This is a genomic window from Arthrobacter sp. ES3-54, assembly GCF_029504395.1.
Taxonomy (GTDB): Bacteria; Actinomycetota; Actinomycetes; order Actinomycetales; family Micrococcaceae; genus Arthrobacter.
The window spans coordinates 57,065-170,953 of sequence record NZ_JAQFIF010000005.1 but is presented as its reverse complement, the minus strand read 5'-3'; the positions used below and the strand labels follow the sequence as shown (position 1 = coordinate 170,953).

109 protein-coding genes and 3 tRNA genes (1 of these 112 running past the window's edge) are annotated in these 113,889 nt (G+C 67.4%); 83 read left to right on the top strand and 29 right to left on the bottom strand.

Annotation, left to right across the window (positions count from 1 at the left end; all coding sequences use genetic code 11):
• From dusB to M2428_RS11495, 5 genes are all read left to right on the top strand, one after another.
• Positions 1 to 1,057, top strand: the 3' portion of a protein-coding gene (dusB, locus tag M2428_RS11515; protein WP_277526095.1) for a tRNA dihydrouridine synthase DusB. The gene continues 122 nt to the left of window position 1, outside the view; the window shows 1,057 of its 1,179 coding nt (coding positions 123–1,179); its start codon lies off the left edge, out of view; the stop codon is at positions 1,055 to 1,057.
• Entirely contained in the window at positions 1,050 to 2,339 is a 1,290-nt protein-coding gene (locus tag M2428_RS11510; RefSeq protein ID WP_277526094.1) for a deoxyguanosinetriphosphate triphosphohydrolase, read from the top strand. Before dusB ends, M2428_RS11510 begins: the two co-directional genes overlap by 8 nt.
• A gap of 52 nt (positions 2,340 to 2,391) precedes the next feature.
• Positions 2,392 to 4,353: a DNA primase gene (gene dnaG / locus M2428_RS11505; protein WP_277526093.1), complete on the top strand. Its 1,962-nt coding sequence runs from the start codon at positions 2,392 to 2,394 to the stop codon at positions 4,351 to 4,353.
• Positions 4,354 to 4,406: 53 nt separating this feature from the next.
• Positions 4,407 to 4,479 (top strand) — tRNA-Asn (locus M2428_RS11500).
• 136 nt (positions 4,480 to 4,615) lie between these two features.
• Positions 4,616 to 4,688 (top strand) — tRNA-Asn (locus M2428_RS11495).
• Between the two features lie 116 nt (positions 4,689 to 4,804).
• Here the strand turns inward: M2428_RS11495 and M2428_RS11490 are convergent.
• Together M2428_RS11490 and M2428_RS11485 are read right to left on the bottom strand one after the other, a co-directional pair.
• Positions 4,805 to 5,212 carry a hypothetical protein gene (locus M2428_RS11490; RefSeq protein ID WP_090576548.1) on the bottom strand — a complete coding sequence of 136 codons (408 nt, stop codon included), beginning with the start codon at positions 5,210 to 5,212 and terminating at the stop codon, positions 4,805 to 4,807.
• Between the two features lie 287 nt (positions 5,213 to 5,499).
• Positions 5,500 to 6,723, bottom strand: a complete 1,224-nt coding sequence (locus M2428_RS11485) for a multidrug effflux MFS transporter (RefSeq protein ID WP_277526092.1) — start codon at positions 6,721 to 6,723, stop codon at positions 5,500 to 5,502.
• Between the two features lie 184 nt (positions 6,724 to 6,907).
• Here M2428_RS11485 and M2428_RS11480 point away from each other — a divergent pair, with 184 nt between their 5' ends.
• The 6 genes from M2428_RS11480 (at position 6,908) to M2428_RS11455 (ending at position 12,293) form a co-directional block, all read left to right on the top strand.
• Complete coding sequence (locus M2428_RS11480) at positions 6,908 to 7,786, top strand: phage holin family protein (protein WP_277526091.1); 879 nt, start codon at positions 6,908 to 6,910, stop codon at positions 7,784 to 7,786.
• Between the two features lie 54 nt (positions 7,787 to 7,840).
• Positions 7,841 to 8,464 (top strand): CDP-alcohol phosphatidyltransferase family protein, encoded by a 624-nt coding sequence (locus M2428_RS11475; RefSeq protein WP_277526090.1) that lies wholly within the window; start codon positions 7,841 to 7,843, stop codon positions 8,462 to 8,464.
• Entirely contained in the window at positions 8,464 to 9,366 is a 903-nt protein-coding gene (locus M2428_RS11470; protein ID WP_277526089.1) for a DMT family transporter, read from the top strand. The genes M2428_RS11475 and M2428_RS11470 overlap by 1 nt, the downstream gene beginning before the upstream one ends.
• Before the next feature lie 105 nt (positions 9,367 to 9,471).
• A complete protein-coding gene (locus tag M2428_RS11465) occupies positions 9,472 to 10,668 on the top strand; it encodes a glycosyltransferase (RefSeq protein ID WP_277526088.1) in 1,197 nt (398 codons plus the stop codon).
• A 162-nt stretch (positions 10,669 to 10,830) separates the two neighbouring features.
• A tRNA-Ile gene (locus M2428_RS11460) sits at positions 10,831 to 10,904 on the top strand.
• Between the two features lie 198 nt (positions 10,905 to 11,102).
• On the top strand, positions 11,103 to 12,293 hold the full coding sequence (locus M2428_RS11455) for an acyl-CoA dehydrogenase family protein (RefSeq protein ID WP_277526087.1): 1,191 nt from the start codon (positions 11,103 to 11,105) through the stop codon (positions 12,291 to 12,293).
• A gap of 86 nt (positions 12,294 to 12,379) precedes the next feature.
• On the opposite strand, the gene M2428_RS11450 is transcribed toward M2428_RS11455, so the two are convergent.
• On the bottom strand, positions 12,380 to 12,979 hold the full coding sequence (locus M2428_RS11450) for a M23 family metallopeptidase (RefSeq protein WP_277526086.1): 600 nt from the start codon (positions 12,977 to 12,979) through the stop codon (positions 12,380 to 12,382).
• A 663-nt stretch (positions 12,980 to 13,642) separates the two neighbouring features.
• Here M2428_RS11450 and rpsB point away from each other — a divergent pair.
• The 6 genes from rpsB to M2428_RS11420 all read left to right on the top strand — a co-directional run bounded on the left by rpsB (position 13,643) and on the right by M2428_RS11420 (position 18,690).
• Positions 13,643 to 14,560, top strand: a complete 918-nt coding sequence (gene rpsB / locus M2428_RS11445; RefSeq protein WP_277526085.1) for a 30S ribosomal protein S2 — start codon at positions 13,643 to 13,645, stop codon at positions 14,558 to 14,560.
• Positions 14,561 to 14,693: 133 nt separating this feature from the next.
• A complete protein-coding gene (gene tsf / locus M2428_RS11440; protein WP_277526084.1) occupies positions 14,694 to 15,530 on the top strand; it encodes a translation elongation factor Ts in 837 nt (278 codons plus the stop codon).
• Between the two features lie 174 nt (positions 15,531 to 15,704).
• Positions 15,705 to 16,442, top strand: coding sequence for a UMP kinase (gene pyrH / locus M2428_RS11435; protein WP_277526083.1), 738 nt, complete (start codon positions 15,705 to 15,707; stop codon positions 16,440 to 16,442).
• Positions 16,443 to 16,554: 112 nt separating this feature from the next.
• The gene (frr, locus tag M2428_RS11430) at positions 16,555 to 17,112 is read left to right on the top strand and encodes a ribosome recycling factor (RefSeq protein ID WP_277526082.1); all 558 of its coding nucleotides are present in this window, start codon (positions 16,555 to 16,557) and stop codon (positions 17,110 to 17,112) included.
• The gene (locus M2428_RS11425) at positions 17,112 to 18,032 is read left to right on the top strand and encodes a phosphatidate cytidylyltransferase (protein WP_277526081.1); all 921 of its coding nucleotides are present in this window, start codon (positions 17,112 to 17,114) and stop codon (positions 18,030 to 18,032) included. The genes frr and M2428_RS11425 overlap by 1 nt, the downstream gene beginning before the upstream one ends.
• 31 nt (positions 18,033 to 18,063) lie before the next feature.
• A complete protein-coding gene (locus tag M2428_RS11420) occupies positions 18,064 to 18,690 on the top strand; it encodes a DivIVA domain-containing protein (protein WP_277526080.1) in 627 nt (208 codons plus the stop codon).
• A 59-nt stretch (positions 18,691 to 18,749) separates the two neighbouring features.
• Here M2428_RS11420 and M2428_RS11415 read toward each other — a convergent pair whose 3' ends face one another.
• The 4 genes from M2428_RS11415 to M2428_RS11400 form a co-directional block, all read right to left on the bottom strand.
• Positions 18,750 to 20,213 (bottom strand): cation acetate symporter, encoded by a 1,464-nt coding sequence (locus tag M2428_RS11415; protein ID WP_277526079.1) that lies wholly within the window; start codon positions 20,211 to 20,213, stop codon positions 18,750 to 18,752.
• A 40-nt stretch (positions 20,214 to 20,253) separates the two neighbouring features.
• Positions 20,254 to 20,676: a hypothetical protein gene (locus M2428_RS11410; RefSeq protein WP_277526078.1), complete on the bottom strand. Its 423-nt coding sequence runs from the start codon at positions 20,674 to 20,676 to the stop codon at positions 20,254 to 20,256.
• Positions 20,673 to 21,392: a LytTR family DNA-binding domain-containing protein gene (locus M2428_RS11405; protein ID WP_277526077.1), complete on the bottom strand. Its 720-nt coding sequence runs from the start codon at positions 21,390 to 21,392 to the stop codon at positions 20,673 to 20,675. Before M2428_RS11405 ends, M2428_RS11410 begins: the two co-directional genes overlap by 4 nt.
• Before the next feature lie 98 nt (positions 21,393 to 21,490).
• A complete protein-coding gene (locus tag M2428_RS11400) occupies positions 21,491 to 22,708 on the bottom strand; it encodes a histidine kinase (RefSeq protein WP_277526076.1) in 1,218 nt (405 codons plus the stop codon).
• 216 nt (positions 22,709 to 22,924) lie between these two features.
• Here M2428_RS11400 and M2428_RS11395 point away from each other — a divergent pair, with 216 nt between their 5' ends.
• Together M2428_RS11395 and M2428_RS11390 are read left to right on the top strand one after the other, a co-directional pair.
• Positions 22,925 to 23,305, top strand: coding sequence for a DUF485 domain-containing protein (locus M2428_RS11395; RefSeq protein WP_277526075.1), 381 nt, complete (start codon positions 22,925 to 22,927; stop codon positions 23,303 to 23,305).
• The gene (locus M2428_RS11390; protein ID WP_277526074.1) at positions 23,302 to 24,918 is read left to right on the top strand and encodes a cation acetate symporter; all 1,617 of its coding nucleotides are present in this window, start codon (positions 23,302 to 23,304) and stop codon (positions 24,916 to 24,918) included. The genes M2428_RS11395 and M2428_RS11390 overlap by 4 nt, the downstream gene beginning before the upstream one ends.
• A 90-nt stretch (positions 24,919 to 25,008) precedes the next feature.
• Here the strand turns inward: M2428_RS11390 and M2428_RS11385 are convergent, their stop codons facing one another.
• Positions 25,009 to 25,734 carry a hypothetical protein gene (locus tag M2428_RS11385; protein WP_277526073.1) on the bottom strand — a complete coding sequence of 242 codons (726 nt, stop codon included), beginning with the start codon at positions 25,732 to 25,734 and terminating at the stop codon, positions 25,009 to 25,011.
• Between the two features lie 150 nt (positions 25,735 to 25,884).
• Positions 25,885 to 26,358, bottom strand: coding sequence for an Lrp/AsnC family transcriptional regulator (locus M2428_RS11380; protein ID WP_277526072.1), 474 nt, complete (start codon positions 26,356 to 26,358; stop codon positions 25,885 to 25,887).
• Positions 26,359 to 26,553: 195 nt separating this feature from the next.
• Here M2428_RS11380 and pdhA point away from each other — a divergent pair, with 195 nt between their 5' ends.
• From pdhA to M2428_RS11365, 3 genes are read left to right on the top strand one after another with little or no spacing between them, the layout of a single operon-like run.
• Positions 26,554 to 27,732, top strand: coding sequence for a pyruvate dehydrogenase (acetyl-transferring) E1 component subunit alpha (gene pdhA, locus M2428_RS11375; RefSeq protein ID WP_277526071.1), 1,179 nt, complete (start codon positions 26,554 to 26,556; stop codon positions 27,730 to 27,732).
• Positions 27,732 to 28,742 carry an alpha-ketoacid dehydrogenase subunit beta gene (locus tag M2428_RS11370; RefSeq protein WP_277526070.1) on the top strand — a complete coding sequence of 337 codons (1,011 nt, stop codon included), beginning with the start codon at positions 27,732 to 27,734 and terminating at the stop codon, positions 28,740 to 28,742. The genes pdhA and M2428_RS11370 overlap by 1 nt, the downstream gene beginning before the upstream one ends.
• Positions 28,739 to 30,163, top strand: coding sequence for a dihydrolipoamide acetyltransferase family protein (locus M2428_RS11365; protein ID WP_277526069.1), 1,425 nt, complete (start codon positions 28,739 to 28,741; stop codon positions 30,161 to 30,163). Before M2428_RS11370 ends, M2428_RS11365 begins: the two co-directional genes overlap by 4 nt.
• Positions 30,164 to 30,360: 197 nt before the next feature.
• Here M2428_RS11365 and M2428_RS11360 read toward each other — a convergent pair whose 3' ends face one another.
• On the bottom strand, positions 30,361 to 31,080 hold the full coding sequence (locus tag M2428_RS11360; protein WP_277526068.1) for a TetR/AcrR family transcriptional regulator: 720 nt from the start codon (positions 31,078 to 31,080) through the stop codon (positions 30,361 to 30,363).
• Positions 31,081 to 31,229: 149 nt separating this feature from the next.
• Between M2428_RS11360 and M2428_RS11355 the strand changes: the two genes are divergently transcribed.
• The 7 genes from M2428_RS11355 (at position 31,230) to M2428_RS11325 (ending at position 39,335) form a co-directional block, all read left to right on the top strand.
• Positions 31,230 to 32,837: a carboxyl transferase domain-containing protein gene (locus M2428_RS11355; RefSeq protein WP_277526067.1), complete on the top strand. Its 1,608-nt coding sequence runs from the start codon at positions 31,230 to 31,232 to the stop codon at positions 32,835 to 32,837.
• A gap of 19 nt (positions 32,838 to 32,856) precedes the next feature.
• The gene (locus M2428_RS11350) at positions 32,857 to 35,082 is read left to right on the top strand and encodes a biotin carboxylase N-terminal domain-containing protein (protein ID WP_277526066.1); all 2,226 of its coding nucleotides are present in this window, start codon (positions 32,857 to 32,859) and stop codon (positions 35,080 to 35,082) included.
• A gap of 109 nt (positions 35,083 to 35,191) precedes the next feature.
• Positions 35,192 to 36,355, top strand: a complete 1,164-nt coding sequence (locus M2428_RS11345; protein WP_277526065.1) for an acyl-CoA dehydrogenase family protein — start codon at positions 35,192 to 35,194, stop codon at positions 36,353 to 36,355.
• 19 nt (positions 36,356 to 36,374) lie between these two features.
• Positions 36,375 to 37,175 (top strand): CoA transferase subunit A, encoded by an 801-nt coding sequence (locus M2428_RS11340; RefSeq protein WP_277526064.1) that lies wholly within the window; start codon positions 36,375 to 36,377, stop codon positions 37,173 to 37,175.
• 2 nt (positions 37,176 to 37,177) lie between these two features.
• Complete coding sequence (locus M2428_RS11335) at positions 37,178 to 37,939, top strand: CoA transferase subunit B (RefSeq protein ID WP_277526063.1); 762 nt, start codon at positions 37,178 to 37,180, stop codon at positions 37,937 to 37,939.
• Positions 37,936 to 38,496: a MaoC family dehydratase gene (locus M2428_RS11330; RefSeq protein ID WP_277526062.1), complete on the top strand. Its 561-nt coding sequence runs from the start codon at positions 37,936 to 37,938 to the stop codon at positions 38,494 to 38,496. Before M2428_RS11335 ends, M2428_RS11330 begins: the two co-directional genes overlap by 4 nt.
• Positions 38,493 to 39,335, top strand: a complete 843-nt coding sequence (locus M2428_RS11325) for a CoA ester lyase (RefSeq protein ID WP_277526061.1) — start codon at positions 38,493 to 38,495, stop codon at positions 39,333 to 39,335. The genes M2428_RS11330 and M2428_RS11325 overlap by 4 nt, the downstream gene beginning before the upstream one ends.
• 77 nt (positions 39,336 to 39,412) lie before the next feature.
• On the opposite strand, the gene M2428_RS11320 is transcribed toward M2428_RS11325, so the two are convergent.
• Entirely contained in the window at positions 39,413 to 40,150 is a 738-nt protein-coding gene (locus tag M2428_RS11320; protein WP_277526060.1) for a response regulator, read from the bottom strand.
• Positions 40,147 to 41,742, bottom strand: a complete 1,596-nt coding sequence (locus M2428_RS11315) for a sensor histidine kinase (RefSeq protein WP_277526059.1) — start codon at positions 41,740 to 41,742, stop codon at positions 40,147 to 40,149. Before M2428_RS11315 ends, M2428_RS11320 begins: the two co-directional genes overlap by 4 nt.
• Positions 41,743 to 41,914: 172 nt before the next feature.
• Between M2428_RS11315 and M2428_RS11310 the strand changes: the two genes are divergently transcribed.
• Genes M2428_RS11310 through M2428_RS11300 form a run of 3 tightly spaced genes read left to right on the top strand, consistent with a single transcriptional unit; the run spans position 41,915 to position 44,995 of the window.
• Positions 41,915 to 42,946 carry a tripartite tricarboxylate transporter substrate-binding protein gene (locus M2428_RS11310; RefSeq protein WP_277526058.1) on the top strand — a complete coding sequence of 344 codons (1,032 nt, stop codon included), beginning with the start codon at positions 41,915 to 41,917 and terminating at the stop codon, positions 42,944 to 42,946.
• Between the two features lie 2 nt (positions 42,947 to 42,948).
• Positions 42,949 to 43,470: a tripartite tricarboxylate transporter TctB family protein gene (locus M2428_RS11305; RefSeq protein WP_277526057.1), complete on the top strand. Its 522-nt coding sequence runs from the start codon at positions 42,949 to 42,951 to the stop codon at positions 43,468 to 43,470.
• Entirely contained in the window at positions 43,463 to 44,995 is a 1,533-nt protein-coding gene (locus tag M2428_RS11300) for a tripartite tricarboxylate transporter permease (RefSeq protein WP_277526056.1), read from the top strand. The genes M2428_RS11305 and M2428_RS11300 overlap by 8 nt, the downstream gene beginning before the upstream one ends.
• Before the next feature lie 122 nt (positions 44,996 to 45,117).
• Here M2428_RS11300 and M2428_RS11295 read toward each other — a convergent pair whose 3' ends face one another.
• The gene (locus tag M2428_RS11295) at positions 45,118 to 46,590 is read right to left on the bottom strand and encodes a lipase maturation factor family protein (protein WP_277526055.1); all 1,473 of its coding nucleotides are present in this window, start codon (positions 46,588 to 46,590) and stop codon (positions 45,118 to 45,120) included.
• A gap of 98 nt (positions 46,591 to 46,688) precedes the next feature.
• Between M2428_RS11295 and dxr the strand changes: the two genes are divergently transcribed.
• From dxr to M2428_RS11245, 10 genes are all read left to right on the top strand, one after another.
• The gene (dxr, locus tag M2428_RS11290; protein WP_277526054.1) at positions 46,689 to 47,873 is read left to right on the top strand and encodes a 1-deoxy-D-xylulose-5-phosphate reductoisomerase; all 1,185 of its coding nucleotides are present in this window, start codon (positions 46,689 to 46,691) and stop codon (positions 47,871 to 47,873) included.
• Positions 47,874 to 47,891: 18 nt separating this feature from the next.
• Complete coding sequence (locus M2428_RS11285; RefSeq protein ID WP_277526053.1) at positions 47,892 to 49,223, top strand: site-2 protease family protein; 1,332 nt, start codon at positions 47,892 to 47,894, stop codon at positions 49,221 to 49,223.
• A 123-nt stretch (positions 49,224 to 49,346) separates the two neighbouring features.
• Positions 49,347 to 50,045 (top strand): MarR family transcriptional regulator, encoded by a 699-nt coding sequence (locus M2428_RS11280; RefSeq protein ID WP_277526052.1) that lies wholly within the window; start codon positions 49,347 to 49,349, stop codon positions 50,043 to 50,045.
• Positions 50,042 to 50,551, top strand: a complete 510-nt coding sequence (locus M2428_RS11275; RefSeq protein ID WP_277526051.1) for a hypothetical protein — start codon at positions 50,042 to 50,044, stop codon at positions 50,549 to 50,551. The genes M2428_RS11280 and M2428_RS11275 overlap by 4 nt, the downstream gene beginning before the upstream one ends.
• A gap of 59 nt (positions 50,552 to 50,610) precedes the next feature.
• Complete coding sequence (locus M2428_RS11270; protein ID WP_277526050.1) at positions 50,611 to 50,901, top strand: YciI family protein; 291 nt, start codon at positions 50,611 to 50,613, stop codon at positions 50,899 to 50,901.
• 48 nt (positions 50,902 to 50,949) lie between these two features.
• Positions 50,950 to 52,116, top strand: a complete 1,167-nt coding sequence (ispG, locus tag M2428_RS11265) for a flavodoxin-dependent (E)-4-hydroxy-3-methylbut-2-enyl-diphosphate synthase (protein WP_277526049.1) — start codon at positions 50,950 to 50,952, stop codon at positions 52,114 to 52,116.
• Positions 52,079 to 52,966, top strand: coding sequence for a GNAT family N-acetyltransferase (locus tag M2428_RS11260; protein WP_277526048.1), 888 nt, complete (start codon positions 52,079 to 52,081; stop codon positions 52,964 to 52,966). Before ispG ends, M2428_RS11260 begins: the two co-directional genes overlap by 38 nt.
• Before the next feature lie 459 nt (positions 52,967 to 53,425).
• Positions 53,426 to 55,237, top strand: a complete 1,812-nt coding sequence (locus M2428_RS11255; RefSeq protein ID WP_277526047.1) for a proline--tRNA ligase — start codon at positions 53,426 to 53,428, stop codon at positions 55,235 to 55,237.
• Between the two features lie 28 nt (positions 55,238 to 55,265).
• Positions 55,266 to 56,060: a TSUP family transporter gene (locus M2428_RS11250; protein ID WP_277526046.1), complete on the top strand. Its 795-nt coding sequence runs from the start codon at positions 55,266 to 55,268 to the stop codon at positions 56,058 to 56,060.
• A gap of 57 nt (positions 56,061 to 56,117) precedes the next feature.
• A complete protein-coding gene (locus M2428_RS11245; RefSeq protein ID WP_277526045.1) occupies positions 56,118 to 57,530 on the top strand; it encodes a pyridoxal-dependent decarboxylase in 1,413 nt (470 codons plus the stop codon).
• Here M2428_RS11245 and M2428_RS11240 read toward each other — a convergent pair.
• The 3 genes from M2428_RS11240 to M2428_RS11230 form a co-directional block, all read right to left on the bottom strand.
• Positions 57,527 to 58,627 (bottom strand): aminoglycoside phosphotransferase family protein, encoded by a 1,101-nt coding sequence (locus tag M2428_RS11240; RefSeq protein WP_277526044.1) that lies wholly within the window; start codon positions 58,625 to 58,627, stop codon positions 57,527 to 57,529. The genes M2428_RS11245 and M2428_RS11240 overlap by 4 nt on opposite strands.
• Positions 58,628 to 58,694: 67 nt before the next feature.
• Entirely contained in the window at positions 58,695 to 59,423 is a 729-nt protein-coding gene (locus M2428_RS11235; RefSeq protein WP_277526043.1) for a VIT family protein, read from the bottom strand.
• Positions 59,424 to 59,526: 103 nt separating this feature from the next.
• The gene (locus tag M2428_RS11230) at positions 59,527 to 60,795 is read right to left on the bottom strand and encodes a ferritin-like domain-containing protein (protein WP_277526042.1); all 1,269 of its coding nucleotides are present in this window, start codon (positions 60,793 to 60,795) and stop codon (positions 59,527 to 59,529) included.
• 104 nt (positions 60,796 to 60,899) lie between these two features.
• On the opposite strand from M2428_RS11230, the gene rimP reads away from it, so the two are divergent.
• From rimP to trxA, 6 genes are all read left to right on the top strand, one after another.
• Positions 60,900 to 61,517, top strand: a complete 618-nt coding sequence (gene rimP / locus M2428_RS11225; protein WP_277526041.1) for a ribosome maturation factor RimP — start codon at positions 60,900 to 60,902, stop codon at positions 61,515 to 61,517.
• Complete coding sequence (gene nusA, locus M2428_RS11220) at positions 61,517 to 62,497, top strand: transcription termination factor NusA (protein ID WP_018774503.1); 981 nt, start codon at positions 61,517 to 61,519, stop codon at positions 62,495 to 62,497. The genes rimP and nusA overlap by 1 nt, the downstream gene beginning before the upstream one ends.
• Positions 62,449 to 63,111, top strand: a complete 663-nt coding sequence (locus M2428_RS22250) for a YlxR family protein (protein WP_346780743.1) — start codon at positions 62,449 to 62,451, stop codon at positions 63,109 to 63,111. Before nusA ends, M2428_RS22250 begins: the two co-directional genes overlap by 49 nt.
• Before the next feature lie 152 nt (positions 63,112 to 63,263).
• Positions 63,264 to 66,167 carry a translation initiation factor IF-2 gene (gene infB, locus M2428_RS11210; protein ID WP_277526040.1) on the top strand — a complete coding sequence of 968 codons (2,904 nt, stop codon included), beginning with the start codon at positions 63,264 to 63,266 and terminating at the stop codon, positions 66,165 to 66,167.
• A 321-nt stretch (positions 66,168 to 66,488) separates the two neighbouring features.
• Complete coding sequence (rbfA, locus tag M2428_RS11205; RefSeq protein ID WP_277526039.1) at positions 66,489 to 66,998, top strand: 30S ribosome-binding factor RbfA; 510 nt, start codon at positions 66,489 to 66,491, stop codon at positions 66,996 to 66,998.
• Between the two features lie 149 nt (positions 66,999 to 67,147).
• A complete protein-coding gene (gene trxA / locus M2428_RS11200) occupies positions 67,148 to 67,585 on the top strand; it encodes a thioredoxin (protein ID WP_277526038.1) in 438 nt (145 codons plus the stop codon).
• 100 nt (positions 67,586 to 67,685) lie between these two features.
• On the opposite strand, the gene M2428_RS11195 is transcribed toward trxA, so the two are convergent.
• A complete protein-coding gene (locus M2428_RS11195; protein ID WP_277526037.1) occupies positions 67,686 to 67,895 on the bottom strand; it encodes a hypothetical protein in 210 nt (69 codons plus the stop codon).
• 98 nt (positions 67,896 to 67,993) lie between these two features.
• Positions 67,994 to 69,208: a pyridoxal phosphate-dependent aminotransferase gene (locus M2428_RS11190; protein WP_277526035.1), complete on the bottom strand. Its 1,215-nt coding sequence runs from the start codon at positions 69,206 to 69,208 to the stop codon at positions 67,994 to 67,996.
• Positions 69,209 to 69,293: 85 nt separating this feature from the next.
• Between M2428_RS11190 and truB the strand changes: the two genes are divergently transcribed.
• The 3 genes from truB (at position 69,294) to M2428_RS11175 (ending at position 71,300) form a co-directional block, all read left to right on the top strand.
• Positions 69,294 to 70,364 (top strand): tRNA pseudouridine(55) synthase TruB, encoded by a 1,071-nt coding sequence (gene truB, locus M2428_RS11185; protein ID WP_277526034.1) that lies wholly within the window; start codon positions 69,294 to 69,296, stop codon positions 70,362 to 70,364.
• Entirely contained in the window at positions 70,364 to 70,717 is a 354-nt protein-coding gene (locus M2428_RS11180; protein ID WP_277526033.1) for a hypothetical protein, read from the top strand. Before truB ends, M2428_RS11180 begins: the two co-directional genes overlap by 1 nt.
• Positions 70,718 to 70,868: 151 nt before the next feature.
• Complete coding sequence (locus M2428_RS11175) at positions 70,869 to 71,300, top strand: hypothetical protein (protein ID WP_277526225.1); 432 nt, start codon at positions 70,869 to 70,871, stop codon at positions 71,298 to 71,300.
• A gap of 152 nt (positions 71,301 to 71,452) precedes the next feature.
• Here M2428_RS11175 and M2428_RS11170 read toward each other — a convergent pair whose 3' ends face one another.
• Complete coding sequence (locus tag M2428_RS11170; RefSeq protein ID WP_277526032.1) at positions 71,453 to 72,007, bottom strand: NUDIX hydrolase; 555 nt, start codon at positions 72,005 to 72,007, stop codon at positions 71,453 to 71,455.
• A gap of 457 nt (positions 72,008 to 72,464) precedes the next feature.
• Between M2428_RS11170 and M2428_RS11165 the strand changes: the two genes are divergently transcribed.
• Entirely contained in the window at positions 72,465 to 74,336 is a 1,872-nt protein-coding gene (locus M2428_RS11165; RefSeq protein WP_277526031.1) for an HNH endonuclease signature motif containing protein, read from the top strand.
• Positions 74,337 to 74,574: 238 nt separating this feature from the next.
• Here the strand turns inward: M2428_RS11165 and M2428_RS11160 are convergent, their stop codons facing one another.
• Complete coding sequence (locus M2428_RS11160) at positions 74,575 to 75,057, bottom strand: hypothetical protein (RefSeq protein ID WP_277526030.1); 483 nt, start codon at positions 75,055 to 75,057, stop codon at positions 74,575 to 74,577.
• 174 nt (positions 75,058 to 75,231) lie between these two features.
• Here M2428_RS11160 and M2428_RS11155 point away from each other — a divergent pair, with 174 nt between their 5' ends.
• Entirely contained in the window at positions 75,232 to 75,627 is a 396-nt protein-coding gene (locus M2428_RS11155; protein WP_277526029.1) for a hypothetical protein, read from the top strand.
• Positions 75,628 to 75,670: 43 nt separating this feature from the next.
• Here the strand turns inward: M2428_RS11155 and M2428_RS11150 are convergent, their stop codons facing one another.
• Positions 75,671 to 76,297: a DUF937 domain-containing protein gene (locus M2428_RS11150; RefSeq protein ID WP_277526028.1), complete on the bottom strand. Its 627-nt coding sequence runs from the start codon at positions 76,295 to 76,297 to the stop codon at positions 75,671 to 75,673.
• A gap of 233 nt (positions 76,298 to 76,530) precedes the next feature.
• Here M2428_RS11150 and M2428_RS11145 point away from each other — a divergent pair, with 233 nt between their 5' ends.
• From M2428_RS11145 to M2428_RS11115, 7 genes are all read left to right on the top strand, one after another.
• Positions 76,531 to 77,514: a bifunctional riboflavin kinase/FAD synthetase gene (locus M2428_RS11145; RefSeq protein WP_277526027.1), complete on the top strand. Its 984-nt coding sequence runs from the start codon at positions 76,531 to 76,533 to the stop codon at positions 77,512 to 77,514.
• Between the two features lie 101 nt (positions 77,515 to 77,615).
• On the top strand, positions 77,616 to 78,470 hold the full coding sequence (kynA, locus tag M2428_RS11140) for a tryptophan 2,3-dioxygenase (protein ID WP_277526026.1): 855 nt from the start codon (positions 77,616 to 77,618) through the stop codon (positions 78,468 to 78,470).
• Positions 78,467 to 79,843: a kynureninase gene (gene kynU, locus M2428_RS11135; RefSeq protein WP_277526025.1), complete on the top strand. Its 1,377-nt coding sequence runs from the start codon at positions 78,467 to 78,469 to the stop codon at positions 79,841 to 79,843. Before kynA ends, kynU begins: the two co-directional genes overlap by 4 nt.
• Before the next feature lie 138 nt (positions 79,844 to 79,981).
• Positions 79,982 to 80,251, top strand: coding sequence for a 30S ribosomal protein S15 (gene rpsO / locus M2428_RS11130; protein ID WP_018774485.1), 270 nt, complete (start codon positions 79,982 to 79,984; stop codon positions 80,249 to 80,251).
• Positions 80,252 to 80,498: 247 nt separating this feature from the next.
• Positions 80,499 to 82,748 (top strand): polyribonucleotide nucleotidyltransferase, encoded by a 2,250-nt coding sequence (locus M2428_RS11125; protein WP_277526024.1) that lies wholly within the window; start codon positions 80,499 to 80,501, stop codon positions 82,746 to 82,748.
• Between the two features lie 105 nt (positions 82,749 to 82,853).
• On the top strand, positions 82,854 to 84,197 hold the full coding sequence (locus M2428_RS11120; protein WP_277526023.1) for a pitrilysin family protein: 1,344 nt from the start codon (positions 82,854 to 82,856) through the stop codon (positions 84,195 to 84,197).
• A 170-nt stretch (positions 84,198 to 84,367) separates the two neighbouring features.
• Positions 84,368 to 84,865: a DUF1579 domain-containing protein gene (locus tag M2428_RS11115; protein ID WP_277526022.1), complete on the top strand. Its 498-nt coding sequence runs from the start codon at positions 84,368 to 84,370 to the stop codon at positions 84,863 to 84,865.
• Between the two features lie 4 nt (positions 84,866 to 84,869).
• On the opposite strand, the gene M2428_RS11110 is transcribed toward M2428_RS11115, so the two are convergent.
• From M2428_RS11110 to moaA, 3 genes are all read right to left on the bottom strand, one after another.
• Positions 84,870 to 85,151, bottom strand: a complete 282-nt coding sequence (locus M2428_RS11110; protein ID WP_277526021.1) for a hypothetical protein — start codon at positions 85,149 to 85,151, stop codon at positions 84,870 to 84,872.
• Positions 85,152 to 85,282: 131 nt separating this feature from the next.
• Entirely contained in the window at positions 85,283 to 85,549 is a 267-nt protein-coding gene (locus M2428_RS11105; protein ID WP_277526020.1) for a MoaD/ThiS family protein, read from the bottom strand.
• A 7-nt stretch (positions 85,550 to 85,556) separates the two neighbouring features.
• Positions 85,557 to 86,696: a GTP 3',8-cyclase MoaA gene (gene moaA / locus M2428_RS11100; RefSeq protein WP_277526019.1), complete on the bottom strand. Its 1,140-nt coding sequence runs from the start codon at positions 86,694 to 86,696 to the stop codon at positions 85,557 to 85,559.
• Between the two features lie 132 nt (positions 86,697 to 86,828).
• Here moaA and M2428_RS11095 point away from each other — a divergent pair, with 132 nt between their 5' ends.
• The 7 genes from M2428_RS11095 to M2428_RS11065 are packed head-to-tail and all read left to right on the top strand — an operon-like array spanning position 86,829 to position 93,681.
• Positions 86,829 to 87,572 (top strand): response regulator transcription factor, encoded by a 744-nt coding sequence (locus M2428_RS11095; RefSeq protein WP_277526018.1) that lies wholly within the window; start codon positions 86,829 to 86,831, stop codon positions 87,570 to 87,572.
• On the top strand, positions 87,559 to 88,989 hold the full coding sequence (locus tag M2428_RS11090; protein ID WP_277526017.1) for a HAMP domain-containing sensor histidine kinase: 1,431 nt from the start codon (positions 87,559 to 87,561) through the stop codon (positions 88,987 to 88,989). Before M2428_RS11095 ends, M2428_RS11090 begins: the two co-directional genes overlap by 14 nt.
• Positions 88,990 to 89,024: 35 nt before the next feature.
• Positions 89,025 to 90,887: a molybdopterin-dependent oxidoreductase gene (locus M2428_RS11085; protein ID WP_277526016.1), complete on the top strand. Its 1,863-nt coding sequence runs from the start codon at positions 89,025 to 89,027 to the stop codon at positions 90,885 to 90,887.
• Positions 90,888 to 90,913: 26 nt separating this feature from the next.
• A complete protein-coding gene (gene glp / locus M2428_RS11080; RefSeq protein WP_277526015.1) occupies positions 90,914 to 92,137 on the top strand; it encodes a gephyrin-like molybdotransferase Glp in 1,224 nt (407 codons plus the stop codon).
• The gene (gene moaC / locus M2428_RS11075; RefSeq protein WP_277526014.1) at positions 92,125 to 92,661 is read left to right on the top strand and encodes a cyclic pyranopterin monophosphate synthase MoaC; all 537 of its coding nucleotides are present in this window, start codon (positions 92,125 to 92,127) and stop codon (positions 92,659 to 92,661) included. The genes glp and moaC overlap by 13 nt, the downstream gene beginning before the upstream one ends.
• Positions 92,658 to 93,170 carry a MogA/MoaB family molybdenum cofactor biosynthesis protein gene (locus tag M2428_RS11070; RefSeq protein WP_277526013.1) on the top strand — a complete coding sequence of 171 codons (513 nt, stop codon included), beginning with the start codon at positions 92,658 to 92,660 and terminating at the stop codon, positions 93,168 to 93,170. Before moaC ends, M2428_RS11070 begins: the two co-directional genes overlap by 4 nt.
• Complete coding sequence (locus M2428_RS11065; protein WP_277526012.1) at positions 93,160 to 93,681, top strand: molybdenum cofactor biosynthesis protein MoaE; 522 nt, start codon at positions 93,160 to 93,162, stop codon at positions 93,679 to 93,681. Before M2428_RS11070 ends, M2428_RS11065 begins: the two co-directional genes overlap by 11 nt.
• 19 nt (positions 93,682 to 93,700) lie before the next feature.
• Here the strand turns inward: M2428_RS11065 and M2428_RS11060 are convergent, their stop codons facing one another.
• Both M2428_RS11060 and M2428_RS11055 read right to left on the bottom strand, forming a co-directional pair.
• Positions 93,701 to 94,219 (bottom strand): Clp protease N-terminal domain-containing protein, encoded by a 519-nt coding sequence (locus M2428_RS11060; protein WP_277526011.1) that lies wholly within the window; start codon positions 94,217 to 94,219, stop codon positions 93,701 to 93,703.
• Positions 94,167 to 94,370, bottom strand: coding sequence for a helix-turn-helix domain-containing protein (locus tag M2428_RS11055; protein WP_277526010.1), 204 nt, complete (start codon positions 94,368 to 94,370; stop codon positions 94,167 to 94,169). The genes M2428_RS11060 and M2428_RS11055 overlap by 53 nt, the downstream gene beginning before the upstream one ends.
• 206 nt (positions 94,371 to 94,576) lie before the next feature.
• On the opposite strand from M2428_RS11055, the gene dapB reads away from it, so the two are divergent.
• The gene (dapB, locus tag M2428_RS11050; protein WP_277526009.1) at positions 94,577 to 95,335 is read left to right on the top strand and encodes a 4-hydroxy-tetrahydrodipicolinate reductase; all 759 of its coding nucleotides are present in this window, start codon (positions 94,577 to 94,579) and stop codon (positions 95,333 to 95,335) included.
• A gap of 5 nt (positions 95,336 to 95,340) precedes the next feature.
• Complete coding sequence (locus tag M2428_RS11045; protein WP_277526008.1) at positions 95,341 to 95,823, top strand: hypothetical protein; 483 nt, start codon at positions 95,341 to 95,343, stop codon at positions 95,821 to 95,823.
• Positions 95,824 to 95,923: 100 nt separating this feature from the next.
• On the opposite strand, the gene M2428_RS11040 is transcribed toward M2428_RS11045, so the two are convergent.
• Positions 95,924 to 97,177: a heparan-alpha-glucosaminide N-acetyltransferase domain-containing protein gene (locus tag M2428_RS11040; RefSeq protein ID WP_277526224.1), complete on the bottom strand. Its 1,254-nt coding sequence runs from the start codon at positions 97,175 to 97,177 to the stop codon at positions 95,924 to 95,926.
• Positions 97,178 to 97,490: 313 nt separating this feature from the next.
• Here M2428_RS11040 and M2428_RS11035 point away from each other — a divergent pair, with 313 nt between their 5' ends.
• The 8 genes from M2428_RS11035 (at position 97,491) to M2428_RS11000 (ending at position 106,244) form a co-directional block, all read left to right on the top strand.
• Complete coding sequence (locus tag M2428_RS11035) at positions 97,491 to 97,781, top strand: hypothetical protein (RefSeq protein ID WP_277526223.1); 291 nt, start codon at positions 97,491 to 97,493, stop codon at positions 97,779 to 97,781.
• A 9-nt stretch (positions 97,782 to 97,790) separates the two neighbouring features.
• Positions 97,791 to 98,555 (top strand): carbon-nitrogen hydrolase family protein, encoded by a 765-nt coding sequence (locus tag M2428_RS11030; protein ID WP_277526007.1) that lies wholly within the window; start codon positions 97,791 to 97,793, stop codon positions 98,553 to 98,555.
• Positions 98,556 to 98,659: 104 nt separating this feature from the next.
• Positions 98,660 to 99,568 (top strand): 4-hydroxy-tetrahydrodipicolinate synthase, encoded by a 909-nt coding sequence (gene dapA / locus M2428_RS11025; protein ID WP_277526006.1) that lies wholly within the window; start codon positions 98,660 to 98,662, stop codon positions 99,566 to 99,568.
• Positions 99,569 to 99,628: 60 nt separating this feature from the next.
• Positions 99,629 to 101,320 carry a ribonuclease J gene (locus tag M2428_RS11020; protein ID WP_277526005.1) on the top strand — a complete coding sequence of 564 codons (1,692 nt, stop codon included), beginning with the start codon at positions 99,629 to 99,631 and terminating at the stop codon, positions 101,318 to 101,320.
• Positions 101,321 to 101,542: 222 nt separating this feature from the next.
• A complete protein-coding gene (locus M2428_RS11015) occupies positions 101,543 to 104,473 on the top strand; it encodes a DNA translocase FtsK (RefSeq protein ID WP_277526004.1) in 2,931 nt (976 codons plus the stop codon).
• 25 nt (positions 104,474 to 104,498) lie between these two features.
• Positions 104,499 to 105,137, top strand: coding sequence for a CDP-diacylglycerol--glycerol-3-phosphate 3-phosphatidyltransferase (gene pgsA, locus M2428_RS11010; RefSeq protein WP_277526003.1), 639 nt, complete (start codon positions 104,499 to 104,501; stop codon positions 105,135 to 105,137).
• Positions 105,134 to 105,652, top strand: coding sequence for a CinA family protein (locus M2428_RS11005; protein WP_277526002.1), 519 nt, complete (start codon positions 105,134 to 105,136; stop codon positions 105,650 to 105,652). The genes pgsA and M2428_RS11005 overlap by 4 nt, the downstream gene beginning before the upstream one ends.
• A 139-nt stretch (positions 105,653 to 105,791) precedes the next feature.
• The gene (locus M2428_RS11000) at positions 105,792 to 106,244 is read left to right on the top strand and encodes a helix-turn-helix transcriptional regulator (protein WP_066434909.1); all 453 of its coding nucleotides are present in this window, start codon (positions 105,792 to 105,794) and stop codon (positions 106,242 to 106,244) included.
• A 96-nt stretch (positions 106,245 to 106,340) separates the two neighbouring features.
• Here M2428_RS11000 and M2428_RS10995 read toward each other — a convergent pair whose 3' ends face one another.
• Positions 106,341 to 106,850, bottom strand: coding sequence for a MarR family transcriptional regulator (locus tag M2428_RS10995; RefSeq protein WP_277526001.1), 510 nt, complete (start codon positions 106,848 to 106,850; stop codon positions 106,341 to 106,343).
• Between the two features lie 41 nt (positions 106,851 to 106,891).
• Between M2428_RS10995 and M2428_RS10990 the strand changes: the two genes are divergently transcribed.
• The 6 genes from M2428_RS10990 (at position 106,892) to dapF (ending at position 112,877) form a co-directional block, all read left to right on the top strand.
• Positions 106,892 to 107,128 (top strand): DUF3046 domain-containing protein, encoded by a 237-nt coding sequence (locus M2428_RS10990; RefSeq protein ID WP_277526000.1) that lies wholly within the window; start codon positions 106,892 to 106,894, stop codon positions 107,126 to 107,128.
• A 250-nt stretch (positions 107,129 to 107,378) separates the two neighbouring features.
• Complete coding sequence (gene recA / locus M2428_RS10985; RefSeq protein WP_277525999.1) at positions 107,379 to 108,431, top strand: recombinase RecA; 1,053 nt, start codon at positions 107,379 to 107,381, stop codon at positions 108,429 to 108,431.
• 184 nt (positions 108,432 to 108,615) lie between these two features.
• On the top strand, positions 108,616 to 109,086 hold the full coding sequence (locus tag M2428_RS10980; protein ID WP_346780742.1) for a regulatory protein RecX: 471 nt from the start codon (positions 108,616 to 108,618) through the stop codon (positions 109,084 to 109,086).
• Between the two features lie 163 nt (positions 109,087 to 109,249).
• The gene (miaB, locus tag M2428_RS10975; protein ID WP_277525998.1) at positions 109,250 to 110,800 is read left to right on the top strand and encodes a tRNA (N6-isopentenyl adenosine(37)-C2)-methylthiotransferase MiaB; all 1,551 of its coding nucleotides are present in this window, start codon (positions 109,250 to 109,252) and stop codon (positions 110,798 to 110,800) included.
• A gap of 76 nt (positions 110,801 to 110,876) precedes the next feature.
• Complete coding sequence (miaA, locus tag M2428_RS10970) at positions 110,877 to 111,824, top strand: tRNA (adenosine(37)-N6)-dimethylallyltransferase MiaA (RefSeq protein ID WP_277526221.1); 948 nt, start codon at positions 110,877 to 110,879, stop codon at positions 111,822 to 111,824.
• Between the two features lie 99 nt (positions 111,825 to 111,923).
• Positions 111,924 to 112,877 (top strand): diaminopimelate epimerase, encoded by a 954-nt coding sequence (gene dapF / locus M2428_RS10965; protein WP_277525997.1) that lies wholly within the window; start codon positions 111,924 to 111,926, stop codon positions 112,875 to 112,877.
• Here dapF and M2428_RS10960 read toward each other — a convergent pair.
• The gene (locus M2428_RS10960; protein WP_277525996.1) at positions 112,858 to 113,472 is read right to left on the bottom strand and encodes a methyltransferase; all 615 of its coding nucleotides are present in this window, start codon (positions 113,470 to 113,472) and stop codon (positions 112,858 to 112,860) included. The genes dapF and M2428_RS10960 overlap by 20 nt on opposite strands.
• Positions 113,473 to 113,889: the final 417 nt, after the last annotated feature.

Sequence of the window (113,889 nt, the reverse complement as noted above, 5' to 3'; positions counted from 1 at the left end):
CCGCAGGCTGTGCCGTGAATACGGCGGCGGCCTGTATGTGGCGGAGATGGTCACTTCCCGTGCCCTCGTGGAACGCACGCCGGAATCGCTTCGCATTATTTCGCACGACGACGACGAGAAAGTCCGCTCCGTCCAGCTCTACGGCGTGGACCCCGTGACCGTCGGCCAGGCCGTCCGGATGCTCGTCGAGGAGGACCGGGCCGACCACATCGACCTCAACTTCGGCTGCCCCGTGCCCAAGGTGACGCGTCGCGGCGGCGGCTCCGCCTTGCCGTGGAAGATCGACCTCTTCACCTCGATCGTCCAGACCGCGGTGAAGGAAGCCTCCAAGGGCAACGTCCCGCTGACCATCAAGATGCGCAAAGGCATTGACGAGGACCACCTGACGTACCTCGATGCCGGCCGGATTGCCCGCGATTCCGGCGTCGCCGCCGTCGCACTTCACGGCCGCACCGCCGCACAGTTCTATTCCGGCCAGGCCGACTGGTCCGCCATTGCCCGGCTGCGCGAGGCCCTGCCGGACATTCCCGTCCTGGGCAACGGAGACATCTGGTCCGCGGAAGACGCGGTCCGAATGGTCCGCGAAACAGGTGTGGACGGCGTCGTCGTCGGCCGCGGCTGCCAGGGCAGGCCCTGGCTGTTCGGCGATCTCATGGCCGCGTTCGAAGGCAGCGACCAGCGGTACCGGCCGGATCTGCGCCAGGTGGCCGAAAGCGTGTACCGGCATGCCGAGCTCATGGTCGAGACGTTCGGGGACGAGGGCAAGGCCCTGCGCGAAATCCGCAAGCACGTTGCCTGGTACTTCAAGGGCTACGTCGTCGGCAGCGAACTGCGGACCAAGCTGGCACTCGTCACCAGCCTCGAGGTGCTGCGCGGAACCCTGGACCAGCTGGACCTCGACTCGCCGTATCCCGGGGCCGACGCCGAGGGCCCGCGCGGCCGCGCCGGTTCTCCGAAAAAGCCTGCGCTGCCGAAGGATTGGCTGCTGAACCGGACCCTGGACGATGCGCAGACCCGCGACATCTCCTTCGCCGAACTGGACGTCTCCGGTGGCTGAGACCCGGACCACCGCCCCCGTCCTGGACGGCTACACCTCCCGCGACTGCGCCCGGTGGGTCGAAGAGCCGCCCAAGAGCACCTACCGGTCGGACTTTGAGCGCGACCGCGCGAGGGTCCTGCACTCCTCGGCGCTGCGCCGGCTCGGCGCGAAGACCCAGGTGGTGGCGCCGGATACTGACGACTTCGTCCGGACCCGGCTCACCCACAGCCTCGAAGTTGCCCAGGTGGGCCGGGAACTGGGCCGCGCGCTCGGCTGCGACCCCGACGTCGTGGACACCGCGTGCCTCAGCCACGACCTCGGCCACCCGCCCTTCGGCCACAACGGCGAGGCCGCCCTCAACGAGGTGGCCCATGGGATCGGCGGCTTCGAAGGCAACGCCCAGACGTTGCGGCTGCTGACCCGGCTGGAGCCAAAGGTCCTGGCCACCGACGGCCGGCCGGCTGGCCTGAACCTGACCCGGGCGAGCCTCGATGCCGCCGCCAAGTACCCCTGGTCCGCCGTGAACGCGCCGGTCATCCACGGGGAGCGGACCAGCAAGTTCGGCGCCTACGAAGACGACCTCCCCATTTTCGACTGGATCCGCGACGGCGCCCCGGAACGCCGGTCCTGCCTCGAAGCGCAGGTCATGGACCTGGCGGACGACATCTCCTACTCGGTGCACGACGTCGAGGACGCCATCGTCGCGGGCCACTTCCAGCTCCGCTGGATGGACAACCCGGACCACCGCGCCCGCGTCGTCGGCTACGCCAAGCAGTGGTACCTGCCGCACAACGACCCCGCCGCGATCGACGCCGCATTGGCCCGGCTGGAGGCCACGGACGTCTGGGTGCGCGAGGCCGATGGCAGCCGCAAGGCCATGGCGGCGCTCAAGGACATGACCAGCCAGCTCATCGGCCGCTTCTGCCAGAGTGCGCTGGAGGCCACCCGCACGGTCTACGGCCCGGAGAACCTGACCCGCTACCACGCGGAGCTGATCGTCCCGGATGAGACCGTCATGGAAATTGCGGTAATGAAGGGCCTGGCCACCACCTTCGTGATGACCACCGAACACCGGCAACCCATTTATGAGCGCCAGCGCGAGGTCCTGCATGCCCTCGTTACAGCGCTCAGCGCCACCGGGGACCGTCACCTGGAGCCGATGTTTGCGGCCGACTGGCTCGACGCCGCGGACGACGCCGCGCGGCTGCGCGTCGTCATCGATCAGGTCGCCTCGCTGACGGACGGCTCGGCGCTGGCCATGTACGAGCGCCTCGTGGGCAGCCTGCCGTCGCTGTGGTGACCGCCACCGTGGCCGGCCCGTCGGCGTCGTACCCGGGGACTAGGATGGCACTGTGGCCGGCCTGATCAAACGCGAAGACATCGATGAAGTGCGCCAGCGCACCGACATCAAGGAAGTCGTCGATGGCTACGTGACGCTCAAGGGAGCCGGGCTGGGGTCCTACAAGGGCCTGTGCCCCTTCCACGACGAGCGCTCACCCTCCTTCACGGTCCGCCCCCAGGTTGGCCGGTACCACTGCTTTGGCTGCGGCGAGGACGGCGACGTCATCTCCTTCGTCCAAAAACTGGACCACACCACCTTCCACGAGGCCGTGGAAAAGCTGGCCCACCGGATCGGCTTCGAACTCCGTTACGAGGACGGCGGCTCCGGGCCCAACCGGGAGGACATAGGCCGGCGACAGCGGCTGCTGGACGCGCACAAGGTGGCCGACGAGTTCTTCCGTGCCCAGCTGATCACCCCGGGCGCGGCCGAGGGCCGCAACTTCCTCTACGAACGCGGCTTTGACCGTGCGGCGGCGGAACAGTTCGGTGTGGGCTACGCGCCGCAGGGCTGGGACTCGCTGCTCAAACACCTCCGCGGCCGCGGCTACACCGACCCGGAACTCAAGCTGACCGGCATGTTCTCCGCCGGGGGACCCGGAAACCAGCAGAGGATCTACGACCGTTTCCGCGGCCGGCTGATCTGGCCCATCCGGGACATCGCCGGCGACACCATCGGCTTCGGCGCCCGCAAGCTCTATGAGGACGATCAGGGCCCCAAATACCTGAACACCCCCGAAACCGCGCTGTACAAGAAGTCCCAGGTCCTCTACGGAATCGACCTCGCCAAGCGCAGCATCGCCAAGGACCGCCAGCTCGTGGTGGTGGAAGGCTACACCGACGTCATGGCCTGCCACCTGGCCGGCATTCCGACGGCCGTGGCCACGTGCGGCACCGCCTTCGGCACCGAGCACATCAAGATCGCGCGCCGGCTGCTCTCCGACGACGGCAGCGGGGGAGAGGTCATCTTCACCTTCGACGGCGACGCCGCCGGCCAGAAGGCGGCACTGCGCGCCTTCGAAGAAGACCAGCGGTTTGTCGCGCAAACTTTCGTGGCGGTGGAACCCAGCGGCGCAGACCCCTGCGAACTCCGCCAGTCCAAGGGCGACTCCGCCGTCCGGGACTTGATCGGAAGCCGCCGGCCGCTGTTCGAGTTCGCCATCCGGGCCACCCTGAAGCGGCACAACCTGGACACCGTCGAGGGCCGGATCGCTGCCCTGCGTGAATCCGCGCCCGTGGTGGCGCAGATCCGCGACGCCGGCATCCGGCCGGCCTACGCCCGGGAGCTCGCCGGCTGGCTGGGGATGCCGGTCGAGGAAGTCAGCCGGGCCGTCGGCGCGGCCACCAAGCGTGCCGCGCAGGCGGCCTCGGCCCCGCCGGGTGGCAGTCAGGGCCATGGGCAGGGCGGGGGGCAGGGGCCTGCCGGGTCTGGCCGCGGCTTTGCCGGGACTGCGCCGGGCGTTGCCCCGTTGCCGACGTCGGCCGTGCTCCCGTCCTTCAACCGGCCTGATCCCCGGGACCCCGTGGCGGCGATGGAGCGCCAGGCGCTCGAGGTCGCGCTGCAGGAACCAGGCATGCTCGAGGGTGAGACGTGGCAACGCTTCTCGGAGGCGCGGTTCTCCACACCGGCCTATCTCGCCGTCCACGAGGCCATCCGGGCCACCGGACTCGGGTTTGCCGGGGACCCGGTGCGCTGGGTGGAGCAGTTGCTGCAGGAGGTCCCTGAGCCGCTGCGGCCCCTCGTGTCCGAACTCGCAGTGGTGCCCCTGCCGGCCAACACGCCCGAAGGTGTCCTGCGCTACTGCAAGGACATCCTCGCCCGCCTGTTCGAGCTCCAGATCACCCGGGTGAAAGCCGAGAAGATGGGCCAGTTGCAGCGTCTGGACGCCTCGGCCGATCCCGAAGAATTCCAGCGGCTGAATCGCGAACTCATGCAACTTGAGGTGCAGCGGCGGTCCCTGCGCTCGGACGCCTGAGCCGCCGATTTCGTTTCCCGGGCCGGTGTTTGCTAGGCTTATACCCGCTTCATTCCTCCTTAGCTCAATTGGCAGAGCATTCGACTGTTAATCGAAGGGTTGCTGGTTCAAGTCCAGCAGGAGGAGCGCGCAGTCCCCGTTCCGGGTTCCCGGAACGGGGGCTTTTTTATACCCGGAGGGGGTATTTCGCGGCTGGCCGGCACTGGCGCCCTGGCCGATTTCCCTACCGGCAAAACGTTTGCTAATGTCGTACCTGCTTCATTCCTCCTTAGCTCAATTGGCAGAGCATTCGACTGTTAATCGAAGGGTTGCTGGTTCAAGTCCAGCAGGAGGAGCGGACAGGTCCCGCGGCCGGTGAAAACCAGCCGCGGGACCTTTTTTATTGCCCCGTTTTTTGACCCGTACCGTTCACTGGCCCGGGCGGTTGTCGCCGGGCTTTCAGCGGCCCGACTCAGACGAAGTACATTTCCACCTGCAGGAAGCGCTGGGCCTCGGCCACCGCGGCCTGGAAGGCCTCCAGCTCCGTGGGGGACTTCCGCGGCTCCCGCGGGTGCCATTCATGCGGCGCCGAGTGCACCTGGGTGAATCCGCCGCCCGGGGGCGCGTAGAAGATGCCGAATCTTTGCACTGGCCACTCGGGGGAGGATTCCGGGGCCACGAGGAGGGCGGAGTCATAGGCCGGGTTGTACCACTGGGCTATCGGGCGGCGGCGGTCTTCGGTGAACAGGCCGGAGGCGTACAGGGCCGCCGACTGCGGACTGGTCTGGCTACACAGACGATCCCACCACAGGGGCAGGATTCCGGCGTCGCACCGCTGCCAAGTGGCCGGAAGGGGCGGGGGGTCCTGCCTGTGGGGCATGAAATAACTGTATCTCCCGCCGCGGACGCCGAACAGGGTGCGAGTGGGCCAAGGGCCAGGCCGCGAGGGCTCGCCGTGTTCACGGTGCCGCCGGGACATGCTCAGTGCCGGTCCTGGCGCGTGGGCATATTGCCAATATGCCCAGTCCTGGGCGCGAAGAATGGGCATGTCCCTCCGGGGGTACCGGGAAGAATGGGCATGCCCAGTCCTGGGCGCGAAGAATGGGCATGCCCAGTCCTGGGCGCGAAGAATGGGCATGTCCCGCGGGGGAGAATCGGCCCGGGGCCCTACTGGATCGGGGGCACCGTGCTGGGCCGTACAACCAGCCACAGCGCAGCGGCTGCCAACAGGATGCAGGCGGCCTGGACGGCGCCCATGGGGGTCGCGGACCCGACGCCGAGCCAGCCGACCACCGGGGAGACCAAGCCCGCCATCATGAAAGTCGCCGCGCCAAGGAGGGACGCCGCGGTTCCGGCCTGGGCGCCGTGTTTGGCCAGGGCCAGCACCTGCACGGTGGGGAAGGTGAAACCGGCGCCGAGGATGTAGAACCACAGCGGCACCAGGACGCCCCACAGCCCGAATCCCAGCTGGTCGAAGACGACGATCAGAACGGCCATGACGAACATCCACGCCGTGGAACAGGCCAGGATCCACTGCGGCGGGACGCGCCTGATGAGCCTTGCGCTGGTCTGCACGCCTGCCACGATGCCGAGTGAGTTGATGCCAAAGAGCAGGCCGTACTGCTGGGGGGTGAAGCCGTAGACGTTCTGGAACAGGAACGGCGAGGCGGAAAGATAGGCGAAGAGGCCCGCGAAGTTCATGCCGCCCACCAGCAGCAGGCCCACGAAGATCCGGTCGGAGAAGAGCACTTTGTAGCGCTGGCGCACGGTCATCCCGGTCTTGCCGCGCAGCTCCGGCGGCAGGGTCTCCCGGACCACGAACAGGGCCGCGATGATGACACAGGTCCCGTAGGCGGCCAGGAACAAGAAGATGCCGGGCCAGGGCATGAGCAACAGCAACTGGGAGCCGATGACCGGGGCGAGGATCGGGGCCAGCCCGTTGACCAGGGCCATCCGCGAGAACATCCGCACCATGGCGTAGCCGCTGAACAGGTCACGGACCATGGCCATGGCCACCACGCCGCCGCCGGCGGCCCCGATGCCCATGAGGACACGGAAGAAGCCCAACGTGGCGATATCCGTGGACTGGGCTGCGCCAAGGGAGGCGGTGATGTGGACCGCCGTCGCCAGGATCAGGGGCAGCCGCCGGCCGAACTTGTCGCTCAGCGGCCCCACCACCAGCTGTCCCAGCGCGAACCCTATGGTCGTCCCCGTGAGCGTCAGCTGCACCGCGGCCTCGGAGACGCCAAGGCTGTCTTCCAGGGCAGGGAACGCGGGCAGGTAAAGATCCACCGTGAACGGCCCCAGGGCCGTCAGGGCGCCGAGCGTCAGGATGTAGAGGAATTTGCGACGCCGGCTGGGGGAATCACCGGGATTGGGGGCTGTACTCACAGAGGTCCATCCTAGGGCCCGCGAGGGCGGCCGGCCGGTGGCTGGGCGGGCGCGCCACACCTTGCCCGAAAGGGCCTGCCAAGAGCCTAAATGATAGTTTTGACACCGGGGTCTGTGCGAAGCTGTCCAGACCCGGCAAGCCCGCGCGAGCGGATCGACGGATGGCACCAGTTAGGCGGGACCGATGAGCGGACGTCACAGCGGCGGGACAGGCAGCGGGTTGCGCATTACCGCGCTGCCGAAAACCTTGAAGATGATCTTCAAGCTGGCGCCCCGCCAGCTCAATGACGAGATTGCTCTGGCCAAGGCCGAGATCAAGCGCAAGGGGATGCAGCTCGGTGTTGCCGGCGCCTTCTTCGCCGTCGCACTGGTCTTCATTGGCCTGCTGGTGATCGGTCTGATGGTCGCCGCGATCATGGGCCTGGCCACGATCATGCCGGCGTGGCTCGCCGCCTTGCTGGTCTCCGCCGTGTGCCTGATCATCGCCGCGATCGGGGCGCTCATCGGGCAGAGGAAGTTCAAGGCGGTCATGCCGCTGGTTCCCGAGGACACGCTCCGGGGACTCAGGCACGATCTTGGCATCGCCAGGGAAGGCTCCGCGTTCGACGCAGCCGTCCTGGATCCGAACTCCGAACAGTACAAAGCCGCGAAGGCCGCCAAGGAAGCCGCAGCCGCCAAGGCAAAGGCGGAAAAGGAAGCCAAAGCTGCCGCACAGCCCGACTTGGGGCCTGCCCCCACAGAGGCCGAACTCCGAAGCCGGCTGGACCAGCGGCGTACGCATCTCACCGGCGTGCGCGACGACCTCGGCCGGGAACTCGATGTCAAGACCCAGGCCCAGACCCTGCTGGCCGCCACCCAGGCCCGGCTGCAGGTCGGCCAAGCGCAGCTCAGCGACAAGGTCGCAGGCTTCCGCTCCTCAGCCCGCTCCTCGGCGGGGACGCCCATATCCGCTGACGGGCAGAAGCTGACCGGCCAGATCAAGAACCGCTGGAAGCCCCTTGCTGTGCTGGCCGCGTCGGCCGCCGCCTTGGCAGTTCTGGTGCGCAGGCTGATGAAGGGCTAGGCAGGCCCTGAACCGGAACACCAAACCGTTGCCGTCCACGGAAAGGGGGAATCGATGAAGTTCATCGGCGCTGGTGCCCGCCCCGGGCAACCCCTCGTCCACCGCGACGCGGTCTTCACGGTTCCAAATGTCCTGACCGTGGTGCGCTTCCTTGGTGTTCCCCTGTTCATCTGGCTGGTCCTCGCCGAACACGAGTACGGCTACGGTGCCCTTGTGCTCGCCGTCATGGCCAGCACGGACTGGGTGGATGGCTACATCGCCCGCCGCTTCAACCAGATGTCCAACCTCGGACGGGTCATGGACCCTATTGCCGACAGGCTATCGCTGATCGCCGTGGCCGTGACCCTGGTGATCGCCGGCGTCGTCGAGTGGTGGTATCTCGTCGCACTGCTGGTCCCGGACGCGGTCCTGCTCGCCCTGTCACTGTTTTATTTCCACGGCCACCCGGATCTGCCGGTCAGCCGCATCGGAAAGATCCGGACGGGCCTGCTGCTGGTGGGCACACCGCTGCTGGTGCTGTCCAAACTTCCGGTGCCCGCCGCGAACGTCTACGCCACGGTCGCGTGGATCTTCCTGGGACTGGGTCTCGTGGGGCACTGGATCGCGGCCTACAACTACGTCGGGGCCATCATTGGCAAGGGCAGGCAGCTTCGGGCGCACGACGGCGGCTCCCACTGATGGTATGGCTTGCGGTTTTGCTTGCGGTCCTCGGCGCCTTCTGTCTGGCCTTTGGCGCACAGCGGCAGGGCAGCGCGGTCAAGGCCGATACCGGCGGCCTCGCGCTGAGCAGCCACGGCCTGCTCCGGCTCGCGCGCAATCCGCGCTGGGTGCTCGGGCTGATGTTGCTGTGCGTCGGGATGGGGATGAACGCCGTCGCCCTCGTCATGGCCCCCTTGACGGTGGTGCAGCCGATCGGCGCGATCGCGCTGGTCATCACCACCGTGGTCAACACCAAGGACCAGGGCCTAAGCATGAACCGGGCAACCGTCGTGGCGATCTCTTGCTGCGTGACGGGCTCAGCGCTGTTCGTGTTGCTGGCTGTCAACGCGACCCAGGAGAACCACAACGTCAGTGCCTCTGACGAGCTGACGATCGTGCTGCTGCTGGCCCTGGCCGTGGGGCTCTTCGGCACGCTCGCCGTCCTGTTCAAGCACCGCCTGAGCGCCTTCGTCTACATCCTCGGCGCCGGCGTCCTGTTTGGCTTCGTGGCTGTCCTGACCCGCATCATTGGCAGGCATCTGCTCGATCCCAACGGGCAGTTCCTGCTGAATGTGCCGTGGTACAGCGTCGTGGCGCTTATTGCTGCCGGCGCTCTGGGATCGTGGTTTGTCCAAAACGCCTACTCCAGCGGACCTCCGGACCTCGTGATCGCCGGATTGACCGTGATCGACCCCATTGTGGGCATCGCGATCGGCATCGTAATTCTGGGAGAACTGCGCCCAGACGTCCAAGCCGTGACGGCTATTGCCATGGGCACGGCCGCATTGCTTGCTATCGTGGGAGTTATAGCCCTCTCCAGGCACCACCCGGAAGTCACCAAGCGCAAGAAGGAAGCGCGGAAGGCAGCGGGCAGGTCCTAGGGCATCAGTCCAGACTTCGGCTGCAGGCTCGGCGCGCCTGTGCCGACCGCCAGCCGGCCGCCATTGATCCAGCTGTCCGCACAGCGACCACCAGGAGCTCTTCACGTGACCAAGTCCGACAACCAGTCCCCGCTGACCATCCTGATTGCCGCTGACACGTATCCGCCCCACGTCAACGGCGCCGCCCAGTTCGGCTACCGTCTCGCCAAGGGCATGACTGCCCGCGGGCACAACGTGCACGTCCTGGCATGCCGCCCGGGCAAGGGCGCGAGCTACAGCGAGTTCAGCGAGGAGGCCACCGTGCACCGCCTCCGCTCCCATTCCGTGCCCACGCACGAATACTTCCGGATCACCTTCCCCTGGGAGATCAAGAAGGAAATCGGTCTCTTGTTTGACCGCATCCAGCCGGACGTGGTGCACATCCAGAGCCACTACATGATCGGCGAGCACGTCCTCTACGAAGCTGTGAAGCGCGGCATCCGTGTGGTGGCGACGAACCACTTCATGCCGGAGAACCTGAACCCCTTCCTGCCGTTCCCGCAGTGGTTCAAAGACATCGTGGGCCGGATCTCCTGGAAGGACATGGGCAAAGTCATGGGCCAGGCCGACGTCGTCACCACACCGACGCCGCTCGCCGCCAAAGCCATGCACCAGCACGCCTTCCTCCGCAAGGTCCTGCCGCTGTCCAACGGCATCGACGCCGCTGCTTACGAGCTGGGTCCGGATGAGACGGTGGAACGCCACGCCAGCCCCACCGCACTCTTCGTCGGCCGGCTGGCTGAGGAGAAGCACGTGGACGTGCTGATCGACGCCGTCGCCAAGACGCCCAAGGACCTCGACATCCACCTGGAAATCGTCGGCGGCGGAGAAGTCCGTCCGGCCCTCGAGGCCCAGGTCGCCCGGCTCGGACTGACGAACAGGGTCAGGTTCCTCGGCATGGCCAGCGACGCCGACCTTCGCAGGGCCTACATCACGGCCGACGTGTTCTGCATGCCCGGCACGGCGGAGCTTCAGTCCCTCGTGACCCTGGAGGCGATGTCGGCGTCGACGCCGGTTCTGCTGGCCAACGCGATGGCGCTGCCGCACCTGGTGCGTGACGGGGAGAACGGCTACCTCTTTACGCCCAACGACAGCGATGACCTCGCCGCCAAGCTGGCCAGTGTCTTCTCGCTGCCCGCACACGAGCTCGCGGCAATGGGCAAAACCAGCCGGGAAATGGTGGAGAACCACGGCATCGCGCGCACGCTGCAGACGTTTGAGGACATCTACCGGGGCGCCAGCTACGACGACTTCGTCGTCTAGGCAGGCTGCGGCTGGGCCCGCTGGGCCGGTTGCGGCCGGCCGGCTGGAGGTGGACCATGCCGACCGGTGGCCGCATGCACGTGCGATGCGTCTACTATTGCTAGAGTATTTTTGCCCGGGATCAATCCGGCCCCCGCGGGCCAGGTCCGGCTCCGGGCGCAGGGGGCTATAGCTCAGCTGGTTAGAGCGCGGGACTCATAATCCTAAGGTCCTCGGTTCAAGTCCGAGTAGCCCTACATTTCTGCGGGATCCTCCTATCCGGGGGCCGCACCACGGGAGCCGTGGCTGACGTTCGACGTCGGCCGCGGCTCCTTTTTTGTCGGCCCGGTGCTTGCAGGCGCCAGCAGACTGCGATAAGTTACTCGTGAGTAACATATAGTCGGCGCGAAGTCTGCGTCCTTTTGGTCGCCGCTGATCACGAGTGAAGGAACATCATGCCCAAAGCTGCAATTGACATTAACAACCTGCCCTACGCCGACGGCGACTTCTTCGCGTTCGAGCAGCTGCTCAGCGCCAAGGAGCAGGACAGGCTGGCCGAGGTCCGCGAGTTCCTCGCCCGCGAGGTCAGGCCGATTGCCGTCGATTGCTGGAATCGCGCGGAGTTCCCCATGGAGCTGATCCCGAAGCTTGCCGAAATCGACCTGGTCAGCCCGGTCAGGAGGCAGGGGTACTCGAACCTCTTCGCGGGAATCCTGCACGCCGAGGCCACCCGCGCGGACACCTCGATCGCGACGTTCATGGGCGTCCATGACGGGCTGTTCACCGGCTCCATCGAAGCCCTTGCCTCCAAGGAGCAGCAGGACGCGTGGCTTCCCGAGATCTACTCGCTCACGAAGATCGGCGCCTTCGGCCTCACCGAGCCCCTTGGCGGCTCCGACGTCGCCGGCGGCACGCGCACCACCGCGCGGCGCAACGGCGGCAACTGGATCCTCAACGGAGCCAAGCGCTGGATCGGAAACGCCACCTTCTCCGACTGGGTGGTCGTTTACGCCCGCGACGTCGACGACAACCAGGTCAAGGGCTTCCTCGTTGACACCAAGACCGAAGGGTACAGCGCCGTGAAGATCGAGAACAAGATCTCGCTGCGCACGGTCCAGAACGCCGACATCACGCTCGACAATGTAGTGGTGCCGGAGTTCTTCAAGCTCGCCAACGCCAACAGCTTCCGCGACACCAACAAGGTCCTGAAAGTCACCCGCCTCGCCGTGGCCTGGCAAGCGGTGGGCCAGCAGCTCGCGGCCTTCGACGTCGCCCGGCGCTACGCCGTGGAACGCAGCCAATTCGGCCGTCCGATTGCCTCCTTCCAGCTGATCCAGCATCAGCTCGTGCAGATCCTCGGGAACGCGGTCAGCTCCATGGGCATGATGGTGAGGCTTTCCCAGCTGGAGGACGCGGGCGAGGCGAAGGACGAGCAGTCCGCCCTGGCCAAGGCGTTCACCACCGCGCGCATGCGCGAAAGTGTGGCCCTGGGCCGGAGCATCCTCGGCGGCAACGGAATCGTGACGGACTTCGAGATGGCCAAAGTCTTCGCGGACGCCGAAGCCATCTATTCCTACGAGGGCACGCACGAGATCAACACGCTGGTCACCGGCCGGGCGATCACGGGAATTTCCGCGATCGTCTAGATTTCTGCGATCGTCTAAGGCGCGCCGAACAGCCGCCGCGACTGCCTAGGGTGGCTACGCGAGGGAGCAGTTCACGGGGGAGCCGTTCATGAGGGGCCGACGTCGATGGGCTGGAGCAGGACGGAAGGTCGTAGGTCCATCACGAACGCCAGCGGATTGACGTAGTCTTCGCCGCGGCGGACGCCCCAATGGAGGCAAGGCGGTGCCGGGCCGCAGTGGCCGGCCTGTACCTGCCCCAGGACACCGCCCTCTGCCACGGCGGACCCGGTCCTCAGCGAACTCGCCACCGGCTCGAAACTGCTGCGCAGCCCGTTGCCGTGATCGATCGTGATGACCGGGCGGTCCACTACCGTCCCGACAAAGCTCACGGTTCCGGCGGCCGGCGAGATGAGCGGGGCACCATCATGTGCCGCCTCAAGGTCGACACCGCGGTGACCGCTGAGCCACGGCCTGGCCGGGGGATCGAAGGCGCGCAGAACCGCCGGCCGCGGGCTGAGCGGCCAGCGCCATGCAGGTGCCGGGACTGGCTCTGCCCACGGGGAGCCCCGGACGGTGGACCTTGAAACCTGGGCCGCGGATACCGAGACCTGGGAGGAAACCGAAACCTCAGAGGCCGCGGCGACGGAATCTGCGGGGATGACGGACAGCACCAGAAGCAGTGCTGCAAGGCCGGGGGAGATGTTCATGGACCCAGCCTGCCGCGGCGGCGCGCTGGGCGGAATTTCCCACGAGGGCTATGTGGAAAAGGCTCAAGTACGGTCAGAAGGCGCCGGCATCCCAGCCTCATGCCCATTCGTCTTCGGTTCCGGGCGCCGCGGAATGTGCTCGACGACGCCACGAGGGATGCAGCCCTGCCGGGAGGCCGCTAGGACGGCTACGCCGCCACGACGGATACAGGCCCCAGTCGCATACCGCCCGGCCGCGCACTTCCGGGCGCCGCAAAAACATGCTCACCGACGCCCGTCAAAGCCCCGGAACCCCGCCCCGCGACCCCGCGAAAACCGTCCTTCGGTACGGGGGCGCTGTAGTACACTTGGTGGAGCAGTTTGCTGTGCCCTCACGCTTGTACGTCACGATAATTCGTGGTTGTCCGAGCCGGCACGCCTCATTCAGGGGTGCGGGGGAGCAGTGGCTGACTACGCGTATCCAGCCCTCCTCAAAAGAAGCCTGAAACTTCAGAACCGGAGGACTGTGCCTCCTGCGGTCCGTTCCCTTGGGTACGGATGGGAAGCGCAGTGGATGCCAGGAGCAACGCCCGCCCCGGGCGAATGCTAAACAACCGTCAACTATTGGCAGGGTAAGAGAGCCATGGGCTCTCTCATGAATGACCTGCCGGAAGGAGCGTCGGCATGCCCGTCGTAACTATGCGCCAGCTGCTTGACAGCGGCGTCCACTTTGGACACCAGACCCGCCGTTGGAACCCGAAGATGAAGCGCTTCATCTTCACGGAGCGCAACGGTATCTACATCATTGACCTGCAGCAGTCGCTGTCCTACATCGACCGTGCCTACGAGTTCGTGAAGGCCACCGTTGCACACGGCGGGACCGTTCTCTTCGTCGGCACCAAGAAGCAGGCGCAGGAATCCATCGCCGAGCAGGCCACCCGCGTTGGCCAGCCGTACGTCAACCAGCGTTGGCTCGGCGGTATGCTGACCAACTTCCAGACGGTCTCCAAGCGGATCCAGCGCATGAAGGAACTCGAAGAGATTGACTTCGACGACGTCGCCGGTTCGGCTTACACCAAGAAGGAACTGCTGCTCCTTCGCCGCGAACTCACCAAGCTGGAAACCAACCTCGGTGGTATCCGCAACCTGACCAAGGCGCCGTCCGCGCTGTGGATCGTTGACACCAAGAAGGAACACCTTGCTGTCGACGAAGCCAAGAAGCTGAACATCCCGGTTGTGGCCATCCTGGACACCAACTGCGATCCCGACGAAGTCGACTTCCCGATCCCGGGTAACGACGACGCGATCCGCTCCGTCAACCTGCTGACCCGCGTGGTCGCCGACGCCGTTGCCGAGGGCCTCATCGCCCGCAACCAGCGCGCCACCGGCACCACGGAAGCTCCGGAAGAGCCGCTGGCCGAGTGGGAGCGCGAGCTCCTCGAAGGCAACAAGGCTGAAGCTGCTGCAGCGCCCGCTGCTGAGGCTGCTCCGGCTGCCGAAGAGGCACCGGCCGCTGAAGCTGCTCCGGCCGCTGAAGAGGCACCCGCCGCTGAAGCTGCACCGGCTGCTGAAGAAGCACCGGCCGCCGACGAAGCCAAGTAGTCAGACAAGTAAATCTGGATCTCCCCACATGCGCTCAGCTGCATAGGGGGTACCGACAGGATGGCCGCTCACTCGGTGAGCAGCCGTCCTGTCGGTCCGTACACCACATAAATTTCTAGACAGAGGGGTTCACATGGCGAACTACACTGCCGCTGATATCAAGGCTCTGCGCGAGCGCACCGGCGCCGGCATGATGGATGTCAAGAAGGCTCTTGACGAAGCCAACGGTGACGCCGAGAAGGCCATCGAAATCATCCGCATCAAGGGCCTCAAGGGCGCCACCAAGCGCGAAGGCCGCTCCACCGCTGAAGGCCTGGTTGCTGCCAAGGTCTCCAACGGCGTCGGCGTGATGATCGAAGTCAACTGCGAGACCGACTTCGTCGCCAAGGCTGACAAGTTCATCCAGCTGGCTGACAAGGTCCTCACCGTGGCCGTCGAGTCCGGCGCTGCCGACCTCGAGACCCTGCTGGCCACCGACGTCGACGGCAAGCCGCTGTCCGAGGTTGTCATCGAAGAGGGCGCTGTTCTGGGCGAGAAGGTTGTTGTCCGCCGCATCTCCCGCATCGAGGGCGCAACGGTCGACGCTTACCTGCACAAGACCTCCAAGGATCTCCCGGCCCAGGTCGGCGTGCTCTTTGCTGTTGACGGCGAAGGCGAAGCAGCTGCCACCGCAGCCCACGACGTCGCCGTTCACGTCGCCGCGATGTCCCCGAACTACCTCTCCCGCGAGGACGTTCCGGCCGAGCTCGTCGAGTCCGAGCGCCGCATCGCCGAGGAAACCGCCAAGGCCGAGGGCAAGCCCGAAGCCGCGATGACCAAAATCGTCGAAGGCCGCGTCACCGGCTTCTACAAGGGCGAGGTTCTCCTCGACCAGGCATTCGCCAAGGATGCCAAGAAGTCTGTCGCCCAGGTCCTCGAAGAGGCCGGCGTCAAGGGAACCGCCTTCACGCGCTTCCGCGTCGGTTCCTAGCAGAGACTAGCCGGACACCAGTCAGGCAATAGCCAGACACGCTAAGGGGGTGGTCACCACGGTGGCCACCCCTTTTGCATGCACGCGCGAGGCACGGTTCCGGTCACGGCCGGAATGCCGCCTTGGGCGCCCAGCACGATAACCTAACTCAGAGTTCACCAACGGGAAGGCACCATGGAAACCGTCACCACTTCAGCCCAGCCAAAGAAGAACAGGCGCCGCGTCCTCTTGAAGCTCTCCGGCGAGGTCTTCGGGGGCGGGAAACTTGGCGTTGACCCCGATACCGTCCGCGGCGTGGCCAAACAGATCGCCGCCGCAGTCCCCGACGTCGAGGTCGCAATCGTCGTCGGCGGAGGCAACTTCTTCCGCGGCGCCGAGCTGTCCCAGAGCGGCATGGACCGCTCCCGCGCCGACTACATGGGCATGCTCGGAACCGTCATGAACTGCCTCGCGCTCCAGGACTTCCTGGAACAGGCCGGGGTGGAAACGCGCGTGCAGAGCGCCATCACCATGGGCCAGGTGGCCGAGGCCTACATTCCCCGCCGCGCCATCCGGCACATGGAAAAGGGCCGGGTTGTCATCTTCGGCGCCGGCGCCGGCCTGCCTTACTTCTCCACGGACACCGTGGCCGCCCAGCGCGCCCTGGAGGTCCACGCCGACGTCGTCCTGATGGCCAAAAGCGGAGTCGACGGCGTCTACACCTCTGACCCGAAGAAGGACCCGTCGGCGGAGAAGCTGCACCGCCTCAGCTACGACGACGCCCTCCGCCGCGACATCCGCGTGATGGACCAGACCGCGATGACCATGTGCAAGGACAACAACCTCACAATGGTGGTCTTCGGCATGGAAGGCGAGGGCAATGTCACCCGCGCCATCCTGGGCGAAGACCTGGGCACCGTCGTCACCCCGTAGCAACAGCTAGGATGTTTTCAGGACCTTTCCGCCGGCTGGCGGAAGATACAGGCGCACAAGAAGACGTGCCGCGCCCCGGCCCCCGGGACGCACCAATTTCTGAGGAGAGACCGTGATCGAAGAAACCTTGCTCGAAGCCGGGGACAAGATGGACAAGGCAGTTGAGGTAGCCAAGGACGACTTCGCCTCGATCCGGACCGGCCGCGCGACACCTGGCCTGTACAACAAGGTTGTCGTGGAGTACTACGGCACCCCGACTCCGCTGCAGCAGCTGGCCTCCTTCGCGGTCCCGGATGCCCGCACCATCCTCATCACCCCGTACGACAAGACGGCCCTGCGCGACATCGAACGCGCGCTGAGCGACTCCGAGGTGGGCGCCAACCCCTCCAACGACGGCAACGTCATCCGGATCACCATTCCCGAGCTGACCAGCGAACGGCGCAAGGAATACGTCAAGATCGTCAAGTCCAAGGGTGAGGACGCGAAGGTGTCCATCCGCAACATCCGCCGCAAGGCCAAGGAAACGCTGGACAAGCTCGTCAAGGACGGCGACGCCGGCGAAGACGAAGGCGCACGCGGCGAGAAGGAACTCGACGCCATGACCAAGGCGCACGTGGACGGGATTGACGAGCTGCTCAAGCGCAAGGAAGCTGAGCTGCTCGAGGTCTGATGGATCAGGCAAAGGAGACCTCCGGGCCGCGCGCCCGGAGGCGGGGGAAGCAACGCGAAAACCCGACGCCCAAGGCGGGGCGGAACCTGCCTGCCGCCATCGGCTCGGGTGTGGGCATGCTCGTGTGCGTCCTCGGCGGCCTGCTGTTCCTCCCGCTCGGCTTTGTCCTGGTGACCGCCACGTTTGCGATCTTCGGCGTCTGGGAAATTTACCGTGCACTGGAGGCCGCAGGCACGCGGCTGCCGATCGTCCCCGTGATGGTCGGAACGGTCGCCATGCCGATCGCCGCCTACTTCGGCGGCCTCGAAAGCCTGCTCTTTGCCATGCTCGTCAGCAGCGTGGCGGTGCTGTTGTGGCGGACCCTGGAGGGTGCCGCCGGCTCGGCGCGGAGCATCTTCGCGGGGGTATTCACCCTGTCCTGGGTGCCGTTCCTGATCAGCTTCGCGACGCTGCTGCTGCACACCGCCGACGGCGAGACGCCGGTGGGCCTGTGGCCTGATGGAGTGATCCCGCAGGGAGCCTGGCAAATCGCCACCCTGCTGCTCCTGGTGGTGGCCAACGACACCTTCGGCTACCTCGTGGGCGCATCCCTGGGCAAGCATCCCATGGCCCCCAAGATCAGCCCCAAGAAGACCTGGGAAGGCTTCGCCGGCTCGATCGCCGGTGCCGTCATCGTGGGCGTGCTCGCCATGGTCTTCGTGTTGGGCGAGCCGTGGTGGTTCGGCGTCGTGGTCGCGGTGGGCATGGTGGCAGCCGCCACTGCCGGCGACCTCGCCGAATCGATGGTCAAGCGCGAGCTCGGCATCAAGGATATGAGCAGCATTCTCCCCGGTCACGGAGGCGTCATGGACCGTCTGGACTCGATTGTTTTCGCCTCGCCGGTGGCGTTCATCCTGTTCTCGGCCCTCGCTGGCGCCTAGAAGCACGGCACCAGCACTTCCGGCGCCTAGAATGGTGCCGAGCAAACCAGCCGAACGGCATCAAAGGAACAAAGTAACAGTGGACATTCAACGGCAGATTCCTGCGTCTTTTGACCGCGTGCAGCGGAACCAGTATGGCTACAACGCCAAGCAGGTCGACGATTTCCTGCAGCGCGCCCGGGTGTCATTTGAAGCTCCGTCCGCGTCCGCCCGCGCCATCAAGAGCTCTGATGTCCGGGCCGTGTCCTTCGATCCTGTGAAGGGCGGCTACGCTGCGGCCGGCGTGGACGCCGCGCTGGACCGGCTCGAAGACGCCCTTGCCCGGCGGGAGCGCGATGAGTTGGTTGCCGAACGCGGCGAGGACGCCTGGCTGCGCGAAATCGGCCGGCTCGCGGGCGTCCTGCGCGGGCGCCTGCACCGCCCGGACGGCCAGCGCTTCCGGCGCCCGTCCAAGCCCAAGGCCCGCAGCTACAACATTACCGACGTTGACGATTTGTGCCACGAGCTGATCGGCTACCTCGAGGAGGACCAGCCGCTGAGCGTGGACAACGTCCGGCGTGCCGTGTTCCGCCCCGCTGTGGGCCGGGACGGCTACGAGGAAAGCCAGGTCGACGCGTTCCTGGAACGCGCCGTCGAGCTCATGGCGGCCATCGACTAGTCACGCCCGACGCCGGGTGCCCACCTGCCGGGTGAGCCCGACGCCGGATCGCCGACGCGTCACCGTTCCGTCGCGAGCGGCCGTTCCGGGGTATGCAGCCGGGTCATGAGGCGCGTCAGGGTCCGCGGCACCCGGCCCCGCGTTGCGCGGGACACCAAGATCGTGACGGCGAACGCCGCCGGGACCGTCCAGGCGGCGGGCTGCGCCAGCCACGACGGCGTCTGGGCAGCGCCCAGCACCGAGCCGGCCACCATCGCGCTGCCGCAGAGCACGCCGCCGGTCGCCATGCCGGCGATTGCCCCGGCGTCGGTCAGTCCCCGCCACCAGATGCCCAGCAGCAGGACCGGGCAGATGGTGGACGCCGTAAAGGCAAACACGAGACCCACGCTGCCGGCTAGCGCCAGCGATTCGGTCATCGACGCGATCCCCAGCGGGACTATGGCCGAGACTAGCGCCGCAAGCCGGAAGCCCCGGACACTGCCGCCGAACACGTCTTGGCTGATCACGCCCGCCAGGGAGACCACCAGGCCGGACGTCGTCGACAGGAACGCCGCGAACGCCCCGGCCACCACCAGCGCCGTCAGCAGGTCGCCGGCCATCCCGCCGATCATCCGGCCGGGCAGCAGCAGCACCAGCGCATCGGACTGGCCGCTCTGGGCAAGGTCGGGGGCGAACATGCGGCCGAGTATGCCGTACGCCGTCGGGAACAGGTAGAAGACCGACAGCAGGCCCAGAACAATCAGAGTGGTCCGCCGGGCGGACTGCCCGTCCGGGTTCGTGTAGAAGCGGACCAGCACGTGCGGCAGCCCGAGTGTTCCAAAGAGCAGGGCCACGAGCAGTGAAATGATCTGATACGGCCCCGCGGGAGCCAGCGCCGTCGGATTGGCTGCGGGGGCAGCCACGGCGGATTCGCCGCCGCCCAGCACAAACAGCAGGAACACGATCGGCACCGCCAGCGCGGTCAGCTTGAGCCAGTACTGGAACGCCTGGACGAACGTAATGGAGCGCATCCCGCCGGCCACCACAGTGATGCAGACGACGCCGACCACCGCCACCGGGCCCACCCAGGCCGGCAGGCCCGTGGTGATCCGGATTGCCAGGGCCGCGCCATGGAGCTGCGGGACGATATAGAGCCAGCCGACCAGGACCACCACCAGGCTTGTGACGCGGCGGACGGCCCGCGAATCGAGGCGCGCCTCTGTGAAATCCGGAATCGTGTAGGCACCGGAGCGGCGCAGGGGAGCGGCGACGAACAGGAGCAGCATCAGGTAGCCGGCCGTGTAACCCACTGGGTACCACAGCGCATCAGTGCCGGAGAGCAGGATCAGTCCGGCGACACCCAGGAAACTCGCGGCCGAAAGGTACTCGCCGCCGATCGCCGAGGCATTCCACCACGGCTTGACCGTCCGGGACGCCACGTAGAAGTCCCCGGTGGTGCGCGAGATCCGCAGCCCGTAGAAACCGATAACGGCCGTGGCGAGCGAGACCGCGGCGAACGCCGCCACCCCTACGACGGGGTTCACGTTCCGCCCACCCGGGACGCCAGCTGTCCGGTCATGTCCCTCACTTGTCGCCGGCGAGGTCCCGGTAGCGGGCCTCGTTCCTGGCGGCGGTCCGCACGTACAGCCAGGCGCTGAGACCGATCACCGGATAGATTCCGGCACCCAGCAGCACCCAGTCGAAGGGCAGGCCCGCAATGGTGGAGTCTGCCAGGCCGGGGACCAGCCCGAGCATTAGCGGGAAGGCGAGCAGGATCAGCAGGAAACCCAGACCCACCACGAGGCCCAGGCGGAGCTGGGACCGGATGAGCGAGCGGACGAACAGCTGCCCGGCGTCGGATTCCTCTGCTGCCTCGTGCGGGGCCGCCGCGGAGCGCCCGCCGGTCAGGGCGGCACTGTTCGGTGTGGCACTGTTCGGTGTGGCATTGCCCGATGTGACGCTGCCTGCATTGACGGTCCGCGGCGCCGTGACCCGGACCCGGGTCATGCCTGCGGCCGGATACGGCTTGCTTCGAGCTTTTCCCGGACCGCCGGCAGGAGCCGGCGGCTGATGGGCAGTTCGGCCCCGGCCACGGTGACGCTGGGCCGCGCCGCGGCAAGCTTCATGTGGCTGATGTGGCTCAGCGCGGTCAGGTAGGAGCGGTGGATGCGCAGGAACCCGGCGTCGGCCCATTGCTGCTCGAGGTCGGCCAGCGGAACCCTGATGAGGTAGCTCGCCTCCGCGGTGTGCAGCCGGGCGTAGTCGCCCTGCGCCTGGACGTAGGTGACGTCTTCGCGCCGGATCATCTTGGTGGTCCCGCCCAGGTCCACGGTGATCATTTCGGGCGCCGGGGCACCGTCCTTGAGCAGATCGCTGATGCGGCCGATCGATTTCGCCAGCCGTTCGGCGCGGACGGGCTTGAGGAGGTAGTCCACGGCCGCGAGCTCGAAGGCCTCCAGCGCACAGTCCTCGTCCGCGGTCACGAAGACCACCGCGGGAGGATGGGAGCTGCGGGAAATGACCCGGGCAATGTCTAGCCCTGACAGCGCCGGCATGTGGATGTCAAGGAAAACGGCGTCGACTTCTTCGGCCTCAAGCGCCCGCAGGGCCTCGGCGCCGGAGGATGCGCGGTAGATGGAGCCGATCCGGTCATCTTTGCCGAGCAGGAAGGCCAGTTCCTCGACGGCGGGGAGCTCGTCGTCGGCGACGAGGACGTTAATCATGGCACTAGCCTACTGCCGCAGGCATTTTGGCCGGCCCAGGCTGTCAGGCATGTGCACCCGGCGGGGACCGTCGCGGATTAGTAGCGGACCGTCCCGGATCAGGCGTCGTGCCGGGGCTGGGATTTGGGGACGCGCATCGTGATCAGCGTGCCTTCGCCCGGTGCCGTCTCAATCACGAGGCCGTTGTCGTCACCGTAAACCTGCCGCAGGCGGGCGTCGACATTGCGCAGCCCCACGTGATCGCCGTCGCTGTGCCCGGCAAGGACGGAGCGCAGCTGGTCTGGGTCCATGCCCACGCCGTCGTCCTCGATGGTCACCTCCGCGAACGCGCCGGAGTCGTCCGCGGTGATGGAGATGTGGCCCGGTCCCTCCTTGGCCTCCAGCCCGTGCCGGACCGCGTTTTCCACCAGCGGCTGCAGGCTCAGGAAGGGGATCACCGTGCTCAGGACTTCCGGAGCGATCCGCAGGCTGACCTGCACGCGGTCCCCGAAGCGGGCCCGTTCCAGGAGCAGGTAGCGGTCGATGCAGCGCAGCTCCTCGGCCAGGGTGGTGAAGTCACCGTGGCGCCGGAAGGAGTAGCGGGTGAAGTCGGCGAACTCCACAACGAGCTCGCGCGCCCGTACCGGATCCGTGTTGATGAAGGAGGCGATCGCGTTGAGCGAGTTGTAGATGAAGTGCGGGCTGATCTGGGCGCGGAGGGCCCGGACCTCCGCCTCCATCAAGAGTGTGCGGGAGGCGTCGAGCTCGGCAAGTTCCACTTGGGTGGCCACCCAGTCGGCCACCTCGCCGGTGGCACGGACCAGTCCCGCGCCGGCTGCCGGCGCGAAGGCGGCGACCACGCCGACCACGCGGGCACCGGCCTTGATCGGGGCGATCACGACGGCGCGCTCCACCTCGGGGGTCAGCGTCCGCCCGCCGTCGCCGGCGGCAAGCAGCTGGAGTTCGCCTGCCGGAATCACGGCGAGGTGGCCGCCGTCGAGCACTTTGGCCGCGAGCCCCATCAGGGCGGGCTTGAGTTCCTCGCCGGCGCCGTCCCACGCGAGCACGCCCATCGTGTCGGTGATGGCCAGGGCGTCGCAGCCCAGGAGGCTGCGCAACTGCTTGCTGGCCTTGGCCGCGCCGGCCGGGTTCAGCCCCGTCCGCAGGTACTGGCCGGCACGGGAGGCGGCATGCAGCGTCTTGTAGGTGGCCCGTTCCACGTCGGTGCCGAGGTCCCGGAAGGAGCGGAGGACCTTGAGTCCCACGGCGACGACGGCCGCGATCGCCAAGGCAATCACCGCGATTGCGGCGACGGTGAGCAAGGGAGAGTCGGGCATGGTGCCAGCCTACCGGCGGGGCCAGTTTCGGCGTCTGGGGGTACCGTTTGGCGCAGCCTGGGGGCCGCTGGGCGACGCAGGTGGCGGTGGTTCTGGAACGCACGCGTGTCACGGTACACAGTGATTGCAGTCACATTGGCTTGAGGGGTTGTATGCGGTTTCCCGCGAGACCACGGCGGCCGGTGTGGGCTCACCAGTCTCAATGAGGAGGAACCGATGGGTCACGACGCCCAAGAAACGGACGCAGCGGCGGCCGTGGACTTCAAGGAAGTCCAGTCGACGGAGCAGTTCAAGGAACTGCGCAAACGTCACCGCAGCTTTGTCTTCCCGATGTCCATTGCATTCCTGCTCTGGTACTTCGCGTACGTCCTGCTGGCCGACTATGCGGTGGAATTCATGTCCACGAAGGTCTGGGGCAACATCAACATCGGCCTGCTCTTGGGCCTGCTGCAGTTCGTCTCCACGTTCGCCATCACCGGCTGGTACGTCAGCTACTCCAACCGCAAGCTCGACCCCATTGCCTCCGAAATCCGCCATGGAATCGAAGGGCACGAATTCGACAAACACGGCAACCCGGTAGGCGGAGCAGCAAAATGACACTCATGGTCCCCGCGGTCAATGTCGCCGCCCTCAAAGACACCACCCTGCTGAACATGGGCATCTTCGCCTTGTTCGTGGCGGTCACCATGGTGATCGTGTTCCGCGCCAGCCGCAACAACAAGACCGCGGCCGATTACTACGCCGCCGGACGCTCCTTCACGGGTTCGCAGAACGGTACGGCGATCGCGGGCGATTACCTCTCCGCTGCCTCCTTCCTGGGCATCACCGGGGCGATCGCCATCAACGGCTACGACGGCTTCATGTACTCCATCGGCTTCCTCGTCGCCTGGCTCGTGGCCCTGCTGCTCGTGGCCGAACTGCTCCGCAACACGGGCAAGTTCACCATGGCCGATGTCCTGTCCTTCCGGCTCAAGCAGCGCCCCGTGCGCATCGCGGCCGCCATCTCGACCCTGGCCGTATGCTTCTTCTACCTGCTGGCGCAGATGGCCGGTGCCGGCAGCCTCATCTCCCTGCTGCTGGGCATCAGCGACTGGGGCGGTCAGGCCCTGGTGATCATCGTCGTCGGCGTCCTGATGATCATGTACGTGCTGATCGGCGGCATGAAGGGCACCACCTGGGTCCAGATCATCAAGGCCATGCTGCTGATTGCCGGCGCCGCGGTCATGACCTTCTGGGTCCTGGCGATCTACGGTTTCAACCTCTCTGATCTGCTCGGCGGTGCCGCGGAAACCGCGAAGAACCCGGCGGTCCTGAATCCGGGGCTGCAGTACGGCAAGTCCGATACCTCCAAGCTCGACTTCATGTCCCTGGGCCTGGCGCTGGTGCTCGGCACCGCGGCCCTGCCGCACGTACTGATGCGCTTCTACACCGTGCCCACGGCCAAGGATGCCCGCAAGTCTGTGGTGTGGTCCATCTGGCTGATCGGCATCTTCTATCTCTTCACGCTGGTGCTCGGCTACGGCGCCGCGGCACTCGTCGGCGCGGACACCATCAAGTCCGCTCCCGGCGGCGTCAACTCGGCCGCACCGCTGCTAGCGTTCCACCTCGGCGGGCCGTTGCTGCTCGGCTTCATCTCCGCAGTGGCCTTCGCCACGATCCTTGCCGTGGTGGCCGGCCTCACCATCACCGCCGCGGCGTCCTTCGCGCACGACATCTACGCCAACGTGTTGGCCAAGGGGAAAGCCGACGCCGACACTGAGGTCAAGGTTGCCCGCCGCACCGTGGTGGTGATAGGCCTGCTGGCCATCGCCGGCGGCATCTTCGCCAACGGACAAAACGTCGCGTTCCTCGTGGCGCTCGCCTTCGCCGTGGCGGCTTCCGCCAACCTTCCCACCATCCTCTACTCGCTGTTCTGGCGCCGGTTCACCACCCAGGGAGCCCTCTGGAGCATGTACGGCGGATTGTCCGCGGCCATCATCCTGATTGCGCTGTCCCCGGTGGTGTCGGGGGCCAAGACGTCGATGATCCCCGGCGCCAACTTCGCTGTTTTCCCGCTGAGCAACCCGGGCATCGTCTCCATTCCGCTCGCGTTCTTCCTTGGTTGGCTCGGCACCGTGCTGGACAAGCGCAAGGAAGACGTCACGAAGCAGGCCGAAATGGAGGTCCGTTCCCTGACCGGGGTGGGTGCCGAGAAGGCCACGAACCACTAGGGCCGGCACACCAAACGTCGGGAGCTCCTGTCCAGCAGCACGGGAGCTCCTGCCGTTAATTGGGCGCTGGCCAAGAGGGAGTTTCCAAGGTCAGCGCTGTGGCCGCAGCCGGATATTCACCATCTTGAGCTCGTCGCGGCCCTCAAATCGGTAGGCCAGCTCCACATGCTTGGTAGCGCAGTCGATGGAACCCGCGACGTCGGCCGAGTTGGCGCCGTTGTCTGTGCTGACGTTGAGGCTGGAATAGTTTGGTTTACAGCTGGCGTCAAGCTCCAGGCTCTGCACCCCGGCGGCGAACTCCTCCCGGGAGATCTTCTCCATGAGGGCCGGATCCAGGTATTTCTCGTAGGCGCCGTTGACGTCGCCGGCGATGATCTGCTTGGTGAAGTCGTCCGCGAGACCCCGCGCCTGGTTGGTGGCTCCGCCCACCACGCTAAGGAGGATGACGACGCCGGCCGCTACCAGCAGCAGCACACCGCCGACGATCCCGAGGACGATCCACAGGGCCTTGCGGCTCTTTTTGGGAGGCGGCTGGCCCGGGCTACCGTAGTACGGCGGCGGCGGGCTGCCGTAGTACGGCGGTGCGCCGTTCCCGGGCGGCGGGTAATTGGGCGGCGCGCCGTTGCCGGGCGGCGGGTAGTTGGGCGGCGCGCCGTTGCCGGGCGGCGGGTAGTTGGGCGGCGCGCCGTTGCCGGGCGGCCCGGGCGGGGCCGCATAGTACGGAACGGGTGGCTGACCGGAGGCCGGATGGCCGGCTGCAGGCTCATGCCCGGGCTGCGGCGCTACCGGGCGGTGCGGTTCCTCGGGACTGCTCACGGTTCAAGCCTCTCCGGCAGTCCAGACAGCCACTGCCTGTTGTGCAGGGCCGCGTGCGCGGACCCAAGGACTCAGGGGGACCCAACGGACACAGCCTAGCGCCGCGGCCTCCCTGCGCACAGATCTCCCTGCGCACAGATGAGGGGCAGATCAGTTGTCGGCGGATCCGCGTTCCAGCAGGGGCTGAATCCGGAACGGGATCAGCTCACCCATCGCCAGGGCCGTATCGGTCCGGTCCACGCCGTCGCAGGCCAGGATCTTGCCATTGATCCGGAACAGGTCCTCGGCGTCGAGCGCCACCACCCGCAGGAGCAGATCAGCCGAGCCCGTCAGGCCGTAGCCCTCCAGGATTTCCGGAATCCCCGCGAGCTCGACAGCCAGGGTGCCGAGTTTCTGTTGCTGGACGTGGACGGAGATGAAAGCCATCAGCGGGTACCCCAAAGACACCGGATTGATGCGCCGCTCGAAGGAGAGGAATACATGCTTTTTCTCCAGCTGGGCCATCCTGGCCTGGACCGTATTGCGCGAGAGTCCCAGCTTCTGGGCGAGGGCCACCACGGTCCGCCGGGGGTCCCGTGACATGGCCGAAAGCAGGCGGGTGTCAGTGCCATCCAAGGGTTGCATAATGCGCAAGATTAGCACGGTTCTGGGTCGTCAGACAGTGCATAATGCTCAACATTTTTACGGGCGGTTGTACCCGATGAGCATTGTGAGTAGGGTCACAATTATCCGGGGCAACGGCGCCCGGGCGGCTGGCGCGCCGCGGGATCACAAGTCCTGCGAGTTCCGGTCAGACGACGTCAGAAGGTGCGGACTACAGTGTTTACCGACGACGCGGGCAAGGGCGGCATTTCCGCCGGGGGCCCCGGGAACAGTGAAAATTCAACGAGGCGGACGGGCGGCGATCTCGTCCAGCTCATCACTCCGGCGGGTGAGCGCATCAGCCATCCGGAGTTCGATTCCTGGCTCCAGGACGTCAGCGACGAGCAGCTTAGCTCGCTCTACGAGGACATGGTGGTCATCCGCCGGATCGACGCCGAAGCCACCGCCCTCCAGCGGCAGGGCGAGCTGGCACTCTGGCCTCCGCTGCTCGGCCAGGAAGCATCCCAGATTGGCTCGGCCCGCGCACTGCGCGAGGACGACTTTGTCTTCCCGAGCTACCGCGACAACGGCGTGGCCTATTGCCGGGGCGTAAAACCGGAGGACCTGGTCCGCGCCTGGCGGGGCAACGCTTCCGCCGGCTGGGACCCCTTCACCGTCAACGTTGCCACCCAGCAAATCATCATCGGTGCGCAGAGCCTGCACGCCACGGGCTACGCCATGGGCATCCAGAACGATGGCGCCGACGCCGTCGCCGTGGCCTACTTCGGCGATGGCGCCACAAGCGAAGGCGACGTCAATGAAGCCATGGTCTTCGCCGCGAGCTTCCAGGCGCCGGTGGTCTTCATCTGCCAGAACAACCACTGGGCCATCTCGGAGCCCGTCCGGCTGCAGTCCCACATCCAGCTGGCGGACCGCGCTTCCGGCTTCGGCATTCCCAGCATGCGGGTCGATGGGAACGATGTCCTCGCCGTCATCGCGGCCACCCGCATCGCCCTGGACCGCGCCCGGCACGGCGGCGGACCCACCTTTATCGAGGCCGTGACGTACCGGATGGGCCCGCACACGACGGCGGATGACCCCACCCGCTACCGGGACGCCAACGAGCTCGAGGACTGGGCCGCCAAGGACCCGATCTCCCGGATGAAGTCGCTGCTGGACCGCAAGGGACTGCTGACCGCGGACCTTGAAGACGCCGTCGCCGCGAAAGCCGACGCCGTGGCCAAGGAACTCCGGGCCGGCACCATCAACATGCCCGAGCCGCAGCCGCTGGATATCTTCAAGCACGTTTACAGCACGCCCAACTCCTGGCTGGACCGCCAGCAGGAGCACTACTCCCGTTACCTGGCTTCCTTCGGCGATCCCGCAGAAGCCGCTTCTGAAGAAGGTGCACGCTGATGACGCAGATGACCTTTGCCCGAGCCATCAATTCGGGCCTGCGCAAGTCCCTCGAGAACGATCCCAAGGTGGTCCTGATGGGGGAGGACATCGGCGCCCTCGGCGGTGTCTTCCGTGTCACCGACGGGCTGCAGAAGGACTTCGGGAAGCACCGCGTCGTGGACACGCCGCTCGCCGAATCGGGCATCATGGGCACCGCCGTCGGCCTGGCGTACCGCGGCTACCGCCCGGTGGTGGAGATCCAGTTCGACGGCTTCATCTACCCGGCCTTCGACCAGATCGTCAGCCAGGTCGCCAAGATGCACTACCGCACCCAGGGCGCGGTCAAGATGCCCATCACCATCCGCGTCCCGTTCGGCGGCGGCATCGGCTCGCCGGAGCACCACTCGGAATCGCCCGAGGCCTATTTCACCCACACTTCGGGGCTGCGCGTGGTCAGCGTGTCCAACCCCCAGGACGCCTACACCATGATCCAGCAGGCCATCGCCTCCGATGATCCCGTCCTGTACTTCGAGCCCAAACGGCGCTACCACGACAAGGGCGAGGTGGACGAGACCGTCGACCTGAGCACTGCGCTGTCCATGGAAAAGGCCCGCGTGGTCACCGAGGGCAACGACGTAACTCTTGTGGCCTACGGTCCGCTGGTCAAAACTGCCCGCGACGCCGCACTGGCGGCCGCGGACGAAGGCGTCTCGGTCGAGGTCATCGACCTCCGCTCCCTCGCACCGCTGGACTTCGTCACCCTTGAGGCGTCTGTCCGCAAGACCGGCCGGCTGGTCATTACCCACGAGGCGGGCCAGTCCGGCGGCCTTGGCGCCGAAGTTGCTGCCAGCATCACCGAACGTTGCTTCTACCACCTCGAAGCCGCCCCGGTCCGCGTGACCGGCTTCGACGTTCCGTACCCGTACTCCAAGCTGGAAATGCACCACCTGCCGGGCCTCGACAGGATTCTCGACGGCGTCGACCGTGCCATGGGCCGCCCCAACTCCCTCAGCGGGCTGGAAGGATGAGCGCCACTATGATCAAGGAATTCAGGCTGCCGGACCTCGGCGAAGGACTGACGGAATCAGAAATCGTCGCCTGGAAGGTCGCGGTAGGGGACACCGTTACTCTCAACCAGATCATCGCCGAGGTGGAGACTGCCAAGGCGGTGGTCGAGTTGCCTTCGCCGTTCGCCGGCGTGGTCGCGGCCCTGCACGAACAGCCCGGCACCGTCGTGGAGGTCGGCAAGCCGATCGTCTCCTTCGAGATTGAGGACGACGGCTCCGGCGGTTCCGCGCCTGACACGGGGGCCGCCAAGCGTGAGCCGAACCTTGTGGGCTACGGTGCCGTCCTTGAAGCCTCCGGCCGGCCCGCCCGCCGCGCCCGCACTTTCGCGGCCCCGGCGGCAGCTTCTCAGCCCGCCCCCGTCGCTCCCGTCCGCGCCGAGCCGGTGGCACCGGTCCGCGCAGCTGAGCCAGTTGAATCCAAGCCTGCCGAAACCGGGCTGGCCGCATCCGCGCCGGGGGAGCGTCCGCGGTCCACGCCGCCGGTGCGCAAGCTGGCCAAGGACCTCAGCGTCGACCTCGAGGCCGTGACCGGAACGGGGGAGCACGGGCTCATCACCCGTGACGATGTCCTGAACTTCGTCGGCGGCGGAGACCTGCCAGCAGAGCAGGGACTTGGCGCCCAGGAACTCGCCGGCGCGCCGGCTGCAGCACCCGCCACCGGGCGCGTCCCGGCCGGCGGCGAGCGGGAGACCCGCACGCCGATCAAGGGCGTGCGGAAATTCACGGCCGCCGCCATGGTGGCCAGCGCCTTCACCGCGCCACACGTCACGGAGTTCCTGACGGTCGACGTCACGCCCACGATGGAGCTGCTGGCACGGCTCAAGGCCAGCCGCGCGTTCGCCGGCTACAAGCTCACGCCGCTGACGCTGGTCTCCAAGGCGGTGCTGATCGCGCTGCGCAACCACCCGACGCTCAACGCGCGGTGGGACGAGGCCAACCAGGAGATCGTCCAGTTCAACTACGTGAACCTGGGCATCGCGGCAGCGACGCCGCGCGGGCTGACGGTTCCGAACATCAAGGACGCGGACCGGATGTCCCTCATGGAGCTCTCCTCCGCCCTGACGGAGCTGACGGACACGGCCCGGGCCGGGAAGACGGGCCCCGAGGCGCTCTCCGGGGGCACGATCTCCATCACGAACATCGGGGTCTTCGGCATTGACGCCGGCACGCCCATCCTGAACCCGGGCGAGGCAGCCATCCTGGCCCTCGGCGCGGTCCGGAAGATGCCGTGGGAGTACCAGGACGAGGTCGCCCTGCGCCAGGTCATGACGCTGAGCCTCTCGTTCGACCACCGGCTGGTCGACGGCGAGCAGGGCTCGCGCTTCCTCCAAGACCTCGGCGCCGTGCTGGCCGATCCGGGCATGGTCCTCGCGATGGTCTAGGCACCCAAGGCTGCCGGCTGCTCCTTTGTGGGGCGGCCGGCAGCTTTCTTGCGTGCCGGGAATGTCCCGCGCCAGGTTCTTCTGCGCGGGTTTGCCGTCCGGGGGCACTTTGGGCGCAATGTTCGGCGGCGGCAGCCTGGTTGACGGCGTGTCCGTGCCAAAGTGCCCCGAGAGTGCGCCCGGGCGGGCGGAACCGGTTAATCGAGCGGTTCCGGCAGGGTGGCCGGTGCCATGAGCGCGGCCAGTGCCATGCTCTCCAGCAGCGGCCTGGCGCGGCGGACGCCGATCCGGCGCCCATGGCTGCGCACCGAGTGCGGGGTCGAGTTGATCAGCCCGAAGGTGGCATGCGCCCGCATCCGCAGTTCGGCGGCCTCCGTGCCCTCGTGCAGTCCGGCCAGCACGTCCACCCAGAGTTCAACGTAGCTGCGCTGGAGGGTGCGGACCTCGGCCTGGTCCTCGCCGGCCAGGTTGCTGAAGTCCTGGTCCTGGACCCGGATGACGTCCGGATTGCTCAGGGCAAAGTCGACGTGGAAGGCCACGAGGCCGCCCAGCGCCGCCAGGTCGCCGTCGGCATCGGCCACCACCTTGCGGCCGCCGTCGAGCAGGTCCTTGCTGACGCTGAGCAGCAGCGCACCGAGGACGGCCTGCTTCCCGGCGAAGTGGCGGTAGACCGCCGGCCCGCTGACACCGGCCGCGGCCCCCAGATCCTCCAGGGACACGCGGTTGAAGCCCTCGAGGGCGAAGAGCGCGGCGGCGGCCGACAAGAGGGCCTGCCGCCTGTTCGCCTTGGCCTGGCTGCGCTGGGTTGAGGCTGCTTGGGTTGAGGCTGCTTGGGTCGAGTCTGCTTGGGTGGAGGCTGCTTGGGTCGAAGCTGGCTGGACTGACGGAAGCTGGGCGGTCTGGCTGGGCTCGGTCACCGGCGCATCCCCTCGTTGCAAATGATCCCTGTGTTGGACATCACAGTTAATAGAGACTAACCTAAATCTCAGTTATGCGGTACTAACCGAAATAGCCGGGCGGCCTGAGCTGCCGGTCCGGCACGCAGGTCGGGGAACGGAAGCAGTCAATGGAGACAATCGCCAGCCGGGTGGATGCGACGAGCACAGCCTATGCCGCGAACCGGGAGGCCCAGCTGGGGCTGGCCGGCGAGTTGAGGGAACGGCTCGCCGCCGCAGCGCTGGGCGGGCCGGCAAAGTCCCGGGAACGCCACGTGGCCCGCGGCAAGCTTCTGCCGCGCGAGCGCATCGATCGGCTGCTCGATGACGGCAGCCCCTTCCTGGAAATCGCCCCGCTGGCGGCGGACGGCATGTACGACGGCGACTCGCCCGGTGCCGGCGTCATTGCAGGGATCGGCCTGGTGCACGGCCGGCAGGTGCTGGTCATTTCCAACGACGCCACAGTCAAGGGCGGCACCTACTATCCGATGACGGTGAAGAAGCATCTCCGCGCGCAGGAAATCGCCCTGGAGAACCGGCTGCCCTGCATCTACCTCGTGGACTCCGGTGGCGCCTTCCTCCCCAAACAGGACGAGGTCTTCCCGGACAAGGAACACTTCGGCCGGATCTTCTTCAACCAGGCGAAGATGTCGGCGGCGAAGATCCCGCAGATCGCCTCCGTCATGGGCTCCTGCACAGCCGGTGGCGCCTATGTCCCCGCGATGAGCGACGAGACCGTGATTGTCCGCAACCAGGGCACCATCTTCCTGGGCGGCCCGCCGCTGGTGAAGGCCGCGATCGGCGAGATCGTCACGGCTGAGGAACTCGGCGGCGGCGACGTGCACTCGAAGATCTCCGGAGTCACGGACCACCTGGCCGAGAACGATGAGCATGCCCTCCAGATCGTCCGGGACATCGTGGCCACGTTGCCGCGGCCCGCCGCCCCCGTCTGGGACGTCGACACCGTCGTCGAGCCCGTCGCCGACCCGGACGAGCTCTACGGCGCCGTTCCCACGGACGTCAATGCCCAGTACGACGTGCATGAGGTCATCGCCCGGCTGGTGGACGGCAGCAAGTTCCACGAGTTCAAGAAGAACTACGGCACTACCCTGGTCACGGGCTTCGCGAAGCTGCACGGCCACGCGGTGGGCATCGTGGCCAACAACGGCGTGCTGTTCAGCGAGTCCTCGCTCAAGGGCGCGCACTTCATCGAACTGTGCGATCAGCGCGGCATCCCGCTGATCTTCCTGCAGAACCTTTCAGGCTTCATGGTCGGCAAGGACTACGAGCAGGGCGGCATCGCCAAGAACGGCGCCAAGATGGTCACGGCCGTCGCGACCGCCCGGGTCCCCAAGCTCACGGTGGTGATCGGCGGGTCCTTCGGCGCCGGCAACTACTCGATGTGCGGCCGGGCTTATTCGCCGCGCTTCCTGTGGATGTGGCCGGCGTCCCGGATCTCCGTAATGGGCGGCAACCAGGCCTCCAGCGTGCTGGCCACCGTGAAGCGGGACCAGTACGAGGCCCGCGGGGAGGAATGGTCCGCCGCGGACGAGGAAGCGTTCAAGGCCCCGATCAAGGCCCAGTACGAGGACCAGGGCAGCCCCTACTACTCCACCGCCCGCCTCTGGGATGACGGCGTGATCGACCCCGCGGACACCCGCACCGTCCTGGGACTCGCGCTCGACGTCGTCTCCCGCACCCCGCTGCCGGAGACCTCCTTCGGCCTGTTCCGGATGTGAGCCAGCTGTGACTATTTCCTTGTCGACCGCACCTTCGACACCCCAGAAGCCCCTCTTCGGCACCGTGCTCGTCGCCAACCGCGGCGAGATCGCCTGCCGCGTCATCCGGACCCTGCGCGCCTTGGGGATCCGTTCGGTCGCCGTCTATTCCGACGCCGACGCCGGCGCCCGGCACGTGCGGGAGGCCGACGTCGCGGTGCGGATCGGCCCGGCCGCCGCCACCGAGAGCTACCTGAAGATCGAGGCCATCCTGAAGGCCTGCCGCGACACCGGCGCCGAAGCCGTGCACCCGGGCTACGGCTTCCTGAGCGAGAACGTCGACTTCGCCCGCGCCCTGGCCGAAGCCGGGATCACGTTCATCGGCCCCGGCGTCGAATCCCTGAACGTCATGGGCGACAAGATCCGCTCCAAAAACCACGTCACCGGCTACGGCGTGCCCGTGGTCCCGGGCATCGCCGAACCGGGCATGACGGACGCCGAGCTGATCGAGGCCGCGGCCGGCGTCGGCTTCCCGCTGCTGATCAAGCCGTCCGCCGGCGGCGGCGGGAAGGGCATGCACATCGTCGAAGAGGCCGGGGACCTGGCAGCCACGCTGGCCACCGCCCGCCGGGTCGCCTCGAGTGCCTTCGGCGACGACACGCTCTTCCTGGAACGGCTCGTGCTCACCCCGCGGCACATCGAGGTCCAGGTTCTTGCGGACAACCACGGCAACGTCATCCATCTGGGGGAGCGCGAGTGCTCCCTGCAGCGCCGCCACCAGAAGGTCATCGAGGAGGCCCCGTCCCCACTGCTGGAGTCCCTGCCCGACGGCGCGGACATCCGGGCCCGTCTAGGCGAGGCCGCCTGCAATGCCGCGCGCAGCGTCAACTACTCCGGTGCCGGCACCGTGGAATTCCTGGTCTCGGACAACGCCCCGGACGAGTTCTTCTTCATGGAGATGAACACGCGTCTGCAGGTCGAGCACCCCGTTACCGAGATGGTCACCGGCGTCGACCTGGTCGAATGGCAGGTGCGGATCGCCGCCGGCGAGGAACTTACCGTCCGCCAGGACGACGTCGTGCTCAACGGCCATTCGGTGGAGGCGCGCGTGTACGCGGAGATCCCGGAGAAGAACTTCCTGCCTTCCACCGGACATGTCCTCCTTCTGGACGAGATCCCCGGCCCCGCCCAGCGGCCCAGCGCCCCGGCCCGCAACGAGGTCGAAACAACCCGCGGCCGCGTCCGGGTGGACTCAGCCCTGATGGACGGCCTCGAGATCTCTTCCAACTACGACCCGATGATCTCCAAGGTCATCGCGTGGGGGGAGGACCGCACCGCGGCCCTCGACACCCTCGACGAGGCGCTCGCCGGGTACACCGCGCTGGGGATCGACACTAACGTCGAATACCTGCGGCTGCTGATCAACGACGCCGACGTCCGCGCCGGCCGGCTCGACACCGGCCTGATCGAACGCAAGATGCCGGACTTCAGCTTCCGGCGTGTGGGCGACTTCGAACTGGTGGCGGCCGCACTGTACGCCGTGGCGATGGAGGCGCAAAACAATCCTGTCGAATCAGCGGGTCCATGGCAGCGCCGGGACGGTTGGCGTCCCGGCGCGCATGCTCCACGGATGGTCAGCCTGGGAACACCCGATGGCGGCATCGGAACTGTAGGCGTGGCAGGCCCCGTCACCGACGCTCCGGTCCTAGTGTCGCTCGGCGACGGCCGCCACTGTACGGCGTCGTTGCAGTTCCTTGCGCGAAGCCACGTCGTGGTGACCCTCGACGGTGAGGCCCGGGGCTATTCCCTCGAGCCGGTCTACACAGGACCCGTCACCCCGAGCTGGGACAACCCAACACCCGGCGCTCCCACGGAACTCTTCCTCGGCAACGAGGGCTGGTCCTGCCGCCTCGAGGTCCTCAGCCGGGAGGCCCGGCTCGCCCGGGTGCTGGCGGCAATCGAACGCGAGGAAGGCGCGGCCGACCCGGCGGTGCGCTCGCCGATGCCCGGCACCGTAGTGTCCGTGTCCGTCAGCAACGGTGACACCGTGGAGGCGGGCCAGGTCCTGCTCTCGGTGGAGGCGATGAAGATGGAGCACCAGCTTGTGGCGCCGCTCGACGGAACCGTCCACATCAGCGTCGGGTCCGGCGATCTCGTCAAGGCAGACCAGGTGCTGGCGACGATCCACCCGTCTGTCCCGACTGCACCTTCGAAGGCCGAGGACACGATCGAGGAAGCCGTTATCGCGATGGGCGCGGCCGAATGACCGCACCGTAGGAACCCAGCTTTTTTTGAACCCAGCTTTCTGAAACACAGCGCAGCCAACACCCGTTTCAACAGACCACAGAAATACCTCAGACACAGGAGTCACCCCCATGGCAGATTTTGAACTCAGCGAGGATTACCAGGACCTCAGCAACACCGTCCGCGAATTCGCCGACGAAGTGGTGGCCCCGGTCTCCGCCAAGCACGACGAGGAACACAGCTTCCCCTACGAAATCGTCTCCCAGATGGCGGACATGGGCCTGTTCGGCCTGCCGTTCCCGGAAGAGTTCGGCGGCATGGGCGGGGACTACTTCGCCCTGGCCCTGGCCCTTGAACAGCTTGGCCGGGTGGACCAGTCCGTCGCCATCACCCTCGAGGCGGGCGTCTCCCTCGGCGCCATGCCGATCCACCGCTTCGGCAACGCCGCCCAAAAGGAGGAGTGGCTGCCGCTGCTGGCCTCCGGCAAGGCGCTCGCCGGCTTCGGCCTGACCGAACCGGAAGCCGGCTCGGACGCCGGCGGCACCAAAACCACCGCCAAGCTCGGCGGCGGAGAGTGGGTCATCAACGGCAACAAGGAGTTCATCACCAACTCCGGCACGGACATCACCAGGCTCGTCACCGTCACCGCGGTGACCGGGCAGGAGGAACGCTCGGACGGCAGCATCAAGAAGGAAATCTCCACCATCCTGGTGCCCACCAACACCCCGGGATTCAAAGCCGAGAAGGCCTACAACAAGGTCGGCTGGAACGCCTCGGACACCCACCCGCTCACGCTCAATAACGTCCACGTCCCGGAAGCCAACCTGCTGGGCACCCAGGGCCGCGGCTACGCGAACTTCCTGTCCATCCTGGACGAGGGCCGCATCGCGATCGCAGCCCTGGCCGTCGGCGCGGCCCAGGGCTGCGTGGACCAGTCGGTGAAATACGCCAAGGAACGCAGCGCATTCGGGCAGAACATCGGCAAGTACCAGGCCATCGCGTTCAAGATTGCCCGGATGGAAGCACGCGCCCACACGGCCCGCCTGGCCTACTACGACGCGGCCGCCCGGATGCTTGCCGGCAAGCCGTTCAAGACGCAGGCGGCCATCGCTAAGATGGTCGCAGGCGAGGCAGCCATGGACAACGCGCGGGACGCCACCCAGGTGTTCGGCGGCTATGGCTTCATCAACGAATTCACCGTGGCGCGCCACTACCGCGACTCCAAGATCCTTGAAGTCGGCGAGGGCACCACGGAGGTCCAGCTGATGCTGATCGCCCGCGAACTGGGACTGTAGCCGGCCGGAAGGATCACCGATGATCAACAAAGTTGTTGCCAGCGCCGCCGAGGCGGTCGCGGACATCCACGACGGCGCCTCCCTCGCCGTCGGCGGGTTCGGGCTGTGCGGCATCCCCGTGACCCTGATCGAGGCCCTCCACGAGCGCGGCGCCACGGACCTGGAAACCGTCAGCAACAACTGCGGTGTCGACGACTGGGGCCTCGGGATCCTGCTCAAGGACGGCCGGATCCGGCGCACCATCAGCTCCTACGTGGGGGAGAACAAGGAGTTCGCCCGGCAATACCTCGCCGGCGAACTGGAAGTGGTCCTCACCCCGCAGGGCACGCTGGCCGAAAAGCTGCGCGCCGGCGGCGCCGGTATTCCCGCCTTCTACACGCCGGCCGGCGTCGGTACCCAGGTGTCCGACGGCGGCCTGCCGCAGAAGTACGATCGCGACGGCAACGTCGCGGTCGCCTCCGCGCCCAAGGAAGTCCGCAGCTTCCACGGCGCCGACTACGTGCTGGAGGAATCGCTCACGCCCGACTTCGGCCTCGTGCATGCCTGGAAAGGTGACCGCCACGGCAACCTCGTCTTCCACGCCACCGCCATGAATTTCAACCCGCTGTGCGCCATGGCCGGGAAGATCACGATCGCCGAGGTCGAGGAACTCGTGCAGCCGGGGGAGCTGGACCCGGAGCACGTCCACGTCCCGGGGATCTTCGTCCAGCGTGTGGTGCTGGCCCCGCAGGGCGAGAAACGCATTGAGAAGCGGACAGTTGCAGTGGCCACCGGTGCCGCCGGCGCACCAAAACTGCCACCCGAGCAGGCAGGAGCATAGCCGTGGAAACGAACAAAGCTCAAGACGCCCCGCCCCGTCCTGAGGCCGTGCGCCACGAATACCGGCGCTCCGCGCTCGAACACCCCGCCGGTGTCGAGGGCAAGGGCTGGACCCGCAACGAACTCGCCGCCCGGGTGGCGCAGGAACTGCACAACGGCCAGTACGTCAACCTCGGCATCGGCATGCCGACGCTGATCCCCAACTACATTCCGGCCGGCGTCGAGGTGGTGCTGCATTCGGAGAACGGCATCCTGGGCGTCGGGCCCTACCCGGCCGAGGACGAGATCGATCCGGACCTGATCAATGCCGGCAAGGAAACCGTCACGGTCAACAAGGGCGCGGCGTTCTTCGATTCCGCCGCCTCCTTCGGCATGATCCGGGGCGGCCACGTCGATGTGGCCGTGCTCGGCGCCATGGAGGTCGCCGCCAACGGCGACCTCGCCAACTGGATGATCCCCGGCAAGATGGTCAAGGGCATGGGCGGCGCAATGGACCTCGTGTTCGGGGCCAAGAAGGTGATCGTGATGATGGATCACGTGGACCGCAGCGGCAGGCCGAAAATCGTGGAAACCTGCACCCTGCCGCTGACCGGCAAGGGCTGCGTGGACCGGATCATCACCGATCTCGCCGTGATCGACGTCGTGACCGACGCCGGGCCGCCCCGGCTGGTGCTCCGCGAACTGGCGCCGAACGTAACCGTGGAGGACGTCGTGGCGGCCACCGGAGCCGAACTCTTTGAGGAAGACCAGGAACTGACCGTATGAGTGACGCAGACCGATCCGCCCCAAGCCCCGCTGCCGGCACCCCCCGGGTGATCGAACAGCGAGGCCTCTATTTCGATGAGCTGGAGGAGGGCGTGGTCTACGCCCACCGGCCGGGCCGGACCGTCACGGAGACGGACAACGTCTTGTTCACCACCATGACCATGAACACCCAGGCCCTGCACCTCGACGCGGCCTGGAGCGCCGGGCAGCCCTTCGGCCAGCGGCTGGTGAACTCGATGTTCACCCTGGCCACCGTGGTGGGCCAGTCCGTGCCGCAACTGACCCAGGGCACCATCATCGCCCAGCTGGGCCTGACGGATGTGTCCTTTCCGCACCCGCTGTACCACGGGGACACCCTGTACACGGAGACAATGGTCACCGGGAAACGGCTGTCCGCGTCCCGCCCCGGCCAGGGCATCGTGACCATGCAGCACACCGGGCGGAACCAGCACGGGGACGTGGTGGCGCTCGCCGCCCGCAGCTGCCTGATGTGGACACTCGGGGCCCACGCAGCGGCCGAGCTGGAAGCCGCGCAAAAGGGGACAATAGAGACATGAGTTTCCTGATGGGTCCTGCCCTGCTGTTCTGCCCCGCCGACCGCCCCGAGCGGTACCAGAAAGCCGCCGAGCGCTCCGATACTGTGATCGTGGACCTCGAGGACGCCGTCGCTCCCGCCGACAAGCAGCGGGCCCGCGGCGCCATCCTCGCCCAACTCGGCGCCACCGGCGACGTCCCGGAACTGGATCCGAGCCGCACCATCATCCGGGTCAACCCGGCCGGCACGGACGAGTTCGAGAAGGACCTGCACTGCCTCAAACACACGCCCTACCGGCACATCATGCTGGCCAAGGCGGAAAGCGCAGCACAGCTGAAGGAGCTCGAGGGCTACAGCGTGATTGCCCTCTGCGAGACGGCCGCGGGCGTCCTCAACGCCCCCGCCATCGCCGCCGAGCCCAATGTGGTGGCCCTGATGTGGGGTGCGGAGGACCTGCTGGCGTCACTCGGCGGAACCTCCAGCAGGACGGAAAGCGGGGGCTACCGGGCCGTCGCGCTGCACGCCCGCTCCAGCGTGCTGCTGGCCGCCGGCGCCTTCGGCAAGGAAGCGATCGACGCCGTCTACGTCAACATCCCGGACCTGGCCGGGCTGGCCCTCGAGTCCCGTGACGCCGTGGCGTCCGGATTCGCGTCCAAGGCCTGCATCCACCCGGACCAGGTGGCCGTGGTCCGCGAAGCCTACGCTCCGACCGAGGCCGACGTCTCAGCCGCGGTCGAGCTGCTCGACGCCGCCTCCGCCGCAGGGACGGGTGTGTTCCAGTTCAAGGGCAAGATGATCGACGGACCTATCCTCAAGCACGCCGCGTCCACGCTGCGCCGTGCGGGCCACGTCGGGTCCTAAACGCGGATTCTCGACGTCGGTTCTCGACGTCGATTCTGGATGTCGGGCCCTAGACGCCGGTGCTGACCGGCGCGGCCTCAGCGGCGCCAGAGGTAGCGGTTCTCCGGCCGGCCCGCCGCCCCGTAGCGGGGCGTCAGCCGGGCATGGCCATGAATCACGAGGTACTCGAGGTAACGGCGGGCACTGACCCGGGACAGGCCCAGTTGCAGAGCCAAGCCGGCAGCGGAGACGTCCTCCGGGCTGGCTTTCAGCGCCTCGATGACCGCGTCCAGGGTGGGCCGGGAGAGTCCCTTGGGCAGCCGCAGGACAGGCTTGCCCGGAGGTTCCGGCTGGACAGAGTGTCCCGCCGCGGTTTCCGCCGCCGCGGACCGGCGCGAGGGAGCCACCAGGCGGTCGATGCTTGCCTGGTCCAGCGGTCCGGCCGCGCCGGCGGCCAGTTCCTCCCGCAGCATGACGTACTCGTCCAGCCGTTCGATCAAGGCCTGCGAGGAGAAGGGCTTGACCAGGTAGTGCAGCACCCCGCCGGCCATCGCACCCCGGACCGTGTCAATTTCCCGGGAGGCGGTTATCACCAGGACATCCACCGGCCGGCGGCGCCCGCGCAGCCGCTGCAGGACGTCCAGGCCGGACATGTCCGGCAGGTGAATGTCCAGCAACACCAGTTCCGGCCCCAGCTCCGCGGCCAGATCGAGGCCCTGCTGCCCGGTGTGGGCCATGGCCACGACGTCGAATCCGCCGCGTGCCAGCAGGAACCCGTGATGGATCCCGGCCACTGCTACGTCATCGTCAATGATGAGGGTGCGTATGGCGCTCATTGCTTTTGTAGTTCCGCCTCTTTTGTCTTGAGCACTGCCGACTTGAGCACTACCGAGAAGCAGGCTCCGCCCAATGCCGATGAGGAGACCGCCGCGCGGCCTCCGCGCCGGCGGGCAACCCGCTGGACCAGGGCCAGCCCAAACCCGCGGCTGTTGATTCCCTCGGCCTCCTTGCTGCTCACGCCGGGCTCGAACACTTTAGCGCGTTCCGCCACCGGGACGCCGGGCCCGTCATCCTCCACCACGATGGTCCGCCCGCCGTCGGCGCTCTCGTCCAGCCGGATGGCCACAGTGCTGTCATAGCCCGCAGCGTCCACAGCGTTGTCGATCAGGTTGCCCAGGACCGTGATGACGTCGCCCGAGGCATCGGCGGAGCACAGCGAATCCGGGCTGACGATGATCTCAATGCCGCGCTCGGCGCAGACCGTGGACTTGGCGATCAGCAGGGCCTGGACCCCGTGATCGGTGATTCCGGGCGCGACCGGCCGGTTCGCGAAGACGGCGTCGTTGTGGCTGCGCCCCAGGTATTCGATGGCCTTGTCCTGCTTTCCGAGCTCCAGCAGCCCGGAAATGACGTGCAGTTTGTTGGCGAATTCGTGCGCCTGGGCGCGGAGGGCCTGCGTCACGTCCACGGCGCCGTCGCGGTCCCGCAGGACGGTGTGAAGTTCCGTGCGGTCCCGCAGGATCAGCACCTTGCCGACTTCGCGACCGTCGACCGTGGCCGCATTGACCTTGCCCAGCAGGATCCGCTCGCCCGAGAGCACCAGTTCCTCCGTGGCGGACCCGGCCGAGAGCAGGCGGAGGACCGCCGGTTCCAGGCTCGCCGCGGCGGGCGTCCCGGTGATGTCCCCTGCCAGGGCGAGGAGGCGGCGTGCCTCGTCATTGACCAGCGCGATCCTGCCGTCGGCATCCACCGCCACGAGCCCTTCGCCCAGGCCGTGGAGCATGGCGTCGCGGGTTTCCAGCAGGGCCGCGATGTCCTCGGGCTCAAGCTTGTAGATCCGCCGCCAGACCAGTTTCGAGACGTACATCGCGCCCAGGGAACTCAGCAGCGCCGCCCCGAGCAGCCAGCCGAACAGCTGCGGCATGTCCTCGTGGAGGTCGGCGGCCAGGGTGCTCTCCAGCACCCCCACGGATGCGGAGCCGATCACCACGCCGGCCGCATCGAAGATGGGAACCTTCACCCGCCAGGACTCACCCAGCGTGCCCGTCTGGGTGCCCACGTAAATCTCGCCGGACAGGGGCACGGAGGGATCGGTGGAGACCGGCCGCCCGATTTCCGCCGGATTGGGGTGCGACTGCCGGACGCCATGCCGGTCTGTCACCACCACATAGGTGACATTGGATGCCTGCCGGATGACTTCCGCGATCGGCTGGATGGTCTGGGCCGGCGATGGCGTTCCGAACGCGTTGATGACGGAGGGCAGCTGGGCAACACTTTCGGCCACGCCGATCAGGCGGCCCTTGTACGCGTCCCGGAGCTGTTGTTCCTGCATCCGGATGGTCACGGCCCCCACCGCCGTGAGGACAGCCAGCACGATGCCCAGCTGCAATGCGACCAGCTGGAACCGTAGGGGAATCCTGTGAAACATGTCACAAGTTTCGCATCGGGAACGCCGCCCGGCCGCCAATAAGACGGCGGTGGCCGTGACCAATATGACCACTACTACCTCTAAGGCCAAATTCTGTTGCCCTGCGCCGGGCGCTCCTAGGGTCAGTGACGTGATTCCAATGATGTGCATCACATTCGCTCAAGGAGAAACCATGTCTGCCCAGTCCCCATTCACGCGGCCCTCTCATACCCGCCGAGCCGCCCTCATCGCCGGAGCCGCCGGAGTCGTCCTGGCCATGTCCGCCTGCGCAGGAAGCGGAACCGGCACGGCTGCCGGCTCGTCCGCGGGCGCCGACTCGATCAAGAAGCTCAGCATCATCGTCCCGGCCAACCCGGGCGGCGGCTGGGACCAGACCGGGCGCGCCATGCAACAGGACCTGCAGTCCAACAAGCTCGTCTCCTCCGCCCAGGTCACCAACATCGGCGGCGGCGGCGGGACAAACGGCCTTGCCAAGCTGGCCACCGAGAAGGACGTCAACACCCTCATGGTGATGGGCTACGTCATGGTGGGCGCAGTCGAGACCAACGGCGCCAAGACCCGGCTCGAAGACACCACCCCGATCGCGCGGCTCACCGAAGAGCCGCTGGTCCTCGTGGTGCCGGCGGAGTCGAAGTACCAGTCCGTCGCCGACCTCGTGGCGGACATCAAGGCCAACGGCAAGGGCGTGGCCATCACCGGTGGCTCGGCCGGCGGCGCGGACCACATCCTGGCCGGGCAGATCCTGAAATCCCAGGGGGTGGAGGCGGACAAGCTGAACTACATCGGCTACTCCGGCGGCGGCGAATCCATCGCGGCGCTGCTCGGCAACAAGGTCCAGGCCGGCATCTCCGGCGTGGGCGAGTACGCCGAACAGGTCAAGGCCGGCAAGGTCCGGGCGCTCGCCGTCTCCGGAAAGGCCGAGGCCCCGGCGCTTCCCGGCGTCAAGCCGCTCAAGGACCAGGGGATCGACGTCGTGCTGACCAACTGGCGGGGCGTGGTGGCCCCCGGCTCCATCGACGACGCCCAGCGCGCGAAGCTGACCGAGGTCGTCACCAAGCTGCACGCGTCCGAGGCCTGGAAGTCCACGCTGTCCAAGAACAACTGGGACGACGCCTTCCTGGCCGGCGACGGCTTCAAGTCCTTCCTGACCGAGGACATCGCCAAGGTCAAGACCACGCTGACCCAGATCGGCCTGGTCAAGTAAGAATGTCTTCTCTCGCAACAACGCCCGCCAAACGGCCGACGGGGGAGATCCTGTTCGCCCTCGTGTTCGTCAGCGTGGGCGTCGCGGGCCTGGCGACGGCGGGATCCATTCCGATCCCGCCGTCGGAGACCGGCATCGGCCCCCGCGCCTTCCCCTACATCGTGTGCGGGATGCTGGTGCTGTGCGGCGCCGGGGTAGTCCTGCAGGTCCTCCGCGGCAAGGTCGGTCAGGCCGAGGACAGCGAAGACCTGGACGTGACCGCCAAGACCGACTGGGTGGCCCTCGCCAAACTGGTGGGCTTCGTGGTGCTGCACATCTTCCTGATCGAGCCGGCCGGCTGGCCGGTGGCCGCGGCCGTGCTCTTCAGTGGTGCCGCCTGGTCCCTGGACGCCAAACCCCTGTGGAAAGCGATCACCGTGTCCGTGATCCTGGCGCTGGTCCTGCAGTACGTCTTCGGCGGGCTGCTGGGCGTCTCCCTGCCGCCGGGGCCGCTGTTCGAGGGGGTGCCCTTCTTCCATGGATAGCTTCATGCTCCTGCTCGAAGGATTCAGCACCGCGCTGCAACCGGTCTACCTGCTCTACGCCCTGGGCGGGGTCTTCGTCGGCACCGCCGTCGGCGTGCTCCCCGGCATTGGCCCGGCCATGACCGTGGCCCTGCTCATGCCCATCACCTACGCCCTGGACCCTGCGGCGGCGCTGATCGTGTTCGCCGGGATCTACTACGGCGGCATGTACGGCGGTTCCACCACCTCCATCCTGCTGAACACGCCGGGCGAGTCCTCCTCGATCGTCACGGCGCTCGAAGGAAACAAGATGGCCAAGGCCGGCAGGGGAGCGGCGGCCCTGGCGACGGCGGCGATCGGATCCTTCATCGCCGGGACCATCGCCACGGTCTTGCTGACCTTTTTGGCGCCCGTCGTGGCCGATTTCGCCGTCGGCCTCGGCCCCGTGGACTACGTGGCCCTCATGGTGGTGGCGTTCCTGACCGTCGGGGCGCTGTTGGGCGCCTCCGTCCTGCGCGGTCTGGCCTCCCTCGCCCTCGGGCTGTTCATCGGCCTGATCGGCATCGATGACAGCACGGCCCAGCAGCGCTTCACGTTCGACAACCCCACCTTGGTGGACGGCATCGACATGGTCCTCGTCGCCGTGGGCCTCTTTGCGCTCGGCGAGGCGCTTTACGTCGCTTCCAAGCTGCGGCACGGCCCCGTGGAGCTCATCCCGGTCAGCAAGGGCAAGAACGCCTGGCTGTCCAAGGAGGACTGGAAGCGGTCCTGGAAGCCGTGGCTGCGCGGAACCTTCATCGGGTTCCCGATCGGCACCGTCCCGGCAGGCGGCGCGGACGTCTCCACGTTCCTGTCCTACGCGGCCGAGCGGAAGCTGGCCAAGGGCGCCAACAAGGCCCAGTTCGGCAAGGGCGCGATCGAAGGCGTCGCGGGACCGGAAGCGGCCAACAACGCCGCGGCCGCCGGTGTCCTGGTGCCGTTGCTGACCCTCGGCATCCCGACGACGGCGACTGCGGCCATGATGCTCACGGCGTTCCAGCGCTACCAGATCCAGCCCGGCCCGCTCCTGTTCGAAAACCAGGGGGCGCTTGTCTGGACCCTGATCGCGTCGCTGTATGTCGGCAACCTCATGCTGCTGGTGCTGAACCTGCCGCTGGTGGGCCTGTGGGTGAAGATCCTGCAGATCCCGCGTCCCTACCTTTACGCGGGCATCCTGGTCTTCGCCGCCCTGGGCGCCTTCTCGGTGAATTTCTCGCCGAGCGACGTCGGCATCCTGCTGGTGGTGGGCATCCTGGGCTATTTCATGCGCCGCTACGGGTACCCGGTGGCGCCCATGGTGGTGGCGATGATCCTGGGACCGATGTTCGAGGTGCAGTTGCGGCGCTCGCTGCAGCTCTCGCAGAACGACCCCACGGCACTGTTCTCCTCGCCGTTCGCGTTGGTGGTGTACGTCTCCATGGCGCTGATCTTCGTTGCCTCGTGGTGGCTGCGCCGCCGTCAGGCAGCGGTGGAGGCCGCGCCGGCCCGGGACAAGGTGTCCGTCTAGGCGCGGGCTTGCCCGATTGCCGCAGACGGCCGGAATGGTGACCCCATTCCGGCCATCTGCGTCCTACGGCCGCGCGAGAACGCACCGGCTGGCGCTGGGGCCGGCCCGCCCGGGACGCGGCGTCAAGCCCCCGGCGGCAGGCGCGAAGGCGGGATGGCGACATACAGCGGCGTCCGGATCCAGCGCTGGCCCGTCGCACGGAACTCGGCCCGGGTGGAGAAGCGGTAGAGGTAGCTGCTGGCACGCACCCAGTGGGGCCGTTCGCCGTCGAACGGGTCATGGCGCAGCAGCCGCAGCGTGGGCCGGTCCGCGGCCAGCAGCTTGGCCAGGAACGCGTAGAACCACTCCTCGTGCACGGTACGCAGCGGCAGGAACCACATCAGCCAGTCAAGCCGCAGGTGGTACGGGGCGAACTGGCGCGGGATGCGCCGGACGTCTCCCGGCTTGCCCTTGAACCCATACTCCCGCCAGTCCGCGTCCTCCCCGGGTTCCGCGTCCAGGGTCCCCTCCACCACGATCTCGATCCGCCGCTTCGTGACCGTGCCGAACGCACCGTAGGTGTTCACCAGCTGCCAGCGGTTGAAAGAAGCGTTCATCAGCTGATGGTGGGAAAAGAGATTCTCGATGGGCCGGTAGCTGAGCACCGCGAGCAGCACGGTGGCGACCAGGACCACCACCAGCCACGGGACCGGCGCCTGGCTGCCGGCCCCGGCCCCTGCGGACGCGGACGCGGCGTGCCAGTCGAGCGGGATTGCCGGAAGCACGGCGTGCGCCACGGGCTCGGTGACCGCCGCGAAGGCCAGGATGATCGCCATCCAGTTAAGCCAGGCGAAATTTCCACTCGCCACCAGCCACAGCTGGGTGAAGATGATGATCCCGGCGGCGGCGCTGGCCAGGGGCTGCGGGGCAAAGAGGAAGAACGGCACCACCAGTTGGGCGAAGTGGTTGCCCAGGACCTCCAGCCGGTGCCAGGCCTTGGGGAGCAGATGGGCCTGCCGGCTCAGCGGCCCCGGCATGGGCTGGGTCTCATGGTGGTAGTACAAGGCCGTCAGGTCCCGCCACTCCTGTCCGCCCCGGATCTTGATCAGGCCGGCGCCGAACTCCAGCCGGAACACCAGCCAGACCAGCAGGATCAGGATGGGCCTGGGCGGGGGAGTCTGGTCCGAGCCAAGGAACGCCACCGTGAACCCGGCCTCCAGCAGGAGCATCTCCCAGCCGAAGCCATAAAACGTCTGCCCCACGTTCACGATCGACATGTACAACAGCCACAGGGCCAGGAACGCGATGAGCGGAACCCAGGGCGGCCCGAGCTGGGGCAGCCCGGCGATGAGTGTGGCGGCGATGGCCATGCCGCTCCAGCAGACCGTCCGCAGCATCCGGTCCGAGTAGCGCCAGCGGAACAGGCTGGGCCGGCCCAGGCGGTTGAAGCCTTCGAGATACTCCGGCACCGGCAGCAGGCCGCGCTCGCCGAGGAGGGCCGGGAACTGGTTGAGCGAGGAGAGGAACGCCACGAAGTAGAGGGTGGCGGTGGTGCGCTGCAGCACCTGCCGGGCGAACTCGTACTCCGGCGCGTCGAACCACGCGGTCCACTCCACGTTTTCCACGTTACGCCTCCGCCCTGCTGCGTCAACGAGTGGCGGCGACCCACCGGCGGAAGGAAACGGGCCGGACATCGGTGCGGGATACTTGAAGCATGCAGCCGCGCAAAATCGTCCTCCTCGGGTCCACCGGTTCCATCGGCACACAAGCGATTGACGTCGTCGACGGCGCCCCGCACCTTTTCGAGGTCGTGGCGCTCAGCGCCGGCGGCGGCAACCTCGAACTCCTGGCCCGGCAGGCCGTGCACACCCGGGCCTGGGCCGTCGGGGTCGCCTCAGGGGAGGCCTCCGCCCTCCGGGACATGATCGACGACGCCGCCCGCGCGGCTTCCGTGACGGGCTACCATCCCGAGATCATCACCGGCCCGGATGCCTCCACCCGGATCGCGGAAATCAGCGCCGACGTCGTCCTCAACGGCATCACCGGCTCCATCGGACTTGCCCCCACCCTGGCCGCGCTCCGGTCCGGTGCCACGCTGGCCCTGGCCAACAAGGAGTCCCTGATCGTCGGCGGCGCCCTGGTCAAGGCAGCGGCCCGCGACGGGCAGATCGTGCCCGTGGATTCGGAGCATTCGGCCATTGCCCAATGCCTGCGCTCCGGCACCGCCGCGGAAGTGGACCGGCTGATCCTGACGGCCTCCGGCGGCCCGTTCCGCGGCAAGACCCGGGACGAGCTGCATGACGTCTCGCCGCAGGACGCCCTGGCCCACCCCACATGGGACATGGGCCTGATGGTCACCACCAACTCCGCCAGCCTGGTCAACAAGGGCCTGGAGGTGATCGAGGCGCACCTGCTCTTCGACATCCCGCTGGACCGAATCGACGTCGTAGTCCACCCGCAGTCCGTGGTGCACTCGATGGTCCAGTTCGTCGACGGCTCCACGATCGCCCAGGCCTCGCCGCCGGACATGCGCCTGCCCATTGCCCTCGGTCTCGGCTGGCCGGACCGCGTCCCGGGTTCCGCGAGCGCCTGCGACTGGAGCAAGGCCACCAGCTGGACGTTCGAACCCCTGGACGCCGGGGCCTTCCCCGCCGTCGCCCTCGCGAAGGCTGCCGCCAGGCAGGGCAGCACCTTCCCGGCGGTGTTCAATGCCGCGAACGAGGAAGCGGTGATGGCTTTCCACGCCGGGCAGATCCGGTTCACCGACATCGTCGACACGATCGACGCCGTCCTCAGCGAACACACAGGGTCCTCCGGGCTGACGGTGGAGTCCGTACTGGATGCTGAAAGATGGGCACGCGCCCGCACCCACGAACGTTTAGCCGTCAGAAGCGTCTAGGAAGCAGCAGATCACAGCATGAGCCCCGTCCTCCTCTTTATCCTCGGTGTCGTCTTCGTGGCGATCGGCATCGCCGTGTCCATTGCCCTGCACGAAGTCGGTCACCTGGTCCCGGCCAAGCTGTTCAAAGTCCGCGTGACCAAGTACATGATCGGTTTCGGACCCACCGTCTGGTCGAAGAAGCGGGGCGAAACCGAGTACGGGCTCAAGGCCATCCCGTTGGGCGGCTACGTGTCCATGATCGGGATGTACCCGCCGAACAAGGAAGACGGCACCGTCCGCACCTCCAGCACCGGCATGTTCCAGTCGCTGGCATCCGATGCCCGCTCCCTGGCCCACGAGGAAATCGGCCCCGGCGACGGAAACCGGGTCTTCTACCGGCTGCCGGTCTGGAAAAAAATCATCATCATGCTCGGCGGGCCCGCGATGAACCTGCTGATCGGCGTCGTGTTGACCGCGGTGCTGTTGATGGGATTCGGCACCGCCACCCAGACCACCACCATTGCGGACGTCTCCAAATGCCAGGTCAAGGCCGGCGAGACCGTGGACCCGGACTCCGCCGACTGCAAGCTCACCCCCGCCGCCGCCGCAGGCTTGTTGCCGAATGACACCATCACCTCCTTCGACGGCAAGGCCGTCACCGGTTGGGACGAGCTCACCGGCTGGATCCGCGCCTCGGCGGACCGGCAGGTCAGCATTACTATGGAGCGCGGCGGCGCAACGGTCTCCACCACCGTCACGCCAGTGCTCTCCGCCCGCCCCGTGATCGGTCCCGACGGCCGCCAGGCCAAGGCCGCCGACGGAAGCCTCCAGTACCAGGACGTCGGCTTCCTGGGCATCGGCGCGCAGACCCAACTCGTGCAGCAGCCGGCGTCGTCCGTGCTGCCGATGGCGGGGGAGAACATCAAGCAGGTTGCCGGGGTTGTGGTGAACCTGCCGGCCCGTGTGGCCGGCGTGGCCAAGGCAGCCTTCAGCGAGGAACCCAGGGACCCCAACGGACCCATCAGCGTGGTGGGCGTGGGCCGCGTGGCCGGCGAGGTCGCCGCCATGGAGGAGGTCCCGCTGCAGTCCCGCTTCGCCGCTTTGATAGGTCTGCTGGCCGGACTCAACTTTGCCCTGGCCGTCTTCAACCTCATTCCGCTGCTGCCGCTCGACGGCGGCCACGTGGCGGGGGCGTTGTACGAGGGGGCCCGCCGTCAGATCGCCAAGCTGTTCGGCCGCCCGGATCCCGGAGCTTTCGATATCGCCAAGTTGCTCCCGGTGACCTATGTAGTGGCGGTGCTGCTGATGGGCATGGGAGCATTGCTGATCTACGCGGACATCGTGAAGCCGGTCAACCTCTTCGGATAAGGGGATCCGCCGGCCGTCCCGGCCAAATTCCGCTGACTTTCGCTTATAAGCTTATTTCGGCTGATTTTAAATAATCAGTTGCAAATGATTGATTATTGTCGATCACCTCCCTAGGCTGAGGCCATGTACGTCATGACAATCGACCAGCGCGGCAGCACGGGCGACATCGACCGCGTCCCCGGGCTCCTCAAGGAACTCGGTGCCATCTCCACCGCCGGGCGCTTTGAACGTTCGGTGGGCGACGAGGTCCAGGGTGTGGTGGAGCGGGCCGACGAGGTAGTGGAGATCACCCTGCATGCCCTGCGCAGCGGCCGCTGGTACGTCGGAATCGGGGTGGGGGAGGTGGACCTGCCGCTGCCCGCCAGCCCGCGGGAAGGCTCAGGTCCTGCCTTCGTGGCAGCCAGGACCGCCGTTGACCGGGCCAAAGGGGCGGCCGCCCATGTGCCGCTCGCAGTGGTCGCCGGCCGCGGCCGGCGACGGGCAAGTGCACCAGTAAGCGCAGCGGCCGCCGCGGACGGCGCAATCGGGTCCCGGGAGGCCAAGGCGTGCGCCAACGCGGAGGCGGTGCTTCGGCTCATTGGCCGCCTGGTCCAGGACCGGACTGCGGCGCAATGGAAGGTGCTGGACGTGCTGCGCTCGGTGCGGCTCGGCACCCATGGCACCCATGGCACCCAAAAAATTGCAGCGCAGAGACTCGGAATCACGGAGCAGTCGGTGAGCCGCGCGGTCCTCCGCTCGGGCTGGCAGGAAGAATGGGCGGCGCGGCCAGCGGCAGAATTGCTGCTGACCCTGGCCCACGACAGCACAGAAGGAGAGCAGTGAACGCGCTCTGGATCACGCTGGCCCTGCTCACCGCAGGATTCGCCGGCTGGCCGGTCACCGCCTGGGTGTTCCGCCTCGCTCGGACCATAGATGACCGGACCCTTGACGGCAGAGGCGATGCCCCGGGCACTCCCGGCGAAGACGCGGCAGAAGACCCCTCGGCCGACTCCACCACGGACCCCGAAATCCAGGCCGCACCGGAGGCTGCGCCGGCCGCACCACACGCCGCACCGGGCGCGGCCCCGGCTGCCGAAACCGTCAGCAGCGTGCGCATCCTGCGCGGCGGCGCCATTATTGGCATCCTGGAACGGTTCGCCGTGTGCCTGGCAATCCTCGCCGGCGAGCCCGTCTCCATCGCCTATGTCGTGGCCATCAAGGGCCTCGGCCGGTTTGCCGAGTTGAAGGCCACCCCCGTTGCCGCCGAGCGGTTCATCATCGGAACCCTCACCTCCATGCTCTGGGCCGCCGGCGTCGCCGCCGTGGCCAAGGTCCTCTTCCTCGGCTGACCGCGTGCCCCGGCGCCCCCCGGATGGGAACCGGGCAAACGGGGCGATAGTGTATCCGTATGACTGTTTTTGCTGTGGAGTACGTGTACGACGCCGAATCTTCCGAGGTCCGCGATGCCAGCCGTCCGGCGCACCGCGAATGGACGGCGGGACTTGCCCGCGAGGGCGCCCTGCTGGCCAGCGGTCCCTACGGCGACGGTGCGGGCGCGCTGCTCATCTTCAAGGCGGCCGACGAGGCGGCCTTGAATGACCTCCTGCGGCAGGACCCCTTCGCAGCCGCAGGTGCCATCTCGGGCACGCGCACCACTGTGTGGGCGCCGCTGACCGGTCTTCTGTCCGAGCACGCCTAGCCTGTCCCGCCCGCACCTTCGCTTCATCGATACTAAAAGGGAGTCCATGTGACCTCGGTCAGCCTGGGAATGCCGTCAGCACCGCCCCCCGTACTTGCCCCCCGCCGCAAGACGCGCCAGATCAAAGTGGGATCCGTTGGGGTCGGCTCGGACTCGCCCATCAGCGTCCAGTCCATGACCACGACGCCGACTACCGACATCAATGCCACCTTGCAGCAGATCGCGGAGCTCACGGCTTCCGGCTGCGACATCGTCCGTGTCGCCTGCCCGTCCGCCGATGACGCCGAGGCGCTGCCGATCATCGCCAAGAAGTCCCAGATCCCGGTGATCGCGGACATCCACTTCCAGCCGAAGTATGTTTTCGCCGCGATTGAGGCCGGCTGCGCCGCCGTGCGCGTGAACCCGGGCAACATCCGCAAGTTCGATGACCAGGTCAAGGAAATCGCCAGGGCCGCAAAGGACCACGGCACGTCGATCCGGATCGGCGTCAACGCCGGCTCCCTGGAGCCCGGCATCATGAAGAAATACGGCAAGGCCACCCCCGAGGCCCTCGTGGAATCCGCCGTCTGGGAAGCCTCCCTCTTCGAAGAGCATGGTTTCCATGACTTCAAGATCTCCGTCAAGCACAATGACCCGGTCATCATGGTTGCCGCCTACGAGATGCTGGCCGAAAAGGGCGACTGGCCCTTGCACCTCGGCGTCACCGAGGCCGGACCGGCATTCCAGGGCACCATCAAGTCCGCGACGGCGTTTGGCGCCCTGCTCTCCCGCGGGATCGGCGACACCATCCGCGTCTCCCTCTCGGCCCCGCCGGTCGAGGAAATCAAGGTGGGCAACCAGATCCTGCAGTCGCTCAACCTGCGCCCCCGCAAGCTGGAAATCGTCTCCTGCCCGTCCTGTGGCCGCGCCCAGGTGGACGTCTACACGCTCGCCGAGCAAGTCACTGCCGGCCTGGAAGGCATGGAGGTCCCGCTGCGCGTGGCGGTCATGGGTTGCGTAGTGAATGGCCCGGGCGAGGCCCGCGAGGCCGATCTCGGCGTTGCCTCGGGCAACGGCAAGGGCCAGATCTTTGTCAGGGGCGAGGTCATCAAGACTGTCCCGGAGGACCAGATTGTTGAGACACTGATCGAAGAAGCAATGCGTATCGCGGAAGAGATGGGGGACGCCGATGGCGAAAATGCTGTCAAGGGTAGCCCCGTGGTTAACGTCTCGTAGGGACGACGCCGCTGCCGGCGTCGTTGTCCGAGTCCTTGATGGCGGCGACACCGGACAACTGCTGGCGCTGGCGCACCGGGACGCCGTCGCCAATGTCTTCATCCTCTCGCACCTGGAGGTCGCCGGCACGGCGTCCCCCACGGCCGGGGGCGCCAGCATTCTCGGCGTGTTCGACGGCGGCACCCTCCTCGGCGCCTGCTGGGCCGGCGCCAACCTGGTGCCGATCGAGCTGGCTCCCGAGCTCGCCGGCCTCGTTGCCATGGCCGCGCACCGCTCCGGGCGCCGCTACGCCTCGATCTTTGGCCCCGCCGAGACTGTCCTGGCCATCCACGCGGCCCTGGAGCAGCTCGGCCAGGTGGCCCATGAAGTCCGCGACCACCAGCCCCTGCTGACGATCTCGGGCCCGCCTGCTGTCCGGCCCGAGCCCGCACTCGGCTTTGGCCAGCTGGCTGACTTCGACAAGATCCTGCCCGCGTGTGCCGCCATGTTCGAGGAAGAAGTGGGCTATTCCCCCTACCTGGGCGGCAGGGAGTATTACAGCCGCCGCGTCAGGAGCCTCGTCCGCCAGGGCCATTCCCTCGTGCATGTGAACGCGGAGGGCCAAGTGGTCTTCAAGGCCGAACTCGGCGCCGTCACACAGGAAGTGACCCAGGTCCAGGGCGTCTGGATGAATCCCGAGTTCCGCGGACTGGGACTCAGCGCGGGCTACATGGCCGCCGTCGTCGTCCTCGCACAGACCCTCGCGCCGGTCACCAGCCTCTACGTCAACGACTTCAACGCAAAGGCCCGCGCCACCTACGACCGGGTGGGCTTCCGCCAGGTGGGCACGTTCGCCACGGTGCTTTTCTAGCGGCAGCGCCGGCCGGGACGTCATCCGCCGGGGGCCCCGCAACGGACTTGTACCGTCATGTCCTAATTATCCGATTGCAGACTATTGATTCCCGGCCCCATGTCACATAGGTTCTACCTAGCCGTGTCGCACAGGCGCGCATATTCCCCAGCGCATTTTCCGGGGAAAGCAACGCCTGGAGGCGACACCAAGTAGCTCGCAGCCTGAGATCTGGGGCTCTGGGGCCACGGGAGCCACGCCATGACGGGATGACCAGCCGGAGACGGCCAGGGGCTTCCATCAGTTATGGCGTGGCTCTTCCATGTGCTGCCCTCTGCCGGCGCAGGGCCGAAGCAGGAGGGCCGCCGCAGGGCCGAAGCAGGGCGCTGCGGCAAAGGGGTGCGCTCCGGACGGTAGATTAGTACCTAGATGCTTTTCCCGGTTTTGCCCGCACTTTCCCCAGAAACGGATATCCCACCTGTGGTCCTTCGACTCTCCAAGCTGTTCCTGCGCACCCTGCGCGAAGATCCCGCCGACGCCGAGGTAGCCAGCCACCGGCTCCTGGTTCGGGCCGGCTACATCCGGCGGGCCGCGCCGGGCATCTACACGTGGCTTCCGCTGGGTCTGAGTGTGCTGCGCAAGGTGGAGCAGGTCATCCGCGAAGAAATGACCGCCATCGGAGCCCAGGAAGTCCACTTCCCGGCGCTGCTGCCCAAGGAACCCTACGAGGCCACGAACCGCTGGACCGAATACGGCGAGGGCATCTTTCGGCTCAAGGACCGCAAGGGCAACGACTACCTCCTGGCCCCCACGCACGAGGAAATGTTCACCCTGCTGGTCAAGGACCTGTACTCCTCGTACAAGGACCTGCCGCTGAGCATCTACCAGATCCAGAACAAATACCGCGACGAGGCACGTCCCCGGGCAGGCCTGCTGCGCGGCCGCGAGTTCATCATGAAGGATTCCTACTCCTTCGACGTCGACGACGCCGGGCTGGACGCCAGCTACGCGGCCCACCGCGGCGCGTACCTGAAGATCTTCGAGCGCCTCGGCCTTGAGGTGATTCCGGTTGCTGCCACCGCCGGTGCCATGGGCGGGTCCAAGAGCGAGGAATTCCTGCACCCCACCGAGATCGGTGAGGACACCTTCGTGCGCTCGGCCGGTGGCTACGCGGCCAACGTCGAGGCCGTCACCACTGTGGTCCCCGCGGACATCGACTTCAGCAACGCCCCGGCCGCCGAGGTCCGGGACACCCCGGACACGCCCACCATCGAGACGCTCGTCGACGCCGCCAACGTCCTCGTTCCGCGCGCAGACGCCGACGGCGGCCCCTGGACCGCCGCCGACACGCTCAAGAACGTCGTCCTCGCCGTCACGCTGCCCACCGGCGAACGTCAGCTCGTCGTCATCGGGCTCCCCGGCGACCGCGGCGTTGACCTCAAGCGCGTCGAAGCGAACATCGGGTCCTTCCTGCCGATTGCCGGCGAGATCACGCTCGAAGCCGCCAACGACGACGACCTCAAGAAGCAGCCCCTGATCGTGAAGGGCTACCTCGGCCCCGGCATGTCCCTGGACGCGCCGCTGCTTGGCACCGAGGGCGCCGCAAAGTTGCTCTACCTCGTGGATCCCCGCGTCGTCAGCGGCTCCGCCTGGGTCACCGGCGCCAACGAGGCCGGCAAGCACGTCTTCGGCCTCGTCGCCGGACGCGACTTCGGCTGGGACGGCGTCATCGAGTGCACCGACGTGCGCGCCGGCGACGAGGCTCCCGACGGAACGGGACCGCTGGAAACCGCCCGCGGCATCGAAATGGGCCACATCTTCCAGCTGGGCCGGAAGTACGCCGCGGCCCTCGACCTCAAGGTCCTGGACCAGAACGGCAAGCAGGTGGTGGTGACCATGGGTTCCTACGGCGTCGGCGTCACCCGCGCCGTCGCAGCCCTGGCCGAGTCCAACCACGACGACAGGGGCCTGGTCTGGCCGCGCGCCGTCGCCCCGGCCGACGTCCACGTTGTGGCCGTGGGCCGCGGCGAGGAAATCTTCGCCGCCGCCGAAAAACTGTCCCTGGAGCTCGAAGCTGCCGGCCTCGACGTCATCTATGACGACCGCCCCAAGGTTTCCCCCGGCGTGAAGTTCGGCGACGCCGAACTCGTCGGCGTCCCCACCATCCTCGCCGTCGGGCGCGGACTCGTGGACGGCGTCGTGGAGATCAAGGACCGCCGCAGCGGCAATGCCGAGAATGTAGCCGTTGACAAGGCTGTTGACTACGTAGTCAACGCCGTGCGCAACAGCTGATGCTGCACCCTTCTGGCCGTACTAAGTAGTGGTCTCCGGACTCGAGTCGATCCAGCTCGGAACTGTCATCCTGATCGTCGTGGCCGGCCTGGCCGCGGGCTGGGTCGACGCCGTCGTCGGCGGCGGCGGGCTCATCCAGCTCCCGGCGATGCTCCTGGTGCCGGGCATCAGCCCGGTCCAGGCGCTGGCGACCAACAAGATGGGCTCCATCTTCGGCACCACCACGAGTGCGGTCACGTATTACGGCCGTGTCCGGCCCGATCTGCGCACCGCCCTGCCCATGGCGGCGATCGCGATGGCGGGAAGTTTCGGCGGGGCGGCGCTGGCCGCCAACCTGCCGGCGAGCGTGTTCAAGCCGATCATCGTGGTGGCGCTGATCGCCGTCGCGCTTTTCACCGCCTTCCAGCCCGGTATCGGTGAGCTGACCAAGCTGCGCCACGCGGGGCACCGGCACTACGTGGTGGCCTGCGTGATTGGCGGCGTGATCGGCTTCTATGACGGCATGATCGGTCCCGGCACGGGCTCGTTCCTGATCATCGCCCTCGTCTCGGCCATGGGCTACGCCTTCCTGGAAGCCAGCGCCAAGGCCAAGATCGTGAACGTTGCCACCAACGCCGGTGCCCTGCTGTTCTTCGTGCCGCACGGTGCCGTGCTGTGGGGGCTCGGGCTGCTCCTGGGCCTGGCGAACATGGCCGGCGGCTACCTGGGCGCCCGGACCGCGGTCCGGCAGGGCAGCAAGTTCATCCGGATCGTGTTCCTGGTGGTGGTGGCCGCGCTGATCATCAAGCTGGGCTCCGACGTCTGGCAGGACAACTTCACCTAGGCCCGCGGCTCCCGTAAGGGTCTCCCGGTCCGCCGGCCCCGGGCGTAGCATGCAGCTATGTCAGCAGGTGAGGAACGCTACCGGGATGCCCTCGAAGCCGCGGCCGCTCACGCGCGCCGGTGGCTCGAGAGCCAGGGAACACGCCACATCGGGCCGAAGGCCACGGCGGCCGAGCTCGCGGCCGACTTCGGCGGACCGCTGCCCAAAGAAGGCATGCCGGCCGCGGCAGTGGTGGACTATCTCGCCGCCAAGGCCGAACCCGGGCTGATGGCCATGCCGTCCGGGCGGTTCTTCGGCTGGGTCATCGGCGGCACGCTGCCGGCCGCCCTGGCGGCAGACTGGCTCCTCAGCGCCTGGGACCAGAACGCGGGGCTGCGCTTCGCCACGCCCGCCACCGCCGCGATCGAGGAAGCCGCCGGCAAATGGATCCTTGAGCTGCTGGGTCTACCCGAAGAGTCCGACGTCGGTTTTGCCACCGGCGCCACCATGGCCAACTTCACCGGACTCGCCGCCGCCCGCTGGCGGCTCATGGCCGATGCCGGCTGGGACCTCGACGGCGACGGTCTGGCCGGTGCGCCCCGGATCCGCTGCTTCGTGGGGCAGGAACGTCACGACACCATCGACCTCGGCCTGCGCTACCTGGGCCTCGGGCGCCCCACCGTGGTGCCCTCCGACAAGCAGGGGCGCATCATCCCGGCCGAGCTGGACTGCGCCCTGGACCTTGCCCTCAGCGCGGGGGACGGCGGCCGCCCGGTCCCGGCCCTGGTGTGCCTGCAGGCCGGCAACCTGCATTCGGGGGCCTTCGACCCCTTCACCGAGGCGATAGCCGTCGCGAAGGCGCATGGCGCCTGGGTGCACGTGGACGGGGCGTTCGGACTCTGGGCCGCTGCCGTGCCCGAGCTCTCGGCCCTGACCGCGGGACTCGGTCTGGCCGATTCGTGGGGGACGGATGCGCACAAGACACTCAATGTGCCCTACGACTGCGGGATCGCGATCGTGCGTGACGCCCAGGCCCTGCGGTCGGCGATGGGGCTGCACACCAGCTACCTGATCCAGGCCGCGGACGGTGCCGGGGACCCGTTCGAGAGCGTGCCTGAGCTCTCCCGCCGCGCGCGCGGTGTCCCGGTGTGGGCGGCGCTGAAATCCCTGGGCCGCGACGGCGTGGCAAGCCAGGTCCGCACACTCGTGCAGCGGGCCGCGCAGTTGGCCGAACAGCTCGCGGCGCTGGACGGCGTCGAGGTGCTCAACGACGTCGACTACACCCAGGTTTCCCTGGCGTTCGGGGACGATGCCGTGACGCGCGCCGTGACGGAACGGATCATCGGCGACGGCCGGGTCTGGATGTCCGGATCACGCTGGCAGGACCGCGAGATCCTGCGGATCTCGGTGAGCAACTGGAGCACGGACGACGCCGACGTCAGAGTCGCCGTCGACGCCGTCCGCGACGCGCTGGCGGCCGTGCGGGGCTAGCCGCCGGCCAGCCCGGCTGCTTCCCCGGCCGCTTCCCCGGGCGAGGGGAGCTGCTGCGGACCGGGCAGACCGGGAAGCGTCCGGCCCGCCAGCGTGCTCGCCACCCACAGCGAACGGGCCAGATCGCCCTCGTGGTGACGCTGCGAGGCATAGCCGAGGGCGTTCTCCACCTCGCGGACCAGGCTCCACTGCCGGGCGGTCTCGGCGTCCAGGCCGGCGGCCGCACTGAAATCCCCGCAGCGTGCGAGCAGCGCCCGTCCGGGATTGTGCTGTGGCAGCTCGCGGAGCCTGTTCCACAGCACCGGGGCCACGGCAAATTCGGCCTCGCCGATCATGGGCTGCGGATCAATGGCAGCGTACGCTTCCAGCCCCGCTTCCTGCCCGGTGCCCGGTCCCGGCAGGCCGGGCCGGGCGAGGATGTTCAGGTAGTGCAGGTCCGCGTGGACCAGGACGTCCTTAGCTGACCGCCTGCCGACGGCGCCGCGGGTCTGGCAGACTTCGAGCGCCGCCTCGAGCAACCACCGGGGGAACGGCCGTGCCAGGTGCTCCCACGTCGCGGGGAGTTCATCGCTCCACTGTTCGGCCCGGGCCGCCACGTGGTCGATATCCCGCCACTGTGGCCGGTCATCAGGGACCACACTGAGCTGGCGGACCACGCCGCCCCACACAGTCACGGCCGTTTCCAAGGGGACATCCAGGAGGGAGCGGCAGGCGTCCAGGCGCTCCAGGAGCAGGGCGCAGGATCCGGCGTCGGCAGCCAGCAGCCTGACTGCGCCATGGCCTCCCCACAGGGCGAGGGCGTGGTGTTCGCGGGTGGCCTCCTCATGCGGGAAAGCCACCTTCAGGACGGCCAGGTCGCCGTTGCCGCCGCCGTTGCCGCCGAATCGAGCCCCGTCCCGGCGTCGGACGGGGATGACGACGCCGCCGTGACCGTTCCACGGAAGGGCTCCCGGCTCCAGGTCCGGCAGAAGTTCCCACTGATCGAGGAATTGTCCGATCAGGACAGGAAGTGACGCCAGCCAGGCGCGGCCCTCCGGTGTGCGGGAGTAGCGGCGGGAAAGATCGGGCGGAATGGGGACGTCTGGGATGGTGCTCACGGGACCTATCGTAGGCGCCGGAGTGCATACGGCAGGCTTGGCACGTGCCAGATTGGGCGCTGCGGCCTTAGACGATGCCGCTCGCGCCGAGCGCGTTGCCGATCGCGAATGTGGCCACCAGCGCCAGGGCGCCGCCAATGACCACGCGGATAGCCGCCTTGAGCTTTGAGCCGCCGCCAATCCACGCGCCCACGGCGCCGGTGGCCGCCAACGCCACGAGCACGGCGACGAAGGTCAGGGGGATTCTGATGCTTTCCGGCGGCAGCAGGATGGCCAGCATGGGCAGGATCGCACCGGTGAGGAACGCGATGGCGGAAGCGAACGCCGCGTGCCACGGACTCACGATGTCGGTCTCGTCAATGTTGAGTTCGGCCGAGAGATGCGCCCCGAGGGCATCGTGCGCTGTGAGCTCCTTGGCCACCGTGCGTGCCGTCGCGGGGCTAAGGCCCTTGCCCTGGTAGATCGCGGCGAGCTCCTCGAGCTCTTCCTCCGGCTGTTCCTGCAGTTCCAGTCGCTCCTTCTCGATCAAGGAGCGCTGGCTGTCCTTCTGGCTGCTGACCGAGACATATTCACCGAGCGCCATCGAAATAGCGCCACCCACCACTCCTGCGGCGCCCGCGATCAGAATGGGCCCGGTGTCACTAGTGGCGCCGGCGACGCCGACGACGATCGCGGCGACAGAGACGATGCCGTCATTGGCACCCAGGACGCCCGCACGGAGCCAATTGAGGCGGTGTGCGATGTCATTGTGGTGCGGCTCGTTCTCATGAAAGGTTGCGGCGCCGGTGGTGTCCATGACTACAGCAAATCACCCGGGCCGGGGCCTTGCCAGTATTCCAAGGCTTACCAAAATTAGCCGAGGCTTGCCCCGGGCCGCGGTCTCCCGGCTGCGACGGCCTTTAGCCTGCCGGCCGCGACGTCAGCGTGGAGGGGTCCAGGCCCGGCAGGGCGCCGGGATCCGCACCCCACAGCACGGCCCGCTTCCCGGCGCCGAGCAGGGCCGCGATGGCCCACTGCCGGGTGTCACCTTCGCTCAGCGCCACGAGGTCGCCATACGCGGGCAGCGTGGCGGCTTCCAGGCTGCCGAGGCCGGCAACGGGGGAGGCCAGGAAGGATTGACCCAGCGTGTAGCCGGCCTCCCGCGGCGGAACAGCGGAGCAGTGCAGCCGGCTCAGAGATTCTGCGCCGGCGAGGAGCGTGTCATGGCGGGCCAGTTCCTTGGCTGCGGATTTCGCCGCATCGCCGCCCAGCCGGGGCAGCGCCACCTGATAGCCGTAGATGGTCTGCGCTTCGGTCCGGACCACCGCCGCCAGGGCACCGCCGAGGCTGGATGCGGCCGCCGACTGCCCGGCGTCGGACTGTTCTGGACCGGACTGCCCGGCGTCGGACTGCCCTGGACCGGACTGCCCTGCCGCGGACTGCCCGTCGTCGGAATGTGAGGACGCGGGTGGCGAAGGGCAAGTGCCGGACGGTTGCGGCGAGGCCACGTCGGCAGCCGGCGCCGCGGTCCCGGTGCCGGCCGCGAGGGCAGACGCCTGCAGCAGCTGTGCGGTGCCGACGGCAGCCAACAGCCGCGCCAGGCCGCCGTCGGCCACGGCAGCGTCGGCGAGGCGCTGGTTGCCGCTCTTCGCGAGAGCAGTTACAAGGCCGGCGGCGGTCGAAGGCAGGGGTGCGGCTGAGGGGCCGGCGCTGGACTGGCCGGCACTGGGTGCTCCGGTAACGGACGGAGCCGGTGTAGCGGTGGAGGTTGCCGGGGGCGTTGCCTGGCCGGAGCCCGCGGCCGCCGCGCCTGTTGCGTCTGCGGGGCTTTCTCCCGGTGCCAGCAACGCTTGCGCCTGGGTTGTCAGCAAGGTCACAGTTCGCTCGATGGCGGGGTTCCCGGCACCGGCCGAAGGGCCGTCCGCGCTGGGCGCCGAGCCGTCTTTTGAACCGTGTTGTTTCGCGGAGCCAAGCTGGCTGCCGGCCTCCTTCAACCGCACGGTTTCGGCCAGTGCTGCGGCCCGCGCCTGTTCGGAAAAGGGCGGCTGCGCAGGAACCGGTGGCCGGGCCGGCATCAGGACCACCCCCAGGCTCACCACCACCAGGGCGAGGCACACCAGAAGCGCGTAGCGGGGGAGCGACCGGGGGAGGTGATCCTGCCATCGCTTTTCCCTGGTGTCGTCGTTCACAACAGACCATGTTGTCATGCCGGCCCGGAACGCGTGCACCACGCCGCCCGGAAAATCGCTAGGCTAGTACACACAACATTATCTAGCGGGAGGCGGCCGGCATCATGACCAACGCAGAAGCCACGACTTCAACAGACCGGGCCGGGACGGGGAAGGCTGAAGCCGCACCCGTTCAAAATGTCGAGGCCGAGCGCCTGCACGCACTCTTGGAACCCGCAGTGCTGGCGAACCGGCTGTACCTGGAGGACGTATCCATCCATGTCGCCGGCGCCAACCGGGTGGTCCACGTAGTGGTGGACCTGCCGCAGGAGGAGACCGGTGGCGTCGGGCTCGACGTCATCGCGGAAATCTCCAAGACCCTCTCCGACACCCTGGACAACGACCCCAGTATGGACGCGCGCCCCTATGAGCTCGAGGTCTCTTCGCCCGGCGTCGGCCGTCCACTGACTGAAGAGCGGCACTGGCACCGCGCCCGCGGACGGATGGTCAACGTAAACGTGATCCAGGGTGACAACGTCACCGGCAGGGTCCAGTCCGTCGATGATGGGGGAGTCACCCTCGTCCCGGAAATTGCCGTCAAGAAGGGCATGAAGCCCAAGCAGGGTGAACCCGTCAAGCTTCCTTTCGACAGGATCCGCAGCGGAAAAGTCGAGATAGAGTTCAGCCACCTCGAAGAGGCCGGTCTGGAAAAAGCAAACAATGGACCTTCTGAGGAGGCCTGATGGATATTGACATGAGCGCGCTGAGACTCCTGGAGCGTGAGCGTGAAATCCCGCTGGATCTCCTGATCCCAACGATCGAGCAGGCACTGCTGGTGGCCTACCACAAGACCCCCGGCGCCTTCGAAAAGGCCCGGGCCGAGCTCGACCGCAAGAGCGGCCACGTAACCATCTGGGCCACCGAGATCGACGACGACGGCGCCCCGATAGGCGAATTCGAAGACACCCCCGCGGGCTTCGGACGCATCGCGGCGAGCACCGCACGCCAGATCATCCTGCAGCGCCTCCGCGACGCTGAGGATGACAACGTGTTGGGCCAGTTCAAGGGCCGTGAAGGTGAGCTTGTGGCTGGCACCATCCAGCAGGGCAACAACCCGCACATGATCCAGGTGAACCTGGGCACGGTGGAGGCACTGCTGCCGCCGCCCGAGCAGGTTCCCGGCGAGAAGTACATTCACGGCAACCGGCTGCGCGCCTTCGTGATTGACGTCCACCGCGGCACCAAGGGCCCGTCCATCACGCTGTCCCGCTCCCACCCCGGTCTCGTCCGGAAGCTCTTCGAACTCGAAGTTCCCGAGATCGCGGACCGTTCGGTCGAAATCGTGGCGCTGGCCCGCGAGGCCGGCCACCGCACCAAGATCGCCGTCAAGGCCAACACCCCCGGCGTCAATGCCAAGGGTGCCTGCATCGGTGAAATGGGTTCGCGGGTCCGGGCGGTCATGACGGAACTGAACGACGAAAAGATCGACATCGTTGACTACAACGACGATCCGGCGACCTTCATCGCCAGTGCCCTCTCGCCGTCGCGCGTGAATTCGGTCACGATCACCGACGAGGCGACCCGTTCGGCACGGGTGGTCGTTCCCGACTACCAGCTCTCCCTGGCCATCGGCAAGGAGGGCCAGAACGCCCGTCTCGCCGCCAAGCTCACGGGATGGCGAATCGACATCGTCTCCGACGCCGCCGTCAACACCGGCAAATAGCTCGCAAGCGCGCACGCGCGCAAGCGCACGCACTTCACGCGCACCGGGCCGCCGTCGCGGCTCGGTGCGCGTGCCCGCTCTCACGGGTCAACCGTGATTTCCAAGCTGACGTGCACGTCCGGGTTCGGGACCCGGGCGCCGGAGGGGCTAGAATAGACATGACCGCGCCTAAGGGCCGGTATCCGTGTGTCTTTGGCGCGTCTGGGATTTTCCCAGATTCCCGGGACGCGATGATTCACCAAGCATTTGTACTGGCAGGAAGATACTCGAACGTGGCACATGTCCAACACCTCGGGAATCAGCCGCAGCGCACTTGTATCGGATGCCGACAAAAAGGGTCGCGGTCGGAGTTACTCCGGCTCGTCGCCGGCGCCGGTGGTTCGTCCGCCGTCGTGGTGGATGAACGACGCCGGATGGCTGGCCGGGGAGCATGGCTGCACCCCAGCGAAAAGTGCCTGGCACTGGCGGTCAAACGTCGAGCGTTCGGCCGCGCCCTCAACGGCGCAGCCGGTACAGCTGATGTTGAACGCCGGATCACTGCCGGCATGGAAGCCGTGGGCACCCCGGTGGCCGCAGCAACAACCGTCCAACCTGAAAGCGGGTCAGAAAACTGATGGAAACCCGATGAGTTCCCAGCGATGAGTGCGCAACGATGACAACTTTGTTGCGCTCTGCAATGGGCCTTTCAGCTGCATTCGCGGCGGAGGCCCGCAGTAAGAAGTAGACGGTTCGTGCCTGGCTCGGTGCGGACCGAGACAGGAGAAATGTGGCCAAGGTCCGCGTACATGAGCTTGCTAAAGAGCTCGGTATTACTTCCAAAGATGCAGTAACCAAACTGCAGGAATTGGGCGAATTCGTTCGCTCCGCCTCGTCAACTATCGAGGCTCCCGTTGTGCGGAAACTGCGCAACGCCTTCCCCGACGCCCCCGCAGCTTCGAAGTCCGAAGCTCCGGCGTCCGCCCCCCAGGCATCTGCCAGCCCGGCAGCGACCCGTCCGGCGCCTGCGCCTGGCCCCGCTGCGCCCAAGGCTGCAGAACCCAAGGCTGAAGCTCCGGCTCCGGCCGCTGCGGCACCTGCCGCCGCGCCCGCCGCTCCGGCAGCCCCCGCCGCCCAGGCCCCGGCAGCCCCCGCTGCCCAGGCCCCGGCTGCTCCCTCGACGGGCGTCAAGCCCGGCGCGCGTCCGGCCCCCAAGGCTGAAGCCCCGGCTGCTCCGGCACGCCAGGGTGGTTCTGCACCGCGTCCGGGCGGTCCCCGTCCCGGCAACAACCCGTTCGCCACGTCCCAGGGCATGCCCCGCGGCCGCGGCGGCGACAACGATCGTCCCTCGCGTCCGGGCAACAACCCGTTCGCTCCTTCCCAGGGCATGCCCCGTCCGGGCGGAAGCCGCACCGAAGGTGAACGCCCCGGTGGTCCGCGCCCCGCAGCAGGCGCGGGCGGCCCCCGTCCGGGTGGTCCCCGTCCGGCAGCAGGCGCAGGCGGCCCCCGCCCCGGCGCCCCGCGTCCGGCCGGCGCTCCCGGCGCTGGTCGTCCGGCAGGAGCCGGCGGCAACCGCCCGACTCCCGGCATGATGCCTAACCGCACCGAACGTCCCGCACCCGCTGGTGCCGGCCGTCCCGGCGGCGGAGGCCGTGGTCCGGGTCGTCCGGGTGGCGCTCCAGGTACCGGTGCTCCCGGTGCCGGTGGCGGCGCTCCGGCCGGTGGTGGCTTTGGTAAGGGCGGTCGCGGTCGCGGCGGCACCCAGGGCGCCTTCGGTAAGGGCGGCGCAGGCCGTGGCAAGCAGCGCAAGTCGAAGCGTGCCAAGCGTCAGGAACTGGAGCAGATGAGTGCTCCGTCGCTGGGTGGCGTGAGCGTACCCCGCGGCGACGGCAACACCGTAGTCCGGCTTCGCCGTGGCTCGTCCATCACGGACTTTGCCGACAAGATCGAGGCGAACCCCGCCGCATTGGTGACGGTCCTCTTCCACCTCGGCGAAATGGCCACGGCCACGCAGTCGCTGGATGAAGAGACCTTCGCACTGCTCGGCGAGGAGCTTGGCTACAAGCTTCAGGTTGTGTCCCCGGAGGATGAGGAGCGCGAGCTGCTCTCCACCTTCGACATTGACTTCGACGCCGAACTGGAAGCCGAAGGCGATGAAGACCTCGAGGCGCGTCCTCCGGTTGTCACCGTCATGGGTCACGTTGACCACGGTAAGACCCGACTGCTCGATGCCATCCGCAAGTCCGACGTTATGGCGGGCGAGCACGGCGGCATCACGCAGCACATCGGTGCCTACCAGGTCACCCACGCCCACGAAGGCATCGATCGCAAGATCACCTTCATCGATACTCCGGGCCACGAGGCGTTCACCGCCATGCGTGCCCGTGGTGCGAAGGTCACCGACATCGCCATCCTGGTGGTCGCAGCGGACGACGGTGTTATGCCGCAGACCGTTGAAGCCCTCAACCACGCCCAGGCGGCCAACGTGCCGATCGTCGTGGCCGTGAACAAGATCGACAAGGAAGGCGCCAACCCGGACAAGGTCCGCGGCCAGCTGACCGAGTACGGCCTGGTTCCGGAAGAGTACGGTGGCGACACCATGTTCGTGGAGGTCTCGGCCCGCCAGAACCTCAACATCGACGAGCTCCTCGGCGCCGTCCTGCTCACCGCAGACGCTGCCCTGGACATGCGCGCCAACCCGAACAAGGACGCCCGCGGTATCGCGATTGAAGCCAACCTGGACAAGGGCCGCGGTTCCGTGGCCACCGTCCTGGTTCAGTCCGGTACCCTGCACGTCGGCGACACCATCGTGGCAGGCACGGCCCACGGCCGCGTCCGTGCGATGTTCGACGACGACGGCAGCGCGCTGACCGAGGCCGGCCCGTCCCGCCCCGTGCAGGTGCTGGGTCTGTCCAACGTCCCGCGCGCCGGTGACACCTTCTTCGTGACCGCTGACGAGCGCACCGCCCGCCAGATCGCCGAGAAGCGTGAAGCCGCCGACCGCAACGCCGCACTGGCCAAGCGCCGCAAGCGCATCAGCCTCGAAGACTTCGACCAGGCCGTCGCCGATGGCAAGATCGACACCCTCAACCTCATCCTCAAGGGTGACGTGTCCGGTGCCGTGGAAGCCCTCGAAGACGCGCTGCTCAAGATCGACGTCGGCGAGGGTGTCCAGCTCCGCGTCATCCACCGCGGTGTCGGTGCGATCACGCAGAACGACGTCAACCTGGCAACGGTCGACAGCGCCGTCATCATCGGCTTCAACGTCAAGCCCGCCGAGCGTGTTGCCGAACTGGCAGACCGCGAAGGCGTGGACATGCGCTTCTACTCCGTCATCTACGCAGCAATCGATGACATTGAGGCAGCCCTCAAGGGCATGCTCAAGCCGGAGTACGAAGAGGTCCAGCTTGGCACCGCCGAGGTCCGCGAAGTGTTCCGTTCCTCCAAGTTCGGCAACATTGCAGGCTCCATCGTCCGCTCGGGTATTATCCGACGCAACGCCAAGGCCCGCATCACCCGCGACGGCAAGATCATCGGTGACAACCTCACCGTTGAGACGCTCAAGCGCTTCAAGGACGACGCCACCGAGGTCCGCACGGACTTCGAGTGTGGTATCGGTCTTGGCTCGTTCAACGACATCACCGAAGGCGACTTCATCGAGACCTTCGAGATGCGCGAAAAGCCGCGCGTCTAGGTTGTCCTAGCGTTACAGGTGCGGGGCCGTTGGATTCTTCCGGCGGCCCCCACTTTTCCGCCGTAGAGGGGGCCCCGCCCCTACGCTGGGTGGCCGACGTCTTACGACGTCGGCCACCCAGCTCCGGCAGCGGTGCCAGCCTTCCCAATGCTCGCAAGCTCGCATCGGGGCCCTCGGCTGCCACCTTGGATGCCACTCAGGCCGCCGGAAGAATCCAACGGGAGTCCGTCGTAGACTCGCCTTAGGCGCGTGGCAACAAACCGAACCTTTGTACTTCAGCCGCTAACGCGCCGTCGTACATCCAAATTTTTAGGAGTGGAAATGGCTGATCCCGCACGGGCTGCCAAGTTGGCGCAGCGGATTAAGGTTGTCGTTGCCGAGGCGCTGGGCCGGAGGGTGAAGGATCCCCGTCTGGAGGGCGTCACCGTGACCGACTCGCGGGTGACCAACGACCTGCAGCACGCAACTGTTTACTACACCGTGTTAGGCGACGAAGTGGCCCAGGCCGATGCCGCCAAGGGGCTCGAGAAGGCCAAGGGTGTGCTGCGGCAGGAAGTCGGCCGGAACATCACCGTGCGGCTGACTCCAACGCTCGAGTTCGTGGCCGACCAGATCCCCGTTGTGGCCTCGAACCTTGAGGAACTGCTTCGCGCTGCAAAGAAGCGCGACGCCGAGGTGGCCGCGCTGGCCGAAAGCGCCACGCACGCCGGGGACGCCGATCCCTACAAGAGTGACACGCCGCAGGATGTGGAGCTCGACGAGGACGACTTCGACGAAGAGGACCTGGACCTCATCGACAACGACGCGATCGATGAGGACCGCAACAAGTAAGAGTGCCTTCCACAGCAGGGGCCGGAACCGGAAACGGATCCGGGCCCTGCTGTTTCCGTCTCCGGGGACCTTCGACCCTTGGCCCGTTCACGGGCGGGGGAGTCCCATGGAACCATGACTGCAGGTTTGTGCAAAGGCGCCGGAGTGCCGTGGAATCCAGCCTGACCAAGTGCCCGCACTGCGGGAAGACCAACCGGATTCCCGCGGCCGCTGCCGGGCACCCGCGCTGCGGCAACTGCGGCCAGGACCTTCCCTGGATCGTGTCAGCGTCAGATGCCGACTTTCCGGTGGTCGCGGAGCAGTCTTCGGTCCCAGTTCTGGTCGATTTCTGGGCGGCCTGGTGCGGTCCGTGCCGCATGGTCAGCCCGGTGCTGGACAAGTTGGCGCAGGAGCGGGCCGGGAAGTTCAAGCTGGTGAAGGTCGACGTCGACACCTCTCCGGGGTTGTCCCGGCGGTTCGATATCCAGGCCATCCCCACATTGCTTGTCATCAAGAAGGGGACGGTGGCGGCCCGCCAGGCCGGCGCGCCGCCCGCCGCGGCCCTCCGCAACTGGCTGGACGAGGCATTGGCGGCAAGTCCGAGCTGACCACCGGGTTGGCCGGGGGTGGCACCCAGATGCCGCCGAGACGGCAGATCACGGCAGTGTGCAGGAGTAACATTGCCGCCAAATGCCCTCTCGAAATGCCCTAGCGGCTCCTGGAGCGTCCCCGGGCTCCCAGCCCCCCGCCCAGCACGGGAGATCCCATGCCGAGGAGGTAGCCGAAGTCATACCAGTTCCCCGCGCGGGCGGAGTTGTAGAACGGGAACTCGCTCCAGGCCCCGAAGACATGGGCGATCAGGACGATCCATGCCGTCAGCCCATTCCAGAAACCCCACAGAAGGTCTTGCCACCACACGATGTACTCCCTAGGCCGGAATCCACGGCGCCCCCGGATGAGTCCAGGGCCAACCCGAAGCCAGAATAATAGCGGGCCAGTCTGGGAGCGCCGTGTGCTCAGGCTAGGGCGCCAGCAGGTCCGGCGATAGGGCCGGTGGACCCGTCGGGGCCTGCTGCCGGCTCGCGTGCCGGAAGACGCAGGAGGCCCTCCACAAGATCGGCCTGGTTACCGCAGAGTGCAATGCGGATCCAGCCCTCGCCGATGGAGCCAAACGCCGTGCCGGGGGCGAAGGCCACGCCGGAGTCCGCCAGGAAACGGCGCGTCCATGCCCGGACATCCCCGCCGCTGGCGTGGGAGACGTCCGCCCACAGGTAGAACGCACCTTGGGCCGCGAGGTAGGGAATGCCGTGGGAGCGCAGCACCGCCGAGGCCGCGTCGCGGTTAGCCCGGTAATGGGCGTGGGCGTCGCTGACGTAGTCCTGCGGTCCGGTCAACGCCGCCAGCGCGGCATACTGCGACGGCGAGGCCACGCAGGACACGATCGACTCCATGACGTTATTCATTTTCTGCTCCAGCCCGGGCGGGCAGATCAGCGCGCCGATGCGCAGACCCGTCAGCCCGTAGGTCTTGGAGAGCGTGAGCGAGGTGAACACGCGCGCTTCGCCCGGAACGTCGCTGTCGAAGCTGGCCGGGCTGACGTGCGGGACATCGTAGGTGAAGGCCTCGTAGCATTCGTCGGAGATAATCCACAGATCGCGCCGCCGCGCCAGCTCCACGAGGCGGCGCGTCAGGTCCTCGCCCAGGACCGCGCCAAGCGGGTTGGACGGAGAATTCAGGATCAACACCTTGGTCCGCGGCGTGATGAGCGCCTCGATGTCCTCGATCCGCGGCTGGAAATCGTGCTCCGGGTACAGCGGATAGCGGACGGGAACGGCATGCAGCAGACTGCTCGTCATCGCGAAGGTGGGGTAGCCGGGGTTGGGAATGAGGATCTCGTCGCCGGGGGAGAGCAACAGGCTCATGGCCAAGTGCAGGCCCTGCTGGGCGCCGTCGACCACGTAGACGCGCTCGGCGCCGACCGGCGTCGCGTTGTGTTCACTGAAGCGGGCTGCGAAGGCCTCACGGAGGGCCGGGATCCCGGCGTTCGGTGTGTAGTTAGTCTCGTCCCGGTCAAGGCAGGCCATCCCGGCCTCGAGGACGTGGCGGGGGACTGCGAAGCCCGGCTCCCCGATACTGAGCACGATCGCACCGGGCGTTCCCCACGCGGCTTCGGTGATCTCGCGGATCTGGTTGATCGGGACGTCGCGGACATGTGCGGCAAGCTCGGGCATGTGTGCCATCCTAACGCCCGGCGTCCACTTGGGCGGTGAGGGCCGTGGGCGTTGGGGCACGGCTGGCCCGCATATACTGGGAGGCGTGCTTTCTGGACTGGTGATAGTGGACAAGCCGCAAGGCTGGACCAGCCACGATGTGGTTGGACGGATGCGGCGGATCGCCGGTACCCGAAAGGTCGGCCACGCCGGGACACTTGATCCGATGGCCACCGGCGTTCTTGTGGTGGGCATCAACAAAGCCACCCGGCTGCTGACCTACATCGTCGGCACCTCCAAGACCTACACCGCCACCATCAGGCTCGGCGAATCCACCGTGACGGACGACGCCGAAGGCGAGGTCACCGCCACCCGCAGCGCCGCCGGGGTCACCGAAGACGCCGTCCGTGCCGGCGTCGCCGCACTGACCGGGGAAATCGAACAGGTTCCCAGCAGTGTCAGCGCCATCAAGGTCAACGGCGAACGCGCCTACGCCCGGGTCCGGTCCGGTGAAGAGGTCAAGCTCGCGGCCCGTCCCGTCACGATCCACCGCTTTGAAGTTCACCAGGTCCGCCGCGTGCGTGAGGCCGAAGCAGACAGGGAAGCCCTGGATGTGGATGTCACGGTGGAGTGCTCTTCCGGCACTTACATCCGTGCCCTGGCCCGCGACCTCGGTGACGCTCTCGGCGTCGGCGGCCACCTGACGGCACTGCGCAGGACGCAAGTGGGCCCGTACACCCTTGACCAGGCACACACCCTTGAGCAATTGGCGGAAAAGCTAGACGTGCTGGAGATCTCGGACGCGGCCCGGGCGCTGATGCCGAACCGTGAACTCAGCGAGGCGGAGACCACAGAGATTTCCTTCGGCCGAAGGGTCGCCGCTGGAGCCGCGGCCGGCATGCCGGAGGCAGCGACCGCTGACAAGCCGGCAGCGGCGTTCGCGCCGGACGGTACGCTGGTGGCACTCTTGGCCGACGCGGGAAGCTACGCCAAACCTGTGCTGGTGTTCGCGCCCGATAACGAAAAGCGCTCCCATGAAAAGGACGCCACCAAAGCGGGCGGCACCGAAAAACAGGCCACTGAACAGCACGGCACTGAACAGCACGGCACTGAACAGCACGGCACCGAGAAGCAGGCCACTGAACAGCACGGCAACGAACAGCGGGCCGGGCAGTAGTGGACGCGTATTTCTACATCATCCTTGTGGTGGGCCTGCTCTCCAGCATCATCTGTGCCGCCGCGGGCATCCTGAAGAAGGCGCCCAACGACACGACCATGCTGTCGGTGGCCGCCGTCGAACTTGCCCTCCTGGTCTATCTGGTGGGATCGATTGTCCGGGTGGCCAGCGGGGAGCGGATCGCGGGGGAGTCATGGGAGTTCTGGGGCTATCTGGCGACGGCGTTGATCCTCCCGATCGGCGCCGTGTACTGGTCCATCCTGGAGCGGACCCGCTGGAGCAACTTCGTCCTGGCCGCCGTCGGCGTCACCGCTCTGGTGATGGCAGCCCGCATGAACCAGATCTGGTATTGAGATGGAAGAGGCAGAAAACGTGAACGCAAAATCCTCGCAGGACGGCGCGAGCACCCCGGCGGGGTCGGCCTCCGGCATCACTGGAGCAGCGGATGCTCGGCAGGCAGCTGCTGGCTCCGCGGAAACTGCTCCGGCGGAAACTGGGCGGGCAGTGACTGGGGCGGCGCCAACTGCGCCGGCGACCGACACCCGCAACACTGGGCCGGGACGGCTGCTGATTGCTGTCTATGCCGTGTTCGCGATTTCGGCGACCGCCCGGGCCGGCTACCAGATACTCACGAAGTTTTCCGAGGCGCCACTGGCGTACCTGCTGTCAGCCTTCGCCGCAGCCGTCTATGTCGTGGCCACCGTGTCCCTCGCGAAGCCGGGCCGCACTGCGTTCAAGGTTTCCGTGGCGGCAGTCCTGGTGGAGCTTGTGGGCGTCCTCGTGGTGGGGGCCCTGAGCGTATTCGACTCGGTGAACTTCCCGCACGAGACGGTGTGGTCCTTGTTCGGCCGCGGCTACGGATTCATCCCGCTCCTGCTGCCCGTTCTGGGACTCATCTGGCTGTATCGCCGGCGGCCCGCGCCCCGGCAGCACTAGGCGGGCTGCCCTCCGGGGCTCGCCCCCGAGGCTTCTCCGTCCGGGGTTCGCCCCGAGGCTTCTCCGTCAGGGCTTCGCCCCGGACAAGCGGCTGGGTGGACCGTGCTCGTCACACCAGCTGGTTACGCCTGGCCGGTGTTGCGCGGGGCTGGTTACGCCTGGCCGGTGTTGCGGCGGGCCTCCGTGAGCTTACTGCGCAGGCCGGGCCAGGCGGCCGCGAAGCCCGGGTGCAGTTCCTTGCTGCCGACGGCGTCAATTCCCACCCATTGCAGGTCGAGGCTTTCCGGATCACTGATGGCGGCCTCGAAGGGCTCCAGTGCTTCGGCAACCACCGTGGTGTAAGACCAGTAGCCGACGTCGAACACCGACGTGAACAGGACGCGGACGTTTTCCGGGGGTACGGCCGCCTCTTCGCGTGCTTCCCGCAACGCCCCGTGGATGGCCTCTTCCCCTTGATGCAGGGCGCCTCCGGGGAGGCCCCAAGTGCCGCCCTGATGGCTCCACAAGGCACGGTGTTGGAGCAGGATCCCCTTTGCGGCGTCGTGGACCAGGAGCCCGGCGGAACCGAACCGACCCCAGAAGCGTCCGCGGTCGCCCTCGACCCAGGCGTCACCGGGGTCGCGTGGACCCAAATGGTGGTGCGGATTGCCCGGCAGCGGTGGTGCGAAGGGTGATTCCCCGGTTTGGGGCGCGGCTGTGCTGTCCATCCCTACAGCTTGCCACGCGCCGGTCCGTAGGAGGGCGGGCAGCGTACGCAGTGTTACGCGCGGTGGGTGGCTGGGCGCCGTCGTCCGCCCAAATTCCTGGACCCCGGCAAGATCCTGCGACCAAGAACCTCGCGACCAAATTCCTCGACCGAACGCCGCGACCAAGATTCTACGACCAAGAACCCGCCTGAATCCGGGACCGAGATCCTACGACCAGGATCCTCGCCCGAACCCCGCGACCAAAGCCGCTGCGTGGCAGCTTTGTCCCGGCATCAACCGGGTTCATTATTTCTGTCGTACCCCTCTGGCAGAGTTTTGCTATGGAAGCCATGGGTGAGTTCATCCCGGATCAGGCCTTGTGGTCCGTCCCGGTGGTGGACTCCCTGCCGCCCCAGCGTCATGGCCCGGCGGAACCAGGTCCATTATTTCTGTCGTACCCCTCTGGCAGAGTTTAGCTATGGAAGCCATGGGTGAGTTCATCCCGGATCAGGTCTCGTGGGCCGGCCCGGTGGTGGACTCCCTGCCGCCCCGGCTCGCCTGGCTGGCTGCCGCTGCCGGCGCGGTTGATGCAGCGGGCGATGCCCTGAACGGCACGGTGACCGGCCCAGGGCAAGGCACAATCACAGACCCCGCGGCCCTTGCCGCCGGCGACGCGTTGGACTCGGCCCTGACTCTGCTGCGCTCCTTAGGCCCGGCGGCGTGCGCTGAGGCTGACCGGTTTGGCCTGCTGGAGGCCGCGGACTTCGCCGACCGCGTCGAGGACGTGTCCCGCGCAGTCGAATACCTGCAGCTCGTTGCCGCCGGCGCCGTGGACCGGACCCGCAAACAATCTTCCGGGACCCGGCCTGTCGCCGCGGGCCAGGGCCCGGGGACGGTGGCGCCCACGGGCTGGCTCACCGGCTGGACCCAGGAACCCGACACCGGATCCGACGCCGGTTCCGACGCCTGTTCCGACGCCGGTTCCGACGCCTGGACAGGCGCCACGACGGGATCCAGCGGTGGTGGTGGCTTGGCCGGGCAGGGTGCCCTGTCCGCCGCGGCGGACGACGGCTGCCGGAACGCCACCGAGTTCCTGCGGGCCCGGCTGCGGATCAGCGCCGCCGAAGCCCGGCGCCGGCTCACGCTGGCCGCGGAGCTGCTGCCCCGCACCGGTGCCGGCGGCCACATCGAGCCGCCGGTGCGGGAAGAGCTCGCCGCTGCCGTCGCGTCCGGCACCGTCGCCTCCCGCGCCGCGACCGTCATCACGCTTGCCCTGGACCGGGTCCGGCACATCTGCCGCCCCGAGGCCACGGCCACGATGGAACACGCCCTGACCCGGACGGCGATCGATAACGACGCCGACTTCCTGGCCCGGATCGCCCGGCGATGGACGGACGCCCTGGACCAGGACGGCGCCGAACCCTCCGAAGAACTGCTGCGCCGGATCCAGGGCGCGTTCATCCGCAAACCCCGGCACGGCCTGCACCACCTGGAAATCTTCGCCACCCCCGACCAGTTCGAACAGCTGATCACGGTCATGAACACCGCCACCAACCCCCGCACCGGACCAGATACCGGAGAGGGTACGGGTTCGGAGCCGGATACCGGAGAGCGCAGGGGGGCGGGTGCCAACGCCGCCACGGACCCGGACGCCGGCCCGGGAGCTGAGGGGGATGCCGGTACGCGAGCGGCCGAGGTCTCGGCTGCGGCCGCCATGAGCGCCGGTGTGGGCGCCGACGCCGGTGCAGCTGCCTTCGACCAGCGCTCCCGGCCGCAGCGGCTGCTCGACGGCCTGGTCGGCGCCTGCAAAGCCGCCCTCGCCACCGGCGGACTGCCCGCGGCAGGCGGACTCCGGCCCCAGGTAATGGCCACCATCGACTACCGCGATCTCCTCACCCGGCTCGACGGCGCCGAACCCCGCCACGAGGGCACCGGATCGCTGACGTTCACCGGCCCCATCACCGTCTCCACCGTGCGCAAACTCGCCTGCGACGCCGACATCATCCCGGTCCTGCTCGGCGGCGAGGGGCGGGTCTTGGACATCGGCCGCGCCTCCCGGGTCTTCCCGCCGCATATCCGCAAGGCCCTCACGGCCCGGGACCAGGGCTGCGCCTTTCCGCAATGCACCATCCCCGCGCCCTGGTGCGAGGCCCACCACATCACTTACTGGTCCCTCGGCGGGACCACTGGGACAGACAACGGGACCCTGCTCTGCTCACACCACCACCACCTGATCCACAAGGAACAATGGACCGTCCAGATGCGGGCCGGCGTCCCCTGGTTCATCCCGCCGCCGCACATCGATCCCGCCCGGACGCCCCGCAGGAACAGCTACTTCCGCCTCGAGTGACCCTGCGCCGCGTCCGACCGTTACGCCTCGCCTGCCTCAGCGTCTCGACTAACCATGCGCTGTGTCGGCCCTCCGCCTCAGCTAACCCGTGTCGCGTCTATCCCTCCGACTCAACTAACCCCGTGTCGCGTCCGACCCTTCCGACTCGTCTGCCTCAGCGTCCCTACTAACCATGGGTTGCGTCGGACCCTCCGCCTCAGCATCGCGTAACCCCGCATCGCGACTCCCTCCGACTCGGCTACTTGAGCGCAGGGGTCGTTTCGAGCGGGGACGTTTCGAACGGGAGCGACGTGCCGGGGTCGAAGGGAACGGCACCCTGCGCCGGCGTCATCGTGAACCAGTAGCCGTTCTGCTTGGTGGCATAGATCAACATCCGCCTGCTCCCGTCGAGCGGATCGCCTTCCGGATAGGACACCCCTCCGGTGCACGTCACCGGCATCGCAGCGATGCGGAGCGGCCCCGGCTCCGGATCGCCCTTCAGAACGTCCTCAACGTCCACGACATGGATGTGTGCCGTGTAACCGTAGATTCTGGTCTCCGAATCGGTGCCCGCCGGTGTCCCGATGACCACCAGGGTTGCCTGCCGAAACTGGTCCTGGACGGTCTTAAAACGGATCCAGTCGACGCAGACTTCGGCGGTCGAACCGGGTATCAGGCCGCACCCGGCAATCAGCGCGCAGAGGATCGAACCTACCCCCGCGAGCTGCACCGGCCTCCGCATCTTCAGAACCTAGCGGCTCGGAGCGTGAACAGTCCACAGCGGGGCCGGACGCCCATGCCATGCCGAACCTCATGGCCTCCGCCGGGCAGGAGCCAACGGCCGGGGCCAGCCGGGCCGAGTGCCTCTGAACCACGGAGACCTGTGCACGCATAGCGCAAAGACTAGGCTGGAGACATGGCTGGAGACATGGACCATCGCCGTCTGCTGCTGCGGGTAGTGAAGTCGATTCACACCACTGCCTGGTTCACGATCGAGGCCTGCATGGCCTACGTCCTGTACACCGGAGTCAGGGGCCGCACCGACCGGAAGACGGGCGTTGCCGCTGTCGTGGTTGCGGGTGAAACCCTGATCTTTGCCGCCAATGGCTTCCACTGCCCGCTGACCGCTGTCGCCCAGGACCTCGGCGACAGCAACGGCTCCGTCACGGACATCTACCTGCCGCGATGGTTCGCAAGAAGGCTGCCCGCAATCCACGTCCCGCTTATCCTTGCCGCTGTGCTGCTGCACTGGCGGAACTGGCGGAGTCGCGCGGTCCGGGACAGCCAGCGGAGGCTACTGCTCGGGAGATAGCCAGCAGTTCCCATCGTCCGGTACCAACCCAGGGGCGAATCGCCTACTTCCTCCCGAACAGACCGCCAAGGATATCGCCAAGGCCGCCGAGGCCACCTTGTCCCTCTTGTTCCCCCGGGCCTCCCTGTCCCGCGGCGCCGCCTTGGCCACCGACCATTCCACCGAGGATCCCGCCTAGTACGCCGCCGAGGTCCATTCCGCCGCCCTGACCGGAATCGGCCGGAGCGCCGGCTTCGGTCTGGGAACCAGTCCCCGCCTGGTTTCCGCCGAGAAATTTCTTCGCCAGATAAGACATAACGATCGGCGCCAGGATGGGCAGCAGTTTCCGGACCAGGTCGCTTCCGGCGCCGCCCAGTTGTCCCGTCCCGGCGAGCTGGCTGGCCACCTGATCCTGCTGGCCGCCAAAGACGTGATTGACGATCTTCTCGCCGTCGGCCGTGTCCACCTGACCGACGTCCACGCCGCCGTCGATCAGTCCATCCTGGTGCTGGCCCAGGGCCGACTCGAGTGACGCAGCACCGTCCGGGGCCTGCGCATTATTATGCATACCGGCGAGGAGTGTGGGCACGGCGGCTTCCACCGCGGCGCGGGCTGTGGGTTCGTCGGTGCCTAGCATGCCGGCAATCTGGTCCATCGGGATCTGGCCGACGATGTCTTGGAGCTCAGTCATGTCGTACTCCTTCAGCCTCGCGCGGCGGCGGGCATCGCGGGAAACGGCGTCTGCATGGACGCCGCCGAACTAGTGCCTTTGAATCGTAGTCCTGCGGATCAGGCCGTGGAAGGCCCGCTGCGGGACCCGAGAACCGTCCGGGAGCGGCCCGGAATGCGGGTAATCTTAGAGAGTTCCGGAGCCGGCACGGTCGCTCCGGAGGAGTTCATGGCAGGCAGCAAAAGGCGAGGTTGATGGTCCACATCTGGAACGATCTGTCCGAAGTCCCGGCGGACTTTGGTCCTTCGGTGGTCACGTTCGGCAATTTCGACGGCGTGCACCGCGGCCACCAGCAGGTGCTGTCGCAACTGATCCGCACCGCCCGATTGAACCGCGCCCGCGCCGTCGCGATCACCTTCGATCCGCACCCCGCGCAAGTGCACCGTCCCGAGTCGGCTCCCGAGCTGATCATGGGGCTGGAGGACAAGCTCGTAGCCCTGGGCGAGCTCGGCCTCGATGCCGTGCTGGTGATGAAGTACTCGATGGAGCTCGCCAGCCTGACCCCTGAAGAATTTGTCGCCACCGTCCTGGTGGACGGCCTGAAGGCGAGCCACGTGGTGATCGGCCACGACGCCCGGTTCGGCCGCGGCAATTCCGGGGACCTCTCCACCATGCAGGAACTGGGGCGGAAGCTCGGTTTCAAGGTGCTGGTCATAAGCGAGTTCGGCTCCGAAGGTTTCCCCATCCACGACGACGACGGGACGGACCGCCGCTGCTCGTCCACCTGGGTGCGCGAGGCCCTGCGCGCTGGCGACGTCGCCACCGCCGCTGCGGTGCTCGGCAGGCCGCACCGGATGCGCGGCGAGGTGGTGCACGGTGCCGCACGCGGCCGCGACCTCGGCTTCCCCACGGCAAACCTCGCCTCGACCGCCAGCGGCTACATTCCCGCGGACGGGATCTACGCCGGCTGGCTTGTGGACCAGGAGGGCACCCGCTGGCCCGCCGCTATCTCCGTGGGCTCCAACCCCACGTTCGACGGCGTGAGCCGTCAGGTCGAGGCCCACGTGATCGACCGCCCGGAAGAGTCCGCCGATGACTTCGATCTGTACGACCAGACAGTTGTGGTGGAATTTGTCTCCAGGCTCCGCGGCATGGTGGCGTACCGTGGGGCGGAGGCTTTGGTGGACCAGATGCGCCTGGACGTCGTCCAGGCCCATGACATCCTGTTCGCCCGCTGAGAACCGGGCCGGACCGGCGTCAGCCGCCGCGCTGACGGCGTTCTGACTCACTGGAGCCGCGCGCTGATTCGCAGCCACGCGGCAAGGAAGGCAAGAGAGACGTGACCATCGAGAAGAACACGAGGGAACTGGACCAGGACATCGTCCGGGACTTCAGCGCGCGCATGAGCTACGCGTCCTACCTGCAGTTGCCCACCCTGCTCAGCGCCCAGCAGCCGGTCAGCACTCCGGAACACCACGACGAGATGCTGTTCATCATCCAGCACCAGACCACAGAGCTGTGGCTGAAGCTGGTACTGCATGAGCTTCGCAGCGCCGCCGCCTGGCTGCGTTCGGACGACCTGGGCTCCGCCCTGAAGGCGATCGCCCGCGTCAAGCACATCCAGAAGACGCTCACCGAGCAATGGTCCGTACTGGCCACCCTGACACCTACCGAGTACTCCCAGTTCCGCGGCTTCCTCGGCAACTCGTCCGGATTCCAGTCCAGCCAGTACCGTGCGGTCGAGTTCCTCCTCGGCAACAAGAACGCCAAGATGCTACCGGTGTTCGAATCGGACCCCGAGGCCCACGAGATGCTGCGCGAACTGCTCGAGGCCCCCAGCATCTATGACGATTTCCTCGCGTACCTCAAGCGCCAGGGCTTTGATGTCCCGGCCGCCCTGCTGGAGCGCGACGTCACCAAGGCCCACGAGTTCTGCCCGGAGCTGGTCCCGGTGTTCAAGTACATCTACGAGAACGCCGCCGACAACTGGGGCGCCTACGAGGCCTGCGAGGAACTCGTGGACCTTGAGGACAATTTCCAGCTGTGGCGTTTCCGCCACCTGCGCACCGTCCAACGCACCATCGGCATGAAATCCGGAACTGGCGGATCCAGCGGTGCCGCGTTCCTGCAGAAGGCGCTCGAGCTGACCTTCTTCCCTGAGCTCTTCGCCGTGCGGACGGAGATCGGCCAGTGAGCATCCCCGCCGGCACCGACGCAACGGACACCCTGTGGCGGCGCGCCCTAGATCTCGACGCCGCCGATCCGCTGGCTGGCTACCGTGACCACTTCGTCGGCACGGACACGGATCTGTCCTACCTTGACGGCAACTCCCTGGGCCGGCCACTCAAACGGACCGTCACCGACATCAGCAGCTTCATCCAGGACAGCTGGGGCGGCCGACTGATCCGGGGCTGGGACGAGGAATGGCTCGAACTGCCCCAAGCCATCGGCGACCAGCTCGGCCGCTCGGTGCTCGGCGCGGCGCCCGGGCAGACCATCATTGCCGATTCCACCACCGTGGTGCTCTACAAGCTCATCCGCGCCGCCCTGGCAGCCGTCACGGATCCGGCACGGACGGAAATCGTCCTGGACACGGACAATTTCCCCACTGACCGCTACCTGGTGGAGGGCATCGCCCGCGAAGAGGGACTGACCCTGCGCTGGATCGACGCCGATCCCGCCTCCGGTGTCACCGTTGAGCAGGTGCGTGCCGCCACGGGCCCGGCCACCGCCGTTGTGGTCCTGAGCCAGATCGCCTACCGCTCGGGCTTCCTCGCGGACCTGCCGGCCATCACCGCGGCAGTCCACGACGCCGGCGCCCTGGTGGTGTGGGACCTGTGCCACTCCGCCGGATCGGTGGAGATCTCATTGGACGACGCCGACGTCGACTTCGCGGCGGGCTGCACGTACAAGTACCTGAACGGGGGACCGGGCTCGCCCGCGTTCGCCTACGTCAACAACCGGCATCTGGCCGGACTGCAGCAGCCGATCTGGGGCTGGATGGGACGAAAGGACGCGTTCGAAATGGGTCCCGGCTACGAGGCCGCTCCCGGCATCCGGGGCTTCCTCAGCGGCACCCCGGCCATCTTCGGGATGCTCGCCATGCGCGGCACCCTGGACCTGATCGAGGAAGTCGGGATGGCCGCCCTCCGGGAGAAGTCACAGCAGCTCACAGCCTTTGCACTCGAACTCTTCGACGCCTGGCTGGCACCGGCCGGCGTGCAGCTGTCCACCCCGCGTGACCCGGCACTGCGCGGCAGCCACATGACGGTGGACCACCCTGCCTTCCGTGAAATGACGGCCGCCTTGTGGGATCAGGATGTGATTCCCGATTTCCGCGCTCCGCAGGGCATCAGGATCGGGCTGTCGCCGCTGAGCACGTCTTTTGCGGAGCTCTACCGGGGCGTCGCCGCCATCCGCGAACTGCTTTCGGGCCAGGAAAGCGGAACACCGCACCCACCGGAGGTAACCAGCGAGGTAGGCGGCGAGGCAACCGGCGCGGTAACCGGCGAGGCGGCCGGCGTGGCTGGCGGTTTCGACAAGACCGCGGACGTGCCACTAAACTAAACGTTGGATCCGGCTGCAGTCCGTGGCGGCTGGCTCCTGTTGTGTACGGGAAACCCGGCTTCGGCGGGGGATTCCGGGACGGCACCCCCGGCAGTGCATTACTGATTCGGGCCTCACGGCACATCTCTAGGAGTTATTGTGGCACTTGAAGCCGCTGTAAAGCAGTCCATCATCAAGGATTTCGCAACGTCCGAGGGCGACACCGGTTCGCCGGAGGTCCAGGTTGCAGTCCTGACTCAGCGGATCAAGGATCTCACTGAGCACATGAAGGAGCACAAGCACGATTACCACACCCAGCGCGGTCTGCTGGCCATGGTTGGTCGTCGCAAGCGCATGCTCACCTACCTCAAGAACACTGACATCACCCGCTACCGTAAGCTCATCGAGCGCCTCGGCCTGCGTCGCTAGTCAGCTTTAAGGGGCGGCCCCTTCCGGACCGGAAAGGGCCGCCTTCTTCAGGAAAAAACTAAACAGGAGGATCAACCGCATCACGCATTCGCGGTCCTCGGTAGTGATCCCCGGGAACGGCCTCAAGGAATGAGGCCCGGCCCGTGGGTCTCGATCGATGACCGGGTGCAGTGCAGGCCAGTAGACAGATGCTGGACTGGGTTGATGCGGCTGGGCTCCGTGAACCATGAAACGGAGGTGACTCTCTATGGAGGGTCCCGAAATCCAGTTCTCAGAAGCAGTCATTGACAATGGCCGCTTCGGCAAGCGTGTAATCCGCTTTGAAACCGGCCGCCTTGCCAAGCAGGCAGCCGGCGCAGCGATGGTCTACATCGATGAAGAGACCGCGCTGCTGTCCGCAACCACCGCCGGCAAGCACCCGCGTGAAGGATTCGACTTCTTCCCGCTGACCGTCGACGTCGAAGAGCGTATGTACGCCGCCGGCCGCATCCCGGGCTCGTTCTTCCGCCGTGAAGGCCGTCCCTCCACGGAAGCCATCCTGGCCTGCCGTCTCATGGACCGCCCGCTGCGCCCCGCGTTCGTCAAGGGCCTGCGCAACGAGGTCCAGATCGTCGTCACCGTGCTGTCCATCAACCCGGACGAGCTCTACGACGTCGTCGCTATCAACGCGTCCTCGATGTCCACCCAGCTTTCGGGCCTGCCCTTCTCCGGCCCGATCGGTGGCGTCCGCGTTGCCCTCGTCGCTGACGAGAACGGCTCGCAGTGGGTTGCGTTCCCGAAGCACTCCCAGCTCGAGAACGCTGTCTTCAACATGGTCGTCGCCGGCCGCATCGCCGGTGACGACGTCGCCATCATGATGGTTGAAGCCGAAGCCACCGACAACTCCTGGAACCTCATCAAGGAACAGGGCGCCACCGCCCCGACCGAAGAGGTTGTCTCCGAAGGCCTCGAGGCTGCCAAGCCGTTCATCAAGGCCCTTTGCGAAGCTCAGTCCGACCTGGCAGCCCGCGCCGCCAAGCCGACCGTCGAGTTCCCGGTCTTCCTGGACTACCAGGACGACGTCTACGCCGCTGTGGAGTCCGCTGCCGCCGAGAAGCTGGCCGCTGTCTTCCAGATCGCCGACAAGCAGGAACGCGACACCGCATCGGATTCGCTCAAGGACGAGGTCACCTCTTCACTGGCAGGCCAGTTCGAAGGCCGCGAGAAGGAGCTATCCGCAGCTTTCCGCTCCGTTACCAAGCAGGTTGTGCGCCAGCGCATCCTCAAGGACCAGATCCGCATCGACGGCCGTGGCCTGACGGACATCCGCCAGCTCACCGCCGAGGTTGAGGTTCTGCCCCGCGTCCACGGCTCGGCCATCTTCGAACGCGGCGAGACCCAGATCATGGGTGTCACCACGTTGAACATGCTCAAGATGGAACAGCAGATCGACTCGCTGTCTCCCGTGACGCGCAAGCGCTACATGCACAACTACAACTTCCCGCCGTACTCCACCGGCGAGACCGGCCGCGTCGGTTCCCCGAAGCGCCGCGAAATCGGCCACGGTGCCCTCGCAGAGCGCGCCATCATGCCGGTGCTGCCCTCCCGCGAGGAATTCCCCTACGCCATCCGCCAGGTGTCTGAGGCTCTCAGCTCCAACGGTTCGACGTCGATGGGTTCCGTCTGCGCCTCCACGCTGTCCCTGCTCAACGCAGGCGTGCCGCTGAAGGCTGCCGTTGCCGGTATCGCCATGGGCCTGGTCTCTGACCAGGTCGACGGCCAGACCCGCTACGCCGCCCTGACCGATATCCTCGGTGCCGAAGATGCCTTCGGCGACATGGACTTCAAGGTTGCCGGTACCTCCGAGTTCGTCACGGCCATCCAGCTGGACACGAAGCTCGACGGCATCCCGGCCTCGGTCCTGGCCGCCGCCCTGAAGCAGGCCCGCGAAGCGCGCCTGCACATCCTGGACGTCCTGAACTCCGCGATCGACACCCCGGATGAGCTCTCCGAGTTCGCGCCGCGCGTCATCGCGGTCAAGATCCCGGTAGACAAGATCGGCGAGGTCATCGGCCCGAAGGGCAAGATGATCAACCAGATCCAGGAAGACACCGGAGCCGACATCTCGATCGAGGACGACGGAACTGTCTACATCGGCGCCACCAACGGCCCGTCTGCCGACGCAGCACGGTCCGCGATCAACGCCATCGCCAACCCGCAGATCCCGGAAATCGGCGAGCGCTACCTGGGCACGGTCGTCAAGACCACCACCTTCGGCGCCTTCGTTTCCCTGACCCCGGGCAAGGACGGCCTCCTGCACATCTCCGAGCTGCGCAAGATCGCCGGCGGCAAGCGCGTTGACAACGTCGAGGACGTCGTCGCCGTGGGCCAGAAGATCCAGGTGGAAATCACCAAGATCGATGACCGCGGAAAGCTTTCCCTGTCGCCCGTTGTGGCTGACGAGGCAGGCTCCGAGCACGCTGACGACGCCGAGGTCTCCGCGGACGCCGCAGAGTAGTCTCTCCTGAGTCAGACAGCGGGGCCGGTGGATCATCCACCGGCCCCGCTGCTGTTAAAGGTAGGATTGCAGGCAGATTTGGCACGTGTTCAATGAAAGGCCTTGATGACTGTCGTCCCCCTGCCACTAGAGCAGAACCAGCACGCTGACACCCTGATCCACGGAGCCGACGGCGGCTCGGAAGTGCGACGTTCGGTCCTGCCCGGCGGTGTCCGCGTGCTGACCGAAGCGATGCCCGGCCAGCGCTCTGCCACGATCGGTTTCTGGGTCGGGGTCGGCTCCCGCGACGAAGCCCCCGGCCAGCACGGCTCCACGCACTTTTTGGAGCATCTGCTCTTCAAGGGCACCAAGCGCCGCACCGCGCTGGAGATCGCTTCGGCCTTCGACGAGGTCGGCGGGGAATCGAACGCCGCCACCGCGAAGGAGAGCACCTGCTACTTCGCCCGCGTGCTGGACTCGGACCTTCCCATGGCGATCGACGTCATCGCGGACATGATCACCGGCGCCGTCCTGGACCCGCAGGAGATGGAGCAGGAGCGGGACGTCATCCTCGAGGAAATCGCCATGGACAGCGACGACCCCACCGACGTCGCGCACGAGAACTTCGTCGCCGCCGTGCTGGGAACGCACCCGCTGGGCCGCCCCATCGGCGGCACCCCAGCAGCGATCCGGGCCGTGGCGCGCGACTCCGTGTGGGACCACTACCGCCGCTACTACCGTCCCGACGAGCTCGTAGTCACCGCGGCCGGCGGGCTGGACCACGACGTCGTCTGCGGGCTCGTGGTGGATGCCCTGCACTCTGCCGGCTGGAACCTTGAGCCCGCCGCCGCGCCCGTGCAGCGCCGCTCCACCGAACGTGCGGCCATCACCGGCACAGCCGGCCTGCATGTGGTCAAGCGGCCGGTGGAACAGGCCAACATCATCATGGGTTGCCCCTCACTGGTCGCCACGGACGACCGCCGCTTTGTCATGAGCGTGCTCAACGCCGTCCTCGGCGGTGGCATGTCCTCCCGTCTCTTCCAGGAGGTCCGGGAAAAGCGCGGTCTCGTCTACTCGACCTACTCCTTCGCCTCCTCCTACGCCGACGCCGGCTATTTCGGCATGTACGCCGGTTGCACGCCGTCGAAGGTGCGGCAGGTCGTAGACCTGCTCGGCGCCGAACTGGACAAGCTGGCAGCGGACGGCATCTCCGACGAGGAGCTCCGCAAGGCCGTGGGCCAGCTGTGCGGCGGAATCGTGCTGGCGCTTGAGGACACCGGTTCCCGGATGTCCCGGCTGGGCCGCGCGGAACTGGTGTCCGGCGAGTACCAGGACATCGATGAAACCCTCCGCCAGATCAAGGCCGTCACAGCGTCGGAGGTCCAGAAGCTCGCCCGCGAGCTCGCGGCAGCCCCGCGGACCGTCACCGTGGTCGGGCCGTTCGAGGAAACCGAGACGTTTGGGCTGTAGGTAGTTCGCGGGCCAATTTCTGCATTGGCCAATTTCTGCCCAGAGGACCGTGCGGAGGCCGTGCGCAGGCCGTGCCGGGCTGGGCACGGCCGGCTGGCGTGCGGCCGGTCTTTACACCGCAGTAGGCACGGCGTCATGATGGTGGCGGGGTCACTCGGGAGGAACTCCACATGGGAGAAACTGTGCACCGGCCACTGCAAGGGAGCGCATGCGAGGCGCTTGAGGCCTTCCTGGGCCATTGGACGGGGACCACGCACTGGGAGTCAACCGCGTGGGGTCCGGCGCGCAGCGCGGACACCGAGATCATCTTTTCCCCGGCGGCCGCCGGGCGTGCCGTCACCCAGAGCTATCGGCATACGGATGCGGATGGGACCCGCTCCGAAGGCCATGGTGTCTTCACGACGGACCCCGACCACCCGGAGACCCTCTGGTACCACGTCAACAGCCTGGGACTGCCGCCCGAGGCACCGGCGCGCGCCAGTATGGAAGGCGACACCTTGACCGTGGAACGGCGCAGCGACCGCGGCACCGCACGGCACACCTTCCGGGTGGACGACGGCGAACTGACGCACGCTGCCAGTCTCCGTCTGGGCCCGGCGAGCGACTTCACCACCCTCATGACCACCGTGTGCCGGCGGGTAGCCGAGGGCGCTGCCGTACCGGCGTGAGGTTTCAGGAGGCCGCCTGCAGGATCCGGGTCTTCGGAGTTCCTTCAAGGGCGGGGGCGGCCTCGGCGGAGTTCCAGACCTTCGCCTGAAGATTGGCTAACAGGGCCTCCGCCTGCTCGCGCTGCTCGAAATCCAACTCAACAACCACAGAGTGCGGGTCGTCCACGGGTTGGTTGATGCGGTAGGCGGTGACGCCCGACGCCGCGCGGTTCACCGGATCACGGTCGAACGCCGCCTTCCACGTGGCGAAATCCTTGATCCTGTGCTCGATCTGCAACGTGAACATGCTGACCTCCTCGTAGATGTTTGTTGCCCGCCGCGGCGGATATTCCACACTTTAGGACCGGTCAGGCAAACGCGATACCCCAGAATTCCTGGGCCCGACATACCGGCTTCACGCCGCCGGCCATGCTCGGGTTATCCGCCGGCGAACGGCGGCAGGACGTCCACGACGTCAGTCGGCTTGAGCGCCGCGGCGTGGTCACGCACGGCAACTTCGTTGAGCAGGAAGCTGGAGCGGGACAGGATGCGGGCCAGCGGCGGCGTCCCGGCCGGCGGTTCGGGGCGCTCGACCGCGAGGATCGCCTCGAGCAGGGAGGCGAGGGTGTCGCCGTCGGCGAGGTCGTAGCGTTCCTCATCCACGCCGGCGGCAGCGCGCGCTGCAGCGAAGTAGCGTACGTTCACGAAAAAATCAGCCTCCGATGGCGCTCATGCTGCGGTCCGGCTGGACGAAGTCGGGGGCGTCGAGCCCCACATGGTCCATGCCGTGGGCCTTGGGCTTGATCCACATCGCATCCTGCCAGCGTTCGGCGAGCTGTTCGTCGCTTGCGCCCTCGCGCAGCAGCCCCAGCAGGTCCACTTCCTCGCGGGAGAACAGGCAGCTCATGATCTTGCCCTCGGCGGTGATGCGCGTCCGGCGGCAGTCGGAGCAGAACGGCTCCGTGACGGAGGCGATGATGCCCACGGTGCCGAGCACGGGGCCGGTGGCCCGGTCGGTGCCGGAAACCCGCGCCCGGACCTCGAACCGTTCTGCCGGGGCGCCGTCGCGGTCCCGCGGGTCGGAACTGAGCACGTAGTCGGCGGAGAGCAGTTCGCGGATCTCCGCGGCGGTGATCATGTTCCGTCGGGTCCAGCCGTGGTCAGCGTCCAGCGGCATCTGCTCGATGAAGCGCAGTTCATAGCCGCGGCCCAGCGCCCAGGCCAGCAGGGCCGGGGACTCGGTGTCGTTGATCCCGCGCATGAGCACAGCGTTGAGCTTGACCGGGCCCAGGCCTGCAGCCCAGGCGGCGTCGACGCCGGCGAGGACCTTGTTCAGGAAGGGGCGGCGGGTCAGCTGGGTGAAGGTCTCCTCGTGCAGGGAATCCAGCGAGACGTTGATCCTGGTGAGTCCGGCGGCCTTGAGCCCGGCGGCCTTCTTGTCCAGGCCCACGCCGTTGGTGGTCATCGAGATCGGCAACCCGGGGTGGGCCGTGCGGAGCGCGGCGATGATCTCCAGCAGGTCCGCGCGCACCAGCGGTTCGCCGCCGGTCAGCCGCAATTCACGCACGCCGAGCATATCGACGCCGATCCGCACGATCCGGACGATTTCCTCCGCGGACATGACCGCCTGTTTGGACAACCACTCCAGGCCCTCGGCCGGCATGCAATAGGTGCAGCGCAGATTGCACTTGTCCGTCAGTGAGAGCCGCATGTCCGTGGCACGGCGGCCGTAGCGATCCACGAGCCCGGCAGGCAGGCCTTCCGGGCGCCCGGACAGTGCGGGCGCATGAGGCATCCCGGTTCCGGGACTGCCTGCCACGCGGGGCTGGGGCATACCCAGTTGAACTGTCATAGTGTCAGGCTACGCCACCTCGCGGCCCACGTCACAGCCGCATGACGGCACGGATATTACGTGTTCGGGAAGGATGTCCTGCCGGGATCCGGAGCCCTGCCCGCGGCGCGGCCGCGAACCTATGCTGGAAGCGTGAACAACACCCAGCCGGCCCCGGACGCTACGGAACACCGGCGCATCCTCCTCGTCGAAGACGAGCCGACCATCGCCGGTGTGGTCCGCGACTACCTCGTCCAGGCGGGATTCCAGGTGGTCATCGCCACCGATGGGTTCACGGCCCTGCGCCTCGCAGCCGTTCGCCGCCCGGACCTGGTGCTGCTGGACCGGATGCTGCCGGGCCTGGACGGCGTGGAAGTCTGCCGCCGGCTCCGTGCGGCACACAGTGTCCCGGTCATCATGCTCACGGCCCTGGGGACGGAGGACGACCGCATCCTTGGACTGGAAGCCGGGGCGGACGACTACGTCACCAAGCCATTCTCGCCTCGTGAGCTGGTACTTCGGGTCCGGTCGGTCCTGCGCCGGAGCGTTCCCGAATTCAGCCCGGAGCCCTCCGTCGAAGTGGGCGGCTTCGACCTCAGCCCGGCCGCGCGCACCGTCTCCCGCCATGGCAGGCCCTTGGCACTGACTGCCCGGGAATTTGACCTGCTGGCCTTCATGCTCCGCCGCCCGCGGCAGGTCTTCAGCCGCGAAGAACTCATGAAGGCCGTCTGGGGCTGGGACTACGGGGACCTGTCTACAGTGACGGTCCACGTGCGCAGGCTGCGGGAGAAGATCGAGGACGACCCCACCCGCCCCTCCGTGCTGAAAACGGTCTGGGGCGTGGGCTACCGGCTGGACCCCAGCGACCAGGAAGAGTCCGCCGGTGCAGACCTCTGAACTCCTGACCATCATCGGCTGGGCCGTGGCGTGGGGAGCCGTGATCGGGGCCGCGTCGCTGCTCATCCTGAAATCGCTGCGTAGGGCATCGTTCGCGGTCCAGATCTGCGTGGTGGTGCTCGCCGCCGTGGCGGTCCTGACGGCTGGAATGGTCAGCGCCTTCAACGCCATGTTTATCTCGGCACGGGACCTCGAGGTCATGTGGTACGTCCTGGCCGTGGCCTCGGCGGTGGCTGTTTCGATAGCCCTCGTGCTCGGATCGAGGGTCTCGCGGAACGCCAAGGCGCTGGCCGACGCCGCCCGGAGCATCGGCCGCGGCGAGAGTCCTGGGATCCAGTCCCCGGTGATGAGCCACGAACTTGCCGCCCTCGCCGCCGAGCTCGAATCCAGCAGCCGCATGCTGGAGGCATCCCGGCAGCGTGAGGCCGCCGTCGAGAACGCCCGCCGCGAACTGGTCAGCTGGATCTCGCACGATCTCCGGACGCCGCTGGCCAGCATGCGGGCCATGACCGAGGCCCTGGAGGACGGCATGGCGGCGGACATTCCCGGCTATTACCGCAAGATTATCGCCCAGACCGACCTCATGGCCGGCATGGTCAACGACCTCCTGGAGCTGTCGAAGATCCACGCCGGAACCATGCGGCTCAAGGCCGAACCGTTGGACCTGTACGACCTCGCCAGCGATGCCATTGCCGATCTCGCCGCGCTGGCGCAGCAGCACGGCATTACGCTCGACGGCGGTGGCCGGCGGGAAAGCCTGGCCCTCGCCGACGGCCCGTCGATGGGGCGCGCCATCCGGAATGTGGTGCTCAACGCGATCGTCCACAGCGCACCCGGTTCCCGCGTCACCGTGGAAGTCGGCCGGGAAGGGGACCGGGCCGTCGTCGCGGTCACCGACGGCTGCGGCGGGATCCCAGAGGCAGATCTCCCGCACGTGTTCGAGACCGGCTGGCAGAAGGACCGGGCCCGGAGACGGCCCGGCCGTTGGGCCGCCGGGGACGACGGTGCCGGGATGGACGGTGCCGGGACGGACGCTGCTGGGGCGGACGGGGCTGGGATGGACGGTGCCGGGATGGACGGTGCCGGGACGGACGCCGGAGTCCCGAACGACGGCGGCCTGGTGCCCGGGCCAGCTGAGGGGGCAGGCACCATGCGCTACAGCGGCGCCGGCCTTGGCCTGAGCATTGTCGCCGGAATAGTCAGTGCCCATCAGGGCACCGTCACCGTGGAAAACGTCGACGGCGGCTGCCGGTTCTCGCTGCTGCTTCCTGGCCAGGGACCTGCCGGTGAGGCATCACCTGCAGACGCGCCAGACGCAGGAGTGGCAGCTGCAGGGGGAGCAACTGCAGAGCGAGCAAGGGACCGGATTGCGCGCGACGCGGCGGACGAACAACTCCGGGCGGGGCGGGCACAGTGAGCAGCGGCGTTGGCTTTGACGGGCAGGGGAAGGACATGGACGAGACACTCGCGGGCAAGGACCACGAACAAGGGGGCACGCTGGGGCAGCGAGGCTGGGTCCAACAACAGCCCACCCGGCAACAGCCCATCCAACAACCGCCCACCCAGCAACTGCGCACGCGGCAACGGCGGTCGCGGGACCTGTGGGCCGCCGCGGCCGGTCTGGTGGCCGTGGGGACCGCCGTAGTGCTCGGTGAGCTAACGGCCAGCCTGGTGAGCCCCACGGTTTCTCCGGTGACGGCCGTGGGCGGGGCCGTGATCGACACCGTCCCGCCCGGCGTCAAAGAGTGGGTTATCTCGCTGTTCGGCACGGCAGACAAGGTGGCCCTCCTGGTCGGCATGGCGCTGGTCATCGCCGCACTCGCAGCCCTGGCAGGCGTCCTCGAAGTGCGGCGCCGCTTCGCCGGCGTGATTCTCATCGCGGTGTTCGGCGCGGTAGGCCTCATGGCCGTGCTGAGCCGGGCCGACCTGACCGCCAACGCCATCCCCGTCCCGGTGCTCGTAGCACTGGTGGGAATCGCGCTGTTGCGCTGGCTCATCCGGAAACTGTTGGAGTGGCAGCCTGTGGCGGACGACGTGCCGGCGCCGGAGACCGCCCAATCGGATGCCCCCGCCGCACCCCAGCGTGCCGTGTCAGAAGCCCCAGACGCTCCACAGCCTGCCGTGTCAGAAGCCCCAGCCGCTGCGCTGCCTGCCCAGTCGGAAGCCACCACCGCACCGCAGCCTGCCGTACCGGAAGCCCCCGCGGCCGCGCAGCCTGCTCACGCTACAGCCAATGAAAGCGGCACCGCCCGGCGCCGCTTCCTGCTGGCCCTTGGCGGGACCGCCGCCGTTGCCGCCGTTGCCGGTGTGCTCGCCTCCACGCTCAGGGGAGCAGCCGCCGTCGTCAGTGACGTGCGCAGCAAGCTGGTCCTCCCGAGGCCGTCCGCTCCCGCGCCGCGCATACCGGCGGGAGCCGAGATCCAGCTGGCCGGCCTGACCCCGCTCGTGACGGCGAACAGGGAGTTCTACCGGATCGACACGGCCCTGCGGGTCCCACTGGTGGATCCGGCGGAATGGACCCTGAAGGTCACGGGCCTGGTGGAACGCGAGATCGAGCTCGACTTTTCCACCCTCCTGGCCAAGCCCCTGACGGAACGCCACGTGACCATCGCCTGTGTCTCCAACGAGGTGGGCGGGGACCTGATCGGCAACGCCCGCTGGCTCGGCTGGCCCGTGCGCGAACTGCTCGCCATGGCCGGACCTAAGGCCGGGGCAGACATGGTGCTCTCCCGCAGCACGGACGGCTGGACGGCCGGGACGCCGCTCGAGGCCCTCACGGACAGCCGCGACGCCCTGCTGGTGGTGGGAATGAACGGGGAACCGCTCCCGCTGGAACACGGGTTCCCCGTCCGGCTGATCGTGCCCGGGCTGTACGGCTACGTCTCGGCCACGAAATGGGTCACCGAGCTGAAGGTGACCCGTTACGCGGACGACGTCGCCTACTGGACGCCGCGCGGCTGGAGCGAGCGCGGGCCCATCAAGACCTCGTCCCGCATTGACGTGCCGCGCGACGGCAGCAGCGTGACGGCAGGGACCGTGGTGTTCGGCGGCGTCGCGTGGGACCAGCACACGGGCATCGGCAAGGTGGAGCTGCGCGTTAACCGCGGCGATTGGCACCAGGCCGAGCTGGCCCCGGGCATCTCCCAGGACACGTGGTACCAGTGGAAGCTGGCGTTGCCCCTGACGCCGGGACAGTACGAGGTCCAGGTCCGGGCGACGGCCCTGGACGGTGTGCCGCAGGTCGAGGAGTCCACCCCGGTCGAGCCCAACGGAGCCACCGGTTTCCACACGGTTAGAGTTGACGTGAAGTCCTAGCGAGCCGAGCAAAGGTCAGGAACCGCATGCACCGCACCGAGACAAGGCACGTCAGCGTTCAAGCGCACCGGGACAAGGTTCGCGCCCTGCTGGCCCCGCTCCGCACCGTGGAGCGGGTGGAACAGGTTCCGCTGCTCGAAGCCTTGGGCCGGGGCCTTGCCGCCGACATCCTGGCGCCGCTGGACCTTCCCCCCTTTGCCAACTCGCAGATGGACGGCTTCGCGATCCGCAGCGGCGACGTGCCCGTCGGCGGCACCGAACTACGCGTCGTCGCGCCCGTCCCGGCCGGTGCCGCACCGGCCGAACTGGCCGCCGGCACGGCTGCCCCGATCATGACCGGCGCGATGATGCCGGCCGGTGCCGACGCCGTCGTACCCATTGAACAGGCCGTGCCCGATTCCTTCCCCGCGCCCGGGGAGCCTGCCACGGTCCACCTGCCCGCCGCGGCTGCAGGAACGTTTGTGCGCGACGCCGGCAGTGACATCCGCTCCGGCGAGCTCGCCCTCGGTGCGGGGACCTTCCTCGGCCCCGGCCAGCTGGGACTGCTGGCGGCCATGGGCTACACGGAAGTGCCCGTCCGTTCCTGCCTCCGGGTGCTCCTGGTCACCACCGGCGACGAAGTGGTGGAACCGGGCAACCCGCTGGGACCGGGCAAGATCTTCGACTCCAACGGCACGCTGCTCGAGTCCTCCATGCGCCTGGCCGGGCTCCAAGTCACCCGGACCGGCGTCTCCACGGACCAACCGGACGAGCTCGCCGCGTTGCTGCGCCGGCAGGGCCCCGGCGTGGACCTGATCGTCACCACCGGCGGGGTCAGCAAAGGTGCCTATGAAGTGGTGCGGCAGGCAATGGCGGGGCACGACGTCGAATTCGGCGCCGTGGCGATGCAGCCGGGCGGCCCGCAGGGGATCGGCAGCTTCGACGGCGTTCCTGTGCTGGGGTTCCCCGGCAACCCGGTGAGCTGCCTCGTGTCTTTTGAGATGTTCCTGCGCCCGGTCCTCACGGAGCTGTTCGGCGCTCCGGCGCTCCGGACCGCCGTCCGCGCGCGCCTCGCCGAACCGCTGACCTCCCCGCCGGGCAAGCACCAGGTCCGGCGAGGCACGCTGGCTCCGGACGGTACGGTCCGGCTGGAGGGCGGTGCCGGCTCACACCTGGTTCATGCCCTGGCCCGCTCCAATGCCCTGGTCCACGTTCCCGAGGGGACTGCGGCACTCGCAGCGGGCGACGAAGTGGAAGTATGGATCTTGTGAATGAAGCAGAAACCCCTGAAGCGGATGCCGCACCAACCGCCAACACCGCGGCGGAGCACCCCCGCCTGACCCACCTCCGCCACGACGGCACGGCCCAGATGGTGGATGTGTCCAACAAGGCGCAGTCCACGCGGGAGGCCACGGCCACTGCGACCGTGCACAGCACGGCCGAGGTCCTGGCCCTCCTCGGCGGCGGCGAGCTCCCGAAGGGCGACGCCCTGGCCGTTGCCCGCATCGCCGGGATTATGGCGGCCAAGAAGACGCCGGACCTGATCCCGCTGTGCCACCCGCTGCCCATCGCCAAGGTCACCATCGATTTTGAGCTCGACACCGACTCCGTGACGGTCTTTGCCACGGTCAAGACCCGCGGTGTCACCGGAGTCGAGATGGAAGCCCTGACCGCTGCGTCGGTCGCGGCCCTGAGCGTGTACGACATGATCAAGGCCGTGGACAAGCACGCGGTCCTGACCGATATCAAAGTGCTCGCCAAAAGCGGCGGCAAGAGCGGGGACTGGATCCTATGAACATGCCCGAACCGCACCGCCACGGCGAAGCCACCGGCCGGAAGGCCGGCGTCGTGATCGCCTCCACCCGAGCGGCCGCCGGTATTTATGAGGACCTCACCGGTCCTGTCATCATCGATTGGCTCACCGAACACGGCTTTGAGCCGTTTCCTGCCATGGTGGTCCCGGACGGGGCGCCTGTCGGGGCCGCGCTGAGGGCCCTGCTGAGCCAGCAGCCCGCCGTCATCATCACCAGCGGCGGCACAGGGCTGAGCCCCACTGACGCGACGCCTGAGCAGACCCTGCCCCTGTTGGACCGGGAAATCCCGGGCATCATGGAGGGCATCCGGAGCGCCGGGGCAACCAAGACGCCGATGGCCATGCTCAGCCGGGGCCACGCGGGCGCGGCCGGACAGACCTTCATCGTGAACCTCCCCGGATCCCCGAAAGGCGTGATGGACGGCCTGGGCGTGCTGGATCCCATTCTTGGACATCTTTGCGACCAGCTGGAAGGCAGCCATGGGCATTGAAACTGGATTTGAAATCGTGCACGCCGTGCTGAGCGCCGAGCCGATTTCCGTGGAGCAGGCCATCGCGGCGGTCGAGTCGGACACTGCAGGGGCGGTGGTCAGCTTCAGCGGCGTCGTCCGCAACCATGACGGCGGCAAGCAGGTTTCCCGGCTCAGCTACAGCGCCCACCCGACGGCGCACCAGGTGATGGCCGACGTCGTCGCCGGGCTCGTGGCGGAGCACTCGGTCCCGGCCGGCGGCCAGGCTCCCGGCGGATCTCCGGATGGCGGCGTCGCCGGTGCCGAGGGCGCCGGGGAACAGCGGCAGCCCGTGCGGATCTGGGCGGCCCACAGGATCGGCATGCTCGAGATCGGCGACCCTGCCCTGGTCTGCGCCGTCTCCGCAGCCCACCGCGGCCAGGCCTTCGAGGTCTGTGCCGAACTCGTGGACCGGATCAAGGCCCAGGTGCCGATCTGGAAGGAACAGTTTTTCACCGACGGCACTGTGGAGTGGGTCGGAGCAGGGGAGTAGGCAGCAAGCTAGCGCGCGATCAGGAGGAAAGGGCCCTGCGCCGGACCTCGGCCCGGTCCACCCCCAGTTTATTGAGGAGCGCGGCCGCCGGATCATGTTCCTCGCGGTCCAGCAGCGACAACAGAAGATTCGCGGTGGTGATCTGTCGTGACTTCCGGTCCATGGCGTACCGGAGCATGCCTTCCATTACCGACCGGGCACCTGAGCTGAAGGGAGGCTTTTTTCCCCGGCTGGGCATGGTGACGCGTTCAAAGCCTTGCGTATCTATGCCGATTGACGCGAGTGCTGTGCGGTCAAGCGCTGCGGCCGCTGCCCGTGCCTGATCGAGCGTGACACCAAGAATGCCGGCCGGACCGGGATCGTGAAGCGCCCCTAGCAGCAGATGGTCCGTGCCCAGCCGCTTGTCGCCGCTGTAGCGGGCCTCTTCCATCGCAAAGCCAAGGATCTTACGGGTGTCGTCTGAAAATCGTTCAAACATCGCGATCTCACTCTCGGTATTTTGCGTGAACGGACTGCCGCGAGACGCCCAGGGCGTCACCGATCTGCTCCCAGGTCCATCCGTGGTGCCGGGCAGCTCTTACCTGTGCTGCCTCGACCTGTTCTGCCAGGCGATGCAGGGCGCCGACCGCCCGCAGGCCGATAGCGGGGTCAAGTGAATGAATCTGCGCGGACAGGTCGTCGGTCTCCATGCCTGTCAGTCTAGGTTGACGCATCGTGCCCGTCAATCCAGCCTGACAGATGCGGTGCTGGTGCGGACCACGGAGTAGACAATCGGTCGGCGGCATCGCGGCACTGTGCACCGGCTTCATAGCGATCAGGCTGTCCGGGGCGGCGGGCCTGTAACCCAAGGCCGCCGGTTCCGGAACGCAACGCCCCCGGCGGTAGGGTTGATGGCATGATCGAACAACTCTCAGTCGCCGTGCTGGGCGCCAGCGGGCGCATGGGCGAAGAGGCCGTGAAGGCCATCGAGGCCGCCGCGGACCTGAACCTCGTCGCGGCCCTTGGTCGCAACGACTCCCTCGACACGCTTGTCAGCTCCGGCGCGCAGATCGTGGTGGACCTGACGGTCCCCGAAAGCACCGAGGCGAACGTCCGCTTCGCCGTCGAGCACGGCATGCACGCCGTGGTCGGCACCACCGGCTGGGATGCCGAGCGGCTCGCGGGGCTGGAAGAACTCCTCGCCGGCCGGCCCGGCGTCGGCGTCCTCATCGCCCCCAACTTCGCCCTCGGCTCGGTCCTTGCCTCCGCCTTCGCCGCCAAAGCGTCCAAGTTCTTCGAGTCCGTCGAAATCATTGAACTGCACCACCCGGACAAGGTGGATGCCCCTTCCGGCACTGCTGTGCGCACGGCGCAGCTGATCTCAGCCGAACGCACCGACGCTGGCGTGCCTTCCAGCCCGGACGCCACCACCACGGAGCTCGCGGGCGCCCGCGGCACGGACATCGACGGCATCCGGGTCCACAGTGTCCGGCTCAGCGGCCTCGTCGCGCATCAGGAGGTCCTGCTGGGCGGGCCGGGGGAGCAGCTGACCATCCGCCACGACTCCTTCGACCGCGCCTCCTTCATGCCCGGAGTGCTGCTGGGGATCCGCAATGTCGCCGCGCACCCCGGTCTCACCGTGGGGCTCGACGGCTACTTGGACCTGGGGTTCTGAGTCCGATGTCCGCTGCCTTGACAGCGCTAAAAGCCAACCGCACCAAGATCTGGGTGGGGGCCGTCACACTGCTGCTCGTGTTCTACCTGGTGGTGTCGCTTCAACGTTCCGTGCTCCTGATGTCGGACCCCAGCCTCGTGGCGAAGGCGATCGGCGCCGCTTACCTGGTGCTGCCGGTCATTGGCGCGTGGGCCATGATCCGGGAGCTGCTGTTTGGGGCCCGCACGGAGCGGTTGGCGAAGATCCTCGAAGCCGAGGGGGGCCTGCCGGAGGATACCCTGCCGCGCACGCCCGCCGGCCGGATCATTCGCGAAGCCGCCGACCTCGAATTTGAGAAGTACCGCGCCGAGGCCGAGGCTGCCCCCGAGGACTGGCGTTCCTGGTTCCGGCTCAGCTGTGCCTACGATGCCGCCGGAGACCGCAAGCGGGCCCGCGCCTCCATGCGCGACGCCGTGCGGATGTTCCGCGCCGGGGTGCAGGAGCCCTAGAGTGCAGGAGCCCTAGCAAGTCGTGGCCGGCCGCTGAGCCCGGCCGGGTCCGGCTGTGGCGTGCCTGCGGCGTGCCTCGAGTAGCGAAGGCCGGCGGAGGCTAGCGGAAGCGGGGAGACTGGCGGACTTGAGCCGGCTGGTAGCTGCCTGCCTGGTTGGCCGCATGGGTTACCCACTCCAGCGGTCCGCGCCATGCCAGTGCCGCGAAAACCGCGCCAGTCACCAGCACCCCGATGGCCTGCGCCCAGTACACACCCTCCACGGTCCAGCCGGGCAGCAGTGGCTGATCGTGCAGGGCCCCCATGATGCACAGATGCGCCGTGTAGAGGCTCAATGTCATGGCCCCGGCTCCGCGCAGCGGGAGCAGCAGGTCAAGTTCCACCCAGTTGCCCAGCCGGCCGAGCAGGAGACACACGCCGATCACGGCGGCAGCGGTCCCCGAGGTGTGCAGCAGATCCAGTGTGGTGCCGGCGTGCGGTGCACTGGAAGCCAGCCACCACGCCGAGCCCGACTGTTCGACGCCGGCAAGGTTGACCTGCAGCAGGCTCGCCAAAGGGTAGGCGGGATCGCCGATCTGCGCCTCCAGCGCCTGCCTGCCGCCCCAGTCCTCCATCATGACTATCCCCAGCCACTTGGAAATGATGGCCACCACCGTTCCGGCGGCCAGCAGCAGGAACGGCACGGCTGCTTTCGACAACGCCATCCGGCCGATCGCGAGCCCCACCAAGAGATAGGCGATCCACTGCAGCACGGGGTAGTAGCCCGTGAGGAAGAGGTCGCCAAGCAGTCTGTCCGGTGTGGCCAGGTCCTCCCAACCCGGGTTATGGCCCAGCCGCAGGGGCGGATCGGCGGACAGTAGCCAGGGCCGCAGCAGGAAGGCCAGGACCGGGGCTGCCAGGATCCAGGCGGCGGCCAGCATCAGCAGGCGTTTCACCCCGAGCCCCACAAAGGGCAGCACGCACAGGAACAGGAGGGCATAGTGGACCAAAATGATGGCGATATTGACTTCCAGGCCGCCCAGGGAGAGCCCGACGGCGCCGATCACGAGCGCCCGTAGGGCGATGCCCCGGCGGGCCGCCCAGAGTTCGGAGCCTTGGAGGGGCTGCTGCTTCCCCGTGGACAGGGCGAGACCGACTCCGGCCAGCACGGCGAACAGCGCGGCTGCCCGTCCTGAAAACGCAAGTCCGATCCAGGTGGGCGTGAGTTGTGAGTCCGACTCAAAGGTGGCCAGCACGTGGGTGGCCATCATGGCCAGCAGGGCCAGCCCGCGTGCGGCGTCAATGCCGGCCAGCCGGGTACCGGAGGAGGTGCCCCTGACGGTCCGGGAAGCAGTAGTCGTTCCGCGCGCGGTCATCATCTGATCGTCTCATGTTGGGCCGGGCCACAGCGGCAGTCCGTCTCGGAACGACCTTGTATTCGAATATATGTTCGAATACGATGAGCGCATGAACAACGCCTCAGAGCCCGCCTTCCTGAATCCGGAATTCCCAGGCCCGGAAATCGCTGGCCGGGAAATCGCCGTCCCGGAATTTACCGGCCGGGAATTCTCAAGCCGGCAACTTGCGCGTCGGCAACATCCGGGCCCAGATCGATCAGGTCCGGACCGGGCCAATACCCCGCCCGCTGGACGGTTGGACGGTGATTCGGGGGCCGGCGTCCTCAAAGCCATGAGCCCGGGTGTCGTGGACTTCCTCTTCCGGCGCTTGGTTGCCGGGGAGCCGGCCGAGGACGTCCAGTGGGGCAAGGAAGGCACGGCGCTGGCGGTGCAGCCGCCGGGAGCGGAGCTGGCCCGGCGGCTGGCCGAGACCGACCTCGACGCCCTCACTCCGACAGAGCTGTTCCACTACGTGCGGGCAGCCCAGCGCCTTGCCGCCTGGGCGGAGGCCCTGCGCGAAACCGCCGTCGGGCGGTACTGCTCGGCACCACCGGCGCCCTACGGCGAAAGACGAGGTGCCTAGGATGGCAGAGTGACTACTGGCTCAATCACCGCACTGACGCTGTCCGTCGTCCAATACGAGGCCCTGGACGGCGGCGTGGCCGCCAACGTGCCCGAGCACATCCGGCTGATCGAAGACGCCGAGTCGCACGGAGCCCGGCTGGTCATCTTTCCTGAGCTCTCCCTCACGGGGTACCGGCTGGACCTGCTGGAGGGGCCGGGGGAGTGGCTGAGCGCTGCTGACGGGCGGCTGGACGGCATCCGGGAAATCTGCCGGCGCACCGGAATAACCGCCGTGGTCGGAGCCGCGTTCAAGGAGGAGGACGGGACGCGGCGGCTGGCCTCCCTCGCCGTCCACCCTGCAGGCGTCATCGAGGCCAGCTTCAAGACGCACCTGCACGCTTCGGAGCAGGGCCTCTTCGTGGCCGGCAGCCAACCTGCGATCTTGGAGATTGACGGCTGGAAGGTCGCCTTGGCAATCTGCTTCGACGCCGCCCGGCCCGGGCATGCGGAATGGGCCGCGGCAGCCGGTGCGGACATCTATGCCGTCTCGGCTCTCTACACCGCTGGCGAAGACCACCGGCTGGGACTGCATCTTGGCGCCCGCGCCATGGACAACCGGATGTTTTCCGTCCTGGCGAACCTGGCAGGCGCCACGCCGCTCGGGCCTTCTTGCGGGTTAAGCGGGTTCTGGGGTCCTGATGGGCTTCCGCTCCGGCAGGCGGCCGGCACCGGCACTGAGGTATTGACGGCGAGCCTCCAGCACGGCGTTCTGGCGCGGTTTCGGCGGCCCTGAGTCGGGCCGAACGGCGGAAACGTGACGTGCGGCCCGGCGAGTTTGACGTTCGTCACACCGCCGCCATTGTCCTAACATGCCGCGGACAAGGTAACGTTTTTCATATGGCTGACTCTGATATTCGCTCTTACACGTTCGGGACCCTCGTGACTGCCATGGTCACGCCTTTCACAACGGACGGTGAGGTCGACTACCAGCAGTCGGCGGAACTGGCGAGCAAGCTCGTCGACGAAGGCAATGATGCCCTCGTCATCTCCGGCACCACGGGCGAGACCTCCACGCTGGAAGACGACGAAAAAGAGAAGCTCTTCCGCGTCATTGTCGAGGCCGTCGGCGACCGCGCCAAGGTCATCGCCGGAACCGGGACCAACCACACTTCGCACTCGATCGAGATGGCCAAGCGCGCCGCCAAGGCGGGAGCCCACGGCCAGCTGATCGTCACGCCGTACTACAACAAGCCGAGCCAGGCCGGCATCCAGGCGCACGTCGAGGCCGTTGCCGACGCCGCCGACCTCCCGGTCATGGTGTACGACATCCCCGGCCGCGCCGGCGTGCCCATCGAGCCAGAGACCATGATTCGGCTCGCCGACCACCCCAACATCGTTGCCTTGAAGGATGCGAAGGCCGATTTCGCAGCCATTACGCGCGTTCTGGCGAACACCGACATTGATGTCTACTCCGGCGATGACGGCCTCACGCTGCCGTGGATGGCCGCCGGCGCCGTCGGGCTGGTCAGCGTCTCCGCGCACGTCGCGTCGCCGCAGTTCCGCGCGCTGATCGATGCCGCACTTGCAGGCGATTTTGCCACCGCCCGCACCATACATTTCGAACTGGACCCCGTGGTCCGCGCAGTGATGACCCACATTCAGGGTGCTGTCGCTGCCAAGCAGGTTCTTAAGTGGCAGGGAGTCCTGCCCAACTCGGTTGTCCGTTTGCCCCTCGTGGAGCCGGGCGAGGCCGAGATCGCAATCATCCGCGAGGATTTGGCGGAAGCGGGGATGGTCTTTTCCTGATCCGGAGTCACTCCTGATCGTTAAGAACCAGCCCGGCCTCCGCCTGGAAAGTAGTGCACTATGACCCAAACCGCCCTTCCCGGCCTTGTCACGCCGCCGCGCCTCCCGAAGAACACCCTGCGGATCGTGCCGCTCGGCGGACTCGGGGAAATCGGTCGCAACATGACCGTCTTCGAGATCGATGGCAAGCTCCTCATCGTTGACTGCGGTGTCCTCTTCCCCGAGGAGACCCAGCCCGGCGTCGACCTGATCCTGCCCGATTTCTCCTACATCGAGAACCGTGTGCAGGACATCGTCGCGGTCGTCCTGACCCACGGTCACGAAGACCACATCGGCGCCGTCCCGTACCTCCTGCGCCTGCGCGCCGACATTCCCGTTGTCGGTTCACAGCTCACGCTGGCCCTCATCGAGGCCAAGCTGCAGGAACACCGGATCAAGCCGAGAACGAAGACCGTCGTCGAAGGCGAGGTCGAGAAGTTCGGGCCCTTCGAATGCGAGTTCGTCGCCGTCAACCACTCCATCCCGGACGCCCTGGCCGTCTTCATCCGCACCTCGGGCGGCACCGTCCTGCACACCGGTGACTTCAAGATGGACCAGCTGCCGCTGGATGGCCGCATCACCGACCTCCGGCACTTCGCCAAGCTCGGCGAAGAGGGGGTGGACTTGTTCATGTCGGATTCGACCAATGCCGACGTCCCCGGCTTCACCACCGCCGAGAAGGAAATCGGACCCACCCTGGACCGGCTGTTCGGGCAGGCCTCCAAGCGCATCATCGTCGCCTCCTTCTCCTCGCACGTGCACCGCGTCCAGCAGGTCCTCGACGCCGCCGCCAACCACAACCGCAAGGTTGCCTTTGTGGGCCGCTCCATGGTCCGGAACATGGCCATCGCCGCGAAGCTGGGCTACCTCGAGGTGCCGGCCGGGATCCTGGTCGACATCAAGAACATCGACAACCTGCCGGACAACCGGGTTGTGCTGATGTCCACCGGCTCCCAGGGTGAGCCCATGGCGGCCCTGTCCCGCATGGCCAACGGCGACCACCGCGTCGTCGTCGGCGACGGCGACACGGTCATCCTTGCCTCGAGCCTTATCCCGGGCAACGAAAATGCGGTCTTCCGCATCATCAACGGCCTGCTGAAGCTCGGCGCCGACGTCATCCACAAGGGCAACGCCAAGGTGCATGTCTCCGGCCACGCTGCCGCCGGCGAGCTGCTGTACTGCTACAACATCCTTGAGCCGCTCAACGCCATGCCGGTGCACGGCGAAACCCGCCACCTGATCGCCAACGGCAAGATCGCCCTCGAATCCGGCGTGCCGGAGGAAAGCATCCTGCTCGCGGACAACGGCACCGTGATCGACCTTCGCGATCACCAGGCCGACATCGTGGGCCAGGTCGAGGTCGGATTCGTCTACGTCGACGGCTCCAGCGTCGGCGAAGTCACGGAAGCGGACCTCAAGGACCGCCAGACTCTCGGCGACGAGGGCTTCATCTCCATCATCACCGTCATCCACCGTGCCACCGGCAAGGTGGTGTCCGGGCCGGAGATCCACGCCCGCGGCGTGGCGGAGGACGATTCCGTCTTCGACGAGATCATCCCCAAGATCAACGAGGCCCTCGAAGAGGCCGTGCTGAACCGCACGGACCACACCACGCACCAGCTGCAGCAGGTCGTCCGCCGGGTCGTGGGCACGTGGGTCAACCGCAAGCTGCGCCGCAAGCCCATGATCATCCCGGTGGTCCTTGAGGCGTAAGCCTCAGTTGGTTCACCGGGCGTAAGCCTCAGTTGGTTCACCGGGCGTAGGCCCTTCCCACGTACCGGGCGCATGCCTGGTAAACGGCCTTCCCGGCCAACCGCGGCCTGAGCGCCGCGGAAGGCGGGGGAGGCCGTTTTTCTGTTGGCGCTGGCGGCAACATGATCCCGGACGGCCCGGAAATTCGGGGTTTTCGGCCCGGCATCCGGTACCGTGGCGAGTATGGCGACTCGTACTTCTTCCGCGCCTAGAGGAAACTCAAGCGGCAAATCAGGCAGTTCTCCCGGCCGGGGGTCCAGTCCCGCCGCATCCAAATCCGCCCGGCCGCGGGGAACCACGGGCGGAACCACCGGAACAGCGCGGACCCGGCAGTTGGCCGCAGTTGAGCCGCACCAGCCCTGGCTGGTGCGCGTGCTGGCCGGTGCATGGCTGGGCATCGCCCACGTCATCGGCGCCGGCATCAGACGGGTCGGCCACGACGTCAGCGACCTCGCTCCGGAGGACCGGCGCGACGGTGCCGCCCTGTTCAACCTGGCCCTGGGCGTCTTCGTCGCCACCTTCGCATGGTGGGGGTTCCGGGGCTGGTTCCCCGACCTCGTCTTCGCGATCGTCAACGGCACCTTTGGCTGGATGTCCCTGCTGCTGCCGCTCATGCTGTTCGTATGTGCGTTCCGCCTGTTCCGCCAGCCCGACGACGGCCGCGGCAACAACCGGATCGGCATCGGCTTCCTCATCATGACGTTCGCCGGTTCCGGCCTGGCCCACGTCATCGGCGGCCAGCCGACGGTCGCCGACGGCTTCGACGGCCTGCGCAGGGCCGGCGGCATGCTCGGGTACCTTGCCGCCGCCCCGCTGGCCGCCCTGCACACCGCAGTCCCCGTGGCGGTGTACGGCCTGCTGGCCTTCACCTCGCTGCTGATCGTCACCGCGACCCCCTTCGGCGCCATCCCCGGCCGCCTGCGGGACGGGTACCAGCACCTGATGGGCATCGATCTGCGCGACGACGACGGCGGTGACCGCCACGACCGCAGCTACCTGTACGAGAACGACGCCCCGGCCCCGCCCAAGAAGAAGCGCAAGCGCCTCTTCGGCAAGGACCACGACGACGAGTCCGGCCTGGAAGGCTACGTCGGCGACGAGGCCTTCGAGCGCGCTGTCATCGACGGTGAAGAAGCAGCCGACGAGGCCCCGCCCGCCAAGGGTGCGAAGGGCACCAAAAACCAGGCGGGCGTCGCCCCCGGCGTCCGCCGTCCCACCCAGGCGGAGATCGCCGTCGAAAAGATCAAGGCCGCCCAGGGCCTCGGCTCGGCGGGGTCCGTTGGCGAAAACGCCACCGAGGCCATCCCGCTGGTCACCCCAGGGATGGTGGCTGCGGGATCACTCAATCCCACCGCCGCCGCTGCCGCCGCCATGGTCCCCTCCAACCCGGTGGCCCCGGCACCGCTGCCCACCCCGATTCCGCAGCGAACCGAACAGCTCTCCCTGGCCGGCGACGTCACCTACACCCTGCCGGCGTCGGACGTGCTGACACCCGGTTCCATCCCCAAGGAACGCACCGAGGCAAACGACGCGATTGTCGCCTCGCTCACCGAGACCCTCAACCAGTTCAACGTGGAGGCCCAGGTCACCGGTTTCAGCCGTGGCCCCACCGTGACCCGCTACGAGATCGAACTGTCCCCGGGCACCAAGGTGGAGCGGGTCACCGCCCTGTCCAAGAACATCTCCTATGCGGTCGCGAGCTCGGACGTGCGCATCCTGAGCCCCATCCCGGGCAAGTCCGCCATCGGCATCGAAATCCCCAACACGGACCGCGAAACCGTGTCCCTGGGCGACGTGCTCCGCAGCCAGAACGCCCGCCGCACCGACCACCCCATGGTCATGGGGGTCGGCAAGGACGTCGAGGGCGGGTACGTCGTGGCCAACCTGGCCAAGATGCCGCACCTGCTCGTGGCCGGTGCCACCGGAGCCGGCAAGTCCTCGTTCGTGAACTCGATGATCACCTCGATCCTGATGCGGGCCACCCCGGACGAGGTCCGCATGGTCATGGTGGACCCCAAGCGCGTGGAACTCACGGCCTACGAAGGGGTCCCGCACCTCATCACGCCGATCATCACCAACCCGAAAAAGGCGGCCGAGGCCCTGCAGTGGGTGGTCCGGGAAATGGACGCCCGCTATGACGACCTCGCTAATTACGGCTTCAAGCACATTGACGACTTTAACAAGGCCGTCCGGGCCGGCAAGGTCCACCCGCCGGTCGATTCCAAGCGCGTCATCAAGCCCTACCCGTACCTGCTGGTGATCGTGGACGAACTCGCTGACCTCATGATGGTGGCACCGCGCGACGTCGAAGACTCGATTGTCCGCATCACCCAGCTGGCCCGCGCTGCCGGCATCCACCTGGTCCTGGCCACCCAGCGCCCGTCGGTCGACGTCGTGACCGGCCTGATCAAGGCGAACGTGCCCTCCCGCATGGCTTTCGCCACCTCCTCCGTCACCGACTCCCGGGTGGTCCTGGACCAGCCGGGCGCCGAAAAACTCATCGGCCAGGGCGATGCCCTGTTCCTGCCGATGGGAGCTTCCAAAGCGATGCGTGTCCAGGGCGCCTGGGTCACCGAGTCGGAGATCCACAAGGTGGTCGAGCACGTCAAGGGCCAGCTCAAGGCCGTCTACCGCGACGACGTCGCGCCCGAGGCGCAGAAGAAGCAGATCGACGACGACATCGGGGACGATCTCGAGGTCCTGCTCCAGGCCACCGAGCTCGTGGTCACCACCCAGTTCGGTTCCACATCGATGCTGCAGCGCAAGCTCCGGGTCGGCTTCGCGAAGGCCGGGCGCCTCATGGACCTGCTCGAGTCCAGGGGAGTGGTGGGACCCTCCGAAGGTTCCAAGGCCCGCGACGTGCTGGTCAAGCCGGACGACCTCGCCGCCGTGCTGGCCGCGATGAAGGGGCAGGACGGCCCGGTGGCCGCTGACTCGCAGACCGCGGCCCTGAGCGATAACGCCAACGCGAACATCGCCCAGGGCGGCTACGCCGAGGACCTCGTGGCGGCCGACCTGGAGAACCGCACCCAGGCGATCGAGTACCACGACGGCGCCGACGGAGGCTCCGACGAGGACGGCTCGGAGGACGCCTGGTCGCTCACCGGACGGTAGCGTGCGAAGCGGGTAGCCTAGGAAGGTGAATAGCGCCGACTCCAACCCCGGATCCGCCTCGCGGATCTGGAACCTGCCGAATATCCTGACGATGCTGCGGATAGTGCTGGTGCCGTTCTTCATCTGGTTCCTCATCCTCGACGCTCCCGGACTGCAGGCCCAGAACGGCCCCTGGCGCTGGGCGGCCGCCTTCGTTTTCGCGGTGGCCATCTACACTGACAAGCTCGACGGCGACATCGCCCGGTCCCGCGGCCTGGTCACCGACTTTGGCAAGATCGCCGACCCGATCGCCGACAAGCTCCTGATCGGCTCCGCGCTGGTCATGCTCTCGTTGCTCCAGGAACTGCCGTGGTGGGTCACTATCCTGATCCTGGTCCGGGAGTGGGGCATCACCGCTCTCCGGTTCTTCGTGATCCGCTACGGCGTCATCCCGGCCTCGCGCGGCGGCAAGCTCAAGACGGTGGTGCAGACGGTGGCCATCTTCCTGTACGTCCTTCCGCTGGCATCCCTTGCCCCGTGGCTGGGCGTTGTGGCGTTCGTCGTGATGATGGCTGCGCTGGCCATCACGCTGTGGACAGGCGGCGAATACGTCATTGAGGCCCTCAAGCTGCGGGCCGCCGGCATCAGGGCAGAGAAGGAACGGGTAAGGGAGAACAAGCAATGAACCATCCGGAGCCGCATCTGCATCCCAACCTGCACCGCCTGGCGGAGCAGACCGTCACCGGCGCCCTCGGCCGCGGGATGACGGCCGCCACCGCCGAATCCCTCACCGCCGGGATGGTCACCGCCGTGCTGGCGGACACGCCCGGCGCCTCCGGGATGCTGCAGGGCGGCGTGGTGTCCTACGCCAACAAGGTCAAGGCCGACGTCCTGGGCGTCCCCGGCGAGCTGCTCGACGCCGTCGGCTCCGTGGACGGCCAAGTCGCCGCGGCCATGGCCGACGGCGCGCGGCGCATCTGCGGCGCCGACGTCGGCGTGTCCACCACCGGCGTGGCAGGCCCCGAACCGCACGACGGCAAAGCCGTGGGCACGGTCTTTATCGGCATCGCCACGGCGGAAGGATCGACGTCGTACCACTATTCCTTTGAAGGAAGCCGCGCCGAGATCCGCGCACTCGCGTGCGGCGCCGCCCTGGAGCGTCTGCTCGAAGCCCTATCTTCCGAAGGCTACCGGGCGTAAAGTTGCCGGGAACAAAAGTTGATTCCGAATAGTTGTTACATTGTGTCGCTTCCAAATAAGGGAGGCGCCTAGGATGAAGTCATCAGCAGAGTCCGCCCCCACCGGCGGACTCGACAGTACGAGGAGCAAGGCGATACAGATGGTAAAGCAGCCCGTATCCGTAAACGGCGTTGTCCGCTGGAAGGATGTGGGCCTCGCCGATCAGGCCAAGAGCGAACAGAAGGAGCGCAAGATGGTTGTACTTCGTCACGAAATCGGTGATGTCCTGCGCGATGTCCGCCAGCGCCAAGGCCGTACGCTCCGCGAAGTCTCGCACAGTGCCCGTGTTTCCCTGGGCTACCTGAGCGAAGTGGAACGCGGCCAGAAGGAAGCCTCCTCGGAGTTGCTGTCCTCGATCTGCTCGGCCCTCGATGTTCCGCTTTCGAGCATGCTCCGCGAAGTCAGCGACCGCGTTGCGGTCGCCGAGGGCGTCGCGGTTCCGGACACCGTCCCCCAGGAGTTCGCGCAGCGCTACGGCCGCGACCTCGACCGAGAGCTCAACTCCGACCTCAACGACGAGCTGGCAAAGGGTCTCCTTTCCGGAGCTCGCTAGACGCCAACTCAGCTAAGACGCAAGAAAGGACCTCCGGCTCAGGCCGGGGGTCCTTTGACGTGTGCCGGGGATGACTTGCGCAACCCGCCGGGGGAGTCAGACGGGCTCGTCCCGGGGGAACCCGTCGCGTTCGTAGGTGGCATTGAGTTTCGCCATGTACATGGCAAGAGCCTGCAGGTCCTCGGCCGGCCACTCTGCCAGGCGTTCCCGAAACACCTCACGCCGGGCGTCCTGGACCTGGTGCATCCGTGCCTCACCTTCGGGCGTCAGCTGGATGGACTGCGCCCGGCCGTCCAGCGGGTCCGCCTCCTTCGACACCAGGCCAAGGCCCTCAAGGAAGGCGATCTGCCGGCTCACCGACGGCTTGCCGACGCCGATGCAGGACGCGAGGTCGGTGAGCCTGATGGGGCCCTGCTTGCGGATCACACTGAGCAGCCCGTAGGCGGCGGGCTCCATGTCCGGGTGGACCTGGCGCGAAAGCTGATGGGAAATCGACCGGCCCCGGCGCCAGAGCAGGCTCAGCTGGTTCTCGACGGCGTCCAGGGCGGCGTCAGAGCCGGCGTTTCCGGGAGAGGAATCTCGCGCGGACTCAGTTGGGTTGCTCATGGCAACCATTCTAGAGTCCTGGGCCGTGAGAGACTTTACTCGTGCGAATCAGTGACTTTTGGCGGCTTATGGACGACGAGTTCGGGGCGGGGTACTCGCGCGTCCTGAGCAGCTCGCTGGTCCTGGCAGGAGTCGGGGGACGCACCGCGGACCAGGCCCTCAGCGCCGGCGTTCCTCCCCGCCAGGTGTGGCTTGCCCTGTGCGACGTCCAGGACGTCCCGCCGGAGCGCCGACTGGGCCGGGACGTCAAACCCCGCGACACCACCGGACCCCACTGACGCTGACATGCCGCCTGGATGGGCTAACGCTGAGACGCCGCTGGCTTGGGCTGACGCCTGACACGCCGCCCGCTTGTTCGAATACCTGTTCGGATAGCGATATGCTTTTTTCAGAGCGTTCGACATACAGCGTTATCCACATACGTGGCCTCCTCGACAACTTTGTCGGGGGGTGCAAGTAGCGTCAGTGATGACAGACGAAGGGCCTACAGGGCCACTCCACAGCGAGAAAGTATTAGAGGTGTGAATCATGGCCGCAGCCCCGGATCGCCAGAAGGCGCTCGACGCAGCGCTTGCCCAGATTGACAAGCAGTTCGGCAAAGGCTCGGTCATGCGCCTCGGCGATGAAGTCCGTGCGCCCATCGAGGTCATCCCGACCGGCTCCATCGCATTGGACGTCGCCCTGGGAATTGGCGGCCTGCCCCGCGGCCGCGTCGTGGAAATCTACGGTCCGGAATCATCCGGTAAGACCACGGTCGCGCTTCACGCGGTTGCCAACGCCCAGCGCCTGGGCGGCATCGCCGCCTTCATCGACGCCGAGCACGCACTCGATCCCGAATACGCCGCGAAGCTGGGCGTCGACACCGACGCGCTCCTGGTCTCCCAGCCGGACACCGGTGAGCAGGCACTGGAAATCATGGACATGCTCATTGGTTCCGGTTCCCTTGACGTCATTGTCATTGACTCGGTGGCCGCCCTCGTTCCCCGCGCGGAAATCGAAGGCGACATGGGCGACAGCCACGTTGGCCTGCAGGCCCGCCTGATGAGCCAGGCGCTCCGTAAGATCACCGGCCGCCTGAGCCAGACGAAAACCACGGCTATCTTCATCAACCAGCTGCGTGAAAAGATCGGTGTCTTCTTCGGCTCCCCGGAGACCACCACTGGTGGTAAGGCGCTGAAGTTCTACGCCTCCATCCGCATCGACGTCCGCCGGATCCAGACCCTGAAAGAGGGCGCGGATTCCGTCGGCAACCGCACTAAGGCCAAAATCGTCAAGAACAAGATGGCCCCGCCCTTCAAGATCGCCGAGTTCGACATCATTTACGGCCAGGGCATTTCCCGTGAGGGCGGCATTATCGACATGGGTGTGGAGCACGGCCTGATCAAGAAGTCGGGCTCCTGGTTCACCTACGATGGCGACCAGCTGGGTCAGGGCATGGAGAACTCCCGCCGCTTCCTGCGCGACAACCCGGAGTTGGCATCCGAACTCGAGCGCCTGATCAAGGAAAAGCTCGGCGTCGGCGTGAAGGCCCCGGCCGAAACCGAGGAGTCACCGAAGCTGAAGGCCGTTGACGGCTTCTAACGCAGGAGCGAGCCGTGCGTCAGGGTTTCGTCACAGGAACCCTGACCCGGACGGCGCTGGCGACCAGCGTGCCGGTTCCGCCGCGTACAGTTCTGGCGGTTCTGGCGGCTCCCGCCGCTCAAGGGCGGCGCCGTCTCCGGAACTGGATCCAGACGCGGACCCCGCAGCGGTCGCTCGCGCCATCGTGTTGCGGCAGCTGACGACTTCGCCCAAGAGCCGGCTGCAGCTCGCGCGCAAGCTGGCCGAGCGCAACGTGCCCGAGGACGTCGCCGAGGCCGTACTGGACCGCTTCGAGGAAGTGCGCCTGGTGGACGACGCCGAGTTTGCGGACTTGTGGGTCCGCAGCAGGTCCCAAACGCGCAAACTCGCCAAGGGGGCCCTGCGGCGCGAACTCGCGGACAAGGGCATCGACCCGGAGACCGCCGCCGGTGCGCTGGAACAGCTAACCGACGCCGACGAAGAATCGGCCGCCCGTGAGCTCGTGGAGCGCAAGCTGCGGGGATTCACCGGGGGTGAAGACCGTGCGGAGCGCGACAAGGTCACCCGCCGCCTCGCGTCAATGCTGGCCCGCAAGGGATACCAGCCTTCGCTCGCCTTCCGGATCGTGGGCGAGGTACTCGACGCAGTCACCGGCCGTGCCGAAGCCGGGGACTAAGACCACCGATCCGGGGTCTTTGCAGGCCCGGCCACTGCCCGTGACCCATACCCGTTACCCTTAACAAGTGAGTTTTACCATTCCCTCCCCAGCAGCCGGCACGACTTCTCCAGCAACGCCTCCGGCAGTGCCTCCGGCAGTGCCACCGGCAGCGACTCCGGCAATGCAGCCAGCAGCGCCTGTGACATTCAGTACAGACCCGGCTGCCGCAACGGAAAGTTCCCGGCCGGCCCAGCCCCGCACCTACCAGGTGCGCACCTTCGGCTGCCAGATGAACGTGCACGATTCCGAGCGGATGGCCGGCATGCTGGAAGCCGCAGGCTACGTTCCGTCCGCCGGTGAGCTGGCCGACGTCGTGGTCTTCAACACCTGCGCGGTCCGGGAGAATGCCGACAACAAGTTGTACGGCAACCTCGGCATCCTCGCCCCGGTCAAGGCAGCCAATCCGGGAATGCAGATCGCCGTTGGCGGGTGCCTCGCACAGAAGGACCGGGAGACCATCCTCAAGAAGGCGCCGTGGGTGGACGCCGTGTTCGGCACCCATAACGTCGGTGCCCTGCCGGCGCTGCTGGACCGGGCCCGCCACAACAACGAGGCCCAGCTGGAGATCCTCGAATCCCTGGATGTTTTTCCCTCCACTCTTCCCACCAAGCGGGACTCAGTCTATTCAGGCTGGGTATCGATCTCCGTGGGCTGCAACAACACCTGCACCTTCTGCATCGTCCCGGCCCTGCGGGGCAAGGAAAAGGACCGTCGCCCCGGCGAGATCCTGGCCGAAATCCAGGCGCTCGTGGACGACGGCGCCATCGAAGTAACACTGCTGGGCCAAAACGTGAACTCCTACGGCGTCGAATTCGGCGACCGGCAGGCCTTCTCCAAGCTCCTGCGCGCCTGCGGCGACATCCCGGGCCTCGAACGTGTCCGGTTCACTAGCCCGCACCCGGCCGCCTTCACCGACGACGTCATCGACGCCATGGCCGAGACTCCCAACGTCATGCCGCAGCTGCACATGCCCTTGCAGTCCGGCTCGGACAAAGTCCTCAAGGATATGAAGCGGTCCTACCGCTCCACCAAGTTCCTCGGCATCCTGGACAAGGTCCGCGAGAAAATCCCGCACGCCGCTATCTCCACGGACATCATCGTCGGGTTCCCCGGCGAGACCGAGGAGGACTTCCAGGCCACGCTCGACGTCGTGGAGAAGTCCCGGTTCGCCACTGCCTTCACCTTCCAGTACTCCAAGCGACCGGGCACTCCCGCCGCGGACCTGCCGGACCAGCTGCCCAAGGCAGTGGTCCAGGAACGCTTTGAGCGCCTCACGGCCCTGCAGGACCGGATTGCCGCAGAGGAAAACGCCCGGCAGCTCGGCCGCCGCGTCGAGGTCATGGTGACAGCCCAGTCGGGCCGTAAAGCCCAGGAAACCCACCGCCTTTCTGGCCGGTCCCAGGACCAGCGGCTGGTGCACTTCTCCGTGCCCGCCGGCGCCGAGGTGCCCCGGCCCGGCGACCTGGTGACCGTCACCATCACAGACGCGGCCGCATTCCACCTCGTCTCCGACCCTGCATCGGCGGATGACTACAGCCTGCGCCGCTCCCGCGCCGGTGACGCCTGGGACCGTTCCCAGGCAGATTCCTGCGGCGCCCCCGCCCCGGCCAGCGCGTCGGGCACCTCCGGCGTGTCGCTGGGCATGCCCAGCCTCCCGGTCCGCGGCCGTTAGCGCCGTGCCTGGCCAGCAGGGCACCGCCCAGGCCGCCGCCGCGGCCACGGCAAAAGCAGCTGCACGGCCGGATGCACTGCCAAGTGCAAAGCCGGGTGCACGGCCGGCTGCGCCGCCAGTGATCGCCGTCGTCGGCCCCACAGGGTCCGGCAAATCAGACCTGGCCGTGGCCCTCGCCCTTGAGCTCGACGGCGAAGTCATCAACGCCGACTCGATGCAGTTCTACCGCGGCATGGACATCGGCACCGCCAAGATCACCGACGCCGAACGCCGGGGCGTGCCGCATCACCTCCTGGACATTCTGGACGTGACCGAGGAAGCGTCCGTCTCGGACTTCCAGCAGCAGGCCCGTGCCCTGATCGCCGACATCCACGGCCGCGGGAAACGGGCCATCCTGGCCGGCGGCTCGGGACTCTACGTCCGCGCCGCGCTCGATGTCCTGGAGTTCCCCGGCACGGATCCGGACATCCGCCGCCGGCTCGAGACGGAACTGGCCACGGCGGGACCTGCGCCGCTGCGGGAACGGCTGGAAGCAGCGGACCCCGTGTCGGCGGGCAGGCTGGGCGATGATCGCAGGATCATCCGCGCCCTGGAGGTCTTCGAACTCACCGGGCGCCCGTTCAGCTCCTTCATGCCTGCCCGCGAGTACTTCCAGCCTGCCGTCCAGATCGGCCTCGACGTGGACCGGGAACTGCTCCGGGAGCGCCTTGCCCAGCGCGTCCACGCCATGGTGGACCAGGGGCTGCTGGACGAAGTGCGACGGCTGGACGCCGCAGGGCTCCGCACCGGCAGGACCGCGCCACGCGCCCTCGGCTATGCCCAGTTCCTCCGGGTCCTCGACGGTGAAGCCAGCCTGGAGCAGGCCGCGGACGAAACCATCATCGCCACCCGGCAGTTCGCGCGCCGCCAGCTGACCTGGTTCCGGGCCGATCCCCGGGTCACCTGGCTGGGCTGGCGCGATCCTGACCTGGTGGCCGAGGCCGCCGCACTGGGCCGCACAGCGCCCGTTCTGCCGCCGGCATAGCGTTCGGGCCACAGTCACGGTCACGGTCTCTGTCACGGTCACGGTCACGGTCACCGTCACGGTGCCGGAGCGGTCAGGGCGGAACGGTAACCTTGGAGCATGGACGAATCCCAAGCCGTAGCCGCTGACCGCACTGCCGGCGATACCGCACCGCTCAGCGGTCTGAAGTTTTCCAAAGGCCACGGAACGGGCAACGACTTTGTCCTGATCGCAGATCCCAACGGCACACTCTCGCTCAGCCCCGAGCACGTCGCGGCGCTCTGCGACCGGCACCGCGGCATCGGCGGCGACGGCCTGATCCGTGCCGTACCTTCCCGGCTCCTGCCCGAGGGGCAGGAATTGCTGGCCGCGCACCCCGACGCCGAGTGGTTCATGGACTACCGCAACGGCGACGGCTCGCTTTCCGAGATGTGCGGAAACGGAGTCCGCGTCTTTGTGCACTTCCTCATCGCCGAAGGACTCGTGGATCTTCCAGCCGGCGAGTCCCTCGTCATTGGAACCCGGGGCGGTGCCAAGACGATCGTCCGGACAGCTGCGGGCTACGCCGTGGACATGGGCCCCTGGGAGTTCATCTTCCCGGGTGAGGCCACCGCACGGGCTATGGATTCGCTCGTCAGCGCCGAGGGGCTCGAAGTCGCCCGGCCCGCCCTTTCCGTCAGCATGGGCAATCCGCACACAGTGGTAGCCCTGGCCGAGACCGCCGAACTCGAGGCCACACAGCTGTTCACGGCCCCACGGGTGGACCCGACGCCGCCCCACGGCACCAACGTCGAATTCGTCGTGCCGTCCGAACCGCTGGTCCACGACGGCACCGGCACCATCACCATGCGGGTCCACGAGCGCGGGGTGGGGGAGACCCAGTCATGCGGCACCGGCGCCTGCGCCGCCGCCGTCGCCATTCGCCACTGGGCCGGCCAGGGCGCACCCGACGCGTGGAACGTCCACGTTCCCGGCGGCGTCGTCGGCGTGAAATTCTTCCTGGGCCCGGAGGGGCACGAACACGTCGAACTCAGCGGCCCGGCCGTGATCGTCGCTAGCGGGACGCTTTCCTGACCCGAAGGATCCGGAACGACTTCGACGTGCTCTCCCGGGTGACGCTGAAGCTGGAGTCGAGCTCCGCCGCCAGCCAGCGCTGCAGCGAGTCCGAGCCGAGGTTCTTCTGCACCACGAGCCAGGCCGATCCACCCGGCGCCAGCCTGGGAATCCACAGGCGCAAGAGGGCATGAAGCTCATCCTTGCCGATCCGGATCGGCGGGTTGGACCAGATGGTGTCAAAGCGCAGTTCGGGGTCCACAGCGTCCGGCGTGCTGGCGGTGACGTTGCTCAGCCCCAACAGCCCGGCGTTTTCGTTGGTGAGGGTCACGCAGCGTTCATTCACGTCCACCGCGTAGACGTGGGCGTGCGGTGCCCGCAGGGCCATGGTCAAGGCGATCGGTCCCCAGCCGCAACCAATATCCAGCAGGTTGCCCTGCGGCGCCGGAGCCGGAACGTCGGCGAGCAGCACGGCCGTTCCCTTGTCGATCCCGTCCGGGCTGAAGATGCCTGAGGACGTCTGCAGCCGGCGCGTTTCACCGGCGAGATCCACGGTGAGCGGCTTGCGGGTGAAGGGCCCGGCCGGCTGGGCGCTGAAATAATGTGCAGACTCCATAATGGGCCAGATTAGTTGGCGGCCCACCCCATTGGGAAACCGGGCGGGAGCCTTGACGTCTGCTAGGCTAAAAAACATGATCTTGATCTCCAAGTAGCCGGCACGGGCCTTGTCCCGTCCCCGGAGCGATGCAGGTAAACGCCTTCCGCTGAGTGCGCCATCGCAAGGGTGAGTCTTCTCACCCGCGGGCGCCTGCACCACTTGGAATCCAGCAAATTTCCTGAGCACCTTGTTTTGCCGCCACCGTGTTTTGCGGGCACCGTGCTCTCTGGCCCGCTCCCGGGCCCGGTTCGGCGGACGGCACCTACCTCACTGTGATCTCCACAGTCTGTGGTCCCCACAGCCTGGCGCATTTGCCGCCACTACCCTTCACCCAGCCACCGCTCCGGACGGAGCCAGCACTGCCCAGGCACCCCT

Excerpts from the sequence above, each read along its gene's own strand:
- dapB (WP_277526009.1), top strand. The coding sequence starts at position 94,577 with ATGATCGAACAACTCTCAGTCGCCGTGCTGGGCGCCAGCGGGCGCATG.
- M2428_RS11280 (WP_277526052.1), top strand. The coding sequence starts at position 49,347 with ATGTACGTCATGACAATCGACCAGCGCGGCAGCACGGGCGACATCGAC.
- M2428_RS11055 (WP_277526010.1), bottom strand. The coding sequence starts at position 94,370 with ATGGAGACCGACGACCTGTCCGCGCAGATTCATTCACTTGACCCCGCT.
- M2428_RS11310 (WP_277526058.1), top strand. The coding sequence starts at position 41,915 with ATGTCTGCCCAGTCCCCATTCACGCGGCCCTCTCATACCCGCCGAGCC.
- M2428_RS11490 (WP_090576548.1), bottom strand. The coding sequence starts at position 5,212 with ATGCCCCACAGGCAGGACCCCCCGCCCCTTCCGGCCACTTGGCAGCGG.
- M2428_RS11110 (WP_277526021.1), bottom strand. The coding sequence starts at position 85,151 with ATGTTCACGTTGCAGATCGAGCACAGGATCAAGGATTTCGCCACGTGG.
- M2428_RS11450 (WP_277526086.1), bottom strand. The coding sequence starts at position 12,979 with ATGAACATCTCCCCCGGCCTTGCAGCACTGCTTCTGGTGCTGTCCGTC.
- M2428_RS11405 (WP_277526077.1), bottom strand. The coding sequence starts at position 21,392 with ATGATTAACGTCCTCGTCGCCGACGACGAGCTCCCCGCCGTCGAGGAA.
- M2428_RS11120 (WP_277526023.1), top strand. The coding sequence starts at position 82,854 with ATGACTGTCGTCCCCCTGCCACTAGAGCAGAACCAGCACGCTGACACC.
- M2428_RS11355 (WP_277526067.1), top strand. The coding sequence starts at position 31,230 with ATGGAGACAATCGCCAGCCGGGTGGATGCGACGAGCACAGCCTATGCC.
- M2428_RS11115 (WP_277526022.1), top strand. The coding sequence starts at position 84,368 with ATGGGAGAAACTGTGCACCGGCCACTGCAAGGGAGCGCATGCGAGGCG.
- M2428_RS11365 (WP_277526069.1), top strand. The coding sequence starts at position 28,739 with ATGAGCGCCACTATGATCAAGGAATTCAGGCTGCCGGACCTCGGCGAA.
- M2428_RS11470 (WP_277526089.1), top strand. The coding sequence starts at position 8,464 with ATGGTATGGCTTGCGGTTTTGCTTGCGGTCCTCGGCGCCTTCTGTCTG.
- M2428_RS11480 (WP_277526091.1), top strand. The coding sequence starts at position 6,908 with ATGAGCGGACGTCACAGCGGCGGGACAGGCAGCGGGTTGCGCATTACC.
- M2428_RS11390 (WP_277526074.1), top strand. The coding sequence starts at position 23,302 with ATGACACTCATGGTCCCCGCGGTCAATGTCGCCGCCCTCAAAGACACC.
- moaC (WP_277526014.1), top strand. The coding sequence starts at position 92,125 with ATGGATCTTGTGAATGAAGCAGAAACCCCTGAAGCGGATGCCGCACCA.
- M2428_RS11260 (WP_277526048.1), top strand. The coding sequence starts at position 52,079 with ATGCTGTCAAGGGTAGCCCCGTGGTTAACGTCTCGTAGGGACGACGCC.
- M2428_RS22250 (WP_346780743.1), top strand. The coding sequence starts at position 62,449 with ATGGCGAATCGACATCGTCTCCGACGCCGCCGTCAACACCGGCAAATA.
- M2428_RS11170 (WP_277526032.1), bottom strand. The coding sequence starts at position 72,007 with ATGGACAGCACAGCCGCGCCCCAAACCGGGGAATCACCCTTCGCACCA.
- M2428_RS11325 (WP_277526061.1), top strand. The coding sequence starts at position 38,493 with ATGAGTTTCCTGATGGGTCCTGCCCTGCTGTTCTGCCCCGCCGACCGC.
- M2428_RS11045 (WP_277526008.1), top strand. The coding sequence starts at position 95,341 with ATGTCCGCTGCCTTGACAGCGCTAAAAGCCAACCGCACCAAGATCTGG.
- M2428_RS11400 (WP_277526076.1), bottom strand. The coding sequence starts at position 22,708 with ATGCCCGACTCTCCCTTGCTCACCGTCGCCGCAATCGCGGTGATTGCC.
- M2428_RS11020 (WP_277526005.1), top strand. The coding sequence starts at position 99,629 with ATGACCCAAACCGCCCTTCCCGGCCTTGTCACGCCGCCGCGCCTCCCG.
- M2428_RS11070 (WP_277526013.1), top strand. The coding sequence starts at position 92,658 with ATGAACATGCCCGAACCGCACCGCCACGGCGAAGCCACCGGCCGGAAG.
- M2428_RS11000 (WP_066434909.1), top strand. The coding sequence starts at position 105,792 with ATGGTAAAGCAGCCCGTATCCGTAAACGGCGTTGTCCGCTGGAAGGAT.
- M2428_RS10960 (WP_277525996.1), bottom strand. The coding sequence starts at position 113,472 with ATGGAGTCTGCACATTATTTCAGCGCCCAGCCGGCCGGGCCCTTCACC.
- M2428_RS11320 (WP_277526060.1), bottom strand. The coding sequence starts at position 40,150 with ATGAGCGCCATACGCACCCTCATCATTGACGATGACGTAGCAGTGGCC.
- M2428_RS11315 (WP_277526059.1), bottom strand. The coding sequence starts at position 41,742 with ATGTTTCACAGGATTCCCCTACGGTTCCAGCTGGTCGCATTGCAGCTG.
- M2428_RS11005 (WP_277526002.1), top strand. The coding sequence starts at position 105,134 with ATGAACCATCCGGAGCCGCATCTGCATCCCAACCTGCACCGCCTGGCG.
- M2428_RS11330 (WP_277526062.1), top strand. The coding sequence starts at position 37,936 with ATGAGTGACGCAGACCGATCCGCCCCAAGCCCCGCTGCCGGCACCCCC.
- M2428_RS11245 (WP_277526045.1), top strand. The coding sequence starts at position 56,118 with ATGTCAGCAGGTGAGGAACGCTACCGGGATGCCCTCGAAGCCGCGGCC.
- M2428_RS11015 (WP_277526004.1), top strand. The coding sequence starts at position 101,543 with ATGGCGACTCGTACTTCTTCCGCGCCTAGAGGAAACTCAAGCGGCAAA.
- M2428_RS10995 (WP_277526001.1), bottom strand. The coding sequence starts at position 106,850 with ATGAGCAACCCAACTGAGTCCGCGCGAGATTCCTCTCCCGGAAACGCC.
- M2428_RS11160 (WP_277526030.1), bottom strand. The coding sequence starts at position 75,057 with ATGCGGAGGCCGGTGCAGCTCGCGGGGGTAGGTTCGATCCTCTGCGCG.
- M2428_RS11475 (WP_277526090.1), top strand. The coding sequence starts at position 7,841 with ATGAAGTTCATCGGCGCTGGTGCCCGCCCCGGGCAACCCCTCGTCCAC.
- M2428_RS11410 (WP_277526078.1), bottom strand. The coding sequence starts at position 20,676 with ATGACCCGGGTCCGGGTCACGGCGCCGCGGACCGTCAATGCAGGCAGC.
- M2428_RS11285 (WP_277526053.1), top strand. The coding sequence starts at position 47,892 with ATGAGCCCCGTCCTCCTCTTTATCCTCGGTGTCGTCTTCGTGGCGATC.
- rbfA (WP_277526039.1), top strand. The coding sequence starts at position 66,489 with ATGGCTGATCCCGCACGGGCTGCCAAGTTGGCGCAGCGGATTAAGGTT.
- M2428_RS11425 (WP_277526081.1), top strand. The coding sequence starts at position 17,112 with ATGGATCAGGCAAAGGAGACCTCCGGGCCGCGCGCCCGGAGGCGGGGG.
- nusA (WP_018774503.1), top strand. The coding sequence starts at position 61,517 with ATGGATATTGACATGAGCGCGCTGAGACTCCTGGAGCGTGAGCGTGAA.
- M2428_RS11300 (WP_277526056.1), top strand. The coding sequence starts at position 43,463 with ATGGATAGCTTCATGCTCCTGCTCGAAGGATTCAGCACCGCGCTGCAA.
- M2428_RS11455 (WP_277526087.1), top strand. The coding sequence starts at position 11,103 with ATGCCCAAAGCTGCAATTGACATTAACAACCTGCCCTACGCCGACGGC.
- moaA (WP_277526019.1), bottom strand. The coding sequence starts at position 86,696 with ATGACAGTTCAACTGGGTATGCCCCAGCCCCGCGTGGCAGGCAGTCCC.
- dapA (WP_277526006.1), top strand. The coding sequence starts at position 98,660 with ATGGCTGACTCTGATATTCGCTCTTACACGTTCGGGACCCTCGTGACT.
- M2428_RS11190 (WP_277526035.1), bottom strand. The coding sequence starts at position 69,208 with ATGCCCGAGCTTGCCGCACATGTCCGCGACGTCCCGATCAACCAGATC.
- M2428_RS11305 (WP_277526057.1), top strand. The coding sequence starts at position 42,949 with ATGTCTTCTCTCGCAACAACGCCCGCCAAACGGCCGACGGGGGAGATC.
- M2428_RS11155 (WP_277526029.1), top strand. The coding sequence starts at position 75,232 with ATGGCTGGAGACATGGACCATCGCCGTCTGCTGCTGCGGGTAGTGAAG.
- rimP (WP_277526041.1), top strand. The coding sequence starts at position 60,900 with ATGACCAACGCAGAAGCCACGACTTCAACAGACCGGGCCGGGACGGGG.
- glp (WP_277526015.1), top strand. The coding sequence starts at position 90,914 with ATGCACCGCACCGAGACAAGGCACGTCAGCGTTCAAGCGCACCGGGAC.
- miaB (WP_277525998.1), top strand. The coding sequence starts at position 109,250 with ATGCAGCCAGCAGCGCCTGTGACATTCAGTACAGACCCGGCTGCCGCA.
- M2428_RS11395 (WP_277526075.1), top strand. The coding sequence starts at position 22,925 with ATGGGTCACGACGCCCAAGAAACGGACGCAGCGGCGGCCGTGGACTTC.
- rpsB (WP_277526085.1), top strand. The coding sequence starts at position 13,643 with ATGCCCGTCGTAACTATGCGCCAGCTGCTTGACAGCGGCGTCCACTTT.
- recA (WP_277525999.1), top strand. The coding sequence starts at position 107,379 with ATGGCCGCAGCCCCGGATCGCCAGAAGGCGCTCGACGCAGCGCTTGCC.
- M2428_RS11035 (WP_277526223.1), top strand. The coding sequence starts at position 97,491 with ATGAGCCCGGGTGTCGTGGACTTCCTCTTCCGGCGCTTGGTTGCCGGG.
- M2428_RS11270 (WP_277526050.1), top strand. The coding sequence starts at position 50,611 with ATGACTGTTTTTGCTGTGGAGTACGTGTACGACGCCGAATCTTCCGAG.
- M2428_RS11040 (WP_277526224.1), bottom strand. The coding sequence starts at position 97,177 with ATGACCGCGCGCGGAACGACTACTGCTTCCCGGACCGTCAGGGGCACC.
- M2428_RS11235 (WP_277526043.1), bottom strand. The coding sequence starts at position 59,423 with ATGGACACCACCGGCGCCGCAACCTTTCATGAGAACGAGCCGCACCAC.
- M2428_RS11370 (WP_277526070.1), top strand. The coding sequence starts at position 27,732 with ATGACGCAGATGACCTTTGCCCGAGCCATCAATTCGGGCCTGCGCAAG.
- M2428_RS11340 (WP_277526064.1), top strand. The coding sequence starts at position 36,375 with ATGATCAACAAAGTTGTTGCCAGCGCCGCCGAGGCGGTCGCGGACATC.
- M2428_RS11420 (WP_277526080.1), top strand. The coding sequence starts at position 18,064 with ATGGTGCCGAGCAAACCAGCCGAACGGCATCAAAGGAACAAAGTAACA.
- M2428_RS11065 (WP_277526012.1), top strand. The coding sequence starts at position 93,160 with ATGGGCATTGAAACTGGATTTGAAATCGTGCACGCCGTGCTGAGCGCC.
- pyrH (WP_277526083.1), top strand. The coding sequence starts at position 15,705 with ATGGAAACCGTCACCACTTCAGCCCAGCCAAAGAAGAACAGGCGCCGC.
- dapF (WP_277525997.1), top strand. The coding sequence starts at position 111,924 with ATGGACGAATCCCAAGCCGTAGCCGCTGACCGCACTGCCGGCGATACC.
- tsf (WP_277526084.1), top strand. The coding sequence starts at position 14,694 with ATGGCGAACTACACTGCCGCTGATATCAAGGCTCTGCGCGAGCGCACC.
- M2428_RS11085 (WP_277526016.1), top strand. The coding sequence starts at position 89,025 with ATGGACGAGACACTCGCGGGCAAGGACCACGAACAAGGGGGCACGCTG.
- M2428_RS11165 (WP_277526031.1), top strand. The coding sequence starts at position 72,465 with ATGGAAGCCATGGGTGAGTTCATCCCGGATCAGGTCTCGTGGGCCGGC.
- M2428_RS11150 (WP_277526028.1), bottom strand. The coding sequence starts at position 76,297 with ATGACTGAGCTCCAAGACATCGTCGGCCAGATCCCGATGGACCAGATT.
- M2428_RS11345 (WP_277526065.1), top strand. The coding sequence starts at position 35,192 with ATGGCAGATTTTGAACTCAGCGAGGATTACCAGGACCTCAGCAACACC.
- M2428_RS11125 (WP_277526024.1), top strand. The coding sequence starts at position 80,499 with ATGGAGGGTCCCGAAATCCAGTTCTCAGAAGCAGTCATTGACAATGGC.
- M2428_RS11380 (WP_277526072.1), bottom strand. The coding sequence starts at position 26,358 with ATGCAACCCTTGGATGGCACTGACACCCGCCTGCTTTCGGCCATGTCA.
- M2428_RS11145 (WP_277526027.1), top strand. The coding sequence starts at position 76,531 with ATGGTCCACATCTGGAACGATCTGTCCGAAGTCCCGGCGGACTTTGGT.
- dxr (WP_277526054.1), top strand. The coding sequence starts at position 46,689 with ATGCAGCCGCGCAAAATCGTCCTCCTCGGGTCCACCGGTTCCATCGGC.